This is a genomic window from Acinetobacter bouvetii (assembly GCF_902753875.1).
Taxonomy (GTDB): domain Bacteria; phylum Pseudomonadota; class Gammaproteobacteria; order Pseudomonadales; family Moraxellaceae; genus Acinetobacter; species Acinetobacter bouvetii_A.
In genome coordinates this window covers 1-115343 of record NZ_CADDTS010000022.1, presented here as the reverse complement: position 1 = coordinate 115343, position 115343 = coordinate 1, and the positions used below count along the sequence as shown (strand labels likewise).

At 41.8% G+C, this 115343-nt stretch carries 106 protein-coding genes, 1 tRNA gene and 1 other RNA gene (1 of these 108 running past the window's edge); 52 read left to right on the top strand and 56 right to left on the bottom strand.

Going from position 1 to position 115343, the window contains the following annotated elements:
* Positions 1-332, top strand: the 3' portion of a protein-coding gene (locus tag FB6_RS05635; protein ID WP_174559061.1) for a lecithin retinol acyltransferase family protein. It extends 205 nt beyond the left edge of the window; the window shows 332 of its 537 coding nt (coding positions 206-537); the start codon falls outside the window, past its left edge; its stop codon occupies positions 330-332.
* Between the two features lie 148 nt (positions 333-480).
* Here the strand turns inward: FB6_RS05635 and FB6_RS05630 are convergent, their stop codons facing one another.
* Positions 481-942: an SRPBCC domain-containing protein gene (locus FB6_RS05630; protein WP_174559060.1), complete on the bottom strand. Its 462-nt coding sequence runs from the start codon at positions 940-942 to the stop codon at positions 481-483.
* A 241-nt stretch (positions 943-1183) separates the two neighbouring features.
* Positions 1184-2908, bottom strand: coding sequence for a glutamine--tRNA ligase/YqeY domain fusion protein (locus FB6_RS05625; RefSeq protein ID WP_174559059.1), 1725 nt, complete (start codon positions 2906-2908; stop codon positions 1184-1186).
* 166 nt (positions 2909-3074) lie between these two features.
* Between FB6_RS05625 and FB6_RS05620 the strand changes: the two genes are divergently transcribed.
* Together FB6_RS05620 and FB6_RS05615 are read left to right on the top strand one after the other, a co-directional pair.
* Positions 3075-3584 (top strand): peptidylprolyl isomerase, encoded by a 510-nt coding sequence (locus FB6_RS05620; protein WP_174559058.1) that lies wholly within the window; start codon positions 3075-3077, stop codon positions 3582-3584.
* Positions 3585-3704: 120 nt separating this feature from the next.
* Positions 3705-4424: a UDP-2,3-diacylglucosamine diphosphatase gene (locus FB6_RS05615; protein WP_174559057.1), complete on the top strand. Its 720-nt coding sequence runs from the start codon at positions 3705-3707 to the stop codon at positions 4422-4424.
* An 85-nt stretch (positions 4425-4509) separates the two neighbouring features.
* Here the strand turns inward: FB6_RS05615 and hpaI are convergent, their stop codons facing one another.
* Entirely contained in the window at positions 4510-5307 is a 798-nt protein-coding gene (hpaI, locus tag FB6_RS05610; RefSeq protein ID WP_174559056.1) for a 4-hydroxy-2-oxoheptanedioate aldolase, read from the bottom strand.
* 319 nt (positions 5308-5626) lie between these two features.
* On the opposite strand from hpaI, the gene nfsB reads away from it, so the two are divergent.
* Both nfsB and FB6_RS05600 read left to right on the top strand, forming a co-directional pair.
* A complete protein-coding gene (gene nfsB / locus FB6_RS05605; protein ID WP_174559055.1) occupies positions 5627-6280 on the top strand; it encodes an oxygen-insensitive NAD(P)H nitroreductase in 654 nt (217 codons plus the stop codon).
* Positions 6281-6457: 177 nt separating this feature from the next.
* A complete protein-coding gene (locus FB6_RS05600) occupies positions 6458-6628 on the top strand; it encodes a hypothetical protein (protein WP_254592198.1) in 171 nt (56 codons plus the stop codon).
* Positions 6629-6979: 351 nt separating this feature from the next.
* Here the strand turns inward: FB6_RS05600 and FB6_RS05595 are convergent, their stop codons facing one another.
* The 4 genes from FB6_RS05595 to FB6_RS05580 form a co-directional block, all read right to left on the bottom strand.
* Positions 6980-7843 (bottom strand): DMT family transporter, encoded by an 864-nt coding sequence (locus FB6_RS05595; protein WP_174559054.1) that lies wholly within the window; start codon positions 7841-7843, stop codon positions 6980-6982.
* Between the two features lie 81 nt (positions 7844-7924).
* Entirely contained in the window at positions 7925-8962 is a 1038-nt protein-coding gene (fba, locus tag FB6_RS05590) for a class II fructose-bisphosphate aldolase (protein WP_174559053.1), read from the bottom strand.
* Positions 8963-9084: 122 nt separating this feature from the next.
* Complete coding sequence (locus tag FB6_RS05585) at positions 9085-9357, bottom strand: hypothetical protein (protein ID WP_174559052.1); 273 nt, start codon at positions 9355-9357, stop codon at positions 9085-9087.
* A 149-nt stretch (positions 9358-9506) separates the two neighbouring features.
* Positions 9507-10694 (bottom strand): phosphoglycerate kinase, encoded by a 1188-nt coding sequence (locus tag FB6_RS05580; protein ID WP_174559051.1) that lies wholly within the window; start codon positions 10692-10694, stop codon positions 9507-9509.
* A gap of 141 nt (positions 10695-10835) precedes the next feature.
* Here FB6_RS05580 and FB6_RS05575 point away from each other — a divergent pair, with 141 nt between their 5' ends.
* The 6 genes from FB6_RS05575 to FB6_RS05550 all read left to right on the top strand — a co-directional run bounded on the left by FB6_RS05575 (position 10836) and on the right by FB6_RS05550 (position 15403).
* On the top strand, positions 10836-11219 hold the full coding sequence (locus FB6_RS05575; RefSeq protein ID WP_174559050.1) for a DUF2237 family protein: 384 nt from the start codon (positions 10836-10838) through the stop codon (positions 11217-11219).
* Entirely contained in the window at positions 11219-11812 is a 594-nt protein-coding gene (locus FB6_RS05570) for a Maf family protein (protein WP_174559049.1), read from the top strand. Before FB6_RS05575 ends, FB6_RS05570 begins: the two co-directional genes overlap by 1 nt.
* Positions 11813-11895: 83 nt before the next feature.
* Positions 11896-12723, top strand: coding sequence for a PP2C family protein-serine/threonine phosphatase (locus tag FB6_RS05565; RefSeq protein WP_254592196.1), 828 nt, complete (start codon positions 11896-11898; stop codon positions 12721-12723).
* Entirely contained in the window at positions 12720-12923 is a 204-nt protein-coding gene (locus tag FB6_RS05560) for a DNA translocase FtsK (protein WP_174559048.1), read from the top strand. The genes FB6_RS05565 and FB6_RS05560 overlap by 4 nt, the downstream gene beginning before the upstream one ends.
* A complete protein-coding gene (locus FB6_RS05555) occupies positions 12920-14152 on the top strand; it encodes a PD-(D/E)XK nuclease family protein (RefSeq protein ID WP_174559047.1) in 1233 nt (410 codons plus the stop codon). Before FB6_RS05560 ends, FB6_RS05555 begins: the two co-directional genes overlap by 4 nt.
* Before the next feature lie 81 nt (positions 14153-14233).
* Positions 14234-15403, top strand: coding sequence for a ribosomal protein uL16 3-hydroxylase (locus FB6_RS05550; RefSeq protein WP_174559046.1), 1170 nt, complete (start codon positions 14234-14236; stop codon positions 15401-15403).
* A gap of 114 nt (positions 15404-15517) precedes the next feature.
* On the opposite strand, the gene FB6_RS05545 is transcribed toward FB6_RS05550, so the two are convergent.
* The 5 genes from FB6_RS05545 to FB6_RS05525 all read right to left on the bottom strand — a co-directional run bounded on the left by FB6_RS05545 (position 15518) and on the right by FB6_RS05525 (position 20212).
* Complete coding sequence (locus tag FB6_RS05545) at positions 15518-17398, bottom strand: sensor histidine kinase (RefSeq protein WP_174559045.1); 1881 nt, start codon at positions 17396-17398, stop codon at positions 15518-15520.
* Entirely contained in the window at positions 17395-18078 is a 684-nt protein-coding gene (locus FB6_RS05540) for a response regulator (protein ID WP_174559044.1), read from the bottom strand. The genes FB6_RS05545 and FB6_RS05540 overlap by 4 nt, the downstream gene beginning before the upstream one ends.
* Before the next feature lie 143 nt (positions 18079-18221).
* The gene (locus FB6_RS05535; protein WP_174559043.1) at positions 18222-18998 is read right to left on the bottom strand and encodes a glutathione S-transferase N-terminal domain-containing protein; all 777 of its coding nucleotides are present in this window, start codon (positions 18996-18998) and stop codon (positions 18222-18224) included.
* A gap of 23 nt (positions 18999-19021) precedes the next feature.
* A complete protein-coding gene (gene rraA / locus FB6_RS05530) occupies positions 19022-19534 on the bottom strand; it encodes a ribonuclease E activity regulator RraA (RefSeq protein WP_174559042.1) in 513 nt (170 codons plus the stop codon).
* Between the two features lie 12 nt (positions 19535-19546).
* Positions 19547-20212 carry an NAD(P)H-binding protein gene (locus FB6_RS05525; protein ID WP_174559041.1) on the bottom strand — a complete coding sequence of 222 codons (666 nt, stop codon included), beginning with the start codon at positions 20210-20212 and terminating at the stop codon, positions 19547-19549.
* Positions 20213-20427: 215 nt separating this feature from the next.
* Between FB6_RS05525 and rpsT the strand changes: the two genes are divergently transcribed.
* Positions 20428-20694, top strand: coding sequence for a 30S ribosomal protein S20 (rpsT, locus tag FB6_RS05520; protein WP_039622003.1), 267 nt, complete (start codon positions 20428-20430; stop codon positions 20692-20694).
* 93 nt (positions 20695-20787) lie between these two features.
* Here the strand turns inward: rpsT and FB6_RS05515 are convergent, their stop codons facing one another.
* Both FB6_RS05515 and FB6_RS05510 read right to left on the bottom strand, forming a co-directional pair.
* Entirely contained in the window at positions 20788-21525 is a 738-nt protein-coding gene (locus tag FB6_RS05515; RefSeq protein WP_174559040.1) for a histidine phosphatase family protein, read from the bottom strand.
* A gap of 57 nt (positions 21526-21582) precedes the next feature.
* Entirely contained in the window at positions 21583-22437 is an 855-nt protein-coding gene (locus FB6_RS05510) for a 3'(2'),5'-bisphosphate nucleotidase CysQ family protein (RefSeq protein WP_174559039.1), read from the bottom strand.
* Positions 22438-22450: 13 nt separating this feature from the next.
* On the opposite strand from FB6_RS05510, the gene FB6_RS05505 reads away from it, so the two are divergent.
* The 4 genes from FB6_RS05505 (at position 22451) to FB6_RS05490 (ending at position 25430) form a co-directional block, all read left to right on the top strand.
* Positions 22451-23137 (top strand): HAD hydrolase-like protein, encoded by a 687-nt coding sequence (locus FB6_RS05505; protein WP_174559038.1) that lies wholly within the window; start codon positions 22451-22453, stop codon positions 23135-23137.
* A complete protein-coding gene (locus tag FB6_RS05500) occupies positions 23130-23570 on the top strand; it encodes an RNA-binding S4 domain-containing protein (protein ID WP_174559037.1) in 441 nt (146 codons plus the stop codon). The genes FB6_RS05505 and FB6_RS05500 overlap by 8 nt, the downstream gene beginning before the upstream one ends.
* Before the next feature lie 144 nt (positions 23571-23714).
* Positions 23715-24758: a recombinase RecA gene (recA, locus tag FB6_RS05495; protein ID WP_174559036.1), complete on the top strand. Its 1044-nt coding sequence runs from the start codon at positions 23715-23717 to the stop codon at positions 24756-24758.
* A 72-nt stretch (positions 24759-24830) separates the two neighbouring features.
* Positions 24831-25430, top strand: a complete 600-nt coding sequence (locus tag FB6_RS05490; protein ID WP_174559035.1) for a regulatory protein RecX — start codon at positions 24831-24833, stop codon at positions 25428-25430.
* A 41-nt stretch (positions 25431-25471) separates the two neighbouring features.
* On the opposite strand, the gene ffs is transcribed toward FB6_RS05490, so the two are convergent.
* An RNA gene (gene ffs / locus FB6_RS05485) (signal recognition particle sRNA small type) lies at positions 25472-25568 on the bottom strand.
* 296 nt (positions 25569-25864) lie between these two features.
* On the opposite strand from ffs, the gene FB6_RS05480 reads away from it, so the two are divergent.
* Positions 25865-26785 (top strand): YbgF trimerization domain-containing protein, encoded by a 921-nt coding sequence (locus FB6_RS05480; protein ID WP_174559034.1) that lies wholly within the window; start codon positions 25865-25867, stop codon positions 26783-26785.
* A gap of 44 nt (positions 26786-26829) precedes the next feature.
* Here FB6_RS05480 and lpxA read toward each other — a convergent pair whose 3' ends face one another.
* The 12 genes from lpxA to rimO form a co-directional block, all read right to left on the bottom strand.
* Positions 26830-27618 (bottom strand): acyl-ACP--UDP-N-acetylglucosamine O-acyltransferase, encoded by a 789-nt coding sequence (gene lpxA / locus FB6_RS05475; RefSeq protein ID WP_174559033.1) that lies wholly within the window; start codon positions 27616-27618, stop codon positions 26830-26832.
* Positions 27615-28100, bottom strand: a complete 486-nt coding sequence (gene fabZ / locus FB6_RS05470) for a 3-hydroxyacyl-ACP dehydratase FabZ (protein WP_174559135.1) — start codon at positions 28098-28100, stop codon at positions 27615-27617. The genes lpxA and fabZ overlap by 4 nt, the downstream gene beginning before the upstream one ends.
* Positions 28101-28107: 7 nt before the next feature.
* Positions 28108-29175 (bottom strand): UDP-3-O-(3-hydroxymyristoyl)glucosamine N-acyltransferase, encoded by a 1068-nt coding sequence (lpxD, locus tag FB6_RS05465; RefSeq protein WP_174559032.1) that lies wholly within the window; start codon positions 29173-29175, stop codon positions 28108-28110.
* Positions 29176-29178: 3 nt separating this feature from the next.
* Positions 29179-29676, bottom strand: coding sequence for an OmpH family outer membrane protein (locus tag FB6_RS05460; protein WP_174559031.1), 498 nt, complete (start codon positions 29674-29676; stop codon positions 29179-29181).
* A 44-nt stretch (positions 29677-29720) separates the two neighbouring features.
* A complete protein-coding gene (gene bamA / locus FB6_RS05455; RefSeq protein WP_174559030.1) occupies positions 29721-32249 on the bottom strand; it encodes an outer membrane protein assembly factor BamA in 2529 nt (842 codons plus the stop codon).
* Positions 32250-32290: 41 nt separating this feature from the next.
* On the bottom strand, positions 32291-33646 hold the full coding sequence (gene rseP / locus FB6_RS05450; RefSeq protein ID WP_174559029.1) for an RIP metalloprotease RseP: 1356 nt from the start codon (positions 33644-33646) through the stop codon (positions 32291-32293).
* Positions 33647-33649: 3 nt separating this feature from the next.
* The gene (gene ispC, locus FB6_RS05445; protein WP_174559028.1) at positions 33650-34846 is read right to left on the bottom strand and encodes a 1-deoxy-D-xylulose-5-phosphate reductoisomerase; all 1197 of its coding nucleotides are present in this window, start codon (positions 34844-34846) and stop codon (positions 33650-33652) included.
* Positions 34847-35671, bottom strand: a complete 825-nt coding sequence (locus tag FB6_RS05440; protein WP_174559027.1) for a phosphatidate cytidylyltransferase — start codon at positions 35669-35671, stop codon at positions 34847-34849.
* A 3-nt stretch (positions 35672-35674) separates the two neighbouring features.
* Positions 35675-36427, bottom strand: a complete 753-nt coding sequence (gene uppS, locus FB6_RS05435; protein WP_174559026.1) for a polyprenyl diphosphate synthase — start codon at positions 36425-36427, stop codon at positions 35675-35677.
* Positions 36428-36433: 6 nt separating this feature from the next.
* Positions 36434-36988, bottom strand: a complete 555-nt coding sequence (frr, locus tag FB6_RS05430) for a ribosome recycling factor (protein WP_174559025.1) — start codon at positions 36986-36988, stop codon at positions 36434-36436.
* Positions 36989-37066: 78 nt separating this feature from the next.
* Positions 37067-37795, bottom strand: a complete 729-nt coding sequence (gene pyrH / locus FB6_RS05425) for a UMP kinase (RefSeq protein WP_174559024.1) — start codon at positions 37793-37795, stop codon at positions 37067-37069.
* A 59-nt stretch (positions 37796-37854) separates the two neighbouring features.
* Positions 37855-39198, bottom strand: coding sequence for a 30S ribosomal protein S12 methylthiotransferase RimO (rimO, locus tag FB6_RS05420; RefSeq protein WP_174559023.1), 1344 nt, complete (start codon positions 39196-39198; stop codon positions 37855-37857).
* A 361-nt stretch (positions 39199-39559) separates the two neighbouring features.
* On the opposite strand from rimO, the gene glnL reads away from it, so the two are divergent.
* Positions 39560-40669, top strand: a complete 1110-nt coding sequence (gene glnL / locus FB6_RS05415; RefSeq protein ID WP_174559022.1) for a nitrogen regulation protein NR(II) — start codon at positions 39560-39562, stop codon at positions 40667-40669.
* Positions 40656-42134, top strand: coding sequence for a nitrogen regulation protein NR(I) (gene glnG / locus FB6_RS05410; protein WP_174559021.1), 1479 nt, complete (start codon positions 40656-40658; stop codon positions 42132-42134). Before glnL ends, glnG begins: the two co-directional genes overlap by 14 nt.
* A gap of 72 nt (positions 42135-42206) precedes the next feature.
* Here glnG and FB6_RS05405 read toward each other — a convergent pair whose 3' ends face one another.
* From FB6_RS05405 to mnmG, 3 genes are all read right to left on the bottom strand, one after another.
* Positions 42207-42533, bottom strand: coding sequence for a hypothetical protein (locus tag FB6_RS05405; protein ID WP_174559020.1), 327 nt, complete (start codon positions 42531-42533; stop codon positions 42207-42209).
* Positions 42534-42682: 149 nt separating this feature from the next.
* On the bottom strand, positions 42683-43888 hold the full coding sequence (gene mhpT, locus FB6_RS05400) for a 3-(3-hydroxy-phenyl)propionate transporter MhpT (RefSeq protein ID WP_174559019.1): 1206 nt from the start codon (positions 43886-43888) through the stop codon (positions 42683-42685).
* A gap of 321 nt (positions 43889-44209) precedes the next feature.
* On the bottom strand, positions 44210-46090 hold the full coding sequence (gene mnmG, locus FB6_RS05395; RefSeq protein WP_174559134.1) for a tRNA uridine-5-carboxymethylaminomethyl(34) synthesis enzyme MnmG: 1881 nt from the start codon (positions 46088-46090) through the stop codon (positions 44210-44212).
* A gap of 256 nt (positions 46091-46346) precedes the next feature.
* On the opposite strand from mnmG, the gene FB6_RS05390 reads away from it, so the two are divergent.
* The 20 genes from FB6_RS05390 to FB6_RS05295 all read left to right on the top strand — a co-directional run bounded on the left by FB6_RS05390 (position 46347) and on the right by FB6_RS05295 (position 71989).
* Complete coding sequence (locus FB6_RS05390) at positions 46347-46739, top strand: hypothetical protein (protein ID WP_174559018.1); 393 nt, start codon at positions 46347-46349, stop codon at positions 46737-46739.
* A 146-nt stretch (positions 46740-46885) separates the two neighbouring features.
* Positions 46886-47776 (top strand): bile acid:sodium symporter family protein, encoded by an 891-nt coding sequence (locus FB6_RS05385; protein WP_174559017.1) that lies wholly within the window; start codon positions 46886-46888, stop codon positions 47774-47776.
* 257 nt (positions 47777-48033) lie between these two features.
* Complete coding sequence (gene prmA, locus FB6_RS05380) at positions 48034-48951, top strand: 50S ribosomal protein L11 methyltransferase (RefSeq protein ID WP_174559016.1); 918 nt, start codon at positions 48034-48036, stop codon at positions 48949-48951.
* A 3-nt stretch (positions 48952-48954) separates the two neighbouring features.
* On the top strand, positions 48955-49830 hold the full coding sequence (locus tag FB6_RS05375; protein ID WP_174559015.1) for a DUF3426 domain-containing protein: 876 nt from the start codon (positions 48955-48957) through the stop codon (positions 49828-49830).
* 391 nt (positions 49831-50221) lie between these two features.
* On the top strand, positions 50222-50491 hold the full coding sequence (gene fis / locus FB6_RS05370) for a DNA-binding transcriptional regulator Fis (RefSeq protein ID WP_001086304.1): 270 nt from the start codon (positions 50222-50224) through the stop codon (positions 50489-50491).
* Between the two features lie 94 nt (positions 50492-50585).
* Positions 50586-52160, top strand: coding sequence for a bifunctional phosphoribosylaminoimidazolecarboxamide formyltransferase/IMP cyclohydrolase (gene purH, locus FB6_RS05365; protein ID WP_174559014.1), 1575 nt, complete (start codon positions 50586-50588; stop codon positions 52158-52160).
* Positions 52161-52325: 165 nt separating this feature from the next.
* The gene (purD, locus tag FB6_RS05360) at positions 52326-53609 is read left to right on the top strand and encodes a phosphoribosylamine--glycine ligase (RefSeq protein WP_174559013.1); all 1284 of its coding nucleotides are present in this window, start codon (positions 52326-52328) and stop codon (positions 53607-53609) included.
* A 380-nt stretch (positions 53610-53989) separates the two neighbouring features.
* Positions 53990-54571 (top strand): transglutaminase-like domain-containing protein, encoded by a 582-nt coding sequence (locus FB6_RS05355; protein WP_174559012.1) that lies wholly within the window; start codon positions 53990-53992, stop codon positions 54569-54571.
* Between the two features lie 882 nt (positions 54572-55453).
* Positions 55454-56326, top strand: a complete 873-nt coding sequence (locus FB6_RS05350; protein WP_174559011.1) for a MetQ/NlpA family ABC transporter substrate-binding protein — start codon at positions 55454-55456, stop codon at positions 56324-56326.
* A gap of 73 nt (positions 56327-56399) precedes the next feature.
* Positions 56400-57425, top strand: a complete 1026-nt coding sequence (locus tag FB6_RS05345) for a methionine ABC transporter ATP-binding protein (protein WP_174559010.1) — start codon at positions 56400-56402, stop codon at positions 57423-57425.
* The gene (locus tag FB6_RS05340; RefSeq protein WP_174559009.1) at positions 57422-58117 is read left to right on the top strand and encodes a methionine ABC transporter permease; all 696 of its coding nucleotides are present in this window, start codon (positions 57422-57424) and stop codon (positions 58115-58117) included. The genes FB6_RS05345 and FB6_RS05340 overlap by 4 nt, the downstream gene beginning before the upstream one ends.
* Before the next feature lie 254 nt (positions 58118-58371).
* Positions 58372-61941 carry a DNA polymerase III subunit alpha gene (gene dnaE / locus FB6_RS05335; RefSeq protein ID WP_174559008.1) on the top strand — a complete coding sequence of 1190 codons (3570 nt, stop codon included), beginning with the start codon at positions 58372-58374 and terminating at the stop codon, positions 61939-61941.
* Positions 61942-61975: 34 nt separating this feature from the next.
* A complete protein-coding gene (locus tag FB6_RS05330) occupies positions 61976-62833 on the top strand; it encodes an RNA methyltransferase (RefSeq protein WP_174559007.1) in 858 nt (285 codons plus the stop codon).
* Positions 62826-63635 (top strand): serine O-acetyltransferase, encoded by an 810-nt coding sequence (gene cysE / locus FB6_RS05325; RefSeq protein WP_174559006.1) that lies wholly within the window; start codon positions 62826-62828, stop codon positions 63633-63635. The genes FB6_RS05330 and cysE overlap by 8 nt, the downstream gene beginning before the upstream one ends.
* 114 nt (positions 63636-63749) lie before the next feature.
* A complete protein-coding gene (locus tag FB6_RS05320; protein ID WP_174559005.1) occupies positions 63750-64664 on the top strand; it encodes an ABUW_2363 family tetratricopeptide repeat lipoprotein in 915 nt (304 codons plus the stop codon).
* Positions 64665-64792: 128 nt separating this feature from the next.
* Positions 64793-66802 (top strand): esterase/lipase family protein, encoded by a 2010-nt coding sequence (locus FB6_RS05315; RefSeq protein ID WP_174559004.1) that lies wholly within the window; start codon positions 64793-64795, stop codon positions 66800-66802.
* A 331-nt stretch (positions 66803-67133) separates the two neighbouring features.
* Entirely contained in the window at positions 67134-69785 is a 2652-nt protein-coding gene (gene mutS, locus FB6_RS05310) for a DNA mismatch repair protein MutS (RefSeq protein WP_174559003.1), read from the top strand.
* Between the two features lie 198 nt (positions 69786-69983).
* The gene (gene fdxA / locus FB6_RS05305) at positions 69984-70307 is read left to right on the top strand and encodes a ferredoxin FdxA (RefSeq protein ID WP_004651686.1); all 324 of its coding nucleotides are present in this window, start codon (positions 69984-69986) and stop codon (positions 70305-70307) included.
* Positions 70308-70450: 143 nt separating this feature from the next.
* On the top strand, positions 70451-71173 hold the full coding sequence (locus tag FB6_RS05300; protein WP_174559002.1) for a D-Ala-D-Ala carboxypeptidase family metallohydrolase: 723 nt from the start codon (positions 70451-70453) through the stop codon (positions 71171-71173).
* Between the two features lie 150 nt (positions 71174-71323).
* Positions 71324-71989 (top strand): O-methyltransferase, encoded by a 666-nt coding sequence (locus tag FB6_RS05295; protein ID WP_174559001.1) that lies wholly within the window; start codon positions 71324-71326, stop codon positions 71987-71989.
* Positions 71990-72143: 154 nt separating this feature from the next.
* On the opposite strand, the gene FB6_RS05290 is transcribed toward FB6_RS05295, so the two are convergent.
* The 11 genes from FB6_RS05290 to FB6_RS05240 all read right to left on the bottom strand — a co-directional run bounded on the left by FB6_RS05290 (position 72144) and on the right by FB6_RS05240 (position 82804).
* Positions 72144-72986 carry a universal stress protein gene (locus FB6_RS05290; RefSeq protein WP_174559000.1) on the bottom strand — a complete coding sequence of 281 codons (843 nt, stop codon included), beginning with the start codon at positions 72984-72986 and terminating at the stop codon, positions 72144-72146.
* A gap of 133 nt (positions 72987-73119) precedes the next feature.
* On the bottom strand, positions 73120-73737 hold the full coding sequence (locus FB6_RS05285) for an acyltransferase (RefSeq protein WP_174558999.1): 618 nt from the start codon (positions 73735-73737) through the stop codon (positions 73120-73122).
* Positions 73730-74329, bottom strand: coding sequence for an IMPACT family protein (locus FB6_RS05280; protein ID WP_174558998.1), 600 nt, complete (start codon positions 74327-74329; stop codon positions 73730-73732). Before FB6_RS05280 ends, FB6_RS05285 begins: the two co-directional genes overlap by 8 nt.
* 110 nt (positions 74330-74439) lie before the next feature.
* Positions 74440-75624, bottom strand: a complete 1185-nt coding sequence (locus FB6_RS05275) for an HlyD family type I secretion periplasmic adaptor subunit (protein WP_174558997.1) — start codon at positions 75622-75624, stop codon at positions 74440-74442.
* Positions 75621-77759 carry a type I secretion system permease/ATPase gene (locus FB6_RS05270; protein WP_174558996.1) on the bottom strand — a complete coding sequence of 713 codons (2139 nt, stop codon included), beginning with the start codon at positions 77757-77759 and terminating at the stop codon, positions 75621-75623. Before FB6_RS05270 ends, FB6_RS05275 begins: the two co-directional genes overlap by 4 nt.
* Positions 77756-79216, bottom strand: coding sequence for a TolC family outer membrane protein (locus FB6_RS05265; RefSeq protein WP_174558995.1), 1461 nt, complete (start codon positions 79214-79216; stop codon positions 77756-77758). Before FB6_RS05265 ends, FB6_RS05270 begins: the two co-directional genes overlap by 4 nt.
* A 181-nt stretch (positions 79217-79397) precedes the next feature.
* The gene (gene lptB / locus FB6_RS05260; RefSeq protein ID WP_174558994.1) at positions 79398-80144 is read right to left on the bottom strand and encodes an LPS export ABC transporter ATP-binding protein; all 747 of its coding nucleotides are present in this window, start codon (positions 80142-80144) and stop codon (positions 79398-79400) included.
* On the bottom strand, positions 80144-80710 hold the full coding sequence (gene lptA / locus FB6_RS05255) for a lipopolysaccharide transport periplasmic protein LptA (RefSeq protein WP_174558993.1): 567 nt from the start codon (positions 80708-80710) through the stop codon (positions 80144-80146). Before lptA ends, lptB begins: the two co-directional genes overlap by 1 nt.
* Positions 80694-81242: an LPS export ABC transporter periplasmic protein LptC gene (gene lptC, locus FB6_RS05250; RefSeq protein ID WP_174558992.1), complete on the bottom strand. Its 549-nt coding sequence runs from the start codon at positions 81240-81242 to the stop codon at positions 80694-80696. The genes lptA and lptC overlap by 17 nt, the downstream gene beginning before the upstream one ends.
* A 41-nt stretch (positions 81243-81283) precedes the next feature.
* Positions 81284-81823 carry a KdsC family phosphatase gene (locus FB6_RS05245; RefSeq protein WP_174558991.1) on the bottom strand — a complete coding sequence of 180 codons (540 nt, stop codon included), beginning with the start codon at positions 81821-81823 and terminating at the stop codon, positions 81284-81286.
* Between the two features lie 3 nt (positions 81824-81826).
* Positions 81827-82804, bottom strand: coding sequence for a KpsF/GutQ family sugar-phosphate isomerase (locus tag FB6_RS05240; RefSeq protein ID WP_174558990.1), 978 nt, complete (start codon positions 82802-82804; stop codon positions 81827-81829).
* 388 nt (positions 82805-83192) lie between these two features.
* On the opposite strand from FB6_RS05240, the gene cysS reads away from it, so the two are divergent.
* The 4 genes from cysS to FB6_RS05220 all read left to right on the top strand — a co-directional run bounded on the left by cysS (position 83193) and on the right by FB6_RS05220 (position 86044).
* On the top strand, positions 83193-84614 hold the full coding sequence (cysS, locus tag FB6_RS05235; RefSeq protein WP_174558989.1) for a cysteine--tRNA ligase: 1422 nt from the start codon (positions 83193-83195) through the stop codon (positions 84612-84614).
* Between the two features lie 63 nt (positions 84615-84677).
* Positions 84678-84753, top strand: a tRNA-Gly gene (locus FB6_RS05230).
* 272 nt (positions 84754-85025) lie between these two features.
* Positions 85026-85478: a universal stress protein gene (locus tag FB6_RS05225; protein ID WP_174558988.1), complete on the top strand. Its 453-nt coding sequence runs from the start codon at positions 85026-85028 to the stop codon at positions 85476-85478.
* Between the two features lie 179 nt (positions 85479-85657).
* On the top strand, positions 85658-86044 hold the full coding sequence (locus tag FB6_RS05220) for a carboxymuconolactone decarboxylase family protein (protein ID WP_174558987.1): 387 nt from the start codon (positions 85658-85660) through the stop codon (positions 86042-86044).
* A gap of 441 nt (positions 86045-86485) precedes the next feature.
* Here the strand turns inward: FB6_RS05220 and FB6_RS05215 are convergent, their stop codons facing one another.
* The 13 genes from FB6_RS05215 to FB6_RS05155 form a co-directional block, all read right to left on the bottom strand.
* Positions 86486-87127, bottom strand: coding sequence for an ATP-binding cassette domain-containing protein (locus FB6_RS05215; protein ID WP_174558986.1), 642 nt, complete (start codon positions 87125-87127; stop codon positions 86486-86488).
* A 1-nt stretch (position 87128) separates the two neighbouring features.
* On the bottom strand, positions 87129-87812 hold the full coding sequence (gene modB, locus FB6_RS05210) for a molybdate ABC transporter permease subunit (RefSeq protein WP_174558985.1): 684 nt from the start codon (positions 87810-87812) through the stop codon (positions 87129-87131).
* 14 nt (positions 87813-87826) lie between these two features.
* A complete protein-coding gene (gene modA / locus FB6_RS05205) occupies positions 87827-88591 on the bottom strand; it encodes a molybdate ABC transporter substrate-binding protein (protein WP_174558984.1) in 765 nt (254 codons plus the stop codon).
* Between the two features lie 14 nt (positions 88592-88605).
* On the bottom strand, positions 88606-89835 hold the full coding sequence (locus tag FB6_RS05200; RefSeq protein ID WP_438819957.1) for a molybdopterin molybdotransferase MoeA: 1230 nt from the start codon (positions 89833-89835) through the stop codon (positions 88606-88608).
* A gap of 8 nt (positions 89836-89843) precedes the next feature.
* Complete coding sequence (gene moaCB, locus FB6_RS05195) at positions 89844-90767, bottom strand: bifunctional molybdenum cofactor biosynthesis protein MoaC/MoaB (protein WP_174558982.1); 924 nt, start codon at positions 90765-90767, stop codon at positions 89844-89846.
* 40 nt (positions 90768-90807) lie between these two features.
* Positions 90808-91353 (bottom strand): molybdenum cofactor biosynthesis protein MoaE, encoded by a 546-nt coding sequence (locus FB6_RS05190; RefSeq protein ID WP_174558981.1) that lies wholly within the window; start codon positions 91351-91353, stop codon positions 90808-90810.
* A gap of 1 nt (position 91354) precedes the next feature.
* Positions 91355-91606: a MoaD/ThiS family protein gene (locus tag FB6_RS05185; protein ID WP_174558980.1), complete on the bottom strand. Its 252-nt coding sequence runs from the start codon at positions 91604-91606 to the stop codon at positions 91355-91357.
* A 1-nt stretch (position 91607) separates the two neighbouring features.
* Positions 91608-92648: a GTP 3',8-cyclase MoaA gene (gene moaA, locus FB6_RS05180; RefSeq protein WP_174558979.1), complete on the bottom strand. Its 1041-nt coding sequence runs from the start codon at positions 92646-92648 to the stop codon at positions 91608-91610.
* 134 nt (positions 92649-92782) lie between these two features.
* Entirely contained in the window at positions 92783-93409 is a 627-nt protein-coding gene (gene mobA, locus FB6_RS05175) for a molybdenum cofactor guanylyltransferase (protein WP_174558978.1), read from the bottom strand.
* Positions 93406-96186 carry a nitrate reductase gene (locus FB6_RS05170; RefSeq protein ID WP_174558977.1) on the bottom strand — a complete coding sequence of 927 codons (2781 nt, stop codon included), beginning with the start codon at positions 96184-96186 and terminating at the stop codon, positions 93406-93408. The genes mobA and FB6_RS05170 overlap by 4 nt, the downstream gene beginning before the upstream one ends.
* Before the next feature lie 206 nt (positions 96187-96392).
* Positions 96393-98003 (bottom strand): nitrite reductase small subunit NirD, encoded by a 1611-nt coding sequence (nirD, locus tag FB6_RS05165; RefSeq protein ID WP_174558976.1) that lies wholly within the window; start codon positions 98001-98003, stop codon positions 96393-96395.
* Positions 98004-98023: 20 nt separating this feature from the next.
* Positions 98024-100570, bottom strand: a complete 2547-nt coding sequence (gene nirB, locus FB6_RS05160; protein ID WP_217427325.1) for a nitrite reductase large subunit NirB — start codon at positions 100568-100570, stop codon at positions 98024-98026.
* 24 nt (positions 100571-100594) lie between these two features.
* Complete coding sequence (locus FB6_RS05155; RefSeq protein ID WP_174558975.1) at positions 100595-101941, bottom strand: MFS transporter; 1347 nt, start codon at positions 101939-101941, stop codon at positions 100595-100597.
* Positions 101942-102389: 448 nt separating this feature from the next.
* On the opposite strand from FB6_RS05155, the gene FB6_RS05150 reads away from it, so the two are divergent.
* The 3 genes from FB6_RS05150 to FB6_RS05140 all read left to right on the top strand — a co-directional run bounded on the left by FB6_RS05150 (position 102390) and on the right by FB6_RS05140 (position 106254).
* Positions 102390-102977, top strand: coding sequence for an ANTAR domain-containing response regulator (locus FB6_RS05150; RefSeq protein WP_174558974.1), 588 nt, complete (start codon positions 102390-102392; stop codon positions 102975-102977).
* 3 nt (positions 102978-102980) lie between these two features.
* The gene (locus tag FB6_RS05145; protein WP_174558973.1) at positions 102981-103970 is read left to right on the top strand and encodes an ABC transporter substrate-binding protein; all 990 of its coding nucleotides are present in this window, start codon (positions 102981-102983) and stop codon (positions 103968-103970) included.
* 217 nt (positions 103971-104187) lie between these two features.
* Positions 104188-106254, top strand: coding sequence for a TonB-dependent receptor plug domain-containing protein (locus FB6_RS05140; RefSeq protein WP_174558972.1), 2067 nt, complete (start codon positions 104188-104190; stop codon positions 106252-106254).
* 105 nt (positions 106255-106359) lie between these two features.
* Here FB6_RS05140 and FB6_RS05135 read toward each other — a convergent pair whose 3' ends face one another.
* Positions 106360-106641: a hypothetical protein gene (locus tag FB6_RS05135; RefSeq protein WP_174558971.1), complete on the bottom strand. Its 282-nt coding sequence runs from the start codon at positions 106639-106641 to the stop codon at positions 106360-106362.
* Positions 106642-107083: 442 nt separating this feature from the next.
* Between FB6_RS05135 and mdh the strand changes: the two genes are divergently transcribed.
* On the top strand, positions 107084-108295 hold the full coding sequence (gene mdh, locus FB6_RS05130; RefSeq protein WP_174558970.1) for an iron-dependent methanol dehydrogenase: 1212 nt from the start codon (positions 107084-107086) through the stop codon (positions 108293-108295).
* A gap of 238 nt (positions 108296-108533) precedes the next feature.
* The gene (locus FB6_RS05125) at positions 108534-109502 is read left to right on the top strand and encodes an alpha/beta hydrolase (protein WP_174558969.1); all 969 of its coding nucleotides are present in this window, start codon (positions 108534-108536) and stop codon (positions 109500-109502) included.
* A 28-nt stretch (positions 109503-109530) separates the two neighbouring features.
* Here FB6_RS05125 and FB6_RS05120 read toward each other — a convergent pair whose 3' ends face one another.
* Positions 109531-110712: a transcriptional regulator gene (locus FB6_RS05120; protein WP_174558968.1), complete on the bottom strand. Its 1182-nt coding sequence runs from the start codon at positions 110710-110712 to the stop codon at positions 109531-109533.
* A 204-nt stretch (positions 110713-110916) separates the two neighbouring features.
* Here FB6_RS05120 and exaC point away from each other — a divergent pair, with 204 nt between their 5' ends.
* From exaC to FB6_RS05100, 4 genes are all read left to right on the top strand, one after another.
* Positions 110917-112428: an acetaldehyde dehydrogenase ExaC gene (gene exaC, locus FB6_RS05115; RefSeq protein ID WP_174558967.1), complete on the top strand. Its 1512-nt coding sequence runs from the start codon at positions 110917-110919 to the stop codon at positions 112426-112428.
* A 158-nt stretch (positions 112429-112586) separates the two neighbouring features.
* The gene (locus FB6_RS05110) at positions 112587-113417 is read left to right on the top strand and encodes a DUF4198 domain-containing protein (protein WP_174558966.1); all 831 of its coding nucleotides are present in this window, start codon (positions 112587-112589) and stop codon (positions 113415-113417) included.
* 162 nt (positions 113418-113579) lie between these two features.
* Complete coding sequence (locus tag FB6_RS05105; protein WP_174558965.1) at positions 113580-114296, top strand: glutamine amidotransferase; 717 nt, start codon at positions 113580-113582, stop codon at positions 114294-114296.
* Positions 114297-114545: 249 nt separating this feature from the next.
* On the top strand, positions 114546-115175 hold the full coding sequence (locus FB6_RS05100; RefSeq protein ID WP_174558964.1) for a LysE family transporter: 630 nt from the start codon (positions 114546-114548) through the stop codon (positions 115173-115175).
* Positions 115176-115343 lie beyond the last annotated feature (168 nt).

Sequence of the window (115343 nt, the reverse complement as noted above, 5' to 3'; positions counted from 1 at the left end):
ATCCGAAGTTCACGGGTCGTAAAGTTGTACGACGTATGCGCTCGCGTATGCACGAAAACCAGTACCACCTGATTATCAACAACTGCGAACACTTATGTACATGGGCCATCACCGGGATTGAAAGTAGCCCTCAAGTCATTCGCATGATGAACCGTTTGACCACCATTGGTTATGTCAGCTCGATCATGAGCTTTATGAACAGTATGCTACTGACCCTCACCACTACCTGTTTTGCCCTGGTGCTGTACATTAAGAAAAAGTTACGGGATAAAGCCAAAAACAACCGTATCCCAAATTATTTAATGTTAAAAGAACAGGATCCCAAGCAGTGATTAAACTGGCTTATCTCGCCAGATCCAGCCATAAAATTTCAATTGTCTTTAACCTGAAGTAGCAATATTTGACCTAGCTACAGGATGACATCCTATCGATCTGAGGATTGAAGGCTTAAGCATTGATCAATAATTATTTATCTTTAGATTAAATAACACCCATTTCAACAAATGGCGGAAACTTGTCATTCACCAGGTTTAACTGCGCGCCATACTCCAAATAGGCTTTACAGCCATCGAGCACTGTGGTGAAGCCACCAGTCTGATCAATCACAAAAGCAATCAAGGCCGAGTCTTCTAAAGAAATATCATAGTTTCGAATTCTCAGATAAGTTTCCTGTTCTGTTAACTTCTCAAAAATAAAGTCTACCGTACTCTTGGGTTCTCCCCAGATAATCTGGATAAGTTCATTATTAAACAGCTTCTCCACATAAACACTGCTGGTCAATTCATATTTTTCCCAATACCAGTCTACAGTGGTGTTTTCAATCAAGTGTCCCGTAGATGAAGTAAACCAGAACTTGCTGGTAATTTCAGGATCGACAAAGGCATTAAAAACCTCTGCAACCGGTTTTCGAATTAACATCTGGGTTTCTATGACAACACTCATTTTTATGACCCTCAGCTTTTTCTTATAGTGATAGCACAATTACTTTCTGATTGAATATTATTTTTATGCTAATAAATCGCTCGGATGACTGAGCTCCCCCAAAGTATATAGACTTAGAATTGATGATGGCTACCAATAAAAAGCCCCATCCGGAGATGAGGCTTTGATCTTGCAGTAATGATTTAACCGAGTAAACGCAGACGCTTGTACTCAGTCAAAGCAGTGCATCGATTATTTTGAATTATTTACCAGGCTTAAAGCTGTCTTTTAAATCCAGAATACGGTTAAACACCGGCTTTTGCGCAGTATGATCATATTGATCTGCCACAAAGTAGCCTTCACGTTCAAACTGGAAGCGATCTTCAGGTTTCGCTTCAGCCAATGCAGGTTCAATTACCGCTTGAACCACTTTCAATGATTCAGGATTCAAGTTGGCAAGGAAGTCATCGCCCACTTCCGGATCAGATTCAGTGAATAAACGGTCGTAGATACGAACTTCAGCAGGAACGCCTTTTGTTGCAGATACCCAATGCACCACGCCTTTCACTTTACGCCCTTCAGGGTTTTTACCCAAAGTTTCCGGGTCAATTGAACATTTCAGTTCAACCACTTCACCATTAGCATCTTTAACCACTTCATCACATTTGATCATATAAGCATGACGTAAACGCACTTCACCTTCTGGAATTAAACGTTTAAAGCCTTTCGGTGGTACTTCTTCAAAGTCTTTACGGTCAATGTAAATTTCCGAAGTTAAAGGAATAATACGATCGCCCATGTCAACGTTTGGATGACGTGCATGCGTCAAGTCCATCGCTTCCGGCAAATTGGTTAAAGTCACTTTCAGTGGATTAAGCACTGCCATACCACGTGCAGCGGTATTTTCTAAAGACTGACGGATGCAGTATTCCAGCATGGCAACATCAACAATACTGCCATCAACTTTAGATACACCCACGCGCTTACAGAAATCGCGCAAACCTTCAGGGGTGAAACCACGACGGCGCATGCCGACAACGGTTGGCATACGTGGATCATCCCAACCATTGACATAACCGCCTTCAACCAATTTACGCAATTTACGTTTAGAGGTAATGGTGTAATCGACATTTAAACGGCTAGATTCGTACTGATGTGGAACCGCTGGAGATTTAACTTTCTCAACAACCCAATCATAGAATGGACGGTGATCCTGAAATTCCAAAGTACATAAAGAATGCGTTACGCCTTCAATAGCATCTGATAAAGGATGCGCATAGTCGTACATTGGGTACATTTTCCATGTGTCACCCGTTTGATGATGCTCAGAGTGCAATACACGGTACAAAATAGGGTCACGCATGTGAACATTAGGAGATGTCATGTCAATTTTTGCACGAAGTACAGCCTGACCTTCACCTAATTCACCATTACGCATTTGCTCAAAACGCGCCAGGTTTTCTTCAATAGAAGCATCTCGTTGTGGCGAGTTTTTACCTGGTTCTACGAAATTACCACGGTTTAAACGAATTTCTTCAGGGGTTTGCAAATCCACATAAGCATCACCTTGTTCAATCAATTGAACTGCCCAAGTGTAAAGCTGATCAAAATAGCTTGATGCATAACGTGGCTCGCCGTTCCAGTTAAAACCTAACCATTTCACATCATTGGCAATACCATCTACATATTCTTGTTCTTCAGCATCTGGGTTGGTATCGTCAAAACGCAGGTTGCATAGACCATCAAATTCTTTGGCAATGCCAAAATTCAAACAAATCGCTTTCACGTGACCAATATGTAAATATCCATTCGGCTCTGGAGGAAAACGAGTAATTACTTGTTGTGTACGGCCTGCAGCTAAATCATCAGTAATGACTTGGCGTACAAAATCTAAGCCCGGCTGTTGTTCTTGCTGCGCAGCATCGACAGGTTGAGTACTTGTTGTCGGGTTATTTGGCAGGGATGAAACAACATCATTCGGCTTCATAGTTGATAAATCACTTCTATAAGATAAAATAGGATAATTAAAACGCTTTTCAGAGTTTTTAACAAAGAAAATAACGTTTTTGCTTGCCTTGTAGTTTACAGTTTGCTTATGCTTCTCTCAACCAAAAACCCATGGCTTTTTTTGTCCATGATCAGGAGATTATAGAATGAGTTTTCCTCAAGTCGAATTAAACACCAATAAAGGACGTATTGTTCTTGAACTTAACTCAGAAAAAGCACCTAAAACTGTTGCTAACTTCTTGGAATATGTTCGTGATGGTTTTTATGATGGCGTAATTTTCCACCGTGTTATTGACGGTTTCATGATCCAGGGCGGTGGCATGGATGAAAACTTCAAAGAAAAAGCAACTCGTGATTCAATTGAAAACGAAGCAGATAACGGCCTAAGCAATGATGTAGGTACGATCGCAATGGCGCGTACTCAAGCACCTCACTCTGCTTCTGCTCAGTTCTTCATTAACGTGAAAAACAACTCTTTCCTTAACCACACGGGCAAAACTGCTCAAGGTTGGGGTTATGCAGTCTTTGGTAAAGTAACTGAAGGTTTAGACGTTGTTGACGCAATCAAAGGTGTTCGCACTGGCAACCGTGGTTACCACGCTGACGTTCCTTTAGAAAACGTTGTAATCGAATCTGCAAAAATCATTTCTGAGTAATTTTTAAATCCTCCCCGACCCTCCTTTAATAAAGGAGGGAGTTTCAATATGAAATTAATGTCGGTGCTCCTCCCTTTTCAAAGGGAGGTTGGGAGGGATTTTAAGACAAGGAAAAGATCCGTGACCTATCTGTTTATATCAGATTTACATTTGTCACCTGAACACCCTCGACTCGTTCGGGGGTTTTTGGATTTATTAGACAGTTATAAAGATAGAAATACCCAACTCTATATTTTGGGTGACTGGTTCAATGCCTGGATTGGTGATGACTTCACTGCCCCGTGGTTAGACGAAATCATTAATGCCTTGCAGGAGTTTAATCAAGCCGGAAATCAAATCTATTTCCAAGTCGGCAATCGAGATTTTGCCTTAGGTCAAAAGTTCCTAGATAAATTTAATGGTCATCTACTCCAAGATATTGATCACTTAACAATTGGGGCTTATCACATTCGTCTTGAACATGGCGATCTGCTTTGTACCGACGATGTCTCTTATCAAAAATTCCGTAAAATTATTCGTAATCCGCTGCTTTTAGGTTTTTTAAAAAACTTACCCTTAAGTTTCAGACAGAAAATTGCCAATGGCTTTCGTAAAAAAAGTGCTGAAACCAAGCAAGTCAAATCTTATGACATTATGGATGTCAATGCAGATGCCGTTGAGTTCGCATTAAAGGATGCGGATGTGTTGATTCATGGACATACTCATCGTCCTGAAATTCATCAATTACAAGATAAACAAAGAATCGTATTAGGTGATTGGCGCGAACATGAAGCCCAGATTTTAGAGATTGATCCTAAGCAAAAAAATGTAAAATTAGAATTAAAGACTTGGGCTTATTAACGACAATTTTTGATCACTGAGCTTCTACATACAGCTAAAGTCATTCAAACTCCATACTGCGTACTATAGAAGCTCATATTAGAGATTAATAACCACCCTCAGTTTTCATCACTTCCGCACCATCTTTATACTTGGCCAAAAGTTCACGCAGCGAATTCATGAGCACACTGGTATCCACACCTACAGCGACAAATTCAGTGCCTAAGTCTAAATACTTCTGCGTGGCTTCATGTTGTGTCGATAAAATTCCAGCTGCCTTACCGGCTGCACGAATACGCTGAATGGCATCAATCACCGCTTCCTGTACTGCAGGATGATTCGGGTTACCTTCATAGCCCATGGTCGCAGACAAATCGACCGCGCCAATAAACACGCCATCAATACCATCGACTTTAAGAATGTCATCCAGATTTTCCAGACCTGTGACCGACTCAATTTGAATGAGCAAACAAATGTTTTCATGCACCGTTGCATAATAGTCAGGAATGCTATTCCAGCGCGTAGCACGCGCAAGGGCCGCACCCACACCACGAATCCCTTGTGGCGGATATCGCACTGCTTTCACCATCAGCTCTGCTTGCTCAACCGTTTCCACCATTGGAATCAATAAAGTCTGTGCCCCAATATCCAAAAGTTGCTTGATCAGCTGCACACTACCAATCGGTGGACGCACCACAGCCTGTGATGGATATGCTGCAATACTTTGTAATTGTGAAAGTGTCGTTCTTAAATCACTGGGTGCATGCTCACCGTCAATGAGTAGCCAGTCATAGCCTGCATTGGCTGCAATTTCAGTACCATAAGCATCTGCCAGACCTACCCACAAGCCAATCTGCTGCTGGCTTTGTAATCGTCTTTTAAAATGGTTTGTATAATCTATCATGGGCCGACTCAAGCTAAAGGCGATGTGATTGTTTGATTAAACGCCATTTAGCACAAAGTACCAATATCGATTTCGTATTTAGTCATTGTATATAACTATGAATAACTCATTTTATTGAGGAAGTTAGGACTATTGATACGTCATCTATATTCGCGACGATGTGTATTTTTTAGAATATATTAGGCGTGGAATACAGGATTGCGTCATTCTAGGAATCATCTGATCATGCCAAAGTATAAAGATTGGAAGATTTGTTCTAAGATTTTCTGTTGAATAATCAGTTAAAATAAATCCATATTCAATCGTGGAGACCGCATTCATGGATTTGTTAAACGTTTCAAAATCACGCTACACCACCAAAGCCTATGATCCTAATCGAAAAATTCCCCAACAACAGTTTGAGCGTTTATTAGAAATCCTGCGTCTGACTCCATCCTCAATCAACATTCAACCCTGGCATTTTTTTATCGCAGATAACAATGCCGCAAAACAGCGCATTGCCAAAGCACTGGTCGGAAAATACGCCTACAATGCGCCTAAAGTTTTAGATTCTTCACATACCATCCTGTTCTGTACCAAAGCAGACATTTCAGAACAACACTTAGCGACCCTGCTCACTCAGGATGACCTGAGTGGCCGTTTTAAAGATGAAAAAGCCAAACAGGGACAAAAGGACAGCCGTAGCGGTTATGTGGATTATTATCGCAATGAAAAAGGCGACATTCAGCGCTGGGCGGAAAACCAGACCTTTATTGCACTGGGTCAGCTGTTGCTTGCTGCTGGTATTGAAGGTGTTGATGCTACGCCTATAGGTGGATTTGATGAGCAGATCATTAATCAGGAATTGGGATTAGATGAAAGAGGTTTAATTCCATCGGTGCTTATGACCCTCGGCTACCGCAGTGAAACTGACTTTAATGCTCAACTGCCAAAATCACGCCTAAACCGTGAAGAAATTTTCACTCAGCTCTAATTAACGATTAATTACAATAAAAGGGGTTAATCAGCCCCTTTTATGTCATTTCGGGTCTTATTTTTGCAACAAGATTCAGGTATATTTGCGCAAAAAATATACGGTAGTACCTATACTATGCTTGCTGCTCCTAAAATGCCGATAAAGTTTAAATGTTCATCATGCAAAACGGTTTATATGCACAAATACACGGCAGATGCTATTTTGGCGACATATCCCAAATGCCCTCATTGCCACCAACCGGGTCAGCTTCAGGGCACTATTGAAGTGCAGGATGTAATTAAACATCCTGTAGCTATGGCTAATTACTATTTGCAAGATACCTTACAACGCTTTCAACGTCCGTAATTAAATCAAAAGGCCTTATGTGATAAGGCCTTAAATCTATCTCAAATAACTCACCACACAATCTCTTGCAGACTTATTTATCATTTTCAAATTGTCTGTTTTTTGGTCTATTTCTTGCTTCATATCTAGATATCGCGATGTAAATCTTGAAGAGGTGAACCATGTCTTTGCTTATGTCTATGCCCATGAAGTTTGAGTGTCATCATTGCAAACAATACTATCTTCACCTCTATCAACCAGAAGATCACCACTATCCGAGCTGTCCTGACTGCCATCAAAATGGCATACTGCTGGGACTGGCAGAAAAGGAAGATTTTCTTCAGCATCCTTTGATTTTTTTATCCAGCTATCTTAAACAGTCATGGCATAAGCTAAGCAAATAACACTGGCTAATCCCAAAGCCAACCCCAAAGCCGTGGCTGGTTTTAATTTTTCTTTAAAAATGACTAAGCCGCTTAAAGCTCCCAGAATCACCACCAGAATGTTCATACCTGCAAACACGATTGCAGGTGTGTCTTTTAACAGCATGTGCGCTTTGACATACAAGGCAATATTGGCGAAATTTAAAATTCCCAGACCCAACCCAGCCAGAATATTCTTTGTACTACCCGCTGTTTTTGTTGTCACGGCAATATACGCCAAAGACAGGATAAAGGCACAGATAAACATTAAATTCAAGGCAACAGCAAACTGCACGCCCAGGCCTGTGGTGTATTTAAGCAAGACATCAATCAAGGCATATCCTGACCAGACCAAGGCTAAATAAAGCAGGCCCTGCTTTGAAAATGACTGCCCTTGTTCTGCTTTTTGATGTGAAAATAGAATACTCAATACTGCTGAAATACCGAGTCCAATCCCGATGATTTTCAGCGTAGTAAACTGTTCCTGAAAAATAAAAAATGCAGCCAATAACGATAAAACCACCGATAAACGCTGGGCGATTTCGGTTTTTATAATGCCGGCATATTGCAAGGATTTTGCTAGACACAAGAAAATACTGGGTAACAGAACACCTAAAGCCACAATGAGCCACCACGGCGTATCCATGACTGAAACATGCTGCAAATCTGGCTTAAACCATAAAAAGCATAGCAGCGCTGCAGAGGCATAATTCCAGACAATCATTTGTAATGAATCAAAACCTTTAGCTTTACACTGCTTTAAAAGAATTGAAATCACCACACTACAGCATGCTGCAGCCAATATAAGTTCCATCTTTTACCTTATTTTTAACAGGTTAGATACAGAAAAGCCCACAATCAATGTGGGCTTTAGATTATAGATAATCAGTCACGATTATTTATAACGATTCACCATTTTCTCTAAAGAAATTGGACGAATCTGATCAGCATGACCCGCTGTACCAAACGCTGTATAACGATCTACACAGATTTGTTTCATTGCATCTACAGTTGCAGCAAAGAATTTACGTGGGTCGAATTCGCTTGGTTTTTCAGCCATCATACGGCGCATTGCACCAGTTGAAGCCAAACGCAAGTCAGTGTCGATATTGATTTTACGCACACCATGTTTGATTGCTTCAACCAATTGTTCAACAGGCACACCATAAGTTTCTTTGATGTCGCCACCGAATTCATTGATTACAGCTAACCATTCTTGTGGCACTGAGCTTGAACCGTGCATCACAAGATGGGTATTTGGCAATGCCGAATGAATTTCTTTAATACGGTCAATCGCCAGGATATCACCTGTAGGTGGACGAGTGAATTTGTACGCACCGTGTGAGGTACCTACCGCAATCGCCAAGGCATCTACATTGGTATCAGCAACGAACGAACGTGCTTCTTCTACAGAAGTCAGCAGTTGAGAGTGGTCAAGAACGCCTTCAGCGCCTACGCCATCTTCTTCACCCGCCATACCGGTTTCAAGGCTACCCAAGCAACCAATTTCACCTTCAACTGAAACACCACAAGCGTGCGCCATTTGGACTGTACGACGAGTCACGTCTACGTTGTATTCGTAACTTGTAGGTGTTTTACCGTCTGCACCTAATGAACCATCCATCATTACAGATGAAAAGCCCAACTGGATAGAGCGTTGGCATACATCAGGGTCAGTACCATGATCTTGATGCATAACCACTGGAATATGTGGCCATTCTTCAATTGCAGCTAAAATAAGGTGACGTAAGAATGGAGCGCCTGCATATTTACGCGCACCTGCTGATGCTTGAACAATAACAGGTGAATTCGTTTCGTCTGCGGCTAACATAATTGCGCGCATTTGTTCTAAGTTGTTTACGTTAAACGCTGGTACGCCGTAGTTGTGTTCTGCAGCGTGATCCAAGAGCTGGCGCATTGAGATTAGAGCCATAATATCCTCCCAGGTAATGCGCCATATTCTACATGGACTCAGGTTGCAATTCAGCAACTAAACACACTATTTCAAAAAAAATCCCTGCTTATGCAGGGACTTTTAAATAAAAAACCACAAACTTATTGTGCAGTTGCTGTAGAAGCCACCTCATCTGTCGCTGCAGTTGCTTCATCTGCTGATGCATTCGCCACTTCAGCCGGAACATCCGTATTTTTTTCATCCAGAACTGGCTTATCCAGTGCATCAATCGCTTTTTGCTGTTCAGGTGTAGTTTGCTCATCTACTGCTGCAGAAGCGGCAGTTTCAGTTTTAGGTGCTTCTTCTTTCTTGGCACAAGCAGTCAAAGTCAAAGGTAAAATTACGAGAGCTGCAAGTGTTAATTTCAAGTTCATCACATATTCCTACGGTAGGAGATCTAATGAGCGAAATTTTATTTCAGTTATATTTCATTTTGATGACTAAAAAATGAATCGCTAAAATGAAATAGGCATGAAAAAAGGCTGACCGAAGTCAACCTTTTGATTGCAGCTAGACGGCTGAATTAAGCACGTTCTAAAAGCACAGCAACCGCTGGAAGTGTTTTGCCTTCCACAAATTCAAGGAATGCACCACCACCAGTCGAGATATACCCAATCTTGTCTGCAACTTCGTATTTATCAATTGCAGCCAAAGTATCACCACCACCCGCGATAGAGAAGCCAGCAGATTCAGCGATTGCCAAAGACAAGGCTTTAGTACCTTCACCAAATTGATCCACTTCAAATACGCCTACAGGACCATTCCAAAGAATCGTTTTTGACGTTTTCAAGATTTCAGCAAAAGCTTTAGCTGTTTCTGGACCAACATCCAAAATCATGTCGTTGTCTGCAACATCTTCTACTTTCTTCACAACTGCTTTTGCAGCAGCTAAAGAACCTAAGAAGTCAGCAAAATCAATTTCTGATGCATCAGCTACAACGACATCTGTAGGAAGTGGAACTGAAACTTTTGCAGCAATGGCTTTGGCTGTGTCGATCAAATCATTTTCACACAATGATTTACCAACATTGTAGCCAGCAGCAGCCAAGAAGGTATTAGCAATACCACCACCTACGATAATTTGATCGCAAATGTCTGAAAGTGAAGTTAATACGTCTAGTTTTGTTGAAACTTTAGAACCTGCAACAATGGCAACCATTGGCTTTTCAGGTGTTTTAAGTGCACGACCCAAAGCATCCAGCTCAGCTGCCAATAATGGACCAGCTGCTGCTACTTTCGCGAAACGCGCTACACCTTCAGTTGAAGCTTCTGCACGGTGTGCAGTACCGAACGCATCCATCACAAATACATCGCAAAGCGCTGCGTATTTTTGTGCAAGTTCAGGATTGTTTTTCTTTTCACCCACATTGAAACGGCAGTTTTCAAGAAGTACCACTTGACCTGCCGCAACTTCAACACCGTCTAAATAGTCAGTGAACAGTTTAACGTCTTGACCCAAAGCTTCAGTTAAATAGGCTGCAACTGGCGCTAAAGATTGCTCAGGTTTTGGCTCACCTTCAACTGGACGACCAAGGTGTGAGTAAACCATTACAGCAGCCCCTTTTTCCAGAGCAGCTTTAATTGTAGGTAATGCTGCGCGCAGGCGTGCATCACTGGTAATCACACCGTTTTTAACAGGAACGTTTAAATCTTCACGAATTAGTACACGCTTACCTGCCAAATCCAGGTCAGTCATACGCTGAAAGTTCATGTATAGCTCACTTTATAGATATAAAAAACGCACCGATTTTAAATGATTATGTAGAAAAAGGTTAGCATCTTTTGCATAAAAGCTGTCGAAAGGCAAAGTTTTGATTATCATAGTCAAAAGCCACATAATGATTTAGAGCTTATGTCTATACACCCAGATCCAAATATCAATCGCTTGAACGTTTTAGGCGAACCCTTGGCAAGCTGTTGCTACTCTCCTATTACAGGTTATTTTCGTAACGGCTTTTGTCATACTGCGACGACAGATCTAGGTCAGCACACCATGTGTGCACAAATGACCGCTGAGTTTCTGAATTTCTCTCAAAAAGTTGGTAATGACTTGATCACACCACTTCCAGAAGTTGATTTTCCGGGGTTAGAGCCGGGGGATTTCTGGTGTATTTGTGTGACCCGTTGGGTTGAAGCGTACCAAGCCGGTATGGCCCCTCCCATTAAAATTCAAGCTTGCCATCGAGCTGTGCTTTCTTATGTTCCGCTTGATGTGCTTATGGAATATGCAGTGTAATGAGTACTCCCCAAATAATTCTGGCTTCCAGCAGTCAAACCCGTAAAGATTTGATGGATCGTCTTCATATCGATTATCAAAGCATCGTTCCCAATATTGATGAATCGCCTCGCGGTGAAAATCATGCAGATCATTTAGCCAAACGACTGGCATTTGAAAAAGCTAAAGCGATTGCAGAACAACATCCAGAAGCGATCGTGATTGGCTCTGATCAAGTCGCTTGGCGTGAAGGCGCACCGGATATCTTTATTGGCAAACCGTTGACCGTAGAAAAAGCGGTCAAACAGTTGCAGGCCAACTCCGATAAAATCGTATATTTCAGTACCGCCTTAAGTGTGCAACAGCTTTCAACCGGTTTTGAACACACTCTGGTTGAACATTACAAGGTTAAATTCCGCAAACTCGGTTTGGCTGAAATTGAACGCTATATTGAAGTTGAACAGCCTTTAATGTGTGCTGGGAGTTTTAAATGTGAAAGTTTGGGGATCAGCCTGTTTGAGCAGATGATTGGCCAAGACCAGACTACCCTGATGGGCATGCCAATGATTCAGCTGTGTCACATCTTACGTCAATTGAATATTTTAGTTCCTTAATTTTATAATTATTTTCATAAATTGCGACGTAAAGCATAGTTTCAAAGCGTAAAAGCTTTGCAGACAACTTTATAGAGCAGTTTATGAAAAAAACTTTTTTTGAAATTCAAGGTTTTACATGGAAAGCTAGAGCACCTCATCAGCAGGATGCTATACTGATTGACAATAAAGTGATACAGCACAATGGACTCATCACCAAGCGCTGCGTTTATGATACAGAGCAAGAATGGTGCGCTGCAATTGCAGATGGAGTTAGTCAAAGCCCTAAAGCAGCTCAGGCTTCAAAAAAAATATTACAACTCACCTCTACTGCATTCAAAAATTCAATCCCCATCAACTTTGAATACATTCAGAATCAATTTAGCCTTGCATTTTCCTCTGATCATCAAAGCATGGGGGCAAGTACAACTCTAGCCTTGATCCATCATACACAAAGCAATTTTTTAAGTATTAAGCATTTGGGCAATAGCCGTGCCTATCTGTACTCTTTAGCACAAAAATTTCCAAGATGGTTTTGCTTGACTCGTGATCATACGCATTTAGAAGAATTACGAGAGAAAGGAGAACTTAAATCGGGGCAAAATTATGCAAGTATTTATAATATTTTGACAGAATTTTTCTGTGCAGACTCATCACACCTTGTAAACGATCAGAATTATTTAGAAGAGTACCTAACTGAAAATGAAGCGATTGTACTTTGTAGCGATGGTGTCCATGACATTTTGGAATGTCATGAATGGCCTTTATTAAATCCCACTATTTCTATTAAAGACTGGCTAAAGCAGATAAAAATAAAACTTGAACATTGCAAAGCTTATGACAACGTCAGCATTATCGTCATACGTTTGAAAAGCACTGGACAACAGAATCCTACCCTATCTAACAACGAATTAGGTAATTACTCGTCATGAACACAGAAAATATAAATAGGGCTAAAAAACTAAGTCTAATTTCTGGTTATGTCTCTATTTCCATCATACAAAGGCAATTATTGATTGGATATAATGAGGCGAAACAATTAGTTGAAATTTTATTACAACAAAATTTTTGCGAACAAAATTACACACGTGAACATGGCTATAAGGTAATAGCTCATAAGGACAACACATGAATCAAAACGTTGAGACATTACTAAAAAACGTCTCTCAGGAATTAAGAATTCTTGAAACTGCACGTAAACGCTATGCCAAACAGCTTGCAACAGATTTTTCTATCTTTAACTATATTTCGACAGATGAAATGATGTTAAGCCGAATAATAGCTGATCTCCTTAACCCTCAAGGTGATCATGCGCAAGGGACTAGCTTTCTCGAACTATTTTTAGCGCAATTATCTAATGCACCAACTTATAAACAATTAGATTTAACTCAAGCAGAGGTCAGTACAGAAGTTAAAACTTTTAGAAATAATACACAAAGACGTATGGATATTTATATCCAAATTCCTTTCGCTGATCACACTGATAAATTTGGGATTTGTATTGAAAATAAGCCTTATGCTGCTGACCAAAAAAATCAGTTAGCAGACTATGCAAAGGAAATATCTCAAAGGCACAAAAACAATAAATGGCATATTATCTATTTGACAGGAAATAATAATGATCCTAGCCCTATCAGCATTTCATTAAACCAATTCACTGAGTTGCAATCCCAAAATTTTTTTACTAAATTGTCTTATCTTCAATTAGTTGAATGGCTTAATCATTGCAAATCTAAATCTATTAATGAAAAGGTTAATTCATTTTTAACCGCCTTTATCATCTTTATTACAAAACAATTTTCAGGAATAGAAGATATGTCTGAACAACAAAGTTTACTTAATCTGATCTCAGCAAATGATGATTATATTAAAGCTACGTTTGAAATTATTGCAGCTAAAGATAAAATCCAAGATCAGTTAGTTAAGGAATTTGAAATTCAGTTAATCAATGCCTGCAAAAAGAAAAACTGGTATGTCAATGGAAGTTTTTCACGAGACAAAGCTACAGGTTTAAATATATGTTTTGAGCAACCACATCAGCACATCAATTATATTGTTCAATTTTATGCCAATAATTATGGCGATTTTTTTTGGGGTCTCTCAAGAAAAGAGGCGACTTTTAAGGCCCCAGAATTATGGATAGAAATTTTTCAAATCATGACTGAAACATTTAGCACAGATAAAGTTAAAAAAAGTGAATGGTGGCCATACTATATTGACCAAAAGTACCCTTTTAACTGGCAATCACATAGTGAAGTCTGGTCAATGATACGCCCAGGAACACTCTGTAGCACTGTAATGGATTATGCAGAAAAAACTTATCAAGCATTAAAAGAACATGGATTATTAGAACGCTTATAAGATAACAGGTGCAGGTTTTATAACTTGCACCATCCAACGTCTCAAGCGAAAATAACATAATTTTTATTTGCAGTAATCTTCATGTCCCAAACTTTAGACGTCTTAGGCGGAATTACCGCGGAGCAGTTCCTTGCCGAATATTGGCAAAAAAAACCGCTGCTTGTGCGTGGTGCAATGCCTGAAATTGCCCATCTTTTAGAACCGAATGATGTGATGGAACTGGCGCTGGACGAAAATGTCACAGCCCGCCTCATCAAGCAAAAAGATAAAGATCCCAACCAATGGTCAGTGAAATCTTCGCCTTTAATTAAAGCGGATTTCCAAAAAATGCCGAAACTCTGGACGCTTTTGGTTCAGGCGGTCGATCATTATTCTTTTGATTTGGCTGAACTATGGAAAAAATTTCCCTTTATTCCACAGTGGCGCCGTGATGACATTATGGTATCTTATGCCCCCAAAGGCGGTTCAGTCGGCAAACACTTCGATTTTTATGACGTGTTTCTGGTACAGGGTTATGGTCACCGTCGTTGGCAATTAGGACAAATGTGCGATGCTTCAACTGAATTTGTTGCAGGCCAGCCTTTAAAATTACTGCCAGACATGGACGTGAATTTTGATGAAGTACTCGCACCGGGCGATTTATTGTATGTACCGCCGGGCTTGTCTCATTACGGCGTCGCAGAAGACGACTGCCTGACCTTCTCCTTCGGTTTCCGTATGCCGAATGTAGCTGAAATGATGGATCGGGTCAGTGATAAATTTGCCGCTGATCAATTGCTTAAAAATCCGCTGAAAGACATCCTGCGTGACAAAGTCAGTTCAATTGGGCAGATTACACAGAACGAGCTTGAATATCTTAAAACCGAGCTTTTAGCTCAGTTGCAAAATCCGACTGTGCTTGAAGATGCACTGATGAGTCTGATGTCCGAATCCAAATATCCGGAAAATATTCCAGAAGCCGAAGCCGTTGGTACAGGTGACTTGGAAGAAGCTTTAGATCAAGGCTATTCACTCATGCTCGAGCCAGCATCACGCCTGCTTTATACCGAAGCTGAAGGCGAATTGCTGTTTTGGGCCAATGGTGAAGGTATTTGTATTTCAGAAGCCTTTGCTCCTGTTTTAAAACAGATGGCAGATGGCAATCCGGTACTACTGGATGAAAGCCTATATGATCCTGACATGCTAGAAGACATCGTAAATCTATTAAATGAATCCATTCTGATGCTGTTACCTGCTACAGATGAAGAATAAATAGATTTTAAATCGATACAAAAATAAGGGGAAATTTAGCTTTCCCCTTATTTTATTCAAAATCTCTTCATAAAAATGGTTTAAAACCAATACGTGCATCTAAGATTTAAACTGTTATTTTAACTGCACAATTGCCTGAATAAGTGTACAACCCGGCTTAGAAGACAATATAAAATCTGCACCAATACGTTCTAAACGTGTCTTCATACTACGCATCCCAATACTTAATCCCTGCTGAATTACACAATCGGAATCAAACCCGACTCCATTATCTTCAATGCTTAAAACAAACTGCTTTTCTGTTAAATATACCATCGAAATTTTTACTTTTGTTGCCTGACTATGTTTAAGCACATTGGTCAGGCTTTCTTCGAGTACACGGATCATGGTCAGACACTGTAAAGCGGTCGGAATTGCTTGCCATTCACGAGGCACACTCCATTTTGAATCAATATCCAGCTCATCCATCAGCTGACTAAAACGATGGCGAACCGGTGCCACCCATAATACCGGGCTGACAGGAATTTTATTATCAGCAGCAGCACCACTATCTATAATTTGCCTTAAATCATCTCTTAAGAGTTTCAGCATGGATAAAAACTGTTTATTTGAAATTGCATGCTTACTCTGATCTACCAAAATCATGGAACGAACCAAAGAAGCTCCTAAACCATCATGCAAATCATGAGATAAATGTATTCTTTCTTGTAATTTGACATTTTCAAGCTCTAGTTGGTGTTTTTCATTTAAACTGGAACTTAAATCTTCACTTACCTGTTGAATTTTTTCTTCAAGCTGAGCATTAAATGCTTCTACTTTTTTAATATTTCTAGCCAATCTTGTACCCAATATTACCACTACAAAAAAAGTAATAATCGGGGCTGTATAAGGAGATAATGGTCGAGCGCCCTTACCTATATAGGTTGATAATAAAAAAAGGTCAAATAGGGCAAAAAAAACAATACCAACCAGACAAATGGACAAAAATATATAATCTATTCTTCGCGAACAAATAGCTTGATAACAAATATATGCTGAGGTAAGTAAAAAAATGCCGATATAAGCCACAAATATCAGTGAAAAAACAAAATAAACATGTTCTACGGGCGTAATAAAAATCGCCAAGATTGCAAATGCAGTTACAACAAATACAAAAGACTCGATTTTGCCTAAATACTTTTGAATAAACCTTAATAAATAAATGCAAAAACTGATGATATACAATACAAAGAACATCAAATTAAATTGCGCTGCCATTAAGCCGGTTGGAAAAGGATATGTTTCAGTGGTCAAAACATTTGAAATAAACAATACCCACAATAATGAACTTAAGGCAAACCATCCAAATGCAGTTTCTTTTGGTCTTAATAACCAGATCACCAGACAGATCACACCAAATGTGATGGATAGAATAATATTAATTTGAAATAAGGTTCTACGTTCCCAAATTGTGCTCTGATGCATTTCATAAATTGTCTGTACATCATTAAAAGCTATACCTCCCAATCCAGGAGATTGAAAAGCATTACCTCGTACATAAATCAAAATTTCATTTTCTTCAGCATTTAAACCGGCACGTGGTAAAATCCAGTAGTTTGGTACATTCCAGTTTTTAGATAAAGGTTCTTTGAGATTCTGATTTTTCCAAATCAAATCACCATTTAAATAAACAGCACCAGCAGAATTAATATAATCAAGAAAAAAGGCGATAGGTTCTGCAAGTTTAGCGTTATTTTTACAAGACCAGTTCCACTCAATCTTATACCAGGCCCCACCATTATAATTATGCCAGCGCTTTTTCCATTGATCAGGTAAATTGACAGCTTCCCAACCCTGCTGAGGTAAAACAGTTTCAGAAGAAGTTTTTACCGTTGTTATTGAATCAATATACACAGAACACTGTGCATTAATTTTTTCAACAATTACCGCATAACTGATCTGACTGAATAAACAGAGTACGAAAATACCCAAATAGCGCAAAATGAACCGGCTCATAAAATACCTAAGGTTCGTGCTGCAATAACAGCTTTGGTTCTTTTGGTTACTGATAATTTTCGGTAAATATGTTTGATATGACTTTCAACCGTATATTTTGACACATTCAATTGTTCTGCAATTTCGCGATTACTCATCCCTTGGGCAACCAGATCCAGTATTTCGGTTTCACGACTGGTTAACAGATCTGCATCTTGATCCGTTGATTTTTCATCACTGGCTGTTGGGATGGCTTGAGCAGATATTTGCTTTAAAATTTCTTGGGCAATAAATGGGTCTATCGGCGCGCCTCCACGTAAAATACTGCGAATCGCCAATAAGACTTCAGCATCATCACGTTCTTTTAAAACATAGCCCGTCGCTCCGGCTTTAATCGCGGAAAATAAGCTCTCCTGAGTACTCCATGCAGAAATCACCAAGATCAGCACATTACTATCCAATGCGCGTAATTTTTCTATTAATTCTATGCCATTGCCATCAGGTAACCCAAGATCGACCAAAGCCAAAGATATAGGTTGCTGATCTATTTCCAAAAAGGCTTGCTGTAAATTTTTAGCAAAAATGAGCATCTCATCGTTATAGCCCAGTTCTGTCAAGATAAGCCTTAATCGTTCCTGTATCAGATCTTCATCCTCAACCACTAGAACCGGCACTGGTAAAATTGTTTCTAATTCTGACACTAACCATCCCCCTTTTCTTATGCTCAATATAGCGAAAAAGACAATGCAAAGGATATCCCTGAAAATAAGTAATTTAATGACTTTTAGACTAATATAGAAACAAAGAAACAGCCCTAGAGGCTGTTTCGGTTCCCATTCATCCATTAACCATAGTGTTGATTTAAGTATTTCACAATCTTTGAAGATTCAAACATTTTTACCCCGGTATTCGGATCAATCAGATACGGCACCTGAATATCACGCCCCATAATCGCCATCACTTTTTCACGCTTGCCACCTGCTAAAGGTTGATACTTTCCAGGTTTTAATCGTAACACTGCCGGTCCTTGATCCTGCCAACGCTCTTTAGGCACATTATGGAACAAATACGGGAGTTCCAGTTCGGTTAACACACCACGTACCACACGGGTAAAAGGACTTGCTTCAAAGCCCCACAACTCCAAAAGCTGGGCCGGTGCAGCACGATCTTGAATATTTTTATTGATCCAGACCCCACGAGCTCCATTGAGGATGGTGCCTGCAAATGCAGCCACAGGAATTTTTGGATATTTACTGAATTTTTTCGGTGTCGTTCCGCTTCGACCGTAATGCTTAAACAAATAATGGATAATGTCTTGCGACTCGTACATTTCAGTACCGGTATTTTCATCAACAAAAAAAGGAAATTGCCTCTTTCCACCTTTTTCTTTGACAATCTTTCGGTACTTCTGTCCACCTTTCGGGCAGGGATAGACTTCATAATCCAGATTTAATAAAGTCAGAACTTCACGTACACGGCGACAAAATGGTGAACCCTCAAACTCGTAAAGTTTGAGTGCCTTTTCCGGCTGTCTGGGAAAAGCAGTACCGCTTACACCCCGCCCTCCCTCAGTCAAGGCAGATGCCAAAGCCTGTACTATTTTAAGCTGATGATTCACCATATTTTGTCCTTATGTGCTTATCTTTATAAATCGACTAATTTTTCTTGTGAAATCACAATCCCGTTGTTATCTGCATAAATGTAATCACCAGAACTGATGCTTACTCCACCAAAATACAAAGTTAAATCTACTTCGCCTATGCCTTTACGATTGCTTTTTTGTGGAATTGAAGCCAATGCGTGTACACCCAAATCCAGTTCAGCAATAGCATCCACATCACGTACGCAGCCATAAATGACTACACCGTTCCAATGATTTTTCACTGCTGATTCTGCAATCATATCGCCCATCAACGCACAGCGCATAGAAGCTCCACCATCCACTACAAGTACTTTTCCTGTACCATCAGTTGCGAGCAGCTCTTTGACCCGTGAGTTATCTTCAAAGCACTTTACGGTTACCGCTTGACCACCAAATGTTTGACGTGCGCCATAGCTTTTAAAAAATTTCCCATCCATAGATGGTGTAACGACCTGAATATCTTTTTCTGGATGGTCATCAAGTAAATCACAGGTTACGAATGCTGGAGTGGACACTTTTTATTTCCCTCATTTGGAATTTTGTATGCGTAAATTATCATAAATTTCAAACTTTTCAGTTTGAGTTTGCGCTGCCTCGACCATAGTATGAGCCACTTGTGCTGCTGTCACTGGCTTATATTTAAATGTATCTGGTACTAAATGCGAAAATCTCCGATACAACTTTTGCGTCAGTTCTTCGAGTGTACGTTGCTCATGGCGAGCACCCAGCAATAAGGACGGTTGTAAAATGGATACACATTCCAGATTTAAACTCCGGATATGATTTTCCAGTTCTCCTTTGACTTTATTGTAAAAAATTTTTGATTGAGCATTGGCGCCTAATGCACTGACCAACACATAATGGGTTGCTGTTGATTCCAGCAAATCGGCAAAATGCGCATTAATTTCATAATCGATATTAAAAAAATTTTCTTTTGAACCAGCTTTTTTTAACGTACTCCCCAAACAACTAAAGGCATGGCTATAGCCATTTACGTCTTCATCATTCAGTAGTAGAAAATCATCAAGTATAAATTGTTGTACTTTTTTTAGACTCTTGAACTGCGGATCTTCATGTCGAACCACAGCCGTAATTTTTTCGCAGTCTGCCATTTGGTTCAGCCGCTGCAGTAATTCCCGCCCGACCAAACCTGTTGCTCCAATCACAATTGCACTTTTAATTGATTTAGTCATTTTTTAAGCAATCTCTATAGGTTATTACTAATGTAACGGTTTCTTTATACTTTTTATGCATCTAAAATGTTGTCAAATCAAGTCAAGACTTGACTTAACGCCATAGTTTAATCACAATATGGCACTTGTTTACGGGCTGGTGATAATTCTTCTGATGAAGGTTTTCAGATGCAATTTCAGCCCGCCCAGACCAATCTAATTCAAGGAGTGCACGAGTGGCAAACTCTGCTCAAGCAAAAAAACGTGCTCGTCAAAACGTTAAAGCACGTAAACACAACGCTAGCTTACGTTCAATGGTTCGTACATATCTTAAACGCACTGTTGCAGCTATCGCAGCTGGTGACTATGCAGCAGCTACTGAAGCTTACAAAACTGCAGTACCTGTAATTGACCGTATGGCTGATAAAGGCATCATCCATAAAAACAAAGCTGCTCGTCATAAGAGCCGTTTAAATGCACAAGTTAAAGCTTTAGCTAACTAAGTTGTTGCAATGAAAAAAGCCCGTTGAGGGCTTTTTTTGTATCTAAACATAACTATTCAATAAAAATATTTTAAGTAGAAGTACTAATTTTTTTTATTTTTCCAGTTTCTGAAAATCGCGAATCGACAATTCATTCATTTTACCCCGCCAAATCCATTTCAGTTTCGACTCCAAAAACTCATCCCCTTCAAACCAGACAAACAATCCTTCCATCATCTTTGGCCAGTCTTCCTGACTGATGGTGTGTCGTCCAGAAATTACGGCAATAATAGCTGCTAGAATGGTATCGTGGCTTACCGCCAGACTTAAACCGAAATGATCTTGGGGATGAGTGTTATAAATCAGCTCTAATACATCCACCACACCCGTAATAGGATGCTTCATTCCGGGCAAGGCATTATTCACAAAACTGTTAATAAAGCCCAAGGCCCCTTGCTTGCGAAAATAAGGACCCGCCTGCTTGATATCCAATACAAAACTACCAGGTTCGACCAACAAGCCTTGCTCGACAATTTCAATATGATGGGTATTTTGTACCAAAGTAGTGGCATCCGCACCTTGAATCATCAAAGCAGCCGTATCCACACAGCGTTGTATCGGACTTGAAATACAGTGCTGAATACTCCGGTCGGTATTATTAATTAAATAGCTACCCCATTCCTGTGCCAGATCACGTCCTTGTTCAGTGAGCTGCAAATCATAACCAGCCAGACCCTGACCTGCCACCACTTCACGAATAGAATGGCGGGTAAACAAAGTGACAGGTGTTTTTGCATCCGGCAATAAATCAATCGCCTTCAGCATACTTGCAGGGAGTAGTTCTAAAGCCACAGTCTAGCCAAAAATTTAAACAGGTTTTAACACACTATAGCATGTTCAGGCAGTAGCTCAATGTCTGTTCGCCATAAGTCCTAGAGCCTGAAATGCCAATTTTTTCATTTCCATATTCCGAAATGCAATAAAACCACCATTCAGCAAACTGTCACGCTGATTATATAAAAAAGCTTGTCCTTTAAAATCGACCAGCCCACCGCCAATGCGTTCAATTAGACATTGCCCTGCACTGGTGTCCCATTCACTGGTGGGATGAAAGCGTGGATAAATATCCACCTTACCTTCCAAAATCATGCAGAACTTGTAAGCACTGCCTGCCTTAAATTCTACAATGTCGACCTGTTGCTTTAAGATATTCAGGTATTCTGCATATTTGGGTTTATTCTGGCTGCTCTGGCTTAAACCAATCTGGATAATGTCAGACGATGGATCATCTGTATACTGCGACCACACACCGCTTTGAATCTCAAATTTTAATGGTAAGCCTTGCTTCGGACAGATATAAATCGTCTGTTCACCCGGAATCGCCAAGATTGCAAAAGTCGTATGCGAACCCTCAACCAAACTAAGATTGATGGTAAATTCTGGTCGTTTGTGCAGAAACTCTTTGGTACCATCCAAAGGATCGAGTAACCAAAAATTGTGCCATTGCTTGCGCTCTGTGTAGTCACCTTCTTCTGACAATAAAGGAATCAGCGGGAAAGTCTGCTTTAATGCGCGGGTGATAAATTCATTCACCCGATAATCAGCCTGAGTCACCGGTGAATTGTCACTTTTTTTCTCGACACCAAAAGTCTCACCTGCACAATAGGCCTGATATTCTGCTCGCAAAATTTCACATGCCTGTGTCACAATGGGAAGCAACTGTAAAATCAAAGCATCTTGCGGTGCTGTCGTAGCTTTAAACATAGATTACCTTCATATGTCGTATTATTCAGAAAAACCGACCATCATATTTGATATGGATGGTACGCTTCTTGATCTTGCTTATGATGATTTTATCTGGAATCATCAGCTTCCGATTCGTTATGCAGAAACACATGGCTGCACACTCGAACAGAGTACCGAAGCGCTCTTTCAGTTTTATCAGCAACATAATCATACCCTAAATTGGTATTCCACCCGCTTCTGGAGTGCCAAAGTCGGTGTAGATACGCTGGCATTACAGCAGGAATTTAAACATCAGGTGGCCTTGCGTCCAGGCTGTATCGAATTGCTTGAATATCTTAAATCCGAAGGCTATGCCTGCTGGATTGCCACCAATGCAGATTGTGAAGGTTTAAAATTCAAACTCGAACAAACCCAAATCGCGCATTATTTCGATGTCATTATCAGTAGCGAAAGCATCGGTTATGCCAAAGAATGCATCGAATTCTGGCAAAAACTGCATTTCCTGCACCCCTTCCAGATAGATCAGTCCTATTTTATTGATGACACCGAAAAAGTTCTGAAAGGTGCAGAAAAATTTGGTCTCTGCAATTTAATTACCATTGCCCAGCCCTCATCTCAAGGAAAGGTCAGAACGACAAGCCCTTATCCTATTCTACAAGATTTGACCGATTTAAGGACCATTCTGGAACAAGCTGAGGATCAGAAAAAATATGCCTAATCCCGCTCAACAGCAGCATGTTGAAAGTATGCGTATCGATAAATGGCTATGGGCAGCGCGTTTTTTTAAGACACGCTCCATCTCCAAGGCAGCGATTGAAGGCGGTAAAGTCCACCACAATGGTGAACGGGTGAAAGTCTCCAAAGAAGTTCGCGTGGGTATGGAACTCACCATCCAGCAAGGCCTGGATCGTAAAACGGTGCTTATCAAGGCCTTATCGGATATTCGTGGTGCAGCTCCCATTGCCCAGCAACTTTATGAAGAAACCGAAGTCAGTATTGCACGACGAGAGTTGCTTGCCACCCAAAGAAAGTTGCATAATCTAGCCCGACCTGAACATCGACCTAGTAAAAAAGATCGACGACAAATCAGTAAATTTAAACAAGATAATGATCAACAGTTTGACCAGCACTGGTCTTATCATGATGATTAACCAAAGCGTCATATTCTGTCGCATTCGACTGAATTGATATAGAACATAAGGAATGAATCTGTCACTATACTGGGGTGGAACACGTTTGAAAGCAACACATCCACTTAAGTTAATATTTTTGTGACATCGTTTTGAGGTTGTGAGATGGATGATAATAAAAGCAAGGCGCTAAACGCTGCCCTAAGCCAGATTGAAAAACAGTTTGGTAAAAATACAGTAATGCGTCTGGGTGATAACACCGTACAAGCCGTTGAAGCGGTTTCTACAGGGTCTTTAACACTGGATATCGCACTCGGTATTGGTGGTCTACCAAAAGGCCGTATTGTTGAAATCTACGGTCCTGAATCTTCAGGTAAAACCACCATGACATTACAGGCTATTGCCCAATGTCAAAAAGCCGGTGGTACGTGTGCTTTCATCGATGCAGAACACGCACTTGACCCACAATATGCGCGCAAATTAGGCGTAGATATCGACAATCTTTTGGTATCACAGCCTGACAATGGTGAACAGGCCCTTGAAATTGCCGATATGCTGGTTCGTTCTGGTGCGATTGACCTGATCGTTGTCGACTCCGTAGCGGCTTTAACCCCACGTGCTGAAATTGAAGGCGAAATGGGTGACTCGCACATGGGTCTGCAAGCGCGTTTAATGAGTCAGGCACTTCGTAAAATTACCGGTAATGCCAAACGTTCTAACTGTATGGTGATCTTCATTAACCAGATTCGTATGAAGATTGGTGTAATGTTTGGTAGCCCTGAAACCACAACGGGTGGTAACGCGCTGAAATTCTACGCTTCTGTACGTTTAGACATTCGCCGTATTGGTCAAGTCAAAGAAGGTGATGAAATCATCGGTTCTGAAACACGTGTGAAAGTCGTGAAGAACAAGATGGCACCTCCTTTTAAAGAAGCCGTCTTCCAGATTCTGTATGGTAAAGGTGTGAACCACTTAGGTGAATTGATCGACTTGGCGGTACAACAAGAGATCATTCAAAAAGCGGGTGCGTGGTATTCTTATCAGGGCGATAAAATTGGCCAAGGTAAAAACAACGTCATTCGTCATCTGGAAGAAAATCCGCAGATAGCCATTGAAGTTGAAAAACTGATTCGTGAACAGCTCCTCACTACAGGTACAGCACCAGTAGAAGATAAAGACGAAGCGGAACCAGACTTTTTAGATGCTTAATTTCAAGCATAATAAAAGTTAAACTGTAAAACGCCCTACGGGGCGTTTTATATTTGATGCGATAGAACCCTTATGAGCAATCCCAAATTTCCCAACATGCTTGATTATGAAACGCTCAAGCAACAATTTGATGAGTCATCTGACGAATCACCCTCTTGCTCCTCCCCACCCCAAGACTCAGATGCTTTGCATTTTGAAACTGATCCACAGCCCAAAGCCCAAGGCCTTACCGGTACGCGTTTACGCTCTTATGCTTTTGCTGTCCTGACCCGTAAAGAATATTCCAAGGCTGATCTGATTGAAAAACTGGCGCTGTATGCCATGGATCGTGATGAGGTGGTCAAACTGGTCGATGAACTAGCGAGAGAAAATTATCAGAGTGACCAGCGTGTAGCAGAAATGATGCTGGCCAGCCAAAAACGTAAAGGCAAAGGTCCTAACCGGATTAAACTGGCTTTAAAATCCAAAAAAATTGATAGCAGTCTGATTCAAGACGAATTAAAAGAAACCGACTGGAATGAACAAGCCTATCAACTAAAAGTCAAAAAATTTGGTTTAAAGGTAGAAAAAGAACCTAAACTCAAAGCCAAACAAATTCGCTTTTTGATGTATCGTGGTTTTGAAATGGATGCGATTATGAAGGCAATTAGCCGAAAAGAAGATGAAATATAAAGAAGGAAAGAGATAGATATTATTATAGAAACTGGTGGCAACCCTACCAGCAAGCCTTCGGCACATCATAGTTCCACTACCGTTGCTACCTTCCGGTCCTGGCGGGGTTCGTAGAGTACAATTGCGAAGTAACCGGCAGGGCTACCATTGCAAGAACAGAGTATAGAGATTTTTCTTTAACTTGCAAGCACTCAAACCCGTTTTCCAGCAACATTGTTTTTATTTGCTTATTAAAAAAACAATATTGAAGAAAATCAGCATATTTGCTTATTTTTTATCTGCGCAATCAATTACTTTAAAACTACGACAAGATTGTAAAAGCATATTGCATTTCACCGCATGGGCGTTTTTAATGTGCTCAGGTCTTTTAAATGATTACACTCTAAAATGACGTATTTAGAATGTATCTCAAAATACGAAATGGATGTTTTTTTATGATGCTCAAACAGCATGCTTTATGTGTACTTGCTCTGCTTAGTTCTGCTTCACTCTATGCAAATGTTCCGATTGAATCCCGTGGTTTAAGTCAAAATAATAGTATCGACTTAAGCAGCAATACAGCCACCAGCACAGCAATTAATTCAGGTGCAACGGTTGCCAATGTACCTACCAATCTAAATTGGCAAATCATGCAAAAAAACCAGCAACTGGAAAATGACCTCCGTACATTACGTGGAAAAATAGAAGAACAGGACAATGAAATTGAACAGCTGAAACATGAACTCAGCAATCGTTATACTGACTTAGACCAGCGACTTGAACTGTTACAGCAGAAAGTAGATCCAGAAAGCGCAGCATCAGAGGAGGATAACCAACAGGATACGTCTCCCAGCAGCTCCAACAGCACAGCCGCAATAGTTTCTACTCCTTCAGTAGCCTCCAATACTGCCAAAGTAGCGACAACACCTACACCAACTTCTACGGCCAAAGCAACGACATCTACAGCAACAAAACCTGCTAGTACAGTAAGTACGCAGCAGCCAGCAGCCGAACTAGATAAAGCTGCGTATACAGTTGCATTAGATGCCTATAAACAAGGTGGCGCAAAGAAAGCTATTGCACCTATGCAAAACTTTATTAAAAATAATCCGAATAGTGTTTACATCAGTAATGCCTATTTCTGGTTAGCAGAGTTTAATTTGGCGATTGAACCAACCAATTATGTGGAAGCCAAAAAAAATTACAATATTGTGGTGAATCAATATCCAAACTCAGCTAAAGCCTCGCGATCCCTTTACCAGCTTTATAATATTGCCAATGATGTCGATCACAACACCACCCTAGCGAATCAGCTTAAAACCAAACTACAAAAAAATTACCCAAAATCTGAAGAAGCCGGCTATTTCAAGAAATAAAAAAGACACCTATAAAGGTGTCTTTTTTTCAATAACGTATTTGATTAACGCACGATACCACGTTTTGACTGCTCTAAAGAATCAATCAATAATTGAGCTTCAGGTGCTTCAGGCAGAATTTCAGAGCGAATCTGCTGAATAGCCTGTTCAGTCGTTAAACCATCTTTATAAATCAATTTAAAGGCCTGACGTAATGCTTGGATCACATTTTTAGACCAGCCTTTACGACGCATACCTTCCACGTTCATTGCAAAAGCATGTGCTGGATTGCCAGAAACCATCACATAAGCAGGAACATCTTTCAAAATTAATGATGCTCCACCAATCATGCTGTAAGAATCAATCTTACAGAATTGATGAATACCTGAATTTCCACCCACAACAACATAATCGCCAATATGCACATGTCCTGCAACACCGACATTATTGGCAAAAATATTGTGATCACCCACAACACAATCATGTGCAATATGAGTATTCACCATCAATAAGTTATGACTACCCAACTTGGTAATACCCTGATCTTGTACCGTACCACGATGCAAGCTGCAATGCTCACGAATCGAGTTGTGATCACCAATTTCAAGCCATGTTTCTTCGCCAGCATATTTTAAATCCTGACAAACTTCACCCACGCTCGCAAACTGGAAGATTTCATTATTTTTTCCAATCCGAGTATAGCCACCAATAACCACATGTGAATGCAGCTTAGTGCCCTCACCAATGGTTACCTTGGGTCCAATGATACAATAAGGACCTATTTGTACATCCGATGCAATAACTGCAGATGAGTCAATAATGGCGGTTGGGTGAATTAAATCGTGATTACTCATGCCTGCTCTATTTTTTGATGCGAAACCATAATTTCCGCGGTTGTTGCTACAACGCCATCCACTGTGGCTATACAATTATATTTGTAAATACCACGTTTGTGCATAACCAATTCTGATTTTAACACCAGTTGGTCACCAGCAACGACTTGTTTTTTAAAACGAACCTTTTCAGCGCCCGCAAAAAGGAACAAAGAGCCTTCGCTCGGTTTCTCATTATTCATGATAAAACCAAGTATACCAGAGACTTGAGCCAAAGCTTCAACAATCAAAACACCTGGCATAATCGGATAGCCCGGGAAATGTCCCTGTAAAAACTCTTCGTTGATTGAAACATTCTTGTAACCCACGATGCCATTATCAGTCACATCAACAATACGATCGACCAATAAGAATGGATAGCGGTGAGGTAAATATTCACGAATTTGTTGAATATGCATTGGCAATTCAGGCTTCGTAAATGCAGGAGTATTAGACTCAGTCATCATATTTCTATTTACGCTTAAAAGTTGATTCAAGGGACTCGATTTGAGTCTGCATATGATCAAGCCGTTTCAGTAATTGGGTCAATGGCACATCTGCTAATTGTTTAAAGCGTACAGCTGCTCGTTTCCAGTGCAAACTTTCCAGCATTGGCGTACCTGAAGAATAGCTGCCTGGTTCAGAAATACTTTTTGTGACCATTGACATACCGGTAATTGTTACATTATCGGCAATATTAATATGCCCTACGACCCCGACTGCCCCTGCAAGCACACAATTTTTGCCAATCGTAGTACTTCCAGCAATACCACATTTAGCCGCTAATGCAGTATTTGCACCAAGCTTAACGTTATGCGCGATTTGCACAAGGTTATCAATAATGACACCATCTTCAAGAATTGTGTCGTCCAATGCACCGCGATCAATACTGCAATTTGAGCCAATTCGGACATCATTGCCAATTTTAACTGAACCCAATTGAGCAATCCGATGCCATTTCCCTTGGTAAGGTGCAAAGCCAAAACCTTCACCACCAATCACGGTATTCGCATGAATACGAACGCGATCACCAATCTTGGTTTCGCCAGTTATGGTCACGTGTGAATCGATAAAACATTGTTTACCAATTTCAACACCATCATCAATTTTCACTTGTGATTGAATGACAGTTTCATCACCCACAACACAGTTTTCACCAATCACAGCATAATGACCAATATAAGCAGTATCAGCAACAATGGCAGAGGGATGGATTTGTGCTGTACTTTCAATGCCCTGATGCGTATTTTTTTTCTCAAAAACATGCGTCAGAATAGCGAAAGCAAGGTAAGGATTCGCGACAACAATAAAGTTATTATGCGTGTCCAGCTGTGCTTTTAAAGCTGCTGTAACAATCAATGCACCTGCGTTTGATGCACGTGCCTGATCTAAATATTTATCAGCATTTACAAATGCGATATGCTTCGCTTGAGCAAGATCTAAACTTGCCAATCCTTCTAACTTTAGATCAGACTGACCAACATACTCGCCTTGCACAAGGCGAGCAAGATCTTCTAAGCGAAATTGTTTCGGATTCATTGATTACTTAATAAGATTAACCTTTTGAATCATTTTATCAGTTAAATCATACTTAGGGTCATAGGCAAGTGCTGAATTTTTATTCAAAACAACTTCCAAGCTATTTTCTTTACGCAATTGTTCAGCAACTTGTTTCACACGACCATCCATAGTTTTATTCATGACCTGAATTGAAGCTTGAACGGTGGCTTGTAGTGATTGCTGAATTGTATTCACTTCTTTCAGTTTAGCCTGATACTGAGTAGCCATCTGCTGTTTTTCAGCATCAGGAAGATTGGGATTTTGCTGTGCACGTTGTTGTAGCGCTTCCAACTCTTTCGCCAACTGTTCAAGCTTTGTGGTTTGTGGTTTTACTTTTTGCTGTATAGAAGCATTCTGCTGTTTTAAATAAGTGCTATTTTCTACCACTTTTTCCAGGTCAATTACCCCATAACCCGCAGCATGAACCACTGATGTACTTGCAAAACCAGCAAAAACCAGACTCATTAATATTTTATTCATTTAAATATCCAAATATCTTTAATTAAACTTGTATAAAGTCGTACTTAGAAAGTACGACCAATTTCAAACTGGATATTCTTAGTATCATCACCCGGTTTATCATTTAGTGGATATGCATAGCTAAGCGATAATGGCCCAATCATGGTAATCCAGGTAAAGCCAGCACCTACGCTATAACGCATGTTACCCGCATCAAAACCAAAGTTATCCTTACAATACTGTTTGGCATCAACTTGCGTGTTGCTTGAATTTAAGTATAAGTTTCCTTTCGGAATATCACACTGGGTATCAAAAACCTGTGCACCTTCTGCAAACAGCACTGGTCTAACTTGTCGTGTCCAATCCCCTTTAAATGGCAAAGGCAAGGCAAGTTCGGTACCAAATTGCACTAAAGCATTACCACCCACTTCTTCAGGATCGTAATCTCGGGTTTTTGATTCATTATAAGTTACGCCTGGATACTTAGGACCTAAAGTACTATTGTCATAGCCTCGTACCGAACCAAAACCACCAGCATAAAAGTTTTTATAGAATGGTAAATCATTACCATAACCCAACTTACCATAACCACGAAGGACAAAATCTTTACCTAAAGGCAAGAATGCTTGTGCATCATAGGTTACTTTTTGGTATTCCACATCACTACCTGGTAATGCAATTTCACCATTCACACGATGAGACATACCACTCGTTGGGAAAACTGGTCGGTTCAAGGTGTTGTATGACCAACCCAAATTCAGGTTGTAGGTTAAGAAGTCACCATTGAATTTATTATCAAAGTCAACTGTTTGCCCGCTACAAGTATAGCCTGTGACTGTAGTTGGATTAGCAGGATCATTATATTGAGCAACTTGCTCCCCAATACACACATCTGTAGCACGCCCAGTGGCCTTACCACCATTTGCCAACAAATAGTCTCGGACATATGTTGATACATAAGGCCCTGTAGTGACATCTGTCTGGTCAATGTTAAATCCGGCACTGATACTCTGATTTTCATCAATTGGATAACCAAAGTTAATACCACCACCAAAACTGTCCGTTACATAGTTGTTAACGTTATAGTCACTATCCAGCTTGGTTTTACGGTAGTACATGTTATAACCACGACGCACACCATCAATGGTGAAATACGGGTCTGTCACGCTTAAGTTATAATAGTCTTGTGTTTCTGAACGGGATAAGTCAATCGAAACACTATTACCTGTACCCAAGAAGTTGGTTTGGCTTAAACCGGCTTGGAATGTCACACCACCACTTTGCGAGAAACCCACTGCCAAAGTACTGGTACCTGAATGCTGTTCTTCAACATTGACATTCAAATCAACTTGGTCGGGCACATTGGGAATACGTGCCGGTTTAATATCAACTGTTTTAAAGAAACCTGTACGCTCTAAACGGACTTTAGACAAGTCAATTTTTTCATTGCTTGCCAAAGCACCTTCCATTTGACGCATTTCACGACGTAACACTTCATCTGCTGTCTTAGTATTACCGGTGAAATTGATACGACGTACGGTCACTTGCTGACCCGGGTTAATATAATAATTTAAATCAACCAGTTTAGTTTCTTTATTAATCTCAGGAACAATATTGACTTCAGCATAGTAATAACCAGCGTTACCATACTTGCGAAGTAAAAGCTGTTTGACCGCATTTACCTTCTCTTGAGAATAAGTCTCACCATCTTTATAAATTTGTAGTGCTTTTAATTCTTCTGGCTTATACAGCGCATCACCCAAGAACTTGCTTTCACCAAATTTAAACTGTTCACCTTCTTCCACAGCCACTTCAACAAAGATATTCTTTTTATCTTCGCTCAAGTTCAAACTTGAATTGGTGATATTGAAATTGATATAACCTTTGTTTAAATACAACGCACGTAAAGCTTCCAGACTGGCTGCCATTTTTTCACGTGCATAACGATCGTTACGGGTAACAATCGAGCTCCAACCACTTTCCTTCACCGCAAAAGCTTGCTTGATTTCACTTTCTTTAAAAACAGTATTACCAATAATATTAATATCAACAACTTTTGCCGCTTTACCTTCTGCAAAGTCGATAGTCAAGTCGACACGGTTATTTGGTCTTGCGGTAGTAATAACTTTTACATCAGCATCATAGCGACCTTGTTGCATATACTGCTGTTCAAGCTCAGTCTCAATGGTTTGCAGCGCAGATTTTTTTAGAACCTCGCCTTCTGCAATCCCCATTTTTTTCAGCCCGTCTTGAAGAGCCTCTTTAGGGATCAGTTTATTGCCTTTAAACTCGACTTTTGAAATCAGCGGGCGCTCAACCACTGTAAAAACAAGCGTATCCCCGTCTTGAGATGCTTTGATATCATCAAACAAGCCCGTGGCATACAAGGCACGTATCGCATTGGCAATTGTCGCATCATTGACACGATCGCCTGCATTAACAGGTAACATCCCATAGACATTGGTAGGCGTTAAACGAACAAGTCCGTCAATTTTGATATCGCGGACAATGAATTCATCTGCTGCATATACTTGTTGTACTGCTGCCATTGCACTAACGAGTGCCAAAGGCATAAATAAATGTGTGTGCTGCATGCCAGTCTTTTCCGATGTTAATTTATTTCATATCTACGTTGTTATAAACGCATGAAGTCATTGAATAATGCAAGGAGCATCATGCTACCGAGCAGTACCATACCAATTTTTAAACCAACCAATTGTATTTGTTCAGAAACAGGTTTACCACGAATTAGCTCAATAAAATAGTAAACCAAGTGTCCGCCATCAAGCATTGGAATAGGCAATAAATTTAAAATTCCTAAGCTCACGCTCATCAAAGCCATAAATGAGATAAAGGTTTGCCAGCCCATTTCCGCACTTTGGCCTGCCACTTTGGCAATCGTGATTGGACCGGATAAATTATCCAAGCCAATTAAACCACGAACCATTTTGACAATCGAGTTCAAAATCATACCTGAAATTTGACCCGTTTTATCTACCGCCATTACAAAAGCTTCTGTTGGACTGTACTGAATGGTTTGCTTATATTCCTCAGGAATGGCTATTTTTCCTGGAATATTTTGTACACCCAGCACCCCTGAAACATTGCCCATACTGTCGCGCTTCCCTTGCGGCATTACTTGCAAATGTACCAGTTGATTTTGACGTATTACATCTATTTTTAACAATTTTTCTGGCGAAGCCTGAATAATTTGAACCACATCGAACCAATCATTGGTTTTCACGCCATCAATCGCTACGATTTTATCACCTGCTTTCATGCCTTGACGAATAGCTGCACCATCTTCACTCAGTTTACTGACCACAGGCGCGAGGGGCGGACGATAAGGTAAAAAGCCCAGGCTGTCTAATGCCGACTGTTTCTGATCTTTAAGAAAATTGTGAATAGGTAATTGGAAAGTGTGTAGCTGACCATGACGATCTGCCTGAATTTCAATGCTTCCGGTCTCACCTACACGATCTACCAGTGCAAAATTTAATTTTTCCCAAGTATTGGTTTGCGTTCCATCAACTGTAGTAATTTTGTCACCAACCTGCATTTGCACACTTGCCGCAGGTGTATTCGGCAATACCTTACCTACACGGGTATTCAGTTGCTCCTCAGCTGGAATAAATAAAACCCAAAATAACAACACAGCAAAAACCAGATTGATTAAGGGTCCAGCAGCAACGATTGCAATTCGTTTCCATGGATGCTGACGATTGAACGCACGTGGCAAATCCTGCTCAGCGACACTGCCCTCACGTTCATCCAGCATTTTCACATAACCCCCTAAAGGTAATGCGGAAAGCTGGTATTGAATGCCTGACTTTTTCGAAGTCCACTTCAACAAGGTTGGACCAAAGCCAATCGAATAAACTAAAACTTTAACACCCAGTTTACGTGCAACAATATAATGTCCGAACTCATGAATCGCGATTAACGGCCCAAGGAGTAAAATTGCTGCCACAATCATAAACAAGGCACTCATGGTTTAGCTTCCTTTATGGGTGACAATTTGTTGTGCTACTGAACGTGCAGCTTGATCTGCCAGTAAAATACGTTCAATTGATTCTGCCGAACCACCTTCTACCTGATTTAGAGTCTGCTCAACCACCTGAGGAATTTCAGTAAAGCCAATATTGTTTCGCAGGAAAGCCGCCACAGCAATCTCATTTGCAGCATTTAAAATAGCCGGTGCCAAGCCACCATTTTGCATGGCTTGTCGTGCCAGCTTCAAGGCCGGGAAACGTGTTATATCAGGTTCCTGGAAATCCAGTTTTTGATTGATAAATAGATCAAGTGCAGGCACATGGGTTTGAATACGCTGTGGCCATGCAAGCGCATGCGCAATTGGGGTGCACATATCCGGATTGCCCATTTGCGCCAAAGTCGAACCATCCACATATTGAACCATAGAATGAATGATACTCTGTGGATGTACTACCACTGTTACAAACTGTTCTGAAATTGCAAAAAGATGACAGGCTTCAATCAATTCCAGCCCTTTATTCATTAAAGTGGCTGAATCCACGGAAATTTTCTGTCCCATTGACCAGTTTGGATGCTTGCAGGCCTGTGCCGGGGTAACGCTTTGCAATTGTTCCAGACTATGGTTAATGAATGGGCCTCCAGAGGCCGTCAGCAAAATACGCGATACACCCTGCTTCGGCTGTCCAGTACGTTCGGTCTGAAAATAACCTTCTGGCAAACATTGAAAAATGGCATTATGTTCAGAATCTACCGGTAACAATTCAGCATGATAATCGCGCGCAGCTTGCATCATGATGTCACCGGACATGACCAGCGCTTCTTTATTAGCCAGCAAGACACGCTTACCTGCCTTCACTGCTGCCAAAGTGGGTAGCAAACCGGCAGCACCTACAATGGCCGCCATGACCACACCCACATCCGGATGTTCAGCAACAGCAATCAGGCCAGCTTCATCGGACAGAATTTCAATATTGTTCAAATTGTGATTTTGAAAATGCTGTTTAAGTTCATCCACTTTACTGGATGGAACCACTGCGATTTTCGGTCGATACTGTTTGCAGATTTCGACAAGTTCCAATATGCGACTATGTGCCGTGACTGCAAAAACAGAATACTTTTCAGGATGCTGTTGCAGAATTTTTAAGGTACTTTGACCAATGGAACCCGTTACACCTAATATACAAACAGATTGTGACATCTATAAATCTACACCAATAAGTTTTAAAACATACATGCCTGCAGCAAAAATTGGAGCAGCAGCAAGCAATGAATCAATACGGTCCAACACTCCACCATGTCCTGGCAGAATACGACCTGAATCTTTAATTCCTGCACGACGTTTGATCATAGACTCAAACAAATCACCCAACACAGAACTAAATACCGTAATTACAGATAAAATTAAAAATAAAATATGTTGCGCGAAGCTTAAATCCAGATATAGCACTTCCACCACAACAACAATAATCATGGATGTAAAAATACCGCCATATAAACCCTCAACGGATTTATTCGGACTGACATCTGGAGCAAGTTTTTTCTTGCCTAATTTACGCCCAACAAAATAAGCCCCACTGTCTGCGCCCCAAACCAGTAAAAACAGATACATGAGCCACCATGGCGAGCTATGCCATACAGAGAAGATTGCAGTCACAGCAGCAGATATAAGAATAAACCCAATCACTTTAAGACTGGAGTTATACCATGCATCGTAATCTGGATAGGATTTAACCCAAAAAATACTGAGTATCCAGCAAACAATAGAGGCCGCCCAAAGCAATAGTGCGATATCGTTAAAATATAATGCCAAAGTTGCAAGCGCTGCAGTTGCAATACCGTAAACCCAGGCAACTGGCTTGACAAAATTTTTATTTTTTTGTGGCATGAGCTTAAACCACTCATACCCCGCAACCCCTGCTGCAACAATCATCAGCATAAACATTGGATAGTGAGACTGTGTAGCGAACATACAGCTGAGTACGACTGCTACCAATACCAATGCGGTTATAATCCGCTCTAACATTTATTAATTCTCAATTTTCTCTTGTTGGATTTGCTCTGAAGTTTTACCAAAACGACGTTCACGTCCAGCAAACACTGCGAATGCATCATCTAACTCTTCTACAGTAAATTCAGGCCACAAGGTTTGGGTAAAATACAGTTCAGCATAGGCGGCTTGCCAAAGTAAAAAATTAGACAACCGATAATCACCACCTGTACGGATTAATAAATCTACAGCAGGTAAATTTGCCATACTGACATGTTGCCCAAACAATTCAACATTAACATCTTCCACAGCAACTTTTTTGGCCAGCACATCTGCTGCAATCTGTTTAGCAGCCTGCGCCATATCCCACATACCACCATAACTAATGGCAATAGTTAAAGTCATGCTGTCGAACTTAGCAGTCCTTTGTTCAGCTTGCAACATTAACTCGCGCAAACGTTCAGACAATCGCGAACGATCGCCAATAAAACGCAAGGCAATATTAAATTTTTCCATTCGAGGAAGTTGCTCCTGGATTGTTTCTTCCAACAATGCCATGAGTAAATCAACTTCAAACTGAGGACGATTCCAGTTTTCACTGGAAAATGCAAAAACAGTTAACGCTTGTATATGATTTTTTTTGCAGTGCTCAACAATCGGATCCAGAATATTCTTTCCTTCACGATGTCCTGCACCTTTTTGCATTTGATTCTTTTTTGCAAAACGATTGTTGCCATCCATAATGATGGCAACATGTTTTGGAAGAAGTGTACTATCTTCTGATACGGTCATTAAATTTTAGACCTTCATCAATTCAGCTTCTTTAGCAGCCAGACGTTTTTCAACTTCAGCAACGAATTTATCGGTGATTTTTTGAATATCATCACCCGCACGACGTTCATCATCTTCAGAAATTTCTTTTTCTTTCAATAACGCCTTGATATCACCCAATACATCACGACGAATGTTACGGATTGCCACTTTGGCATTTTCCGCTTCGTTACGTGCAACTTTCTGCATGTCTTTACGTGTTTCTTCAGTAAGAGCAGCCATTGGTACGCGAATCGCATCAGCAGTGATCGGGTTCAGGCCCAAGTCAGATTCACGGATTGCTTTATCAATAGCAGACACCATTGAACGTTCAAAAGGCTGAACCAGCAAGGTACGTGAATCTTCAACACCCACGTTCGCAACCTGATTCAAAGGTACATCTGAGCCATAGTAAGGAACCATAACACCGTTCAGGATGGATGGATGCGCACGCCCTGTACGAACCTTGGCAAAACCATGTTCCAAAGACTCAAGCGTCTTGTTCATACGGTCTTCAGCGTCTTTCTTAAGATCGTTAATCATGTGATCTTCCTTACTTAATTCTAAGAGATGTAATAACTAAATAGCGTGTAGTATAAAGAGCTTTCAGGCTCACGTACATCAATTCGTAACGTGAGTACCCTCTTTTTCACCCATCACCACTGAAAGCAATGAGCCTGCCTTATTCATATCGAACACTTGAAGTGGCACGTTATGGTCACGACATAAGCAAATTGCAGTCAAGTCCATCACACCTAATTTTTCATCCAGCACTTGATCAAATGTCAGTGTTTCATACTTCACAGCATCATCATATTTGCTTGGATCTTTATTGTAGACACCGTCCACTTTGGTTGCTTTTAAGATCAGGTTGGCTTCAATTTCAATACCACGTAAGCAAGCTGCTGTATCTGTCGTAAAGAACGGGTTACCTGTACCAGCAACAAATACACATACCTCACCTTGAGTCAGGTGACGAATCGCATCACGGCTTGAATAAGACTCAACCACAGCGCCAATTGGCAAAGCTGACATTAAACGGGTTTTGATGTTACGACGCACCAAGGCATCGCGCAGTGCCAGACCATTCATCACAGTCGCCAACATACCCATCTGGTCACCAGTTACACGACCAACCAAACCATCCTTTTGCAATTGGCTACCGCGGTACAGGTTACCACCACCCACCACAATACCGACTTGCACACCCAAACCAACCAAGTGCGCAATGGCTAAAGACATTTGATCGAGCACGGTTGCATCAATACCCATGTCTTTATTTCCAGCCAATGCTTCACCAGAAAGCTTAAGTAAAATACGTTCGTAACGGGGCTTTTTTGAGTCCAACATTTAAGAAATCTCCGAATCTTTCAATATCTAAAATTTTATTCGTATGCGTTTATGACCAATCAGGCAGATTTAATCCGAATTAATTTTGCATATAAGTCGTATTCATCTGCATCGGTAATTTCGACTTCAAGCAAATCGCCGGCCTTGATTTGAGTTTTATCAATATCCTCAACAAAGACATTACCGTCAATTTCAGGTGCATCTGCATAAGAACGCGCCACGGCAACCGGGAATTCATCTTCCAGATCATCCACTAAAACAGTCATGGTCTGACCTACGCGTTTTTGCAGTTTGGCTGCTGAAATCTCTTGCTGAACCTGCATGAAACGCTCATAACGGTCTTGTTTAACGTCTTCAGGCACATGATCCGGCAGATCATTGGCAGTCGCACCTTCAACAGGTGAATAAGTGAAGCAACCTACTCGGTCTAACTGCGCTTCCTTCAACCATTCTAGTAAGATTTGGAAATCTTCTTCTGTTTCACCTGGAAAACCAACAACGAAAGTTGAACGAATCACCAATTCAGGACATTTTTCACGCCAAAGCTTCAGGCGTTCAAGAGTATTTTCACTATGGGCTGGTCGCTTCATCAATTTTAAGATGCGCGGACTGGCGTGTTGAAAAGGAATATCTAGATAAGGCAGGATTTTGCCTTGAGCCATTAAATCAATCACTGCATCGACATGCGGATATGGATAAACATAGTGCAAACGCACCCAGATGCCCAATTGACCCAATGCTTCACACATGTCAAAGAATTTGGTTTTGACTGGTTGACCGTTCCAGAAATCCAGCTTGTACTTGGTGTCTACACCATAAGCAGAAGTATCCTGAGAAATCACCAAGACTTCTTTTACACCGGCTTTTTTCAAAGCCTGTGCTTCATTCAACACCGAACCAACAGGACGTGAAACCAGATCACCACGCATGCTTGGGATGATACAGAAGGTACAACGGTGGTTACAGCCTTCCGATATTTTTAAATATGCATAATGCTTCGGCGTTAAACGAATACCCTGTTCAGGAACCAGGTCAATAAACGGGTTATGTTTAGGTGGTTCAGGCACATACTCGTGTACAGCCTCCATCACTTCTTGATATGCCGCAGCACCGGTCACTTTCAGGACATTCGGGTGCATTTGGCGAATTTTGTCTTCATCTTTACCCAAACAACCAGTCACAATCACGCGGCCGTTTGCGCTCATGGCTTCGCCAATCGCATCTAAAGATTCTTGTACTGCAGATTCAATAAAACCACAAGTATTAACAACAACCAAATCGGCACCGTCATAATCCGATGCCACATCATAACCTTCAGTCTTTAACTGAGTTAAAATTCGTTCAGAATCTACCAATGCCTTAGGACAACCTAAAGAAACAAAACCGACTTTGGGGGACTTCATGAATCTGCGCTCCACTGTAATGCGCGTATTGTATGTCTTTTCCGATCATAAAAATAGGTGGAAACCTCACTCTTTGCATTACGCACCAAAATACGGCTATATTTTTACCAAATATTTTATATGCACCATTTTGGTTCACTAATAATTTTATTTCCTTTACTATGATCTTAAAATTCCGTAATCACAGAACAAAAAAGCACACTTTTATTGCGGCTGAATTTTTATTTATACCAATGCTCAAAGTTGGCGTGCATTTTGCTTTATTTCGACAACGTTTAACTCGTTGAATGTCCCATAACAGGGAGAAATGACAAGAAGTGCAGATGCCATTGCGCTATTTTAACACAGGATACTTTCGCTAATGGATCAACCCGTTGCTATCGACTACCGCCTTTTAGTGGACAATTTAACCACTGCAATTTTATTGGTCGACAGTAATCTGAATATTTTTTATTTAAATTCTTCTTGTGAATCTCTGTTTGATATCAGTTTACTGCGTGCAGCCGGACAGCCTGTGCTGAATTTGTTGCATATGCCAAATGATGAATTTAATACTGAAGAAGCATTATTAAATACTTTTAAGACTGGACAACCTTATACCCGTCGAGAAGCAGCCCTCAGTGTCAGCTTTAAAGATATTCATGTGGACTATACCGTTTCACAGATCAATTCGGAAAAACCTTATCATCCGCTGCTACTGATTGAATTAAACCAGATTGACCGGATGCTGAAAATCTCCAAAGAAGAGAACCTGATTCAGCAGCATCAAGTGGCCCGACAACTGATTCGCGGTGTTGCGCATGAAATCAAAAATCCCCTTGGTGGAATTCGTGGTGCAACCCAGCTCTTGGCGCGCAGTCTGAATGACCCGCAATATGAAGAATTTACCGACATTATTATCAGTGAAGTCGACCGTTTACGTAATTTAGCCGACACCATGTTGGGTTCACGGCAGTTACCTAGTTATGAACTAGTGAATGTGCATGAGCCCTTAGAGCGTGTGCGTTCCCTCATTACCAATCAAACCAAAAAGAAAATTAAGATTACCCGTGACTACGATCTGTCCTTACCAGATGTCATGGCAGATCGTGACCAGTTAATTCAGGTCATGCTCAATATCAGTGTCAATGCAGTTCAAGCGATGATGGAAAACAAGGAATTCTTTGTGGATCATCAACCGGAACTGATTTTAAGAACCCGGATTCAACGCTTGGTCACTATCAACGGTGTATTAAAACGTTCCGCAGTACGTATTGATATTGAAGACAACGGTCCAGGTGTCCCTGAAGAAATCCTGGAATCGGTATTTTATCCATTAGTCACAGGACGTGCTAAAGGCACCGGGCTCGGTTTGAGCATTGCACAAAATATCATGCACCAACATAGCGGAATGATTGAATGCCAATCTGTTCCGGGAAAAACAGTATTTAGCTTATATTTACCTTGGGAGTCTAACCATGTCGCGAAATAAAATATGGGTCATTGATGATGATCGTGCCATGCGCTGGGTTTTGGAAAAAACATTCAAAGAAGAAGGTTTTGATGTCACCAGTTTTGAAGAGGCACAGTCTGCACTGGACCAACTCAGCATAGATGCTCCCGATGTGATTTTAACGGACATTCGTATGCCAGGTATTGATGGCCTGACCTTTCTGGGCAAAGTCAAAGGCAGTCATCCCGATTTGCCGGTGATTATCATGACTGCACATTCCGATCTGGAATCTGCCGTATCCAGCTATCAAACCGGTGCTTTTGAATATCTGCCAAAACCGTTTGATATTGATGAAGCATTGGCTCTGGTCAACCGTGCCATCCTGCATATTGCCAAATTGCAACAGCAGGAATCTGCCAAATCAGCCCCACCGATTCATTCTACTGAAATTATTGGTGAATCGCCGGCCATGCAGGAAGTGTTCCGCGCCATTGGCCGTTTGTCCCAGTCACACATTACCGTATTGATTAATGGTGAATCTGGAACCGGTAAAGAGCTGGTTGCCCATGCCCTGCATCGCCACTCACCCCGCAGCAGCAAGCCGTTTATTGCCCTGAATATGGCCGCAATTCCTAAAGACCTGATTGAAACAGAACTTTTTGGTCATGAAAAAGGTGCCTTTACCGGTGCAAATACGCAACGTCAAGGCCGCTTTGAACAGGCCAATGGTGGCACGCTGTTTTTAGATGAAATCGGTGATATGCCATTTGAAACACAAACACGCTTACTCCGTGTTTTGGCCGATGGCGAGTTTTACCGTGTCGGCGGTCATATCCCGGTCAAAGTGGACGTGCGTATTGTAGCAGCCACTCACCAGGATCTGGAAAAGCTGGTACATGAAGGCCGCTTCCGTGAAGACTTGTATCACCGCCTGAATGTGATCCGTATTCACATTCCTAAACTGGCTCATCGTAGTGAAGACATCCCTATGCTGGCGCAGCACTTCCTGGCACGCGCAGGTAAGGAATTAGGCGTCAATCCTAAAATCTTGCGTCCTGAAACTCAGGAATATATGCAACAATTGCCGTGGCAAGGTAACGTGCGTCAGCTGGAAAATACCTGCCGCTGGTTAACTGTAATGATTACCGGACGTGAGGTTTATCCTGAAGATTTACCATCTGAATTGAAACAGATTCCAATTCAACGCGCTACGGATGATGCTCAGCCACACAATACTTTTGACCGTATTTCACTGCATCACTGGGATGAATTATTGGGTCAATGGGCAATTCAGAAACTGAAAAATGGTGAGATGAAAATTCTCGACATTGCCACTCCAATGTTTGAACGCACCTTAATTACTGCAGCTTTACAGCAAACCCGTGGTCGTAAACGCCATGCCGCTGAATTGCTGGGCTGGGGACGCAATACCTTGACTCGAAAACTTAAAGAGTTAGGTATGGATACCTCAGATGACGATGTAGAAGAAGAGATCGAAAGTTAAATGCACTTCATATAAATAAAGCGCCTGAGGGCGCTTTTTTATTGCTGCATTTTTAATTTAATTACTGAATACTTATGCGGTAAAACCAATATAACGAGAATAACCTTCCACCCCTAAATCCGACTGTAAAATCAGATAGTCAGGATAAGTAGACTGAGTAATTTCAGCAAACATATTCACCTGATCATCATTGGCATGCAGATCATCCACCGAACGCGGCATGCTTTGCTCAAATTCATCAGTCATATATTCAAAGCCAATATCCATGGCAATAAACAGCGTATGTTCACAAGGCTGCACATATTGCTCTTCAGCCCAGTCAATCACATTGTGCTGGCAATGCGGACAGGCAATATTGTCTGTTGCCTGAATGGACAAGGGAACGAGTTGATAAGTCATATAAAAGGTTAATCTGTTTTAGGCTCAATCCATTTTAACAAACTATATAATAAGATCTCTTTATTTTTTCTAAGCAGATTTGCCATAAAAAAAGGGAATCTTCTTGATTCCCTTTTTTTCATACAATTGTACTTTTAATGATGTAGTGCTTATTTATGTGCAGACTTATAACGCGATAGTGCAGTTACAGCTACAGCAGAGATGACCACAGCAGGTAAACTTGCCATTAAAATTCCTGATGCACCCAAGCCCAAAGCCAAGATTTTTCCGCTCAGCAGTGGTCCAGTCATGGCACCCAAACGGCCCAGTGAAATTGCACTACCTACACCTGTAACTTTACCCGTGCCCGAATAGAAGATAGGTGAAATACCATACAGAATCGATTGACCACCTGTAGAGAACATGCCGCCCATCACCCCAGCCAGAATGAGTACTGGAATAGACGTCGTGGTAAACAACAATACCAGCGCAACAAACAAACCACTATAAATAATCACCGCCATTTGCCAAAGTTTTAAACGGTCCAGCAAGTAACCCAAGGCCAAGGTTCCAATCACTGCACCCACCTGGAATACCAGCATCACCATAAAAGCTTGTGGTTTTTCCAGACCCTGTTCCATCAACAGGTTAGGCAACCAGCTAATCAAAATATAATTGATCATCAAGGTAAAGAAGAAACCCACCCAAAGTGGCAGGGTATTTTTATATTGCTGCTCTTTAAATAGTACTTCAACCATACCCGGAACAGCTTCGGCAGCAGCTTGTTCAACGACCACTTGCTTAGGCTTATCTTTAAGAATCATTGCCATGAATGGGAGCAGCACCAATGGCGCCAAACCTCCAATCAGGAAAAGCGTATGCCAGGAAATATCTTTAAACAAGATAGCCAGTCCCGCAACAAAAATAGCACCTACTGGTAAGCCACAATACATCAGGCTGTTTAACTTGCCACGGTTTGCCTCAGTTGCTTCATCACCGACCACAGAAATCATGGTTGGCATTGCAGCACCTAAACCCAACCCGGTAAAGAAACGTGCTGCATATAAAATTTCAACGCTTGGCGCAATTGCCGTAAGCGACATGAAAACACCAAAAATCGCGATCGATAACATCAGGACTTTTTTCTGCCCCAAATAGTCAGCTATACGACCACCAAAGAATGCCCCAAACAACATTCCGAATACACCTAAACTAAATACATAGCCCATTTGCACTTGATCAAGGGCAAATGTTCCAGCAATTCCTTTTGCCGCAATACCGGGAGCCTGAAGATCAAAACCTTCAAAAAAAGCGACCCAAAAACACAAAAAAATGATTAAGATTTTTTGCATTTTACCTGTTTGTATTTGTGCCATGATTGAACTCCGTCCATAGTAAGCAAATTGCCGTGCAGCAAATTGCCACTCTATTTTCAGATCAATCTTTTTAAATAAATACCACTACAATGGTCGGATTAAATCCACCAAAATGTGAACAATCCAGTATAAATAAGACTTAAATACAATTATATTAATCACAATAAGCTATAATAAATTATTTAAATTATTAAATTTCAATTACTTATATTTTCAGTAGTTATTTATGATGAAACCATAGTCAAAAGCAATGGATTTAAAATAAAAGATAAAAAAGCCCGCTGACGCGGGCTTTTTAATTTCTTGAATTAGTCTTCAGGCTTATGCAGATTTTTTCGCTTGGTTATTTTTACGAATCGTAATCATCACCAGTTGAACTGCAGCCGGTGTCACACCCGGAATACGGCTGGCCTGAGCCAATGTTTCAGGGCGCACATCTTTCAGTTTAAGCGTAATTTCACGAGAAAGACCTGAAACCACATCATAGTCAAAATCGGCAGGAATACGGGTTTCTTCCAGACGTTTCATCTGAGCCACATCTTCTTGCTGACGGTTGATATAACCTTCGTATTTCACCGCAATTTCAATTTGCTCACCCACAAAAGCAGAGACTTGTGAATCGGTTAATTCAGCAATTTGCGCAAAGTTGATGTTTGGACGTTTCAACAAATCAATTGCAGAACATTCTTTAGACAAATCTGCACCGGTCATTTCAACGAATTTTTTACCCATTGGATTGTTTGGTGCAGCCCAAAGATGTTGCAAACGACCTTTTTCTGTTTCTACCGCTTCCATTTTTTCGCAGTAAGCGGTCCAGCGTTCATCATCCACCAGACCCATTTCACGACCAATCGCAGTTAAACGTTGATCTGCATTGTCTTCGCGAAGCATCAAGCGGTATTCGGCACGTGAAGTGAACATACGGTACGGTTCTTTGGTACCCAATGTGATTAAATCATCAACCAACACACCCATATACGCTTCGTCACGTTTCGGTGTCCATTGTTCCTGATCCCAGGCACGGCGTGCTGCATTTAGACCGGCAAGCAGACCTTGAGCACCCGCTTCTTCATAACCGGTAGTTCCGTTAATTTGACCGGCAAAGTACAGGTTATTGATCGACTTGGTTTCTAATGAGAACTTCAAGGATTGTGGATTGAAGTAATCATATTCAATCGCATAACCTGGACGCAAAATATGCGCATTTTCCATACCACGGATTGAGCGAACCAGTTCAAACTGCACATCGAAAGGCAAAGAAGTCGAAATACCGTTTGGATAAAGCTCATGTGTATCCAGACCTTCAGGCTCAAGGAACACTTGGTGTGAATCTTTATCAGCAAATTTATGAATTTTATCTTCAATTGATGGGCAGTAACGAGGACCTACACCTTCGATCACACCGGTATACATTGGTGAACGATCTAAACCACCACGAATAATGTCGTGCGTGCGTTCATTGGTATGGGTAATGTAACAGTTAATTTGCTCAGGATGCATCGATGCATCACCCATGAATGACATGGTTGGAGACGGGAAATCACCCGGTTGCGGTGTCATGACAGAGAAATCAACCGAACGTGCATCAATACGCGGTGGCGTACCTGTTTTTAAACGCCCTACTGGCAAGTTTAATTCACGTAAACGATGCGCCAATGATATTGAAGGAGGATCACCCGCACGGCCACCAGAGGCATTGTTCAGACCAATGTGAATCACACCGCCCAAGAATGTACCAGTGGTTAAGACCACTGTTTTGGCATCAAAACGGATGCCCATTTGAGTGACTACACCTTTAACGGTATCGCCTTCAACGATCAGATCATCTGCTGCTTGCTGGAAAATATCCAGATTGGCCTGATTTTCCAATGTGTCACGAATCGCAGCTTTATAGCGAATACGGTCAGCTTGCGCACGTGTTGCACGTACAGCAGCCCCTTTACGTGAATTCAAAATACGGAACTGAATACCACCTTTATCGGCAGCCAATGCCATTGCACCGCCCAGGGCATCAATTTCGCGTACTAAATGCGATTTACCAATACCACCGATGGCCGGGTTACAGCTCATCTGCCCTAAAGTCTCAATGTTATGAGTTAAGAGCAGAGTCTGTCGACCCATACGCGCTGCAGCAAGGGCTGCTTCGGTACCAGCGTGACCGCCACCGATAACAATGACATCGTAAACTTTAGGATAATGCATAATGGTTTGAGAGATAAAAAAAGGATGACGGAACATTATATCAAAACTTAACGAGATAAGTTGACAAAATGAGTCGAATTTATCCATCAAGACTGGATTATTTAGCCAATGCTTTAATGTTGCAATGTAATTCTGCTTTTCAGACTTACCATAGAAATGAAACATTTAATGAGCAAAGTTTACTTGATTAACATTGTTTTATTTTGATTATTTTTTAAGCTAAAGGTTGGGTACATTACGAACAAAGGTATATAAGATGAATAAGAAAATTTTCCTCTCATCCATTCTATGTGGTCTATGTTTTGCCTCTTTTGCAGCCTCTGCAAATGACAAAGTCGAAAAAGTATATGATGCTCAAAGGTATCAAAAGGTATGTAAAGGCAAAAGCCAAGGTGCGCAAGTCAGTTTTGCGTATCGCGGTATTATCTGGAATGGTACATGCGAGCCTCAATTCTTTCCTTCTGCAAAGAACTCTTCAATTACAGGAGATGAACCTGAGTTAACCAATGCTTGTAATGGCAATACAGGTGCAACAACAGCAACCATTAATGGCAGTGAAGTTAAGGGTAAATGTGCACTAGGGTTTGTCCCTCCTCGACCTCAAATGCAACAAACTCAACCTCAAATGCAAACCGCACCTGCGCAATAGTCTGCACAAATAAATACAAGCTTGATTTAATTCAAATTATAAACGGGTAAAGTGACTAAAATTTACCCGTTTTTATATGTTGCTAATTTAAAAAACTCGTTTAAACTCAAAGAATATTAAGGATATAAAAATAAAAAGGATATTCCATGGATTCGGGACTATTTACCTTTTTTTTACCGGTTGCATTAGCCATTATGATGACTGGACTAGGGCTGGAATTAACACCAAAAGACTTTATGCGTGTAGGACGCTACCCCAAAGTCATTTTTCTAGCGTTATTTGCTCAACAGATTATTCTAGTATCTGTCGCTTTTTTAATATGTGTGGTACTAAAACTCACACCGCTTTTGGCTGTAGGCTTAATGCTATTAGCTGCATCACCCGGTGGTCCGACAGCAAATTTATTCAGTTATATATATAAAGGAGATGTTGCGTTAAATATCACACTAACTGCAATCAACTCCATGATCTGTACTTTTACCCTCCCTTTTCTGGTGAATTTATCAATTCTGTATTTTCTTGGAGACCACCAAAAAATTGGAATACCTACCACCAAAATCACTTTGGTTTTTTTGGTTATTTTTATTCCTGTCTGTCTAGGTATGTTCATCCGTTCAGTAGCACCACATATTGCCTTAAAATTAAACAAGCCTATGCGTTTTCTTTCCGTCGCTTTTTTATGCTTCTTGTTCAGCCTAGCTATATATAAAGAACAATCCAACCTGATTGAATATTTTGCCGAGATTGGTATTGCAACCGCGCTGTTTTGTTTTATTAGCCTATTTGTCGGCTATTTATTACCCTTACTGGCAGGAATACCAGATAGACAAGCACGCGCGTGCACCTTTGAAGTCGGTATTCACAACACCGCCATTGCTCTAACCATTGCACTTTCAGTACTCTCTAATACAACCATCGCTCTGCCTGCCGGCATCTACTCTATTTTGATGTATATTTTTGCCGTGCTGTTTGGCTATATTTTAACAAGACGCCCTGTCAACCTGAATGAATCAAATTCAAAGATATTGAAGGAATGAAACAACATATCTGATCTTTAGGCACATCAAGCTTTCTATTAAACAGGCATATCAAACAGATCAGATTGAGAAACAAATTTCATCACGATCAATGATCAAACACATCTCGTCAAACCCAACTTATATCATTAATCATTAGAAGCGGACGTCCAGATACGTCCTTTTATTTTTCTGCATAGTTTTTATCAATATATAGTCGTTTAAGCCTGAGTTCCGCTACAATACTATTTTTAAAAACACAAATTTAGGTTATCTCCGTGAAGTGGTTACAAATTCATATTACTGTCGAGCAAGCTCAAGTCGATTTCACTGAAACACTTTTAAGTTCACTAGGTGCAGTGAGCGTAACTTTGGATGACGCCGAAAATCAGGATTTGCTTGAACCACTTCCAGGTGAAACTCCACTTTGGAATAAAGTCATTGTCACCGGCATTTACGCTCAGGAAGATGATGAAGAAATTGATGTTGCAGCTTTAGAAACCTTTATTAAAGCACAAATGCCTGAAGCACCTATGCGCAGCGAATTCATTGAAGATCAAGAATGGGAACGCACCTGGATGGATGCCTATGAACCTATTCAGATTGCAGAGAAATACTGGATTGTGCCTGAATGGATGGAAGCCCCTGAGGCTGATGCAGTTAACATCAAGCTTGATCCAGGTCTTGCTTTTGGTACAGGTAACCATGCCAGTACTTTCCTTTGCTTACAATGGTTAGGCAAAACCGATGTCAAAGATAAAATTGTGATCGACTATGGATGTGGTTCAGGTATTTTAGGTGTTGCTGCCCTATTACTGGGTGCGAAAAAAGTCTATGCCACAGATATTGATCCTCAAGCTGTTTTAGCAACACAGCAAAATGCCGAACTCAATGGTGTTTTGGAGAATCTTTATGTTGGTTTACCAGATGAATTCAATGCAGAATTGAAAAATCAGCAAGCGGACGTATTCGTTGCAAATATTCTTGCTGGCCCTTTAATGGCACTTGCGCCAGAATTCGCAACTTTAGTGAAATCTGAGGGAGAGTTCGCACTTGCTGGTATTTTAGAAGAGCAAGTTGCTGATGTTTCTAGTGTTTATTCTGAATTTTTTGATATACTAGCAATTGAAAAACGTGAACAACATTGGTGTCGAATTTCAGGTAAACGCCAAAACACCCATTCAAATCTTGAATAGACTATGAGCGAAAAACAAACCTATTGCCCTAACTGTTTAACAAAGTACAAAGTCTCTGTGGCTCAACTGACAGTTGCTCGGGGCATGGTTTGTTGCGCGAAATGTTCCACTAATTTTAATGCGCTCACCCATCTTGTAGCAGAGAAAGAACGAACCACCTCTACTACTCAATCTACTTCAACCCTAAATCCATCCAATGCCATTGCTACATCCAGTCAATTTCATACTGAAGCATTAATTGCAGGACATCAACAAGAACAACACTTATTAAATATTTTTGATCGCAAGGTTGAAAACTCGAATATCGATCTAAAAACCTATTTAAACAACCTCAATTATTTCAGCACAGATCCGATTGGAAATTACCCCGCACTCAATTGGTCTGAAAAATCCGAACAAGAAAAAAAGTATAGTGCTTGGCACTATGTAACATGGGGGGCGATTAATGTATGCCTGATCAGCTTACTGATTTTTCAAATTTTCTGGTTTAATCCAAAAATCTTGAATAATAGCCCTTTGATTAGCGCGTTATTTAATAATGTTTGCCAGACTTTTAAATGCTCCATTATGGAAGAAAATTATCGCCTGATCTCGACCAATAAGGTCAAGGTAAAACAAATTTCCAAAAAAGAAACCCAGTTTACAGGTGAGCTCATCAACTACCATTCCAAAAGCTTGGCCTTGCCCAATATTAGAGTAGATTTGAAATCTAATGGGGAAATCATTTCTACTTATTCGTTTGCTCCATCTGATTATTTGGTTGCCAGTCTGAATGGCATACAAAGAATTCCACAAAACAGCCCTTTTAAATTTAAGTTTAGCCTTCCTGTAGAACGTAAAAGCTTTGATACCTATAGTTTGGAAATAATTCGTCCGTAATATTGAAAAAAACTATAAAAAAACACAAAAAAATGTAAAAAAAATGCAGTTTTCTTGCTCACTTTTTCTTAGACAATGCTATCATACGCGCCACGAAAGCTTTGTGCTGCAAACTCCTCGAAAATTTTCACAACAAAATCGTCTAGCCAAAATGCGCTTTATTCAATATTGCGTATCGAGCAGATTTTTTTGTTTTGATTTTGGTTGGTAACAAATATTAAACTATTGTTACGCTTATTTTTCGATCAATAACGTCGAGTTGTGGCAAGCTAAATGATCAAGTTTTAGAACTCCAGTTTTAGGATCTAAAACGGAGTTCATTGAATTTTTTATATACCACTTTTATATATCTCTTTACCCAAGTGATATTTGATTTTTCGGATTAATTCGCATGAATAGCAAGTCTCCTATTTTTACTGCACAATCTGATGTCGCTCTTCGTATTCACGTAGATCGCGCAGTTCGCCATTACTTTGCACAATTGCAAGGCGAGCAACCTTCACAGGTATATGACATGGTGCTGGCAGAAATGGAGAAGCCTCTTTTATCTGTAGTTCTTGAATATACGCGTGGAAATCAGACCCGTGCTGCCGAGATCCTTGGACTCAACCGTGGTACTTTACGTAAAAAGTTAAAAGCTCACGGTTTAATGAGTGAATAAATGATAAAATGCTCACGGTTGCCGTGGGCATTTTTTTTATCTTAAGTTTTGCCTACCGTTTTAATCTAGACCTTTAATATTGTTGACGAAAATCATGACTATTAAACGCGCTTTAATCTCTGTATCTGATAAATCAGGGATCGTTGAATTTGCTAAAAACCTCGTGGCTCTTGGGGTAGAAATTTTATCTACTGGCGGTACATATAAGTTGCTTAAAGACAACAATATCGCTGTAGTCGAAGTTTCAGAGCACACAGGTTTCCCAGAGATGATGGACGGTCGTGTTAAAACACTACATCCAAAAATCCACGGTGGTATCTTAGCTCGTCGCGGTCTAGATGAAGCTGTAATGGCTGAACACAACATCGATGCGATCGACCTGGTTGTGGTAAACCTTTATCCATTCGCTGCAACTGTGGCTAAACCAAACTGTTCACTTGCTGATGCAATCGAAAACATCGACATCGGCGGTCCTACTATGGTTCGTGCTGCTGCGAAAAACCATGCATCTGTAGGTATCGTAGTAAATGCATCTGATTATGCGACAGTAGTTGCTGAACTTAAAGCAAATGGCGCTTTATCTTACGAAACTCGTTTTGACTTGGCAGTGAAAGCATTTGAACACACTGCACAATACGACGGCATGATTGCTTCTTACTTAGGCGCTCGCGTAGGTAAAGAAGAAGGTCAGGCAGATAAGTTTGCGCGTACTTTCAATACTCAATTAAATAAAGTTCAAGACTTACGTTACGGCGAAAACCCACATCAGTCTGCTGCATTCTATGTAGAAAACACTGCAACTGAAGCATCTGTTTCAACTGCGAAACAGCTTCAAGGTAAAGAACTTTCTTATAACAACATCGCAGATACTGATGCCGCACTTGAATGTGTTAAATCATTTGCTAAGCCTGCATGTGTAATTGTGAAACATGCAAACCCATGTGGTGTTGCTGTTTCTCTAGACGGTATCAAAGCGGCTTACGATCTTGCTTATGCAACAGATCCTGAATCTGCATTCGGTGGCATCATTGCATTCAACCGTGAATTAGACGTTGCTACTGCACAAGCGATTGTTGACCGTCAGTTCGTAGAAGTGATTATTGCGCCAAGTGTTGCTGAAGGCGTACTTGAAGTAACTGGCGCGAAGAAAAACGTACGTGTACTTGTATGTGGCGAACTTCCTGCAATCACTGAACGTAAAGCGCAACTTGACTACAAACGCGTAAACGGCGGTCTTTTAGTTCAAGATCAAGACTTAGGCATGATCACTAAAGATGACCTTAAAGTTGTGACTAAACGTGCACCAACTGAAGCAGAAATTGATGACTTAATCTTTGCTTGGAAAGTTGCGAAATACGTTAAATCGAACGCAATCGTTTATGCAAAAGGCCGTCAAACCATTGGTGTAGGCGCTGGTCAAATGAGCCGTGTAAACTCTGCTCGTATTGCTGCGATCAAAGCTGAACATGCTGGTTTAGTTGTTGAAGGTGCTGTAATGGCATCTGATGCATTCTTCCCATTCCGTGATGGTATTGATAACGCTGCTAAAGCGGGTATCAAATGCATTATCCAACCGGGTGGTTCTATGCGTGATGAAGAAACAATTGCTGCTGCTGATGAAGCTGGCATTGCAATGGTCTTCACTGGTATGCGTCATTTCCGTCACTAATTAATTAGAAGTCGTATTTATTAATCCCCCTAAATCCCCCTTTGTAAAAAAGGGGGACTTTTCACAAATAAAGGGACATTTTTATTCGTGAAACCCCTCTTTTTTTTACAGGGTGAGAAGCATGGCTTCGCAAGGTGGGATTCTATTCTTTTGAGGGATTTTTAGATGAATATTTTAGTTTTAGGTAATGGCGGTCGTGAACATGCTTTGGCATGGAAAATCGCACAAGATGACAAAGTCGCAAAAGTATTTGTAGCACCAGGTAATGCGGGTTCTGCAACTGAAAATAAATGCGAAAATGTTGCCTTAAATATTTTAGACAATGCTGCGATTATCGACTTTGCTAAAAACAATGCAGTTGATTTAATCGTGGTTGGCCCTGAAGCTCCGCTTGTTAATGGTGTGGTTGATGCCTGCCGCGAAGCTGGTGTGAAAATCTGGGGTCCAACTCAATTTGCTGCACAGCTTGAAGGCTCTAAAGCATTTGCCAAGCACTTCTTAAAACGCCACAACATCCCTACTGCATTCTATGATGTGTTTACTGAAGTAGATGCAGCAAAAGCATTTGTTGAAAAAAATGGCGCGCCTATCGTGATTAAGGCAGATGGTCTTGCTGCGGGTAAAGGCGTGATCGTTGCCATGACCAATCAAGAAGCATTTGATGCGATTGATGACATGCTTGCTGGCAACAAATTTGGTGATGCAGGTTCACGTGTAGTCATCGAAGAATTCCTTGCAGGTGAAGAAGCATCTTTCATTTGTATGATTGATGGCGACCACATTTTGCCGATGGCGACTTCTCAAGATCACAAACGTATCTTTGAAGGCGACCAAGGTCCAAACACAGGCGGTATGGGTGCTTACTCTCCTGCGCCAGTTGTGACTGCAGACGTATTTGAAAAAACCATGAATGAAGTGATGCGTCCTACCGTTGAAGGTATGAAAAAAGACGGTCATGTTTATACTGGTTTCTTATACGCAGGCTTAATGATTGATGAACAAGGTCAGCCTAAAGTAATCGAGTTTAACTGTCGTTTTGGCGACCCTGAAACTCAACCGATCATGATGCGTTTAAAATCATCTTTAGTTGATTTGGTTGAAGCTGGCATTGCAGGGAATTTACCTGCGGAAGCTGAATGGGATGAGCGTAAAACTGTCGGTATCGTACTTGCGTCTAAAGGTTACCCTGAAACTTCGAGCAGCAATGATGTGATTTCAGGTTTAGACACTGAAATGACGGATGCCAAAGTTTTCCATGCAGGCACTAAAGTCAATGAAAATGGCGAAATCGTTACTGCAGGTGGTCGTGTGCTTTGCGTAACTGCACTTGGTAACACCATTGGTGAAGCGCAAGCTAAAGCATTAGAGCTTTGTGAAAAAGTGACATTCGACGGCGTGCAATATCGTAAAGATATTGGTTACCGTGCGATTGCTCGCGAAAATGCTTAGCTCTTTCTAGTTAAGAGATTAAGTAAAAAACCCCGCATGTCGCGGGTTTTTTAATTTATAACAATAGACTTTTAAGCTCTAAATTTTATTCAGACAATGTAATATTTCACACTAAAAAATCCAATTCATTTCTACCTTAACATTAAGTACATGTTTTTAAATAACTAAAAATTTATTTCGTATAACGTGTAGTATGTTAATTTTAGGTATATTTAATAATTAAGATTTATAGATCTCAATTATATATCTTTATCCTAAGATCAAATTGGCCTATAAGCTTATTGAAGAAAGTCCGTTAACTTAACCAGATTTTCATGAAGTAAAGCTTGTTTTATATACTACAAAAAGGTTCTAGACCTAATCTAATTTAGACTAAAAAAATGAAACAATACCTTGCCCCTAGCAAATATATTAACTTTGAAGATCCCTCTATTCTTTCTCTAGCAAAGAGCCTAGCTGAAAACTGCTCTAGTGAAAATGATATAGTTCAAAAATGCTTTGAGTATGTCAGAGATGAAATTAAGCACAGCTCTGATTTCAAATTGAATCCTATAACCTGTAAAGCATCAGATGTCTTATTACATAAAACAGGATATTGCTATGCTAAAAGTCATCTACTAGCAGCGTTATTGAGAGCGAATAGTATTCCTGCTGGATTGTGCTATCAACGGCTATCTATCGGTGATAGTGGGCAAGCACCATACTGTCTTCATGGTCTTAATGCTGTTTATTTACAGGGGCATGGCTGGTATCGAGTTGATGCTAGAGGCAATAAAGATGGAGTTAACGCTCAGTTTTCACCTCCACAGGAATATCTAGCTTTTCCTATTCAATCTAAAAATGAACGAGACTTACCTGAAATATGGTCAAAACCGTTAGATATAATTATTAAAGTGTTGGAGAATTATGAAACTTATGATCAAGTGCTAAATAATTTACCTGACGTTGACTTGATTGATTGAAAGGCATCTTTAGCAAAGTCGATCCATAAGCTATATCATGTAATAAGACTTAAATCTCCCAAATTTAACATAAGGGCCACTATACGAAATTAATTCATATATTTATTTTAATATCAATTACTTATAATTTTAAATTCAATATAAGAAGCGCACAAAAGCCGACTTTGAAACAAGTCGGTTTCTTTTTAACCAAAACTGGAATCTTTTGCCAATAATTTTGTTAAAAAAGCAGTCAATTTTACTATTTTTCTGATTTCTTAAGGCTTCATTTTCTGAATAATTGCCCCATTCTTAAAAGCAATCTTTCCTATAAGAACCTACACCTCCCTCGTCTCTCATACCTCTATATTTTTGTCATTAATTTACTCTCCATGTTCTTTTTATCCCAAACTCAACCAACAAGACTTTATAAACCTGGATTAACAATGTTAAGAACATGGCATTACTACTTATCCATTTTTCAGCTTTATATTTTCAAAAAACTTATATAGAAACAAAATACGCTTAAATATCAGTTTTATTAATTTCAATAAACTTAATCTATTGTTTTATGAGTTATTTTATCAAAACAGCTCTGTTTGTTATGCAAAATCAAGCTAAGTATTAGATTTATAATCACTATTATGGATAAAATAAAATTGCTATGATTACGGCAATTTAAAGATAGCCTGAATGCTCAACGCTGCTTAGAATACAGCGACTTGCTGTACACTGTTTTGTATTTATCAGCTTATGCGACTGATCTCTAATTGCATTGAATTTCAGGTCAATTTAAAGTCGTATGCATTAATCAGTATTTACTGATTCAAGCTTGATTTTAATCTCTCTATACCACAGATTCGTAGATTTAAAGCCAAAATTAAATTTACTTAGGATGATCACATGAAAAAGCTCCTTGGTCTTGTACTAGGCTTATCCGTTGGCTTAGCTGGCTGCGGCAAACAAGAAGCACCTGCATCTGATGCAGCTCAAAATAAAGATTCTGCTGAAGTACAAACTGTCACTATGGCATCTACTGGTTCAGATGCTGACGTTTGGCGTTATATCGCCACCCTGCCAGAAACTAAAGCTGCTGGCATTAAACTTGAAGTGAAAAACTTCACTGACTATGTGTCTATGAACACTGCCGTTGCAAACAAAGAAATTGATGTGAATGCATTCCAGTCTTATGCTTACATGGTTGCTTTCAACGAATCAAATAAAGACAAAATTGCTCCACTATCTACAACTTACTTGGAACCAATGGGTATTTACTCAAGCAAAGTTAAGAAACTGGATGAATTCAAAACGGGTGCAACCATTGCCATTCCTAACGATGGTGCCAATGAATCACGTGCATTGTTATTACTTCAATCTGCCGGTTTAGTTAAATTAAAACCTACTTTTGACAATGTAAAAGGCACACCTGCTGATGTCATTGAAAACAAAAAGCAAATTGTGATCAAACCTATTCAAATGGCGACTGCTGTACGTGTGAAAGACGAAGTCGATGCGATTGTGCTAGGTAATACCCTTGCAATGGAAGGCGGTTTGAATGTGTTGAAAGATTCAATTTACTACGAACCAATCGACCAAAGCACCAAAATGAATGTCAACGTGCTTGCTGTTGCTGCTGACCGTCAAAATGACCCAGTACTGAAAAAAGTGGGTGACTTGTACCACTCTGAAGCTGTGAAAAAATTTGTTCAAGAAAAATTCGGTGGCACTAAAGTTGACGTAAATAAACCGATTAGCTATCTCACTGAAGCAAAATAGTAATATAATTGGTTCATCTAAACAGGCAAAGTAATTTTGCCTGTTTTTCTTTTTATGTATAGTTTTTGACAATATGATTGAATTTAAAAACATTTCAAAACACTATCAGCTGAAAGGTCAAACCATTCGCGCCCTGGATCAAATCAATTTACAGATTCCAGCTGGCAGTATTTTTGGCATTATTGGCTATAGTGGTGCGGGTAAAAGTACCTTAATCCGCTTGATTAATTTGCTCGAACGACCAAATGAAGGTCAGGTCATTATTAATCAAAAAGACTTTACCGCATTAGATGCTCGTTCATTACGTCAAGAACGTGCAAACATTGGCATGATTTTCCAGCATTTTAATTTGCTGCAGACCAAAACGGTTGCAGCAAATATAGAAATGCCGATGAAATTGCTCGGCTGGGGTAAAGCAGAACGTGAAAAGCGTTTAAATGAATTACTTGAGTTTATTGATTTAAAACACAAAAAAGATGCCTTTCCAGATGAATTGTCCGGTGGACAGAAACAGCGTGTCGGTATTGCCCGTGCCCTGGCCAACCATCCTAAAATTCTACTCTGCGATGAAGCCACTTCGGCGCTTGACCCACAAACCACCAAATCTGTTTTGGCTTTGCTAAAAAAAATTAACCAAGAGCAAGGCATTACCATTGTCATGGTGACCCATGAAATGGATGTGATTGAATCTGTGTGTGATTATGTCGCGGTGATGGAACAGGGCAAAGTCATTGAAACCGGCTCAACCATTGATCTGTTCAGCCAGCCTGTACACTCAACCACCAAGAATTTCATTCAAACCGTGTTGCAACAGCAGTTGCCAGTCAACATTTTGCAAAATCTTGAAAATCAAAACCATAACAGTATTTATAGCCTACAGTTCCTTGGCACTTCGGCTCAGGAAACTGTGGTTCAGGCAGCGATTAAACAGTTTGATATCAGCTTGAATATCCTGTTTGCCAATATGACTGAAATTAACGGCACCGTGATTGGACAAATGTTTATTCAACTTCTGGGTGATCCTGCTCTTGTTCAGCAAACGATTCAGTTTTTTGAACAGCATGGGGTCAAAGTTGAACAGTCTGGAGTGAGCGCATGAGAGATTTAATTGTTCAATGGCTCACTGAAGTCACTGCGCCGTATTGGAAAAGCTCCCTTTCGATTGATCAATTTGTGACAGCGCTGCAGGAAACCTTTCACATGGTGTTTTTTGCCATGCTGTTCGGCTGCATCTGGGGCTTTATTCAGGCGATTATTTTATTCGTCAGCCGTCCTGCCGGTATTTTGCCCAACCGTGTGATTTATCACGGCTTGAACCCGATTGTGAATGCGCTACGTTCCCTGCCCTTTATCATTCTGTTGATTGCGGTCATTCCCTTAACAAAAATGCTTGTAGGCACTTCGATTGGTACATGGGCTGCCATTGTTCCTCTTACCATTTATGTAGGCCCATACATTGGCCGCTTGGTTGAAACTTCTTTGCTTGAAGTGAATGAAGGGATTATTGAATCTGCACAAGCGATGGGTGCCTCACCTTGGCAAATAATTTTCAAATTTGTGCTGCCGGAATCCCGCGGTTCCTTGATTTTAAACTTGACCACAGCCACCATCAGCCTGATTGGCGCAACGGCTATGGCCGGTGCAGTCGGTGCGGGCGGTATTGGTGATCTAGCAATTTCTTACGGCTATCAGCGTTTTGACACCAGCGTGGTGATCTTAACCGTGATTGTGCTGCTGATTTTAGTACAGCTGGTACAAAGCTTGGGTGACTGGCTGTCTAAACTGCGTTAATTTTTTAGATTCAAATACCTCCATGATAAAACCCTCTCCAGGAGGGTTTTTTAGTATCCAGAATTAAGTATGAAGCAATGGTTCATTTCCAATCCATATTCAATAATTTAAAATCTCCCAAGCCGCTGCTATAACGCTAATCGCAAAATGCATCCAATAAAAACTGCGTTTTGAACTTGAATTAGTTAAATATTAATCCATGACTTTTCCTAGAGCATGCTAAACTATCCAGTGGTTTTTGCAGGGACTCATTTATGCACTTTGTACATCTTGGTATTTTTACAGAATTTTCGGTCACAGAATCTATTGTACGCATACCGGATCTTGTAAAAGCTGCAGCTGCAGATAAAATGCCTGCTTTGGCCATTACCGACCTGTCCAACCTGCATGCTGCAGTAAAATTCTATAAAAAAACCTTGGACAAAGGTATCAAACCGATCTTTGGCTCGACCTTACGCTTAAATGATGCCGAGCATAAAGTCACCTTGCTGGCCATGACCAAAAAAGGCTGGCGCAGCCTGACCGAGCTGGTGTCTGAAGGCTATATCAGCGGCCAGCAGCTGGACATTCCCTGTGTCAATAAAGAATGGATTTTAAATCAGCATGAAGATTTAATCGTTTTGCTGGGACAGCACAGTGATGTCGGGAAAATGCTGCTGACCTCTAACCCGCAAAAAGCTGAGCCGCTGTTGCAGGAATGGGTCGAAAAATTCGGCAACCGGGTCTATTTTGCACTGACACGTACCAATCGTCCCGGTGAAGAAGACTTCATTCAAGAAGCCGTTAAACTGGCAAAAAAATACAATATTGGTGTGGTAGCACATAATGATGTGCATTTCGTCAAACAGGATGATTTTGAAGCTCATGAAGCGCGGGTTTGTATTGCCGATGGCTATGTCTTAGGAGACAATCGACGTCCTAAAAACTACAGTCCGGAACAATACTTTAAAACTGCTGCAGAAATGACGGAGCTGTTCTCCGACATTCCAAGTGCTATTGAAAACACTTATTACATCGCACAGCGCTGCAACGTTTCATTTCGTCTGGGCTTCCATGACTTGCCGGATTATCCGATTCCGGAAGGCCATACCATTGATACCTATTTTGCTCATCTGTGTGAGGAAGGTCTGGAAGAGCGCTTAGACTTCCTCTACCCGCCTGCAAAGCGCGGTGAGGACTGGCCTGAAATCCGCAAGCCTTATGATGAACGTCTGAAATTTGAGATTAATATTATTCTCACCATGCAGTTCCCGGGCTACTTCCTGATCGTAATGGACTTCATTCAATGGTCCAAAGGCAATGGCGTGCCAGTTGGTCCGGGCCGTGGTTCAGGTGCCGGATCGCTGGTCGCCTACAGCTTAAAAATTACCGATCTAGATCCGCTGCGCTACGACCTGCTATTCGAACGTTTCTTGAACCCGGAACGTGTCTCCATGCCCGACTTTGACGTCGATTTCTGTATTGCCGGCCGTGACCGCGTCATTGACTATGTGGCGCGTACCTATGGACGTGATGCGGTTTCACAGATTGCGACCTTTGGTACCATGGCAGCCAAAGGGGCTATTCGTGACGTGGCACGTGTTTTAGGTAAATCCTATGGTTTGGCTGACCGTATTTCAAAAATGATTCCAACTAAACCCTTAGGTTTGAGTCTGGAAGAATCGATTGAAGCCGAACCGCAGCTTAAAGATATCGTCACCAATCCGTCTAACCCAGACTATGACGATGCTTCTGAAATCTGGGAAATGGCACTGAAACTTGAAGGCATTACCCGAAACACCGGTAAACACGCCGGCGGTGTAGTGATTGCGCCAACCAAGCTGACTGACTATTCCGCTGTCATGTGTGAAGCTGACGGCACCAGCCGTGTTGCACAATTCGATAAAGACGATGTTGAATCTGCAGGTTTGGTGAAATTCGACTTCTTGGGCCTGCGTAACTTAACTGTTATTGAAGATGCGATTAAGCATATTAACGCGCGCCCAGATATCACCGAACCTGTCGACATTTCCTATATTCCGCTGGATGATCCGGACGCCTACGCCATCTTTGCCACTGCAAATACCACTGCGGTATTCCAGTTTGAATCCGTCGGCATGAAAAAAATGCTCAAGGATGCGCGTCCAAGCAAATTTGAAGAAATTATTGCCTTCGTATCCTTGTACCGTCCGGGTCCAATGGATCTGATTCCTGACTTCATTTTCCGTATGCACGGCGGTGAATTTGAATACCTGCATCCATTGCTGGAAAAAGTACTGGAACCGACTTACGGCATTATGGTGTATCAGGAACAGGTGATGCAGGCCGCGCAGTTCTGTGCTGGATATACCTTGGGCGGCGCGGATTTACTGCGTCGTGCCATGGGTAAAAAGAAAGTTGAAGAAATGGTGAAACACCGCCAGATCTTCATTGAAGGTGCTGCAAAAAAAGACATTGATACCGATACCGCCAACCATATCTTCGACTATATGGAAAAATTTGCGGGCTACGGTTTCAACAAATCACACGCGGCTGCCTATGCCCTGGTTGCCTATCAAACGGCTTGGCTGAAAGCCCATTATCCTGCCGAGTTCATGTCTGCCGTCATGACTTCGGAAATGCAGAACACCGACAACGTGGTTTTCATCATTGATGACTGCCGCAGCAACGGTCTGGAAGTTCTGCCACCGTCTGTGAATATGTCGCTGTACAACTTCCACGCCAGCGATCCGAAAACCATTGTCTATGGCTTAGGCGCAATTAAAGGCGTTGGTGAAGCGGCAATGCAGTCAGTGATTGACTCCCGTATTCAGGAAGGTCCTTACCGCGATTTATTCGATTTCTGCCACCGCGTGGACTTGAAAAAAATCAACAAACGTACCCTTGAAGCCTTGATTCGTGCAGGTGCTCTGGATTGTTTGGGCATTGAACGCTCCAGCCTGATGGCACAGCTTCCGGAAGCCGTTCAGGCAGCGGAACAGGCACGGCACAACCGTGAAACAGGGATTATGGACTTGTTCGGCGAAGTCGAAGAAGTGCAGCGTAAACCGGCTAAACCGGTTAAGCCATGGTCCGATGAAGTCCGTTTAAAAGGTGAAAAAGATACCCTCGGCCTGTACCTTACCGGTCACCCGATTGATGTTTATCGCCCAGAGCTGAAAGCATTTATTTCACAGCGTATTAATGAATTAACACCAACACGCCGCGGTGTAACCACCGTCTTTGCCGGTCTGGTGGTAGATGTGGCCAACTTCCCGAACCGCATGATGGTGACACTGGATGACGGTACTGCACGGATTGAAGTTTCCGCTAATCATGAACGTTTCCAGCGCTTCAAAGACATCATCCAGAATGAAAAAGTGGTGGTGATTGAAGGTGAAATTTATGAACGTGAAGGTTTTGACCGTCCGATGGGACGCCTGACCAAAGCTTTCAACCTGAATGAAATCCGTCAAAAGCGTGCCAATAGTATTCAGATTAGCCTGAAGGCTGAACATCTCCATTCCGCACTGAGTCAGGATTTACGCAAAATTCTTACCCCGTTCTGTAACGTTGATATGTGCAATCATATCCCGATGCAATTACATATTGATTATCCTTATGCTTCTGCAGATATCAATCTGGGTCTGAACTGGAATGTCGCCCCACTGGATGAACTGCTGTCCAAATTACGTGACTATTTTGGTAAAGATGTGATTCACATTGAATATCATGTCAAGTCCAAAGCCGCCAAGGCCGTCAGTTATGAACAGGCCAAACCGGCAAATATTCCTCCTCCGCCTGACAATGTCAGCATGGATGAGGCGATGGATCTGTATCAGGCTGAAGCCAATCAATATTCTTAATTTTTTAAATAGCTAAATTCGAATCGGACACATTATGAGTCAAGTTGACAATGCTGTGGTTTCAGCACATCTCTCCCATGTGCGTATTGTCATGGTCAATACCACCTTACCGGCCAATATCGGCAGTGCCTTGCGTGCCATGAAAACCATGGGCTTATCCAAACTGGTTCTGGTTGCGCCTAAAACTTATCCGCATCCGGATATTGATGCTCTCGCTGCCGGTGCTGTAGATTTAATTGAACAGATTGAAATTGTACCTACTTTGGAAGAAGCGATTAAAGACTGCCATCTGGTGTTTGGTACCAGTGCCCGTAGTCGTACTATTCCCTGGCCGCTACTGGATGCCCGTCCTGCAGCTGAAAAATCGCTTCAGGCTGTGGTGAATGACCAGCAGGAAATTGCCGTGATTTTTGGTCGTGAAGACCGTGGCCTGACCAATGAAGAACTGGCGATGGCCAATTACCATGTCACCATTCCGGTCAATAGTGATTATGGCGTACTCAATGTCGCGCAAGCCATTCAAGTGATTTGCTATGAAATGCGTATGGCTGCCATGGCATTGACTGAACAAAAGAAAGATCCCGAAGCAACGATGCATGTAACCGATGAAATTGACATGCAATGGGATGAACCATTGGTGACCCATGAACAAATGGAACAGTTCTACCCGCATATTGAAAAAATGCTGGCTGACATTGAATTTATGGATCCGAAAAACCCACGATTATTACCTTTACGCTTGCGTCGTTTATTTGGACGTATACAATTAGACCGTATGGAATATCATTTACTTCGTGGCATCTTTAGCCGTGTACAGGCATTAAATAACGGTACATGGAAAAAATCTACAGACAAAACAACCGATTCATCAGAGGATCAACCTCATGCTTAAACAGCTCAAAGAAGACATACAAGCTGTATTCGCGCGCGATCCTGCGGCACGAAACACCTTAGAGGTTCTCACCACTTATCCAGGCATACATGCACTGATTATGCACCGTCTTGCCCATGAACTTTGGCAAAAAGAGTGTAAAGGCTCTGCCCGCCTGCTGTCTTCTTTTAGCCGTTTTGCGACCGGTATTGAAATTCATCCAGGTGCAAAGATTGGTCGCCGTTTCTTTATCGATCATGGTATGGGTGTGGTGATTGGTGAAACCGCTGAAATTGGTGATGATGTTACGCTGTATCACGGCGTGACTTTAGGCGGTACCACCTGGAATAAAGGTAAACGCCACCCAACGCTTGAAGATGGTGTGGTCGTGGGTGCTGGAGCCAAAATTTTGGGCCCTTTTACCGTGGGTAAAAATGCCAAAGTGGGTTCCAATGCCGTGGTAACCAAAGAAGTGCCACCAAATACCACCGCGGTCGGTAATCCTGCGCGCTTTATTACCAAAGACCAACCGAAAGATGCCGAAGAAGCACGTCGCCGTGATTATGCCGAAAGCATTGGTTTCCAGCCTTATGCTGCAACGCAAGATCAATCTGACCCTATTTTAGAAGGTATGCGAGTGTTGCTGGATCGAATTCAGCATAATGAAAAACGTATGAATACCTTATGTCAGCGTTTATCTTTGCTCGATCCGACGTTTAAAAAACAGCAGGATGATGAACAGCCTTTTAGTGTTGAAGAGCTAAAAATCATTGAAGATGTGCGCCGCGAATGTGAAGCACAGAGCAATCAATCGAAAGCCTGAGAGCTTGTCTAAAACTTAACACACCCTTACTTGCATGTTCATCTAAGTTTTCTTAGACTGGATGAATATGCATATTTTTTTTCAATTTTAAAATTAAATGAATGGATGATCCATATGACTCTTAAGCCTTTGGCATGTACCTTAATTGCGGTTTCTTTATTATCAGCATGTAGCATGTCACCCACTCAAGATAAAAAAAACAATAGTCCGATTATCTTTACCGAACCTGATTTAACACCGCCGTTTTATGCACTGAATCCTTTTAACTATGATGCTCCACCTCCATTTGAAATTGCCTTAAAACAAGCTGCAGCACAGCCTGTGACTAAAATGCAAACAACACTGCCAGGTGATCCATCCCAAAAAGTCACTTTAGATGTCAATAAACTGATCATTCCAACCGTGAACAGCAACCAGCGTAATTTAAAATTTGCTGTAGCTGCCGGTGAAAATGAAATTGATGTCACTGAAATTGATGACTTCCTGCAACTGGTTGAAGGTAAGGCACGTCACTATCCGCCTCGTTTTACTGAGCGTCAGGAACGTAAAGGGTTTGAGGCCAAGTTAAAAGAATTGACTCAACAGCTGGATACTCTTGCCTCTAAAGACAATGCATCATTTGATATTCTAGTGCGTGCATTTAAAGCCAGCGTGATGGCACGTAATCTGGACTTGGGTTCAGTCTACACCACTAAATCTTTGACTTATGCACAGCGCATCTTAAAAATTAACAAAGAAGACGCTGAAGCCAACTTCTGGTTTGGTTTTGGTTTATCTGAAGGTGGTGGTCAACGTGAAGCCATTCCTTATTTAGATAAAGCCATGAAAGCCGGTGTACAAGAGGCTTATCTCTCTGCGGCAAATAACTACATTGCCATGGAACAAAAGAAAAATGCGATTCAGACTTTGAAAAATTACAAAGTCAAATATCCGCAAGAAGCTGAAGTCGCTGACCGTTTAATTGCTGAAATTGAGAAGCAAGGTCGCTGGAATGTATGGCAAGTGCTGAATCCACCTAAAGCGCCTTAAACCTTCTTTTTTTGTCATACTCAAAATAGGCCGTCCAGTACGGTCTATTTTTTATTTGGGTGAATTGAAAATTGGATGAATTATCGTATGATGAAGAAAAATTCAAACAAAATATATTGCAGATGATTATGCCAAAACATATCTATAAAGTTTTATTTGTTACGCTATTGAGTAGTTATCTGCTGACAGGATGTCAAATTGTCAGTGTCAAAAATCAGGCGATTAATGTCACGATTGCCAATGAACGTGAAAGCATCCTCACCCGCAGTAAATTAAGTGAAGCCAGCTTAAATGTGCTGTCCATGACCGGGCGTGAAGCTAAAATCTGCTCGGATCAGCCAGATCAATGTATTCAGGAACTGCAACAAATTCCCCAGATTCAGGATGAACAACTGCTATCGACGGCAAGTGAAATCTATTTATCCAAGGCACTGGAATTTGAAAAATCATCTGATTGCAAAGTTGGCATTTTGACCAGCACCAAATCTGAAGAAAAGCAGAAATTACAACAAGCAACTTATGAAAAATGTCTGGATCAGCAACTGCATATGCTGGATAAAAGCATTCGCTATAGCTATGCCTATATGTTTAAAACCAAGCGTGGTCCGCAAGACCGCATTTTTGACAACAGACAGGTTCAAATCCGTGACTTCTATAATTTGTCCTTAGCCAAACTGGTTTCCGCTTATGCTTTGCGTTACAAGCCCACTGCAGTAGAACCGCAGATTAAAGTGGGTAAAAGTATTTATAGCATCAACTTTGATGATTATCCTCAACTCAAACAACAAAAAATTGAGCAACTGCTCTCCAGTTATAATCTAAACTTCTCCGGTTTACGTTCGATTAACCGTCGTGATGGTTTTGGTTCAGAATTTGTCTTGGTGTTGCCACAAGTGAAGGATGATATCGGTGAAGGTCAACATAAATACATTATTGACCCGATGAATTTCAGCTACAAAAACGGCATCAATCCGAATATTCACCAAGCGCGCTATTTAGCGGCCACCCTGACGGCGCAGCCTAAATCGGCCAGTAATATCAGCGACATTTTAAATAATTCCGAATTTGAAATTAAAGCCTTCGATCCTTATAAATACGAACAGGTCAGTTTGGCCGGTAAAACCTACCCGCTGGCTGCAAACTTTTCTACACCCTATGGTTTATGGCTGGCACAAAACAATCTGGGTAAGGCGGCTTACTTGACCCTGATTGATCGTGATGATCATCTGACCATGCCGCATTTATATATGCTCGAGCCCTACAACCCGAATAAAAAAATCATTGTCCTGGTACATGGTCTTGCCAGTAGCCCGGAAGCCTGGATCCGGCTGACCAATGACATTATGGGAGATCCGGTACTACGCGAACACTATCAGGTCTGGCAAGTATTTTATTCAACCAACATGCCGATTATTGAAAGTCGCTTCCAGATTTATGCCCTGCTCACTCAGGCATTTGCCCAAGTCGATGCCAAAGCACCGGCCAAAAAGGATGCAGTTCTGGTTGGACATAGCATGGGGGGCATTATTGCCCGGTTACTGGTCAGTGATGCAGATGTGACTAAAAAAGCTTTGGCCATGATGAATAATCGCCAGCTCAATAAATATCAAAAAATACCCATCATTTCACAGCGCTTAGTAATGAAAGATATTCCAAATTTTAGTCGCGCCATTTTTCTGGCAGCTCCGCATAAAGGCACAGATTATGCAGATCGCTGGTTTACTAAGGCCGCACGTAAAATCATTCGTATTCCCGGAGCCTTTCTCTCTGCGATTGGCGATACACTACAAAGTCAGGATCTCGATTTTAAAGACTTACTGCAGCAAGTTGACAACGGCTTGATTCAAAATGGACCGAGCGATTTAAGTCACAAATCGAAATTTATTGAATTGACCAAAGATATCAATCCACGCAAGGGCCTACAATTCCATTCGATTATGGGCAATGTGACGAAAAGTGATGATTTGAATGTGATTACCGATGATGTCGTACCTTATCGCAGTGCCCATCTGAATGGCGCTGTTTCAGAGAAGATCATCAAAGGTGGACATTCCATTCAAGAAACACCGGAAGCTGTTTTAGAACTACGACGAATTCTAAGACTGCATTTGATGCAATTAGGTTTATATCGCCCCTAATTCAATGCTCTATTCAAGCTGTGTCCATCGACAATCTCATTTAGTGTTCAGATTGTCGATGCATCCCAGCTCGGATAAAAAACTAAGCATCTGTTCCTAATTTTTCTGCATTTCTTGCAAAGCATTTTTCTCTACTCATGCAAATTTGCTAAGATAACTCATTCGAATGAAATTGAGTTTTTGCATCGACCTTGCGGCTTTAAAATCAGAACAACAGCAAAGCCAAAGCCTGAAATGACATAAACTCCATTCATTCACAGATTTGAAATTGGTGAAGCAGCCAAATTTTTTAAAACCTAGACGTATTCAGATATTTAAGGATTTTACCTCGATGAGTTACCCGGAAATCATGGCTGATTTTTCCACTTTAACGCCAATGATGCAGCAATATTTAACCGTCAAAATGCAACATCCCCATTCGCTGATGTTTTATCGTATGGGTGACTTTTACGAACTGTTTTTTGATGATGCACATAAAGCGGCAAAATTGCTGGGTATTACCTTAACCCATCGCGGTAAGGCCAATGGTGAACCGATTCCAATGGCTGGCGTTCCCTATCATGCTGCTGAAGGTTATCTGGCCCGTCTGGTTAAAAAGGGCGAAACCGTGGTCATCTGCGAACAGCTGGGTGAGGGCGAGAGCGCAGGCACTCGCGGTAAGGCACCTATGGAGCGTGGTGTAGTGCGCATCATCACTCCGGGCACCCTGACTGATGATGCACTGCTCACCAGCCATCAGTCTTCCAATCTGGTTGCACTTTGCCTACAGCAAGGGCAGATTGGTATAGCGCTGCTGGATTTGAGTGCTGGTATTTTCAAGGTACAGCAACAGGAGTTCCAACAAGAGCAACTGGCAATTGAGCTTTCACGTTTAATGCCAAGTGAAATTGTGGTAGATGAAAATATTGTCGATCCGAATATTATCGAGCAAATTAAAAAACAACTCGACTGCCCTGTCACCCGCCGCCCGAATGTCGATTTCAACCTAAATAATGCGCAAAAAACCTTATGTGACCAGTTTGCAGTCTCAACATTATCCGGTTTTGGCATTGATCACCTGCCACTTGCTAAAGCATCAGCCGCAGCACTGATTCATTACGCCAAAGAAACCCAGAAGACTGCTTTACCGCATATCCGCTCGATTCAACTGGAACAAAGCAGCGACTTTATTGCTCTTGATCCGGTTACGCGTCGCAATCTGGAACTGGTTGAACCACTGTTTGAACATGGTACATCCCTGTTCCAGCTGATCAATGACTGTCAAACAGCTATGGGTGGGCGCTTGCTCAGTCGCACCCTGATGCAACCCTTACGTGATACCAAAATACTGGATGCCCGTCTGGATGCCATTGCCGCCATGATTAATGGCTATCATGAGTCTCCTATCCGTTTGGTGCTTAAAGAGATCAGTGATATTGAACGTGTGCTGAGCCGCGTAGCACTCGGCAGTGCACGCCCTCGTGACTTAGTACAACTGCGTCAGGCCTGTGCCCAACTGCCCTTATTACGTCATGCAATTCAGCCGATTACTCAAGCCAAACAATCGGTACTTGTTCAACAATTGAATGATGAATTGGGCGACTTTAATGGACTGCATCAACGTCTGATGTCAGCCATAGTCGAAAATCCACCTGTCTTACTGCGTGATGGCAATGTCATTGCAGAAGGTTTTGACAGCGAACTTGATGAGCTGCGCAAGATTCGTGATCATGCCGGTCAGTTCCTGATTGATCTTGAAATCCAGGAACGCGAAAACACTGGTATTTCCACCCTGAAAATCGGTTATAACCGTGTCAGTGGCTACTATATTGAACTGACCCGTGCTCAGGCTGAGCAGGCACCGGATCATTATATCCGTCGTCAGACCTTAAAAAATGCCGAACGTTATATCACGCCAGAACTCAAATCTTTTGAAGATAAGGTGTTATCGAGCGAATCCCGTGCCCTGGCACGTGAAAAAATGCTGTTTGAAATGCTGCTAGACGAATTACGTCAAGACATTGGCAATTTGCAGATGATGAGCAGCGCGATTGCACAAATAGACATGGTGGCCAATTTTGCCCATCAGGCACGCTTACGCAACTGGTCACGTCCTGAATTCAGCCCTGAAATTGGGGTGAAAATTGTTGCGGGCCGTCATCCTGTGGTCGAAGCCTTAAGTAAAACCGCTTTTACCCCCAATGACACCACTTTAGATTTTAACCACCGTATGGCCATTGTGACCGGGCCGAATATGGGCGGTAAATCGACCTTTATGCGCCAGACTGCACTGATCAGTTTATTGGCCTATTGCGGTTCTTATGTTCCTGCCAAATCTGCAACCTTAGGCCCTATCGACCGCGTATTTACCCGTATCGGATCAGCAGATGATTTATCGACTGGTAAATCGACCTTCATGGTGGAAATGACAGAAACTTCACAAATCTTGCATCATGCCACCAATCAGTCACTGGTGTTGATGGATGAAGTTGGACGTGGCACCAGTACCTATGATGGTTTATCCCTAGCTTGGGCTTGTGTAATTGACCTGAGCAAACGGATTAAATGTCTATGCCTGTTTGCTACCCACTACTTTGAACTCACTGAACTGGGCAAAGAATCCGGGATTGATAATTATCATGTCACTGCCAAAGAGTTGAATGGCAACCTGATTCTTTTGCACAAAGTTCAACATGGCCCTGCCAGTCAAAGTCATGGCTTGCAGGTGGCTAAACTGGCCGGTATTCCTGCCAGCGTGATCAAAGAAGCCCAGAACCGTTTAAAAATTCTGGAAAAACAGCAGCATCAGCAACTCAATAAAGCGGTACAAAATGATCTGTTTAGTGTGGTTGATGAACCTGCGATTGAAATCATTGAACGTGTTGTTGAAATCGAACGCAATGTTCCAGCGCTAAATCTATTAAGATCACTGGATGTAGACAGTCTGTCACCACGTGAAGCCTTACAGCAGATCTATGCTTTAAAAGATGCATTGGAAAGCTGATTGAAGCACCTCAGAAAAAGACTTCTAAATAGAAGTCTTTTTCATTTATTACATATTTTTAAGGATATGTTCAGTTTTTAGCAAAATTAACAGCCTTATATATAATAAATATCAATAAAAGCAATTGTTAGTTACCTACTTTTTTGCCTAAAATACAGCAAGAGTAATTAGAACCATATTTTTTAGGTAGCTGTCGCCATGACCTTTGTTGTCACTGAAAACTGTATTAAATGTAAATACCAAGACTGCGTAGAAGTTTGTCCGGTAGATTGTTTCTACGAAGGTCCAAATTTCCTCGTGATTAATCCTGATGAATGTATTGACTGTGCATTGTGTGAACCTGAATGCCCGGCAAATGCTATTTTCTCGGAAGACGAGTTACCTGAAGGTCAAGAAGTCTTTATTGAACTGAATACTGAACTTTCACAAAAATGGCCGAACATTACCCAGATTGGCGATCAGCCTGCCGATCGTGAAGAATGGAATGGTAAAGCGGACAAGTTACAGTATTTGGAAAAATAATACTGTTCTTAGACTTAAAAAGAGATCAGCATGTGCTGATCTTTTTTTATACTTAAAAAAACATTTGATTGCAATATTTTCAAATTTTATCCTTCAAATTATATTAAAATAATACACGTATTTATAAATATTTGATTTCTATAATGAAGCATTTTCTCAAGGGATTAATTGGGTTCAGTTTAATCCCTCTTGTCATGATTGGATGTACAACATCCCCTCAGAAGCAAGGAAGTATTAGCACAACTCCCGACGGAAAACGGATCTTCATTCCTCAAGAACGCATTATTTTTGATCGTCCTATTCCTCCTAAAACAGTGCCCTATGCTTATAACTCTTGGGTTGCTGTAGGAAATAATCTCAGACAAGTCCGAGAATATGAAACATTTTTGGAACGTAATGGTGTCGGCAACATTATTCCAAGTTTTGAGCTCATGCGTACCGCACGTGACTGGCAAAAGTGTGGCCGTTCAGAATACATGATTCCAAACCGTGAATTGTGGGCCAACCAGATTCCAACTTTACGCGTTTTTAAATATTTGATTGCAGCCAAAGTACTGACTGAATTTGAAGTCACTTCAGTTTATCGTGATTTACCACTGAACCAATGTGCAGGTGGAGCCAATTCTTCACGCCACTTATTTAACTCTGCTATCGATTTTCGTATTGGGCCAGCCTATCCTCATCCTGAAGATTATGCCTTCATCGAAAATACCAAATTTAAGTTATGCCAGTTCTGGTCACAAAATGGTCAAAGCCTGAATATGGGACTTGGACTATATGCTTCAGGACAAATTCATATTGATACGCAAGGCTATCGTACCTGGGGGCCGGATTTATCCCGTCATTCTTCAATGTGTAACTACTAAGATGGCTAATAACTAAATCTTGCAAGCTATTCAAAAAGAGATCTGCGTGATCTCTTTTTTATTGCCCTATTTTCAATAAACCCAAACGATAAATTGCACTCTGAATGGAAAGGTTTAAAATGCATGCATCGCAACAAAGGTGACATAACTATGCAACAAATGTGGACAGAGATTGATGCTTACATCGATTCACATTTAATTCCAGAAGACCCGATTCTTTTACAGACATTAAAAAATACTGAAGATAAAGGTTTTCCAGATCACCTTGCCGTAGCACCGAACCAAGGTATGCTGCTGCAAATGCTGATTCAAATGAACAAGTGTAAGCGTGTGCTTGAACTGGGTACTTTTGCCGCTTACAGCACCATGTGGCTGGCCCGTGCGCTTCCTGAAGATGGATATATCCTGACGATTGAAGGTCGCGACACTCATGCCGCATTGGGTCAGGAAAATATTGATAAAGCCCAACTGCCACAAACGATTGAGCTTAAGGTGGGTCGTGCGGCAGATATATTAAAAGCCTTGCCTGAAGATTTTGAACCGTTTGACTTTATCTTTATTGATGCCGACAAACAAAGTTATCCTGAATATTTGGAATTGAGTCTAAATCTGTCCCATTCAGGTAGCATTATTGTTTTGGATAATGTGATTCGTGCCGGTGACATCATCAATCCTGAAAATCACAAACCAAGTATTGAAGGAATCCGCGACATGTTTGTCGCTTTACAGGACAATCCACGGATTCTGTCTTGCACAGCCCTACAAACCGTGGGAAGCAAAGGACACGATGGTTTTGCCCTCGCCATTGTAAAATAATTACACAAAGATTAAAAAACAAACTTTTTGTTTTTTTAATTATTTATTAGTTATTTACAAATACTATCCATATAGTTATCCACAACTTATGCGGATAACTATGATGAATTATTAATCACATTATTCCAGTAAAACAGGACTTTTCAGAACTCCATTATTTGACGACCAATAAGGGAACAGAGGAGTTGCGAAAGATACTGGTAGCTACACTACCCAAAAAGAACTGCCGAATTTTACTGTGGCTAAACGCACCCAATACAATCAGTTGTATCCCATGTTCAGCCTGGTATTCAAGAATATTTTCCGAAACATCCCCATAACGATATTCTGTGACTACATCAAGTCCTGCATCCCTTAAATACTCGGAAGGTTCATTGAGTATTTCCGGATGATCACCCACATACAATAAATGACATTGTAATAACTTTAATAAATCACTCTGTGCCACACGTTTCATTAAACTGACACAGGTTGGTGAATATTCATAGGCAAAAATGAAACGTGTTGGTGCTTTGAATGATTCACCCACGGTCATTACGGTACATTTTGCCCCACGAATAAAGTTTTCGACATTACTTCCAATTGGCTTATTGCGCTCCGCAGAGCGCTCTCCCACTCGACCGATAATGGCTATGTCATCATCTTTGAGCACTTGAAAGCTCTGTTCTAAAAAATCACCTTTTTCTTGAACATGCGAAGCGGTAATCTGATACTTTTGCTGAATCATTTCGGTAATATGTTTCAACAGATTATTACTGTAGTCTAGCGCCAGTTCACTTTGTTTTTGTTCAAGTTCTGCCAGCTCTTTCAGTAACATTGCATTACTTTCAAAACCGATGACACCACTAATTTCCCCCAAATGATAACTTGCAGGGTAATAATCTAAAACCTGTAATAACACCAATTCACGCTGGGTCTGCTTTGCAACCCATGCTGCAGCTTCGGCCACTGCATTCACGCATGGAGATGAATCAATACAAGCGATTACACGTTTCATTTTCGCCTCGCTTTTCGCCTCTACAGGCTTTAAGTCTAATTGTTATTTTTAACTTAGCATATCTGTTACATAGTTTGCATGCTTTTATGTAATTAAACTTAGTGCTTCATTCATCTTCATTTTATTGAATTTTTTAATCCCGATAACGGATAAATGTCGCAGGATTTCCCGCAACAATGGCTGCCTTTTCCACATTTTTAGTGACCATGCTATTCATGCCTATAATGGCATGAGCACCAATCTGCACACCATCCTTGATCCCGACATGCGCACCCAACCACACGTCCTGTCCAATCTCGATCCCCTGAGAACGAACTGGCTGCTGGTAAATCGGCTGTTGCAGTTCCATACCATGATCAAAGGCATATAGGTGCGCATAGGCAGCGATGCGTACCTGATCATGCAGCTTAATACCGGCTCGACCACCATCTAGAATACAGTGATGGTTAATGGCAACTTCATTGCCGATCTCTAAAGGACCATGCAGGGTACAATCGGCTGCAATAAAGCTATTGTCTCCGATGCTAATTTTCCGTCCCGGCTCGGCAAAAATATGGGCAAGTGGTGAAATAAAACAGTTTTCACCAATCTCAATGGTTTCCATGTCCATCAAATAGGCCTGATACTCTTGCTGCCAGGCTTCAGCCCAGCCACGGTTTTTCGCTTTTAATGACCAATATAGCCACGGCATATAATTCAAACGGTGCTTATGCTGTTCACGATATTTTAACAGTGGATCTTGCTCAGTCATGTTCTTCTTCTTCTACGATATGCAGCTGTTCACGGCCACGGGTTACATCCTGGATTTTCAATGACAGGGGTTGAATCTGATGGATTCGAAGTAAGGCTTCGACCTCTACGCCTGTCGCAGTATAGTCTTCTTTAAATTCAACTTGCTGTTGATTCAGTTCATATTGAAAGATGGCCCATTCATTAAACTGACAGGCAAAATGCACTTTTTTCTTTTCAATCAGTTCAATTTTTTCAGCTAGTAATAGGCATTGTCCGGCACAGCCCCCATAAGCCCGCACCAATCCGCCTGTACCCAGTTTAATTCCGCCATACCAGCGATTGACCAGAACTAAAATATTGGTTAATTCATTACCCTCAATACTGCCCAATATAGGTCTACCCGCAGTACCGGATGGTTCACCATCATCGTTAAAGCGAACCTGATGGCCAATTTTCCAAGCCCAACACTGATGCGTCGTGGTCAGATCCTTATTCATTTCCAGAAAGTCTTTGACCGCCTGTTCGTTTTCAACAGGGACAGCAATCGCCTGAAAGCGACTTTTCTTAATTTCTTCTTCAAAACTCACTGCTGCGGCAAGGGTAAATGGCATAAATCTTCGGTATATAACAACATTGTTGCAGTATAGCCTGTTTAAATGGCATGCGGATAAAAAAGCCTCCCTTAAAAGGAGGCTTTTCTTGGCTATTGCCCTATCACGAATTAACGCTCTCGTAGTGCTTCCTGTGCTTTATTAAAAGGTTTAATCAGGTAATCCAGTACCGATTTTTGTCCCGTTTTAATATCTACTGTTGCTACCATACCCGGACTAATACTGAATTGCCTTCCAGCTTTGTTAATGAGCTTATCACTATTGGTACGAATATAAACGCGATAATAAAACTGGTCCTGCTTCACTTCATCACGCAAGGTATCTGGTGAAATCATGGTGACCTGACCTTTTAAGCCTCCATAAATGGAATAATCATATGCTGTGATTTTCACCATTGCCTCTTGCCCAGGATGTATAAAAGCAATATCACGTGGAGATATTCGTGCCTCAATCAATAACTGTTCATCTAAAGGGACTATGGTCATAAGCTTGCCATTTTGCGGAATAACGCCACCAATGGTCATGATATTAATTTCTTTGACTACACCATAGACAGGTGCTTTAAAAACCGTCCGGCTTAAAGTATCTGATCTGCCTTTAACCACCTGTTGCTGAGTTTCTACATCAGTATTCGCTCTAGTAAGCTCTTCACGCGCCTTCACATAGTATTGATTGCGAATGTCATTCATCTGATTACGAAGATTATTCGCTTCACGCTTCAAACGTAAAACTTCGACTTCACTTGCAGCCCCTTTAGCTACCAAAGGTTCTGTCATATTCAGTTCCTGTTCAATCAGGTTTAACGCCTGAGACAGCCCTGATAAGGATTGCTCCAGATTGGCACGACGTGAATGATAGAGTGCTGTTTGCTCTCGGACCAATTGACTATCCTTGCGTACATCAGCCGGAAAAGATAGCACTGTTCCATTAACTTCAGCACTTAATCGTGCAGCCGTAGCTCGTGAAGATAAAAGTAATGATGCGGATTCACCCACGGTAGATTCAAGCCGCGTAGGATCAAGCTGGGCCAGTATCTGACCTTGCTTCACTATTTCACCTTCATGCACATTCAGTTTGGTTAGAATTCCACCTTCCAGTGATTGAATAATTTGCTCTTTGGAGGAAGGTACAACTTTACCTGTTCCAACAGAAACTTCTTCTAGTTTAAAAAACCATGCCCATAGTAATAAGATCAACAATCCCAGACAGATCATCCAGATAAATAAACTAACTTTGGGTAATGGTGGCTCTAATTCAGTCACTTTGATCGGATGTCCGAATTGTGATGCACTCATGTATTCGCTCCTGCAACCTGACGTTGTTGTGACTGATTTTGATTAAGAATCTGGTCGCGAGGTCCGTCCATCACAATCCGGCCTTCATTCACTACAATAATTCTGTCCACCAGTTCCAGCACTGCACGGCGATGAGTCGCAACAACCAGAGTACGTTGCCCCAGCCACAATTTTAGATGATCGATCAGCTGCTTTTCTGATACATCATCAAACGGTGCAGTAGGTTCATCCAGCAATAAGATATGGGGTTGGCGTACCAGTAGCCGTGTCAATAAAAGTGCTTGTTTTTGCCCACCAGAAAAACCGAAACCACCTTCAAGTATCATGTGATCCAAACCTTCTTTCTTTTCTTGGACGAAGTGAATTGCCCCAGTAATTTTCAGCGCTTTTAATATTTCTTCATCACTGGCTAAGGGAGCACCTAACTTCAGGTTTTCACGAACAGTACCAAAGAATAGATGTGCATGCTGATTCAATAAAGCCATATCACGACGTACATCTGAAGGATCGATTAAACCTAATTCCACACCATCCAGTTTAATTTTGCCTTGCACTGGCGTTTGCATGCCTGACATTAATTGCAGCAAGGTTGATTTCCCGGCACCATTACGGCCAAGAATTGCAATCTTTTCACCCGGTTTTATATCTAAATTCGGAATCACCAGACTGGGTCTTGGATCATCCTCACCATATTTAAAAGTCACACCTGTGAATTCATAATGACCATTCAGCGCCGGACGATGAATTAAATGTGCATGATCCGGCTGATCTACCGGTTTTTTCATTAATTCATCCAGTCCATTCTTGGCCACTTTGGCTTGTTGCCAGCGCCCCAACACACCTGTAATCTGAACAATAGGGCCCAACATACGTGAAGATAGCATTGAACAGGCAACCAGAGCACCGGTAGTCATCTCCCCTTGCATGACAGCAAAACAGCCTACAAGTACAACTATAGCAAAAGTTAAACCCTGAATTTTCTGCGTCCATGCATTCATAACACCCACAATTTTTCGTTGCCGCATGGATATATCTGCTGAGGATTCATTCAAATGATTCCACTGATTCTGAAATCTTGCTTCAGCACGCAATAATTTAATGTCTTCAATTCCCTGTACGGCTTCCACCAGCATGGCATTACGTATGGCACTTTCACGCATGCCTTCATTTGCCAGTTTTGCCAAAGACTTTTGTGCAAGTATTCCAGGCAAAATCATTAAAGGGATAACCAAAACCATCACCCAAAACAGATTGCCACCAATCATCCAGAAAATCGCTAGAAACAGCAGAAAAAAAGGTAGATCTGCAATTGCCGAAATGGTGGTTGAGGTGACTAGTTCACGAACTCCCTCAAGTTCACGAATCTGTGAAATAAATGTTCCTGTAGATCTGGACCGTTCACTGTTTTTTATTCTGAGTGCATGACCAAAAACCCGGTCTGAAATTTTCAGGTCAGCACGTTTACCAATAATATCTGATAGATAAATACGTGCGACTCTTAAGCTGAATTCAAAAATTGCGGCTATCAATACGCCACCGGCAAGTACCCACAAGGTTGAAACAGATTGTGCCGGAATTACACGATCGTAGACATTCATGGAAAAAACAACAGTTGCCAGTGCCAGTATATTGGCTATCAAGGATGCAAACATGACATCGATATATCGCTTCCAGTCACGCAGAACAATAGACCAGAACCAGCTACTTTCATAAGGTTTGATATATTCATCCACCCGTGCATCAGGTACAGATTTTTCAGGGCGAATAATATAAACATGACGAATATGTGCCTGTAACAATTCCAGTGTGAAAGTCTGTGAAAGCCCCTGATCACCACTGAGCTGTATATTGGCATTGCCCTCAGCATCAACCTTTTCTAATACTCCAACCTGCCCGTCATGAAATTCCACAATGACCGGTAATCGCCATGGATTGATCACATCCATACTGAATTCTGATTTGCGTAGACTCATCCCGACCTGACGTGTCATCAATAGCAATATATCATCCACACTTTGATTAGGATGCCACTCCAGCTGTAAACGAATACGTTCTTCGGAAGGTTCTATACGATAATGTCTGGCTATAGCCAGTACCGCCTGAAGCCAGGGTTGATTTTTGTTTTTATTATTCATGGCTGAATCTCAAATCCTTGAATTGAAATATGGTTTAGATCATAAAGATCACGCGAACGTCCTGTGACCGCGATATATCGCACCAATGCTGCATAAATGTCGTAACGGGTATTTTCAATATCTTCAGATGCACTATGAATAGTCTGTTCAGCATTGAGTAAATCAACAGCTGTACGTGTACCCAGTTTGTATTGTTCCTGATACAGCTCTCGGGTACGAATGGTGGTTTGCTTACGGGCAACCAGGATATTTAACTGTTTTTGCTTATAATCCACTTCTTCACGTAATGACCTAACTTCATCTAATACATCCAGATAGACTGAATTCACCTTGGACTTTGCTGCTTCTTCGGCATAACTCGCTGCACGTGTCTGGGAGGCCTGCGCACCACCTTGATATAAATTGCTGCTCACTTCAATCATTACAGAATTATAATAACCATCATCTTCATTATTATTTGGGTTACGTCCGTTAAGGGCCTGACTGAGTGAACCTTTTAACTTAATGCTTGGATACTGACTTAATTTGGATTGCTGCTTTTGAAATTTAGCAAGCTCTACTTCTGCCTGAGCAGACATCATGTTAGGTACTTTGTTAAATTCGGGATCACTATATAAATTGGAATTTCTAATTATAGTTTCCGGCAACGACCAACTCAGATTTGTGACATCCATCCCCAGTAATGTTCTTAATTTTTGTTGAAATTTTTTTAGCTGTGTTTGCTGAACGATTAAGTGTGCTTGTGCTGCTTCTAAATTTGATCTTGCCTGCACAGGGTCTGCCTGTGTACTGATGCCCGCCTTGGCCCTTAAATCGGTAATTTCGGCAATTTTCGTAATACCAGCAATCTGTTGCTGCGCAATTCGCGTAATTTCCTCATAACGCTTGACATTGACTATAGCATTCGCTGTTTCATAGGCCACTTGATCAATACTCGCCAAAACTCCTGCCTGTTCAGCCATAAGCGTTGCCTGCTGTATATCTACGCCACTTTTAACCTTGCCAAAATCATAGAGCAACTGGCTTGCATTTAAACTGATCAATTGACGTCCACGTTCACCAGAAGTCAAGTCGCCGGTAGATAGCCCTCCAGAAATCTGCGGGTAATACTCAGCTTTGGCAACATCAATATAAGCATCCTGTTGAGTAAGCGCAGAAATACCTTGGGAAATATCCGGACTATGCTGTAATGCCTGGAGAATAGCGGCATTAAAACTTAATGGAGTGGCTGGTCGTTCACTGATTTTAGATGTGTCCAGTCGAAAATTGCTTAGTGCATGAATTTGCACTTTATTGGGGTCATCATCAGGCTTAGCCATAAAGAATTGACTTATCCCAGTACTGAACGACTGCTTATATATATTAGGACTGTTTTCTTGGGCATAACTCATGTGCAAAGGTATGATGCAGATCAGGCACGGTATGCTTCTCAGCAATAACTTTTGACACAACCCCATCTTGCCATTTTTATTCTTGAGCATCATTGGTGTGTTAATTTTTTATTTTATGAATACTTCGTGTATTTCGTAAAAAATACAGCTTTTTTTGTAAAGTAATTGTTATTTTTAATACATATTACATACGCAGATGATCTTGTCATTTATTGAAGACAAAATCATCTGTTTTTTTGATTATTTTTTAAACGGTAAAATCATCACCCAAATAAACCTTGCGCACTGTTTCATTTTCCAGTACTTCTTGCGGTGTTCCCTCGGCAATGACCGCCCCTTCACTGACAATGTAAGCATGCTCACAAATTGCCAAAGTTTCTCGAACATTATGGTCTGTAATCAGCACCCCAATGCCACGGTCTTTAAGATTACGAATAATATCCTTAATATCACCAACAGAGATTGGATCGACCCCGGCAAAAGGTTCATCCAGCAGCATAAATTTCGGATCGGCAGCTAATGCACGGGCAATTTCAGCACGTCGGCGTTCACCACCAGACACACTCATCCCCAAGGAATCTTTGATATGCGTGATTTTAAAATCGGCCAGTAATTCATTCAGACGCTGTTGGCGTTGCTGCTTGTTGAGATCCTTACGTGTTTCAAGAATCGCCATGATATTTTCAGAAATGGTCAATTTTCTAAAAATAGAAGCCTCTTGAGGTAAATAACCAATCCCTTTACGGGCGCGCTCATGCATCGCCAAATCGGACAAATCGAGATTATCTAAATGAATCTCGCCTTTATCCATTCGAACCAAACCCACCACCATATAGAAACTCGTGGTTTTACCCGCACCATTCGGACCAAGCAATCCCACAATCTGTCCACTTTGCATCTGAAAAGAGACATCTTTAACCACCCATCTTTTACTGTAGTTTTTGGCCAGATGTTTGATACACAGGGTCTGGGGTTGATTTAGCGATTGATCCATTAATCACGTGCTCCTGGGAATGATTTTGAGCTAGATGGTGGAATAACGATTTGTACACGACCTGAAGATGAACCCGTATTATTTGGAGTACCCGTCGCTTCGACATCACCTTTATTCATACTATATTTCAAAGTATTACCACGAATACTTGCGCCATCCTGTTGCAGCAATGCGCCACCAGACAAGGTGATAATCCCGGTTTGGGCATTATAAAGAATCTTTTGTGCCTGTCCTTTGGCCAAGCCTTTATTGACATCTACTTTTTGTTGAAAACGTGCAGGTCCACCAGTCGCAGTAATGGTACTGATTTCTTTTTGACTGTTCAGATTGGCCACAATTGAATTGGCTTGCAATCTCATGGTGCCCTGTTCGATGATGACATTACCGGTATAGGTCGTCACCCCGGTTTTTTCATTATAGGTTGCACGGTCAGCCACCAGTGAAATCGGCTGATTTCGATCTGATGGAATGGCAAATGCCGGTGCCGATGAGAATACAACCAAACCGACCAAAGCTGCTTGCTTAAGCAAGGTTTTAGACAATGTAAGCTTAAGATTTTGGTTCATATTTTCCTCGAATATTAAAAAATTCGTATTGACCGTCATTTAAATTGGCTTTCAGACCTTGGCTTACAAATTCAGCTTGGGGAGATTGCACAATGACTTGCTTATTGGTTTCAAGTTCGCGAGTTTTCGGGTATCCGGTTAATTCTTGCGTCTGAAACTGCATTTTGCCCTGCTGCATTAACTTAGTCGCCACGACGTTTCCGGACAAAACCACACGCTGGTTATCTTCATAACTGTTTGCAACTTTGGCATAAAACGTGGCATCAACCGCCCCATTTTTATACATAGAAGCATTTAAGTTTTGAAGTTTTGCCGTTTCTTTTTGCAGATCTTGCTCAAGCCGATCTACCGTAGCACGGACGTACAAATTCCCATGCTCATCGGTCTGAGTGAGATTAATTTTTTCAGCGGAGTAGGTCATGCTTCGGGCTGAATCAACCTCAAGCTTCTTACCTTTACCGCTGTAATAGTAGTAACCACCACTTATAGCTGCAATTGCTATAGCAGTTACGTATAAAGCTTTTGTATCCATAAGTGTGGTACTTAACTCAAATTCAATGAATTATTTAACTATTAATGTGGGATAGCCGTATACTTTTCAAGCAGCTGCTCATAAGCTCCTTTGGCCATCAAAATCATATCGCAGATTTCACGGACCGCACCACGACCACCCATCGCCTGAGTCACCAAATCAGCACGACGGCGAACTTCAACATGACCATTCGGCACAGTGACTTTCATGCCGGCAATCGCAAATGCCGAAAGATCAGGCCAGTCATCACCCATATATAAACAGTCCTCTGGTACAACATTCAATTGGGCACAGGCTTCGCGTAATGCCATACCTTTATCTTCACGGCCCTGAAAAACCAGATCTACACCTAAGTCCGACATGCGCTTTTCTACAATATGACTTTTACGTCCAGTAATAATAATGACTTTCACACCCGCTTTCTGTACGAGTTTCATACCCAAGCCATCACGAATATCAAAGGACTTGATTTCGTCACCGGTATTGGTCAAGGTCACAAAACCGTCACTTAAAATGCCATCGACATCAAGAACCAAGGCTTCAACATGACGCGCCTGTTCCAGTAAAATATAAGATGCCATTGATTAATTTACCCCAGCTTGAATCAGGTCATGCATGCTAATCACACCTATAACCTTGTTTACATCATCTACAACAACAAATTGATTGATTTTCTTTTCGTTCATGCGCTCTAAGGCTTCAACAGCACGCGCTTCTTGCGAAATGGTCAACGGATTTTTGATCATCACTTCTGAAACAGGCAAGTTCACATCAAAACCTTGCTGCTTATCAATTAAACGACGTAAATCACCGTCGGTAAAAATACCAAGCAATACATCATTTTGATCCACAATTGTGGTTAAACCTAGACGCTTGTTTGAGATTTCGTATAAAACTTGATTCATTGGTGTATCCGGAGAGACTTTTGGCAACTCCGAAGCGATATGCATCAAATGTTTAACATGAAGTAATAGACGTTTACCTAAAGCACCAGCTGGATGTGACATGGCAAAATCATCAGCGGTAAAGCCACGAGCATCGAGTAAAGCCACAGCCAGTGCATCGCCTAAAGCCAACGTTGCAGTGGTACTTGAAGTGGGTGCCAGCCCCAATGGACAGGCTTCCTGAATATTACCCAAGGTTAAAGCCACATCGGCATTTTTCGGCATCGGGCCTTTATCATCACCACTAATGGTAATTAACGGAATTTCCAGACGCTTGATCAAAGGCATGAGCATCATAATTTCATCGCTCTTGCCCGAGTTTGAAATGGCAATCAGCACATCACCATGAACCAGCATCCCCAGATCACCATGCCCGGCCTCACCCGGATGCATAAAGAACGAAGGAGTCCCCGTAGATGCAAAGGTAGCTGCCATTTTACGACCAATATGCCCCGACTTACCCATACCTGTAATGACTAGACGCCCTCGACACTGCAAGATAATTTCACAGGCACGGCTAAAACGATCATCAATTTGCGTCGCCAATATTTCCAGCGCTTGTTCTTCTATACGCAAAGTTTCTAATGCAACTTTTTGAAAGTCTATTTGATTTGGCATATTTGGTGGGTTCAAAATAGGTTTACCTTTACTCTATACAGAGTTGATTCAATCAAGCAAAAAATAATTTTCGCAATTTTATCATATCTATGCAAATGTCACGTTTCTAAATGTACAAGATTTCACGAATTGTGTAGAAATGATGGTGAGCCGCGATGGCTTTTGTCCATTTCAAAAATACACTTTTGATGGCTCAATTGTTATTTCCCCATGTATCGCTGATTATTTTTATTTGCAATGTACCATCTTAGATCATCAACCATGACCTTGAACATTCGCATAAAGGTATATTCCCTAAAAAATTCCTGCATTTTTTCGTTTTAACTTTATGAAAAAAAATGCTTAGGTTAAGATTGAACACCATTTTCAATAAGCTTCTAGAAAACCTATGCAACCATTTGTTCTATACAACTCAGAGCAACGTAAAAAAGTTGAATTTGTTCCACGTAAAGAAGGACATATCGACATGTATGTGTGCGGTATGACGGTATATGATTACTGTCATATTGGACATGCTCGGGTCATGGTTGCATTTGACTACATTATCCGTTTCCTGCGTAGCCAAGGTTGGAACGTTAAATATGTGCGTAATATCACCGACATTGATGACAAAATTATCAAACGTGCCAATGAAAATGGTGAAAGCATTACTGCATTGACCGATCGTTTTATCCAGGCGATGAATGAAGATGCTGAAAACTTGGGCTGCTTACATCCGGATGAAGCGCCTCGTGCTACAGATTATATTGATCAGATGCAAAACATGATTGGCAATCTGGTTAATAAAGGCACGGCTTACCCCTCTGCAAATGGCGATGTGTATTTTCAAGTAGAAAAATTTGCCAAATATGGTCGTCTTTCCGGTCGTAAACTGGAAGATATGCAAGCCGGGGCCTCTGAACGTGTCGATGTTGAAGTTGAAAAGAAACATCCCTTTGACTTTGTGCTTTGGAAACATGCCAAAGAAAATGAACCGTCATGGGCTTCACCTTGGGGCAATGGTCGTCCGGGTTGGCATATTGAATGTTCGGCAATGTCAACCTGCTGCCTAGGCAATCACTTTGACATTCACGGTGGTGGTTCAGATTTGATGTTCCCGCACCATGAAAATGAAATTGCACAGTCAGAAGCGTCAACTGACGAACAGTATGTCAATTACTGGATGCATGTCGGCTTTATCAATGTTGATGGTGAAAAAATGTCTAAGTCTTTAGGCAATTTCTTTACCATTCGTGATGTGATGGATAAATTCCACCCTGAAGTAATCCGTTACTTTATTGTGTCTTCACATTATCGTAGCCCGGTGAATTTCTCTGACGTGGCACTCAAAGAAGCAAAAACAGCACTTTCACGTTTCTATCATTCATTCAAAGCCTATCAACAAGCCTATGGTGAAAAAACTGTAGCTACTTTAGATGAAGCACTGGTGGAACGCTTTAATGCTGCCATGCGTGATGACTTTAATACCGCTGAAGCGATTGCCGTATTGTTTGAAATCAACAAAGAGCTGAACCGCGCTGTCAAAGATGAAAATGCCGAACAGGCTGCGGTGTATTATTCAACCTTGCGTCACTTGACTGATATTTTAGGCTTAGTACAGCACAATGTAGATGACTTCTTAAAATCTGATATCGGTCAGGAGGCACTAGGTCTGTCTGAAGAGCAAATTGAAGATCTAATTCAGCAACGTAAAGATGCGAAAAAGGCCAAGGAATTTTCCAAAGCCGATGAAATTCGTCAATCTTTGCTTGATCAAGGCGTGGTTCTGGAAGATACCCGTCAAGGTACCATCTGGCGTCGTGCTGATTAATTCAACATTTCGAAGCATAAAGAGTTGACAGTTTTATTAAACTCTCTATAATTCACAACCATTGCGGGAATAGCTCAGTTGGTAGAGCATAACCTTGCCAAGGTTGGGGTCGGGAGTTCGAGTCTCCTTTCCCGCTCCAGAATACGAAAAACCCTCATCGAAAGATGAGGGTTTTTTATTGGATATACTCCAGAGACATAACAGAATGACTCTAAAATCTTCCCCAAAATAGCAGCTGATTATCACGGACCGAATCAACCTTTTCAAATCACCTTAACTATCACCATTAATTTATTTAACTATCTGATAAAAAATCATAAAAAGTTATATTTATCTTGTATTCATATCACTCAACCCTAGCTATGCTAATCTTAGAACAGATAACGAATCTTGCAACAAGAGGACAGTATCATGGACTATTACCAACACATTTTAGTTTCAGTCGATGATTCGCCGATTGCCGTAGCAGCAGCCGATCAGGCCATGGTCTTGGCCAAAGCCTTTGGCAGTAAAGTGACCATAGTCAGTGTGGTCATTATCGACCCTTTAACCAGTGTCAGTTTTTATAAAAATGTCCCCGGTGTGACTGATTATTTTATGGAAGCCAAAGCACATGCCAAAAACATTCTGGCTGAACTTGGACTCAAATTCACCAATGCAGGTATTGAAAACACAACGAAACTTCTGGCCAAGCAATCGCCCAGTGATGCCATTGCTGAGCTTGCCGATGAATTAAAAGCAGATTTAATTGTAGTCGGTTCACATGGTCGGACCGGTTTGAAAAAAACCTTTATTGGCAGTATTGCCCAAGATATTCTGACCGCTAGCCATGTTCCTGTGCTGGTCGTTAAACATACACAATAACCCATTTCACCTACTCTTTTGTACATACCATTAACCCAATCCAAAGGGTTAATGGTTTTTACTTGTCACAAATTAAATCTATAAACAAGATCCTACTACGACCATAAACCAATACGCATAACCTTCATTCAGGCATACACTTTTCATATTTTCTTTAATCACGATTGAAAGAGCAAAACATGTCACAACAAGATTTTGAAAATGGTTTAAAAGTTCGTACCGAAGTCATGGGCGAGACTTTTGTAAAACGTGCGCAAGACAATACTGTGCCCTTTACCCAGCCTTTACAAGACTGGATTAATGAGCATGCTTGGGGCTCAACCTGGCAACGTGAAGGCGTACTGCCTCGTAAATATCGTTCACTAATCACCATTGCTTTTTTAACTGCACAAAAAAGCCCAACCGAACTGAAAGGCCATGTGCGTGGTGCACTTAATAATGGGGCGACGGTAGAAGAAATTCAGGAAGTGTTATTACACAGTTTGCCATACTGTGGTGCTCCTGCCACTCAGGAAGCTTTCCGTGCTGCGCTTGAAGTCATCAATGAATATCAAAAGTCTGAATAGTCACGTTTGATTTTTATCGTAGATCGCTTAAGCAGTTGAGGATTTAAACTGCTTAGGCTATTTCTTAATTCTAATTAAATCACCTCAGTTTAATGGGTCTCATTCATAAATCAAAAAATGCTCCCTATAAGATCTTTTTAAAATTAGCACAGCCTCATTTTATTGTTTAAATTTTTATGTTTTCGCGTATGCAATATCTCAACTTTTGAAAGGGCAAAATGAGGATTTTAAAATATATTTTAAGTCTGCAAGAAAAACCTTTTGTTTCCCATACACGACTTCCTGAGCCAGTTTTAAGCACTGCTTTAAAATGCAGCGCAAGGGATGGGAAACGTGTGGCATCCATGCCACACTCGTGAATCCAATAGCTGCTAATATCTATTTTATATTTTAGCTTTATAAATTACGTATAGTCATTGAAAAATGATTTATAAAAGAAGTCTAAAAAGGCTGTAATGTGCCTTGATGTAATTGCAAAGTCTCTGCTTCCAAGTATTCCAGCTCTTCAGGATGATGCGTAACATAAATCATCGGTACATTCAGCTCATCTTTCATCCGTTTAAAAAACGGTAAAATTTGCTGTTTTAAACTCCTGTCCAGACCGGTTAATGGCTCGTCCAGTAGCAGTAAATTGGGTGAAGATAGCAAGGCACGGCCGATGGAAACTCGCTGTGCTTCCCCGCCGGAAAGTTGATGCGCCTTACGCTGAATCAAGGCTTTCAGATCCAGCAACTCGACAATTTCATCAAACTGAAATTTTTGTTCCGTTTGATCCAACAATTTCTCTGCATACAGCAGATTTTGTTTGACATTCATGTGCGGAAATAACAAGGCATTTTGAAAAATCAGCGCGATTTTACGTTGATACATCGGCACATCAATGTTCTGCTGCGTATCAATAAATACCTGCCCATTCAACTGGATACAACCCTGCTGTGGCTTTAATAAACCCACAATATTTTTTAATAAAGTGCTTTTACCACTGCCTGATGGCCCGACTATACCTAACAGCTGCTGCTGCATTTCCAGTTCCACATTCAACTGAAAGTCAGCATGCCGATATTGAAAATCACATTTCAACATTTCAAGCTCCCAATTTGCGTTGATATTTTTGCAGAATAAAATAATTCGCAATCAGGGCTGAAAATGCCAGACACAAAGACAAAACTACCAGCCGCATGGCAAATTCTTCGCCATCAGGCTGCTGTAAGAAGGAATAAATCGCAATCGGAATGGTGCGAGTTTCGTCTGGAATATTACCGACAAAAGTAATGGTGGCGCCAAACTCACCCAGACTCCGACTGAAACAAAGGATACTTCCAATCAGCATTCCCGGTAGAGCCAAAGGCAGGCTGATACTGCAAAATACCCTGAATGGACTTGCCCCTAACGAACCGGCCACCTGTTCCAATTGCTGATTAATCAATTGAAAAGACAGACGAATCGGCTGCACCATTAAGGGAAAAGCCACAATGATCGACGCCAGTACCGCGCCTTTCCAGTTAAAGGCCAGTTCAATGCCGAGTGTATTTAAATATTGTCCAATCCAGCCTTTATTACCAAACAGCAGCAACAGTAAATAGCCCAACACCACAGGCGGCAGTACCATTGGCAACTGTAAAAAGGCTTCGACCAAAAATTTCAGCCTGAATTCATGGCGTGCCAACGTCCAGGCCAGTGCCACGGCAAAAGGTAAACAAATCAGCGTTGCCCATAAGGCGACTTTTGCCGAAAGATATAAGGCACTCAGTTCTTCGGGACTGAACATCAATTCACGACACCCTATGATTGGCTCATGCGAAATCCATATTTTTTAAAGATATTTTTCGCCTGAGGACTGGTTTTTACAAATTTTTCAAATTGAATGGCATCCGGATTTTTTTCTCCCTGTTTGGTCAGCGCCAGCGGATAAATAATCGGATGATGTGAATCTGCCGGGAAGGTACCAATAATCTTCACCTTTTGACTAATTAAAGCATCGGTTTTGTAAACAATGCCCACATCACATTCGCCACGTTCAACAAAAGCCAAGGCTGAACGAACATCATCAGTGCCCACAATCCGCCCCTTTAACTGATCTAGCCAGTTCAGCTTAATCAAACTCTGTTTGGCATATTTGCCTGCAGGAACCGACTCCATCTGTCCAGTACACAATCGTCCTTGAAAGGCTTTGGCAAAATTAAAACTGGATTGGGCTTTAAAAGGAATATTCAAATTTTTCGGGCTAATCACCACCAGCTGATTAAACAATAATGGCTTGGCTTTATTGGCCTGAATGATTTGCTTTTTGACCAGATAATTCATCCAGTCCAGATCTGCAGAGAAAAACAGGTCACTGCTGGCCCCTGCTTCGACCTGTTTCGCCAAGGCTGATGAAGCACCAAATACCGCTACAACATCTGTTTTAGGATGTTGCTTTTCATAAATTTTTTCAATATCGCTGATGGCATTGGTCAGACTGGCTGCGGCATAAATTTTGACAGTATCTGCATGTGCAGCTGAAAATATAGAGGCTAGGCAGACCGAGAAAAACAGGGATTTTTTCATGATTATTCTGTTCCTTAATGAATAAATAAACCGTGCACAATCTGTCCTTCAGATAAAACTGCTCCCGCAGGAATGCGGACCAGACAATTGGCCTGCATGAGATTGCTCAGCATATGCGATTGCTGTTTAGACAAACTTTGCACTTTTAGCATCGATTGATCAAAACGGGCCGACATTCTTAAAAAACGTTCCCGGGCATCGGCTTTAATAGAATGAGTCAATGTGGCACTAAACCATTGTGGATGCCGCTTTTGCCCTTGCAATACATTCAGTAGAGTTGAAGTATAAATTTGCATGCCAACATAGACAGCCGCAGGATTACCCGGTAACCCCAGCAAATAGCAATGTGAGTGGTCATGCCGTTGCAAGTCTGCAAAGAACATCGGCTTACCCGGCTTCTGCTTAACTTTCCAGAAAATCTGTTCAAAACCTAAGGCAAGAGCAACCGGACGGATGAAGTCATAATCCCCCACTGATACCCCACCTGTGGTTAAAATCAGATCGTAGCTGCTTGATAATTCCTGAATCAAAGCTTTTACTGCATCCTCAGTATCCGCAACGTGGAAAATTTCAACCTGCTGCCCCAGCGTCTGAAACCAGGCCTGAATCATCGGGGCATTGGCATCGAAAATTTTACCAGCTGCAAAATCCTCAACCGATTTCGCCACTTCATCACCTGTGACAATCACTGCCACTTTGGGATATTGATAAACTTTTACCGTTTGAATACCGGCCATACTTAAAGAAGCAATTGCCCCCACAGAGAGAAATTGCCCTGAGCTGGCCAGCAATTGACCCACAGAGACTTCTTCACCGGCATCCCGAATATCGGCATGGGTATTTAAATGTTCAGTGATTTCAATCTGGCTGGTATCAAGAACTTGGACAATTTCCTGACGTGCCACTGTGGTGGTGCCAAACGGAATTTTAGCCCCGGTAAAGATCCGAACCGCCTGCCCGGCTTGAAGTTCTAATTCAGCCTGCTGCCCCGCCCGAATTTCTCCAATCAAGTCAAAGCGGCTAGTAGCTTCAACGGGAGATTGCGAGCAAATGGCATAACCATCCACAGCACTTTGTGAAAATAAGGGCAAATTGATACTGGAATAAACATCTTCAGCCAAATAACGATTTAAAGCCTGATTTAATTCAAGTTGTTCAATCACTAAGGCTTGAGTACGTTCCAGAATTAAATCCAGTGCCTGATCTACACTTATCAGACCAGATTCAGCACCACATCCCGACATTGTGCTGCTCATTGATAGCCACCTGAATGGGGAATATTTTTTTGCACATCAAATAAATGCACCAATGCCGGCAGCACCGCAATCAAAGATTCTTTCGCGCCCTGACGACTGCCCGGCAAAGTCATCACCAGACTGTTATCAATATAACCTGCCACGCCACGACTTAAAGCGGCATATGGCGTGCGCTTCTGTCCAAAACTACGCGAAGCTTCCATTAAGCCGGGAATTTCCCGTTTTAACAAAGGCTGAAGGGTTTCGACCGTTAAATCTTTCGGCCCCAATCCTGTACCACCGACAGTTAATATCAATGGATAGTCATTTTTTTGCTGTTCAATCAAGGCCAGCAGTTGTTCCGGACTGTCCGGAATGACGTGATAAGCAATCTCGCTAAAATTGGCTTCCTGTAAAATTTCCAGCACATTCTGTCCGGCTGTATCCGGTTTTTTACCAGCAGCCACGGTATCCGACAACACAATGATTGAAGCTGGCATGGTTTCTTTTAGGGCACGAGTAAAATGTGACTTGCCGCCTTTTTTCTTTTGTAATTTAACCTGATCCAGACATAGATCTTCCGGTTCACAATGCGGTTTCAGCATGTCATAGAGCGTTAAGCCGGCCAGACTGACTGCTGTCAGGGCTTCCATTTCCACCCCGGTTGGGCCAATGGTTTCGACCGTTGCAATAATCTCAACATGGGCATCAAACAGCTCATATTCCACATCGGCACGGTAAATCGGCAGCGGATGACACAGTGGAATGAGCTCATCAGTACGCTTGGCTGCCAGAATGCCGGCTATCCGCGCGGTCTTTAACGCATCACCCTTTTCGGTATTGCCATTTCGTAACAGCTCAATGCAATGCGGTGGTGCGTGCAGAATCCCTGTAGCGACTGCTGTCCGATAACTTTCTGCCTTCATCCCGACATTTTTCATTACATATTCCTATAATTTCTTCTTCACAATATTTGTTCAATTAAAGCGGCCATTGATAAATCGGTGCAACATTCTCTTTGGCGTTGCCCTTGTGATGATCACAATGCTGATGCTCATGATGATGTGTATGCGCTGCATCCGCTTCATCTTTACGGATGCAACAGCCTTCTACATATTGACTGCTGCCATCCAGATAAAATTCTTCTTTCCACACCGGAACTTCATGCTTAACCCGTTCAACCGCTTCTTCACAGGCAGCGAAGGCTTCACGGCGATGTGCCGCATAGGCAATGGCGATAATGGCTTTTTCACCAATATCCAAAGCGCCAATCCGGTGAATTACCCGCACATAAGACACGCCATATTTGTACTGAATGTCCTGTTCAATCTGGCGAACCATTTTTTCTGCCACGGGTGCATAAGCGGTATATTTCAATGCCTTGACCGCCTTGCCTTCATGATGATTGCGCACGGTGCCAATGAATACACCGATACCGCCACATTCAGGAAAATGCTCAATCTGATCGAAACTGTCTAAAGTTAAAGCCGTATCCTGAATTCTGGAAAATGCTTTCAGTGACTCCATTTCAACCTCCTGCTACAGGTGACAGCAGCACCAGCGTCGTGTCTGTATGCAATTGGGTTTGACGTGAAATAATGTCCTCACCGATGGCACATGCACAGCGTTCAATCATGTTTAAAGCTGCAGGATAATCCTGTCCAACTTGATCTAAAACTTGCTCAACCGTACTGTTTGGACTGCAGATCATTTCTAGGTTTTCAGGCAACTGTCTTTCTACTGCACCGAAGGCTTCAATTTTAATTGTGATCTGTGGCATTTTAACCTCCAATCATATGCATGCTGATTTTGCGCGATGGCTGATTTTTTAAACGTTGTTGTATGGCGTGAAAACCTGATTCTTTGTTCCAGATATATTGAGATAAAGCAGCATCCAAGCTCAGTTCACTTAAAGGTTCATAAGAATTCAGGGCTTTAATTTCAGTTTTCAGATTCAAGCCTTGAGGCGCAAACAGGCAGTTATAGAATTCACCTTGTGCGGTTAAACGCACCCGATCACAGGTGCCACAAAATGAGTTGGTGATGGTCGAAATGATTCCAATCGGATGACCATCAATAAAATACTGTCGTGCTGGCTCTGAAGTAGATTGAGCAGCGTCACTTCGCTGTTGAGTTACGACAAATTTAGTACTTAAGCGGTCTAGAATCTGTTGTTCACTGACCACATGTTCGCTCGACCATTTACGGTCACCATCCAGTGGCATAAATTCGATAAAACGCAGCATAATCTTTTGCTGAACCGACCAGTATGCCAAAGGTAGAATTTGATCGTCATTGATGCCATTCATCAATACACAATTGATCTTGATCGGCAAATTCACCGCTTGCGCAGCACGAATGCCTTCCAGTACCGGGGCCAAATCTTTTTGGGTCAGTTGTTTAAATTGATGGGCATCCAGACTGTCCAGGCTGATATTCAGATCATCCAGTCCTGCCTGTTTCAAAGCAAATGCATATTTTTTTAAATAGTGGGCATTGCTGGTCATGGAAATGCGTTTCAGCCCAAGCTTTTTTAACTGCTGAAGCTGCGCGACAAAATGCACCACACCTTGGCGCATTAGAGGTTCACCACCAGTAATGCGAATATACTCGATGCCACGACGCACCATAAAATCACAAAACTGATAGAGTTCTTCAAAACTGAGCAGATCCTGTTTTTTCATCCACTCGGGATGTTCCGGCATGCAATAGACACACTTAAAATTACAGCGATCGGTCACTGAAATTCGCAATTTGCGTTTGCTGCGACCAAATTGATCGACCAATTGCGCATCGGTTTTAAGCTCTGTCATCATATTCATGTTGAACATCCATCTTCAGGCAACCCCTTGCTACCGCACATCTATTGTGCGCAAGATTCAGAGCGCCCAATCTTGTTATCATTGGATTTGCAATAAGTGTTCCAACTTTGTGCCAAAAGGCGAATTCTTCAGGTTTAGTGCAGAAATTTGAGTTGTTGATATTGTTGTAACTCATCTAGTGAGTTAATACTGTGAAAAAACAGGGCATGATTTTTAAAACGTGCCACTTGAGCGTGCAAATCTGCGAAACAGTGCTTTAAACTGCGCTGTTTTTGTTCAAGATGAGCAATCAATGTCGTCAAACTGCTTCGTTTAACCAGACAAAATGGATACAGCGCGATCCCGTTTATCTCCACATAGGCTACTTCTGCCATGCTATTTTTGGCTAGCGCCTGATGTAACTTAAAAAGAACTCGCGAAGGAATATAGGTCACATCACAAGGGACAAACAGCACATAGTCTGCCTGTACATGCGACCATGCACTTTTCATCCCCATCAATGGACCTAAAAAGCCGCTTTCATCATCCTGATAACAATGAATGCTGGGAATAATTTTCTGATAAATCGAATAATCCCGATGACTATTGATCCAAACTTGTGCAACATGTGATTTCAATTGTTGATGAATCTTGATCAGCTGAATCTGATCATCAAATTGCTGCAACAGTTTATTGATGCCATTCATGCGCCGCGCCTGACCACCCGCTAATATGACTAGGTCTGTATCTGGATAAACTGATTTGGTCTTTACTTGCTTCATTCAACCGCCTCCATTTGACAGGATTTAATCAAGCCTCGAATTTCAGGCAAACATGAACCGCAATTTCCACCTGCTTTTAAGCATGCAGTGACCTGTTTTTCATCAGTAATATTTTTTTCTTTAATGGTTTCAATGATGCGATTTTTACCGACTTTAAAGCAGCTACACACCAGTGGCCCTTCATTATTTGCCATCGACATCGGCTGTCCGGCCAGCAGTGCCTTGCGGTGCATGGCACTTAGACGTTCACGCTTAAACAAACTGGCGACCCAGTCGCGATCTGGCAGTAAAGCTTTAGGTGCGATGTACAAACTAGCAATCAGATGACCATCTTTCAGTACCACACTGTGACTGATATGTGCAGTGAGATCTTCAATATTCAACCATTCAAAACTTTCATCCTGAAACGGTAACAGCTCTTTTAAATGTTCAGTGGTGGTGGTGAATTTTTTACGGTCTGCCAGTTCATAGCGCACCGCTTTAGCCGTGGTAATTTTCGTCCACCACACCGTATTTTCAATGGAGGACTGCACCATTCTTTCAAAGCCCTGACGCACATAAAACACGCCCTGCCACTGACTATAAAATGGATGGATTATTACCGGAGTATGTTTAAACTCAGGTTCACCGGAAATCGGATCGACCACCGGATTGACCACTTTGCCAATCCGGGCATCGGATGCGACCTGATCATTCCAGTGAATTGGTGCAAAGACCTGTCCACGACGAATATCATCACTGACTGTCGCCCGTAAAACACAGTTACCCCATTTCGATTTCACTTCCACCAATTCACCATCTTTGACCCCGTATTTCAGGGCATCATGCGGATGGATTTCACAATAAGGCTCTGCGCGATGGGTACTTAAATTGGCCGATAAACCGGTACGGCTCATGGTATGCCATTGATCACGAATCCGACCAGTATTCAGCACTAAAGGGTACTCACTACAGACCGAATTGACCGGATTGACTGCAGTAATGGCAATAAATTTGGCTTTGCCATCTGCATGGCTAAATTGCCCTTGGGCATAGACTTGTGCCACTGCACCATCGGCTTGCTGCTTCGACCAAAGCGGCCACTGCACCGGTTCCAGTTCATCATATTCAGTTTTATTTAAATCACTTAAGGCCTTTAAATTGAAATAGCGGAAGTTTGGCGTTTCGCCGCGATGATTCAGGTCTGAATTTTGTTCGGCTGAGAGTCGTGCATGCTCCAGGAAAATGTCATGGCTATTGTTAAAATCAAAACCACTAAAGCCTAATTTTTTTGCCACCTGACTGATTGCCCACCAGTCTGCTTTGGCCTGCTCGGGTTCATCTAAAAAGGCACGCTGTCTGGAAATGCGGCGCTCAGAATTGGTCACGGTGCCATCTTTTTCACCCCAAGCCAGTGCAGGCAATAGCACATCTGCATATTGTGTGGTATCGGTATCTTGGCAAATATCGGACACTACCACAAACTCACATTTCTCTAAGGCACGCTTGACCTGATCGGCATCCGGTAAACTCACTACAGGATTGGTGGCCATAATCCAGATGGCTTTGATTTTTCCGCTTTCGACCGCCTGAAACAGGTCAACTGCTTTCAAACCCGCCTGTTTGGCAATATACGGACTTTGCCAAAAGTTTTGCACCAATTGTTGATGGCTGGCATTATCCAGATCCAGATGCGCCGCCAGCATATTGGCCAGTCCACCGACTTCACGTCCACCCATAGCATTCGGTTGCCCGGTCATTGAAAATGGTGCGGCCCCCAGTTTGCCAATTTTTCCCGTAAATAAATGACAGTTGGTAATGCTATTGGCTTTATTCACCCCTTGTGAAGACTGGTTCACCCCCATGGAAAACAGGGTCATCACTTTTTCAGTTTGGGCAAATTTCTCATAAAAAACTTGCAGTTTTTCCAGTGAAATCCCTGTACGCACTGCGACATCTTCAATAGCGGCTTCAGTTTGGCTGTGCACCAAAGCCTGTTCTAAACCCACTGTATATTGCGCAATAAAGTCATGGTCTGCATGACCCTGCTGAGCCAGATACTGCAATAAACCATTGAATAAAGTGACATCCTGACCCGGTAAAATTGGCAAATGCAAGTCGGCTGCTTCACAGGTACTGGTAAAGCGCGGGTCAATCACCACCACAAACAGATCCCGCTGTTCCTTGGCTTTCATGATGCGTTGATACAAAACCGGATGACACCATGCGGTATTTGAACCGACCAGCACCACCATGTCGGTATGTTCAAAATCTTCATAGCTGGCCGGTACGATATCTTCACCAAAAGCCCGTTTGTGAGCGGCAACCGCAGATGACATACAAAGCCGTGAATTGGTATCAATATTGGCAGTGCCCAAATAACCCTTCACGAACTTGTTCACCACATAATAGTCTTCTGTCAGCAATTGTCCGGATACATAAAAGGCAATGCTGTCACGTCCGTATTGATCGATACATTGCTGAAATTTGTTGGCAATTAAATCCGTTGCAGTATTCCAGTCAGTTTTTTCACGCTGGTTCTTACGACCCAGCATGGGATGAAGAACGCGTGTTTCCAGACCAATGGTATCGGCCAGATTGCTGCCTTTAATGCACAGTTTCCCGTAATTGGATGGATGATTCACATCCCCTGCAACCGAAACTTTTTGACCTAACGCGGTGTCCTGTACAGTTGCAGTTACGCCACAACCCACCCCGCAATATGGACAGGTGGTATTGGTGATTTTCGTATTTGTTTCTGTGGAGCTATGCAGTTCCATAACGGGAATACTATTCATGATCGCTCCTTAGCTCCTTACCTAAGCATCTTTAATCCTCCCCAACCCTCCTTTAAAAAAGGAGGGAGCTTTTCTTGATTTGATCAGCTTTTTATTCAGGCCATTCCCCTCTTTTTCAAAGAGGGGTTAGGGGAGATTTCTACCTATTCATACGCTTTATTTGCCACTGTAATACATCTTAAATAAAGCTGGTTCTACTAAATGAACTAACCTGCTTTCTTTAATGCAAAATCTTTACCAAAGAGCAATTTATTACGAATATTACTGATTGGCGTTTGGTCAGAAATCAGTTCTGCATACCAGGCGCCATCTTCAGTATCACCAAACAACACTGCACCAATGACTTTATCTTTTTGAATAATAATACGTTTATAGATCTGACGTTTTTCATCATTCAAGATAATGTCTTCATAATCATCCTGTGGTTCAAAATTACCCGCTGAAAATACGTCACAGCCACTCACCTTTAATTGTGTTGGAACCGTCGGTGCTTTAAAAACCAGACTACCATGCTCCGCCAAATGCGATGCACAAATAAAGGCTTGTCCCCAAAGTGGCTCAACCAGACCAAAGGTTTGGCTGCGGTGCTCAATACATTCCCCCACCGCATAAATACTTGGGTCAAAGGTTTGCATGGTGTCATTAACTAACACCCCGCGGTTACAGCGTAAGCCTGCACTTTGCGCCAAGGCCATATTCGGACGGATGCCCACTGCAAAAACCACTAGATCGGCATCTAACACCGCGCCATCTTTCAGCTTGATTTGGGTGACATGACCCTCTTCGCCAATCAGTTGTTCAGTATTGGCTTGAGTAATGATGTTAATGCCCTTCGCTTCAATACTTTGTTTTAACAGGCTGCTTGCACGACTATCCAATTGACGTTCCATAATCCGGTCCATCAAATGCAAAACCGTCACATTCATGCCGCGTTGTTTTAGGCCATAAGCCGCTTCTAGCCCCAACAGACCACCACCAATCACCACTGCATTCTTTTTAGATTTGCAGTACTCCAGCATAGTATTGACATCATAGATATCACGGAAACTGATCACACCTTTTAAGTCCGAACCTGGAATTGGTGGGACAAAAGGTTTGGAACCTGTCGCCAGAATCAAACGGTCATAGTCCACCACTAGACCTTTTTCGGTATAGACCTGCTTGCGTGGACGGTCGATTTTCACCGCAGCATCACCGGCAATAAAACGGATGTTTTTGTCGCTATACCAGGCATGTGGATGCAGCATGATATCGTCAATGGTTTTATCGCCCGACAACACTGGTGACAGCATGATGCGGTTATAGTTGCCCCATGGCTCTTCACCAATCACTGTGACTTCATAGCGATCTGGCGCCATATCCAGTAAGTCTTCCAGACAGCGCATACCCGCCAGACCATTACCCACCAAGACCAGCTTCATCTTTTCCTGAGAAGTGCCATTGTTAGTGATATAAGTTTTTTGCGGTGTAGGACTGACCCAGACTTTGCCATTTTCAATCTTGCTTGGGAAAACCAGTAACTTTTGATCTTTATCTTCCAGACAGCGTCCGGTGGCCAGACTGAAATGCTGCTTGTAGATCGGAGATGCCACGACACGCTCGCCCTGCAAATCACCAATGATGCCGCGTGACATCACAAAAGCCTGACTGAACGGATCTTGATTGCTCAAGGCATAGATGCGTTTTTCATTGCCGACACGGAAAATGGCAATTTGCTGATTTTCAATTAAAGCCCCCACACCGGTATTGGGTGTGATGTCATCGAGGCTGCAAATTTCAATCCAATCTAAATCATTCATTTCTTTTAAAATTGTCATATTCTTTCTCCTTTATTCTTTCAAGCCTCAACAACAGGGATACGTGTCACATCACGTTCAGCCTCGGTTTTGGGACGGATTTGACCGCGAACCTCGGCGAATTGAATGTGTGGATCATTTTGTTGTTCAACTTTGGCATTGATAAAGGTTACGAAGCGTTTACGTACTTCCGGATCTTCCACCGCAGTACGCCATTCATCTTGATAGGTGCCGACCACATGGTTCATACGGCGTTCCAGTTCTGTAGCCAGACCCAGTGAGTCATTTACTACCACATCTTTTAAATAATCCAGACCGCCTTCCAGGTTGTCACGCCATACCGAAGTACGTTGTAAACGATCTGCCGTTTGAATATAGAACATGAAGAAACGGTCGATATATTTGATTAAAGTTTGGGTATCCAAGTCAGATGCCAGCAATTCCGCATGGCGTGGTTTCATGCCGCCATTTCCGCACACATACAGGTTCCAGCCTTTTTCAGTGGCAATTACCCCAACATCTTTACTTTGCGCTTCAGCACATTCACGGGTACAACCGGAAACCGCCATTTTCAGTTTATGCGGTGAACGCAGGCCTTTGTAACGATTTTCCAGGAAGATGGCCAAACCGACTGAATCATCCACCCCATAACGGCACCAGGTACTGCCCACACAAGATTTCACAGTACGTAAAGATTTACCGTAAGCATGACCGGACTCAAAACCAGCATTGATGAGTTTTTCCCAGATTTCAGGCAGTTGATGCACTTGTGCACCAAACATATCCACACGTTGACCACCGGTGAGTTTGGTATATAAGCCGTAATCTTTGGCAATTTGACCAATCGCAATCAAGCCATCTGGCGTCACTTCACCCCCTGCCATACGCGGTACAACTGAATAGGAACCATCTTTTTGGATGTTACCCAGATAATAGTCATTACTGTCTTGCAAACCGGCATGGCTTGGTTTCAGTACAAAGTCATTCCAGCATGAAGCCAAGATATTCGCAGCGGTTGGCTTACAGATATCACAACCTAAACCATGACCATGTTGGGTAATCAGATCATCAAAGGTTTTGATTTCATTGACACGTACTAGGTGATACAGCTCTTGGCGTGAGTAGGCAAAGTGTTCGCAAAGGTGGTTGTTAACCGTCACACCTTGACGTTGCAATTCAGATTTCAATACTTGAGTGACTAAAGGTGCACATCCGCCACAAGCCGTTGCCGCTTTGGTACATTTTTTTAATGCACCCAGTGAGGTTGAACCATCAGCGATGGCACTACAAATATCTGCTTTGGAAACGTTATTACATGAACAGATCGTTGCACTGTCTGGCAGCAAATCCACACCACTTCCACCCGCTTTGGCAGAAGACTGTGTATAACCCGGCATGATCAGGCTTTCCGGATTTTCCGGTACAGCCAAGCCATTCAGCATCATTTGCAACAGGTCATTGTATTCTTTGGCACAGCCCACCAGAACCGCACCCAGCAGTTTAGTTTTCTCTGCATTCACCACAATCTTTTTATAGATCATGGCATCTTCATCGGTATAAAAATAGCTGAGTGCATTTGGCATCATGGCATGCGCATCACCCACCGATGCTACATCCACACCCATTAGTTTCAGTTTGGTGCTCATATCCGCGCCGGCAAAGGTGTTGCAGTTTTGCGCCATCACATGCTTGGCTGCAATACGCGCCATGTCATAGCCTGGAGCCACCAGACCGTAGATTTTATTTTGCCACAGTGCACATTCACCAATCGCATAAATGTCTGCATCTGAGGTTTGGCAATAATCGTTAATCACGATACCGCCACGCTCACCAATGGCTAGGCCACTTTGACGCGCCAATTCATCACGTGGGCGAATCCCCGCAGAGAATAAAACGATATCGGTTTCAAGTTCAGAACCATCGCCAAACTTCATCACATGCGTGGTATTTTCACCTGCTTCAATGCATTGCGTGGCTTTTTGGGTGTGAACTTTTACCCCTAAGTTTTCAATTTTTGCACGTAAAACCTTACCGCCCAGGTCATCAATCTGAACCGCCATCAAGCGTGGAGCAAATTCCACCACATGGGTTTCAAGGTCTAGATCACGAAGTGCCTTAGCTGCTTCCAGACCCAGTAAGCCCCCACCAATCACCACACCAGATTTGGCATTCAGGCTGGCAGCACGGATGGCATCCAGATCCTCAATGGTCCGGTAAACAAAACAGTTTTCACGGTCATTGCCTGGAATTGGCGGTACGAAAGCATATGAGCCTGTCGCCAATACCAGTTTGTCATACGCAATGACTTCGCCATGATTAGTCGTAACGGTTTTGTTCAATGTGTCTATTTCAGCCGCTTTGGTGCTGAGGCGTAAATCTATACCATACGCATCGGCAAAATCTGCACGACATAAAGTTAAGTCTTTGGCTGACTTGCCTGTGAAATATTCTGTTAAATGAACGCGGTCATAAGCTAAACGAGGTTCTTCTGCCAGAATGGTAATTTCAACTTCGTCACCTGCAAGTTCAAGAACCGATTCAATGAACTTGTGCCCTACCATCCCGTGACCAATCATGACTAATTTCATATCAATTCTCCTTAATCCCTTTACTTAGCCTTGCGCCATGTTGTTACGTTCAAGTACTGCCTGTTCAAACAGTTTTTGCTCTTTTTCTTTATGCTCTACAGAGAAGCGAATCATGAGTACACAGCTCGCTGCGATCACCACCAATCCACCTAAAACCATTAATGTGGTTTGAATATCCAGCATGCCTTTCAGCAAGAAACCTGCTGCTACAGCACCCACGTTACCACCTGCACCAATGATTCCAGCTACACCACCTAAAGCATCGCGGTCAATAAAAGGAACCAGTGCATACGTTGCACCACATGCCATGTGAGTAAACAAAGCGAAGATAGTCATGGTTAGGATCGCGAGAATTGCGGTATTCATTTGCGAGAACACGATCAGGAACAAACCTTCCATCACAATCATGGTAAACAGCACTTTGGTACGGCCATCCAGCCCTTTCACCGTTGCCACTTTGTCCGAGATAATGCCGCCTAGCGCACGGGCAAACAGTGCCAACAAACCGAAAATCCCTGCTGCCATGCCAGCTTCTTTTAGTCCGAAGCTGAAATGATCGACGTAGTACATAGCCACAATATTGTGAATAAAGATTTCGATACCAAAGCAAGCTGCATAAGCACCAAACAGAATCCATACGCGGTAGTTTTTCGCAGCATGCATCAGAATCGCCATGCCACCTTTTTTCTCACTACCGACTTGAATACCCGCTGCGCGAAGTTCTTTGAAGTTGCCTTGTGGACAGTCTTGGGTAAATTTCCAGTACAGCGCACCGACTATGAGCATCATCACACCTGGGACAATCAGTGCAATTCTCCAGCCCATTGCCTGTTCAACACCAAACATCACCAAGGCAGAAAGCATTAACGGCATCAGGGCTTGAGTTGCACCGCCACCCGCATTCCCCCATCCTGCTGATGCAGCATTGGCAGTACCCACCACATTCGGTGCAAACATAATGCTGGTGTGATATTGCGTGATCACGAAGCTGGCACCAATGGCACCAATCAACAAGCGGAAAAACAGGAACGATTCATAGCTGTTGGCAGAAGCCACACCAAAAACTGGAATACTGCCGATAATCAGTAAAGCGGTATAGGTTTTGCGTGGGCCATATTTGTCACATAAAGGACCGACAATTAGGCGAACCAAAATGGTGATGGCAACGGCAGCAATATTAATATTGGCAATTTGATCTTTAGTTAAGTGAAATTCACCTGCAATTACAGGCATGAGTGGTGCACAGGCAAACCATGCGAAGAAGCAGACAAAAAAGGCGAGCCAACTCATGTGAAAGGCTCTCATCGCCGCGCTATTAAAACTAAAAAGACTTATTTTTGTAGCTTTCTTTTCATATAAATTTGAAGACATAACCTTCTCCTTCCTGAACTGAACGTATTGGGTTATCTGCTATGCGGATTGCTGCATACCAGATTCGATCAGAACGGACATCGTTGGCCGTCTTACAAATTTCTTAGAGTCGTCTTTGACTCAAAATAAGTTATGCAATGACTATGCCAATATTTAAATAATATCTTTAAATATCTATTTTTAATTAATTTTTGTTTATTCACTTTCTCTGCTTACTGCAAAACTTGAATCTAGTCCTGCTACTTCTTCCCTTCTTGACCGTTTGGATGCAATTCAGATGTGCATCCTTGTAGCGCATTTTTGCATTAAGACAGTGCACAACTATGGCCGATTCAACTTTTATATTGGATTTTAATTAAACTGCACAATTTCTTGTTAACTTTGGCATTCAAATTGCTTAATATCTAGGTGCAACTTTTCAGCCTTTGCCTGATGATATTTAGCTAATATGCCAAACCTCAAAATTGCACTGATTGATGACGATCAAGAACGTGCTAACTATATAAAAGCGTCCCTGATTGAACATCAATTCGATGTGGTCGCCTGTCTTACTATTGATCATTTAAGTATGTTCCGTCTGGAACAGTTACATGCCGATGTCATCTTGTTGGATATGGATCACCCCCACCGCGACATTATTGAAAGCTGTGTCAGCCAGTTTGATTTACCCACCGTGCTGTTCACGAAAAACAGTCATAAAGACACCATTAAAAGTGCCATTGATGCAGGGGTCACGGCATATATTGTCGACGGTATTGATCCGGCCAAACTGCAAAGCATTTTAGAAATTTCGATTGCGCAGTTTAATAAACATAAAAAACTACTGGATGATCTGGAAGATACCAAAAATAAACTGGCCGACCGTAAAATCGTAGAGAAAGCCAAAGTACTGATGATGCAATTACATTCCCTGACTGAAGAACAGGCCTTTCAATTGCTCAGAAAAAATGCCATGAGCCACCGTATGACCATTGGAGAAATGGCACGGCGTTTATTGGATGCCCAACAACTGTTACAAAACCAATTCAAGGATTAGGCCATGACAGCATTAGAAAAAACCAAAATCCAGATTGGCTACATTCCTTTGCTTGATTGTGTGGCCATCCTTTGGGCCAAACAGCGTGGCTTCTTTGATGAACTGGGCCTGGATATCACCTTAGTCAAGGAAGCCTCATGGGCCAGTCTAAGAGACCGGCTGGCCTTTGGCTTTTTAGATGCAGCACATTGCCTGTCTGCCATGCTTCCTGCCGCAGCGCTGGGTGAAGACCAGCTGGGTATTCCCTTCCAGACTGCACTGGTGCTCAGTCATAACCGTGCCTTCATCAGTCTAAGTCAGAAATTATGTTTTGAGCTGCAAATTTCAGCGCAAGATAATGCCCAGCAATCGGCAGAGAAAGTGGTCTCTGCCATACAAACACAACAATCAATTCATCTGGCGCATGTATTTAAACAGTCGATCCATCATTATTGTTTAAGAGAATGGTTGGCCCTCGCCAATGTTGAGGTCGCGCAAACAACCAAACTCACCATTCTTCCGCCCCCTTATATGGTCGAAGCTTTGGGCAATCATGTGATTGATGGTTTTTGTGTCGGCGAACCCTGGAACACCCAAGCTGAACTGTTGGGCATCAGCCAGATTGTAGCCAGCAGTCAGGATATTATTCCCAAGGTTGCAGATAAGGTACTGGCCGTAACGTCTGACTGGGCAGCTCAACATCCCAATACACACCTTGCCCTCATTCAGGCGATTCAAAAAGCACAGCGCGAATTGCAGATGCTGGAGGACTATACGGAAGTCTGGAAGATGCTGGTTGACTTCAATATTGTTCAATTTCAATGCTCCGACAGCATTCATGTGCAAAAGTTCCATTCAATTCAAAATATAATCCGTCACTTTGCCGATGATTCATCGCAACCTCAAATTGAAGATTTTCGGTGGCTGATTCAGCAAATGCAGAAATGGGATCAGATCGAAATCGATGCTGATCAGATCGACAGCATCAGCCAAAACTGTATTCTGTCGTTGTGATCATTTGCGAAGAATGATGTGTATCAAATCCTTTAAATCGTAGCATTGCTCCAGTACTTCCAATCAGTTCAGGAATCTGGAGCTAAATCATTCTTTTTGAGTATATTTATTACTTCAATCCAATTTTTATCTTTTATTTTCAGTTACCCTATTTTCCACAAAATTTCTCCACATTTTTACGCTATCTTACGCAAAATTACATTTGGAACATCCAATAATGAAGCGCATCGCACCGCGTTGGCAACTGAGCACATTAAGTTGTGCCTTGCTCACTTTTATGTCCTCCACTTGGGCTGCCGATACAACTACAACAAACGGCACTACAGAGCAGGCTGCTCCGGTGCAGACACTCGCCACTTTAAAACTCGAAGCAACACCAGCGACGGCAAAAGATCCGGACATCAGTGCCGTGGCCAAAACCATTGTCACCCGTGAAGAAATGCTGCAATTTGGCGATCAGTCGGTCAATGATGCTTTACGTCGTGCCGCCGGTTTTCAGATGCCGACTCCGGGACAGGGTCCACGCGGTGGCGGTGGTGCTTCTGGTATGCGCTTCCGTGGCGGCGGCGCACCGGTCTTCTTGATCAATGGCGAAGCGGTGCAAGGAGGTCCACGTGGCGGCATGTCTATTGTCGACAGCCTGACACCAGACATGATTGAACGCATCGAAATTACCAAACAGCCGAGTGTGGCCCAAGCCTCAGTTGCTTCTTCAGCAGTGATCAATATTATTTTAAAACAGCCGCTGGATAATGCCCGTATCAGCGGCAATGTCCGTTTGGGCTATGGTCTGGCTAAATCTGACCAGCAGGAAGAACAACGTAAAAATATTAGCCTACAAGCCGATGGACGCGATAATGCCTGGTTATATAGCCTGTCGGCCAACCAGATGTGGAATGACACCACCTCAATTACCCAGACGCAAAGCAATGGCCAGTCCCGTGAACAAAAACGCGTGACTGATCGCAAGTCACAAATGCTGGCACCGCGGGTGGAATATGAGTTAGATGATCAGCAAAAACTGGTTGCAGAATTGTTCTATCGCAATAATGAAAGCGAAGGCTCACGTGACGATCAGCTGCAAAATGATAAAAATGACAGTATCCGTTTAAATACCCGTTATGAACGTAAAGACAAAGGTAATTCGGACAAGATTCGTCTCTCTGTTGAACAGCAGAATGAAACTGAATCAACCCGTTCTACCCTGCTGAATAGCTATACGGATGAAACAGTCAATGAATATGGCATTGCATACGATGGTGTACGCAAACTGGATGAAAATAAACAAATCAAGTTCGGTACAGATATCCATAGCAACGAACTGGAAAGCAATGTCAGCCAGACTTTGGATGAGCAGCAATATGCCTTGTATGCTGAAGGCAGCTGGAAATTTACTGACCGTCAAACCATCACCTTAGGTGCACGTCAGGAATGGATTAACCGCTCTGGTCTGGTGGAATATAGCGACCATCATTTAAGCCCGGTCTTAGCACACCGTTTTGACTTTGATGATCACTGGTCTTTACAAACCAATATCAGCCAGGCTTTCAAAAGTCCAAAGGCAGACCGTTTATTACCGACGGTTTCCATTTCTACAGATAGTGATGCCGGCAGCCTGAACAACCCGGATCGTGCAGGTAATCCGGATTTACGTCCTGAAAAAATTACGGCATATGAGTCCACCTTGGGTTATAACACCCCATCAGGCGGGATCAATATTACGGCGTTCCAGCGTGAAATTGACGACTACATTGAAAAAGTCATCCGTCAGGAAGGCACGCGATTTGTAGAACGACCTGTCAACCAGGACAATGCCAGCACTTATGGGGTTGAAATTGCAGGACGCTATGCCCTCAAACAAACGGAAAATGGTCATTCATTTATGTTGAATGGACAACTGTCTACCGTGCGCGCCAAAGTTGAAGATATCAATCATCAAGAACGTTTAGTTAGCGATGTCGCACCTTATACAGCCAGTGCCGGTTTGTCTTATAATTATCAGCCGTGGCGTATTGCAACCAGTGTCAATCTGAACTATGTACCAGAATTTACACGTGCTTTGGATAACCAGCCTTATAACCGCACCAGTAACGAACGCGTGAATATGGATATCAGTGTAACCAAACGCTTTAATGATGGCTGGGCTGCCAGTCTAAATGCGCGTAACATTTTCAGTACTGACTACAAAGAGCGCTTAAACAATCAATCGGATGGCAGTCTGTACGAAGCACGGGTGAATCAGGCGATTCCAAGTGTGTTAATCAGCGTTGAGAAAAAATTCTAAAGTAAAAAAACCGGTGCATAAGCACCGGTTTTTTGTCGTATTGGTCTGATTTAAAATGCTTCAGATATCCATGGATAAAATGGATTTGTGAAACTCATTACCAGATTAATTCTGATTTTGCAGTTCTTTAAGCATGCTGGCAATCCTTGAGGTATGTTGCCGATTTCCCTTTTGTTCCATAACTTTATTTTCTATACGCCAAAGGTATTCAAAGATTTCTGACTCGCTCGAATGACTACAAATCATGCTAAAAATTTTAGGTAAATATTCTTCGTATTCATCAGCCATGGATGGGTTATAACGAATACCTAAGGGGTCCCATTCTTTCAGTAATATTTTATAGATCGCATGCAACAAGTTTGCATCTTTATTATGATCGACTTTCATTAAACCACCCCATCCTTAGGAATTTAATATAAAAATCAGCTATATGGCAATATAATTTACTTTATTGAATATGATCAAGTCCTTTTTTAGAACTTGCATTAAATAATTTTAAGATCAAATCTATAAAACTTTATCAATAGTAAAATGGTAATTTTTTTAATCTATCTTCGGCTTATAATAAACTTTATAAAAACCTATTCCAACTAAAATTAAATACTCAATCCGGTTTTTTATAATAAATATGCTCGAGCACATGTCTAATGTACTTTATAAATGTGTAAACAGGACATAATTTATTATTCAAAAACACACAAAATAAAAATAAATTCAATCACTTAAAATGGTAGGTATTTGGTAGGTAGGATTTTTCTATTGTTCATTTGATACTCAACTTACGGTGAGGGTCACCGATAATATAATCAATGGTAGAAGGAATCGCACCATGGCTTTTAAAAATATTGCAGATCAAACGAACGGTTTTTATATTCCTTGTGTTTCACTTTTCGGACCAGGCTGTGCCAAAGAAATTGGTGCCAAAGCCCACAATTTAGGTGCGAAAAAGGCTTTGATTGTGACGGATGCAGGTCTGTTCAAATTTGGCGTTGCAGATACCATTGCAGCGTACCTGACCGAAGCAGGTGTAGACAGCCATATTTTCCCGGGCGCAGAACCTAACCCGACTGATATTAACGTCCATAATGGCGTACAAGCCTATAATGATCATGGCTGTGACTTCATTGTCTCTTTGGGTGGCGGTTCATCACATGACTGTGCCAAAGGTATTGGTCTGGTGACGGCTGGTGGCGGTCATATTCGCGATTATGAAGGGATTGATAAAAGTACTGTCCCTATGACGCCGCTGATTGCCATCAATACCACCGCAGGTACAGCCTCTGAAATGACTCGTTTCTGTATTATCACCAATACCGAAACCCATGTAAAAATGGCGATTGTTGACTGGCGTTGCACACCGCTGATTGCCATTGACGATCCCAAACTGATGCTCGCCAAACCAGCCAGCCTGACTGCTGCTACGGGTATGGATGCGCTGACGCATGCGGTTGAAGCCTATGTCTCAACTGCTGCCAATCCAATTACTGATGCCTGTGCAGAAAAAGCCATCAGCATGATTAGCGAATGGCTCAGTCCAGCCGTAGCCAATGGTGAAAACCTAGAAGCCCGTGATGCGATGAGTTATGCACAATATCTTGCAGGTATGGCTTTTAACAATGCTTCATTAGGTTATGTCCATGCGATGGCACATCAACTGGGTGGTTTTTATAACCTGCCGCACGGCGTATGTAATGCTGTCTTGTTACCGCATGTCTGTGAATTTAACCTGATTGCCTGCCCTGACCGCTATGCCAAAATTGCCCAGCTGATGGGAGTCAATACAGAAGGCCTCACGGTCACTGAAGCTGCATTTGAAGCCATCAATGCCATTCGTCAACTGTCTGCTTCTATTGGTATTCCTTCCGGCTTGGCTGAGTTGGGGGTTAAAGAAGCTGATCTTGGCATCATGTCAGAAAATGCGCAAAAAGATGCCTGCATGCTGACCAATCCACGTAAAGCGACGCATACTCAAGTGGTCAATATCTTTAAGGCAGCTTTGAAACCGAATGCATCGGTTGTCGATTTTAAAGCTGCAGTGTAATAACTCTGTGTAAGTCTTCTCTCCTATCTGGTGACTTACATTTTTGGCAACCGATGTTCCCGCTCTATTCTAGTGCGGTTGAGGAAATAGTCTTGAACCGGTTATTTCCTCAGCTGATCCCTGAACCCTGTATAACACCGGATCAGGAATATGGTTGCTTCTTTTTTACAATTCAATTTGACAAATCTTTAAGCATCATGAAGGATAAAAGAAAATAATTCCTGCTTAGAGTATAAAAATGACAAATAGCACCACCGAACCGGTTTATCAACTCGATGTATTGGGTTCAGGCTATGAACAGGCCACTTTAAATTTCCCAGATGATTATGAAGGCGAAGTCACGGCCACCCTGATTAGAAAAAAAGCCGCCCAGCCGACGTCCAAAGCGGTTCTGTATATACATGGTTTTATCGATTATTTTTTTCAAACTGAAATGGCAGAACAGTTTAATCAACATGGTTTTGACTTTTACGCCCTGGACTTGCGTAAATATGGACGCTCTTATTTGCCGCACCAAAAATATTATAACGTACGTGAAATTGCAGAATACGATGCAGAAATTGACCAGGCCCTGGCAATTATTGGTGCAGAAGGTCATGATGCGGTCTTGCTAAGCGGACATTCGACTGGTGGTCTCACCACAACCTTATATACTGCACATCATCCTGATCATCCCTTGATTAAAGCACTCTGGGTCAATAGCCCTTTTTACGACTTCAACATGAATCCAATCAAGAAAAAACTGGGCATTCCCAATTTAAGTCGTGTCGGTAAAATCTGCCCGGATTTAAAATTTCCAAGTGAACTGAATAAATGGTATGTCCCTAGTTTGCATAAAACCATGCATGGCGAATGGGACTTTAATCTGGAATGGAAACAGCCAACCTACCCTTTGGTCCGTTTGAGTTTTGTGCGGGCCATTTATGAAGCTCAGAAAGAAATTCATCAAGGCGTGAGCTTAAATGTTCCGGCCTTGGTCATGCATTCAGACCAGACCAAGAATCCGAAAAAATGGCATAGGTATGCACAAACCACGGATGTGATTTTAGATGTTAAGCATATTGATAAATATGCCAGAAAAATGAAGGGTGATATCACCATCAGTAAAATCAAAAATGGCTTGCATGATTTGGTATTATCAGAACAACCTGTACGCGAAAACGTGTATCAACAACTGTTTGATTGGTTAGCATTAAAAGGTTTATAAAAAAACACTTAAAAGCCATTTTTATACCTTAACTATCTTTATATTTTAATAAGGTTTGATGCACAGGATGCGTCTTGGGCATCAATTCAATTAAACGCTCCACTGCATCAATCGCTTCCGGGAATCTCGCCACGTGTTTTAGCAGTACATCGGTTTCATTGGCTTTAAAAATGGCATCACTTAAGCGGGACTCCAGACAATCACGCCATGCACATAAAAATGGACTTTCTGTTTTGGCCAGAAAAACACCTGTACACAATTTTAAGGCAGAATCGATATAGCCAGCATCTAGAGACTGCTCTGTCAGTAAGAAATCTGCTTCTACATGCGCCAATAACCGATAAGGTCTGGAACCGAGCATACCGCCCAGGACATCGCGTAATTGTGACATTTCCGCTTTCAATGTGCCCATACTGACTTTACGTTCACCATACAGTGCCTGATGCAGGCTATCCAGGCTTAAGCCCTGCGGACACAGTGCCAAGATGGTCAAGATTTCAATTTGGCGTGGGGTCAGCACCAAAACCTTTCCATTAAACATGACCTGCGGCACAGAAAAAGCCCGTATAAACAATTGCTGCTTCTGGTGTTCCAGCAAAGCCGACTGGATAATTGAGGCACAGCGCTCTGCCGCCAGTAAGCCCAGACTGTTGTGCTTCTGCCAGGTGGTCGACAGGTCAATCACTCCCAGCACCTGCTTGGAATAAGGATCAATAATCGGCGCGGCATAACACACCCAGTCATGAATAGAGGACATATAATGTTCATTGGAAAACACACAGCTGGATTGCTGGGTTTTTAAAGACAGTGCCAAGGCATTGGTGCCCACCAATTCTTCACGCCATTGCCCACCTTCAATAAAATGGACACTTTCTGCTGCACTTTGCATTTGCGGACTGGAGGCGGTCCAAATGATGGTACTGCCGATATCACCTACGGCCAGCACCATGGAAGATTGTTCTGCAATATGTTTTAAATCCTGCGCGCAATGTTGCAAGGCATGCGCTAAGGCAGAAGGATAAGTTTCTTTTTGTAAATGAACCAGCGGTGCTGCCACCCGATCTTTGGGAATTTCCGCAGATGTTGAACGCTGCCAGGAACTTGCAATGCTTTGTCCCAACTGTTCAGCATGCGATGCAGACAGACTGCTGCTATGCCTAAACTGTTCAATTTTCTGTCTTTTTTTCATTAAATCCTGTTTCGTCATCATTCCTTATTCTCACAACAATTCATGACTTACATCCACTGTAATCCCTATTCTTTTAAGACAGTGAAAAAAGATTGTAAACCTTCTTGTATCCAACCTTTCTCCAACCTTGTTCAGGTTATGCTACTTAAATAATGTACAAAAGTACCTTATACCAAAGCTGTAGATGCAGTTTGATCACACTAGAATAAGCAAAGGAACATACATATGCGTTACGTCGATCCTAATCAACCCGGTTCAAAAGTTCAGTTCAAAGCCCAGTATGAAAATTTCATTGGTGGACAATGGGTTCCACCTACCAAAGGCGAATACTTTGACAATATTTCTCCGGTAGACGGCAAAGCCTTTACCAAAGTTCCACGTTCTAGCGTGGAAGATATTGAACTTGCTCTCGATGCTGCACATAAAGCCAAAGCACAATGGAACGCTTCATCACCAACAACGCGTTCCAATTTGCTGTTAAAAATTGCAGACCGCTTAGAGGCCAATCTGGAACTTTTGGCTGTCGCTGAAACCTGGGATAACGGTAAACCGGTTCGTGAGACTCTTGCTGCAGATATTCCTTTGGCCATTGACCATTTCCGTTATTTTGCAGGCTGTATCCGCGCCCAGGAAGGCGGCATTTCAGAAATTGATGAAGATACCATCGCCTACCATTTCCATGAACCTTTAGGTGTGGTCGGGCAAATTATTCCCTGGAACTTCCCGATTTTAATGGCGACATGGAAACTGGCGCCAGCTTTGGCTGCGGGTAACTGTATTGTGCTCAAACCGGCTGAACAAACCCCGGTCAGCATTTTGGTACTGGTTGAACTGATTCAGGATCTGCTGCCTGAAGGTGTTTTAAACGTGGTCAATGGTTATGGTGTCGAAGTGGGTCGTCCACTGGCGACCAATCCACGGATTGCCAAAATTGCCTTTACCGGTTCGACTTCGGTTGGTCAGCAGATCATGCAATATGCCACTGAAAATATTATCCCGGTCACGTTAGAACTGGGCGGTAAATCACCGAACATTTTCTTTGAAGATGTCATGGCTCAAGACGATGACTATCTGGATAAAGCACTGGAAGGTTTTGTGATGTTTGCCTTGAACCAGGGTGAAATCTGTACCTGTCCTTCTCGTGCCTTAATTCAGGAAAGCATTGCCGACAAGTTTTTAGAGAAAGCCATTGAGCGGGTTAAACGCATTAAAACCGGTCACCCGCTAGACACAGACACCATGATTGGTGCTCAAGCATCGCAAGAACAGCAAGATAAAATCTTGGGCTGTATTGCTACAGGTCGTGCCGAAGGTGCTGAAATCTTGACGGGTGGCGGAGAACGCTGTGAAGTGGGTCAAGGCTTCTATATTGAACCGACCATTTTCAAAGGTACCAATGACATGAAAATTTTCCAGGAGGAAATTTTCGGGCCGGTACTTTCAGTCACCACATTTAAAGATTTTGACGACGCTATTAAAATTGCCAACGACACCATTTATGGTCTAGGTGCAGGTGTCTGGTCTCGTTCGGCGCATACCTCTTACCGTGCCGGTCGTGCCATTCAGGCTGGTCGTGTATGGACCAATTGCTACCACATCTACCCTGCACATGCGGCATTTGGCGGTTATAAGAAATCAGGGATCGGGCGTGAAAACCACAAGATGATGCTGGATCATTATCAGCAAACCAAAAACCTGCTGGTGAGCTATTCAACCAAACCGGCTGGCTTCTTCTAATCTGTAATCCATGGAATAAAAAATGCGAACTTCGGTTCGCTTTTTTATTTATGATTCATAGTTAGCTATAAACAAATGATAATGATTTTTATTTACAATAATACTTTAACCCTTTTAGAATAAGCCCCGATATATTCGCTTATGGTTTAAATCACTTCATGTCATTCAAAAAATCTGCATTATTCATTTGTGCTTCAATTCTATGTATTCATTCTACTCATGCTCATTATCCTTTTGTCGCCCCGTTAAATTATCAAAATTTCAATAATCAAAGTGCCATTATTGCGGGCTTTTATGACAATCCTTTTGCCTCTGAAGTTCAAATCAAAAACTTTCAGTTTCATATCATCTCTCCCAATGGAACAAAAACAGAAATTCAAGAAAAAGACTGGATTCATGCGGGAAGCTTAAGTAACTACAATTTGAACCATCGAGAAGATGGCAGTTACCGCATTCAGGGAACACGCCATGCTCAAAGTTCGCAGTTTGCAAATGTGAACGGCCAATGGAAAACCCTTCTACCCAATCAACCCAATAAAACGAAACCAACACCTGAGCATGTCATATTTAAACATCAGCTCAAGCCGAATGCTGTGGTGAAAACAGTACAGACTCAGGAGGTCATTGAAACTGTCATTTCACGTCGAGCCATTACCAATCGTGCTTTAGCAATCACAGGCAAAGGATTTGAAATCGAGTTTATCAGTCATCCCAATGCCATCAAAATCAATCAACCGGTGCAATTGCGTTTGCTCAACAATGGCAAGCCGATTGCTGATACAGAAGTCAAATTATTTGCACAAACCCATGATTTTTCCCGTAATGCAACACAAGCCAGCTACCGTACAAATGCCAACGGGGAATTCAACTTTATACTGACGCAGAAAGATCAATACTTGCTTAAAGTCGATTATCAGGAACCCTTCAATACCCCTGAGCAAGAGCTGAATCGTTATAAATATACATTAAGCTTTAATGCGATTCAGTAACCCCTCATGCCTAAACAGCGCTTAGACAGCAAGAATCTGTCTAAGCTTTTAGCTTGTGGTTTAAATGTTTGAATAATTTTACAAATAGCCTATCAAGTTTCTTCTTATCTATGCGTCATTCAGCATAAAATGGATTTAAAAGCTTTTTAGATCAAACAGAATATGCAACTTGACAATAATTTCCCCGACACCATTTATGCCATTCAACATCTTGCCTTTGAAGACCTGGGCGCATTGGAAGATGTGTTCTATCAACTTGGTTTTCGGGTGCGTTATTTTGAAGCGGGTGTGGATGATTTAACTAAAGCATTTCAGCATAAAGGCCTCACTATTATTTTAGGTGGCCCGATTGGAGTCTATGAATCGGAAGATTATCCATTCTTACAACAAGAAATAGACTTACTTAAAGTGCGTTTAGAAGAAAATTTACCTACTTTGGGTATTTGTCTTGGTGCTCAACTGATTGCTCATGCCTTGGGTGCTAAAGTCTATGCAGGCCACCAAAAAGAAATCGGTTGGAGCAAACTCAGTCTTTCCAGTACCGAAAATAATCCGCTTGCCTCTTTAGCTGATACTGCGGTATTACACTGGCATGGCGATACTTTTGATTTACCTGAACAAGCAGAGTTGTTGGCCAGTTCAGCAATATATCCCCATCAGGCTTTTTCAATCGGAAAGAATATTCTGGCTTTACAATTCCACATTGAAGTTGCCGCAGACAGTTTAGAAAAATGGTTGATTGGACATACCTGCGAATTACGTAAAGCCAATATCAACATCCCGGCTTTACGCGCCGACAATGAAAGCTATGCATCTACTTTAGAAGAAAAAGCTGCACAAATTTTTAGCCAATGGATGCGAAATTTGATCAACAACTAAGGATAACAAGCCATTCAGGGTAAGTTCACCTTCACCGCTTATAAACGGCTAACACGACGACCCTGAAATTTACTTACAAGCATTCTGATTTACTCAGCAGCTTTCTACACAAATCGCCAATTTTCAGTCGTATTTCGGATCTGTCTATATCCATAGGCAGATTTTATAGACTTGACTGACTGCTGTTTGCTTTCTTTTTCACTCAAAAATCCGTATAACCACTGTAGTTTATTGCCGAAGTTAAACCGCATGACCCCATTTCTCAGTATAGCCCTCATTCATTTCTTTGCGCTGATCAGTCCCGGCCCTGATTTTTTCTTCGTCACGCAAAGCGCAATCCGCCAATCACGCACACATGCATTATGCGCTGCACTAGGGGTCTCGTTGAGTATTTTGGTCTGGTCGATTTGTGCCATCAGCGGACTGCATTTTTTATTTCAGAAAATAGCCTGGCTGCAGCAGGTGCTGATGATTTTAGGTGGTCTCTACCTACTTTATTTAGGCATACAATTACTGAAATCCGCTTTCAATAAAAATCCGACACCTAGCGCAAAAAACCAGGATGAAACTCTGCCGCAAAAATCCCACAGCATGCTATTAGTTCAAGGTTTTCTGACCAATATGGCAAATCCCAAAGCACTGGTCTATTTCAGCAGTGTCTTTTCCATCGCCATTAGTACAGAAGTCAGCATTTTCGAGCAAAGCTCATTGCTGGCACTGGTTTTTATTGAAAGTCTGATGTGGTTTTCTGCTGTTGCTCTGGTGTTTTCTGCACCGAAAATTAATCATTATTATCAGAAATTCAGCAAGAAAATTGACGGCATTACCGGCGGGATTTTTATCAGTTTTGGCTGCCTGCTGATTTTAAACCGTGATTAACACATCTAAAATCATTTAAACAAAAAAAGCACCATCAATGGCACTGCTGTCCCATAGTTTGCTTTAAATAAAAAACCTGAGTCTAAAGTAGTTAAAATATAAGTGCGACCAAACACTTTAACTATAAGGACTCAGGTTTTGTCACATCAGAATACCGTATTTCATCAA

What these genes read in the sequence shown, in the direction of transcription:
- mhpT (WP_174559019.1), bottom strand. Translation starts at nt 43,888, where the DNA reads ATGGCACAAATACAAACAGGTAAAATGCAAAAAATCTTAATCATTTTT.
- FB6_RS05500 (WP_174559037.1), top strand. Translation starts at nt 23,130, where the DNA reads ATGCCTAATCCCGCTCAACAGCAGCATGTTGAAAGTATGCGTATCGAT.
- FB6_RS05135 (WP_174558971.1), bottom strand. Translation starts at nt 106,641, where the DNA reads ATGAAAGTCGATCATAATAAAGATGCAAACTTGTTGCATGCGATCTAT.
- mdh (WP_174558970.1), top strand. Translation starts at nt 107,084, where the DNA reads ATGGCTTTTAAAAATATTGCAGATCAAACGAACGGTTTTTATATTCCT.
- FB6_RS05385 (WP_174559017.1), top strand. Translation starts at nt 46,886, where the DNA reads ATGGATTCGGGACTATTTACCTTTTTTTTACCGGTTGCATTAGCCATT.
- nfsB (WP_174559055.1), top strand. Translation starts at nt 5,627, where the DNA reads ATGGATTTGTTAAACGTTTCAAAATCACGCTACACCACCAAAGCCTAT.
- FB6_RS05565 (WP_254592196.1), top strand. Translation starts at nt 11,896, where the DNA reads ATGAAAAAAACTTTTTTTGAAATTCAAGGTTTTACATGGAAAGCTAGA.
- rimO (WP_174559023.1), bottom strand. Translation starts at nt 39,198, where the DNA reads ATGAAGTCCCCCAAAGTCGGTTTTGTTTCTTTAGGTTGTCCTAAGGCA.
- uppS (WP_174559026.1), bottom strand. Translation starts at nt 36,427, where the DNA reads ATGACCGTATCAGAAGATAGTACACTTCTTCCAAAACATGTTGCCATC.
- fba (WP_174559053.1), bottom strand. Translation starts at nt 8,962, where the DNA reads ATGGCTCTAATCTCAATGCGCCAGCTCTTGGATCACGCTGCAGAACAC.
- FB6_RS05555 (WP_174559047.1), top strand. Translation starts at nt 12,920, where the DNA reads ATGAATCAAAACGTTGAGACATTACTAAAAAACGTCTCTCAGGAATTA.
- purH (WP_174559014.1), top strand. Translation starts at nt 50,586, where the DNA reads ATGACTATTAAACGCGCTTTAATCTCTGTATCTGATAAATCAGGGATC.
- lptC (WP_174558992.1), bottom strand. Translation starts at nt 81,242, where the DNA reads ATGGATACAAAAGCTTTATACGTAACTGCTATAGCAATTGCAGCTATA.
- FB6_RS05120 (WP_174558968.1), bottom strand. Translation starts at nt 110,712, where the DNA reads ATGATGACGAAACAGGATTTAATGAAAAAAAGACAGAAAATTGAACAG.
- FB6_RS05405 (WP_174559020.1), bottom strand. Translation starts at nt 42,533, where the DNA reads ATGACTTATCAACTCGTTCCCTTGTCCATTCAGGCAACAGACAATATT.
- recA (WP_174559036.1), top strand. Translation starts at nt 23,715, where the DNA reads ATGGATGATAATAAAAGCAAGGCGCTAAACGCTGCCCTAAGCCAGATT.
- FB6_RS05245 (WP_174558991.1), bottom strand. Translation starts at nt 81,823, where the DNA reads ATGGCATCTTATATTTTACTGGAACAGGCGCGTCATGTTGAAGCCTTG.
- FB6_RS05105 (WP_174558965.1), top strand. Translation starts at nt 113,580, where the DNA reads ATGCAACTTGACAATAATTTCCCCGACACCATTTATGCCATTCAACAT.
- FB6_RS05330 (WP_174559007.1), top strand. Translation starts at nt 61,976, where the DNA reads ATGAGTCAAGTTGACAATGCTGTGGTTTCAGCACATCTCTCCCATGTG.
- FB6_RS05480 (WP_174559034.1), top strand. Translation starts at nt 25,865, where the DNA reads ATGATGCTCAAACAGCATGCTTTATGTGTACTTGCTCTGCTTAGTTCT.
- FB6_RS05580 (WP_174559051.1), bottom strand. Translation starts at nt 10,694, where the DNA reads ATGAACTTTCAGCGTATGACTGACCTGGATTTGGCAGGTAAGCGTGTA.
- FB6_RS05185 (WP_174558980.1), bottom strand. Translation starts at nt 91,606, where the DNA reads ATGCCACAGATCACAATTAAAATTGAAGCCTTCGGTGCAGTAGAAAGA.
- FB6_RS05150 (WP_174558974.1), top strand. Translation starts at nt 102,390, where the DNA reads ATGCCAAACCTCAAAATTGCACTGATTGATGACGATCAAGAACGTGCT.
- FB6_RS05225 (WP_174558988.1), top strand. Translation starts at nt 85,026, where the DNA reads ATGGACTATTACCAACACATTTTAGTTTCAGTCGATGATTCGCCGATT.
- FB6_RS05505 (WP_174559038.1), top strand. Translation starts at nt 22,451, where the DNA reads ATGTCGTATTATTCAGAAAAACCGACCATCATATTTGATATGGATGGT.
- FB6_RS05300 (WP_174559002.1), top strand. Translation starts at nt 70,451, where the DNA reads ATGAAGCATTTTCTCAAGGGATTAATTGGGTTCAGTTTAATCCCTCTT.
- FB6_RS05460 (WP_174559031.1), bottom strand. Translation starts at nt 29,676, where the DNA reads ATGAATAAAATATTAATGAGTCTGGTTTTTGCTGGTTTTGCAAGTACA.
- FB6_RS05100 (WP_174558964.1), top strand. Translation starts at nt 114,546, where the DNA reads ATGACCCCATTTCTCAGTATAGCCCTCATTCATTTCTTTGCGCTGATC.
- FB6_RS05190 (WP_174558981.1), bottom strand. Translation starts at nt 91,353, where the DNA reads ATGGAGTCACTGAAAGCATTTTCCAGAATTCAGGATACGGCTTTAACT.
- FB6_RS05220 (WP_174558987.1), top strand. Translation starts at nt 85,658, where the DNA reads ATGTCACAACAAGATTTTGAAAATGGTTTAAAAGTTCGTACCGAAGTC.
- FB6_RS05585 (WP_174559052.1), bottom strand. Translation starts at nt 9,357, where the DNA reads ATGAACTTGAAATTAACACTTGCAGCTCTCGTAATTTTACCTTTGACT.
- FB6_RS05275 (WP_174558997.1), bottom strand. Translation starts at nt 75,624, where the DNA reads ATGAGTGCATCACAATTCGGACATCCGATCAAAGTGACTGAATTAGAG.
- lptB (WP_174558994.1), bottom strand. Translation starts at nt 80,144, where the DNA reads ATGGATCAATCGCTAAATCAACCCCAGACCCTGTGTATCAAACATCTG.
- hpaI (WP_174559056.1), bottom strand. Translation starts at nt 5,307, where the DNA reads ATGATAGATTATACAAACCATTTTAAAAGACGATTACAAAGCCAGCAG.
- FB6_RS05315 (WP_174559004.1), top strand. Translation starts at nt 64,793, where the DNA reads ATGCCAAAACATATCTATAAAGTTTTATTTGTTACGCTATTGAGTAGT.
- FB6_RS05350 (WP_174559011.1), top strand. Translation starts at nt 55,454, where the DNA reads ATGAAAAAGCTCCTTGGTCTTGTACTAGGCTTATCCGTTGGCTTAGCT.
- mnmG (WP_174559134.1), bottom strand. Translation starts at nt 46,090, where the DNA reads ATGCATTATCCTAAAGTTTACGATGTCATTGTTATCGGTGGCGGTCAC.
- FB6_RS05575 (WP_174559050.1), top strand. Translation starts at nt 10,836, where the DNA reads ATGTCTATACACCCAGATCCAAATATCAATCGCTTGAACGTTTTAGGC.
- ispC (WP_174559028.1), bottom strand. Translation starts at nt 34,846, where the DNA reads ATGTCACAATCTGTTTGTATATTAGGTGTAACGGGTTCCATTGGTCAA.
- FB6_RS05215 (WP_174558986.1), bottom strand. Translation starts at nt 87,127, where the DNA reads ATGTTGAAATGTGATTTTCAATATCGGCATGCTGACTTTCAGTTGAAT.
- FB6_RS05570 (WP_174559049.1), top strand. Translation starts at nt 11,219, where the DNA reads ATGAGTACTCCCCAAATAATTCTGGCTTCCAGCAGTCAAACCCGTAAA.
- FB6_RS05620 (WP_174559058.1), top strand. Translation starts at nt 3,075, where the DNA reads ATGAGTTTTCCTCAAGTCGAATTAAACACCAATAAAGGACGTATTGTT.
- FB6_RS05110 (WP_174558966.1), top strand. Translation starts at nt 112,587, where the DNA reads ATGTCATTCAAAAAATCTGCATTATTCATTTGTGCTTCAATTCTATGT.
- bamA (WP_174559030.1), bottom strand. Translation starts at nt 32,249, where the DNA reads ATGCAGCACACACATTTATTTATGCCTTTGGCACTCGTTAGTGCAATG.
- purD (WP_174559013.1), top strand. Translation starts at nt 52,326, where the DNA reads ATGAATATTTTAGTTTTAGGTAATGGCGGTCGTGAACATGCTTTGGCA.
- dnaE (WP_174559008.1), top strand. Translation starts at nt 58,372, where the DNA reads ATGCACTTTGTACATCTTGGTATTTTTACAGAATTTTCGGTCACAGAA.
- lpxA (WP_174559033.1), bottom strand. Translation starts at nt 27,618, where the DNA reads ATGAGTAATCACGATTTAATTCACCCAACCGCCATTATTGACTCATCT.
- FB6_RS05265 (WP_174558995.1), bottom strand. Translation starts at nt 79,216, where the DNA reads ATGGGGTTGTGTCAAAAGTTATTGCTGAGAAGCATACCGTGCCTGATC.
- FB6_RS05290 (WP_174559000.1), bottom strand. Translation starts at nt 72,986, where the DNA reads ATGAAACGTGTAATCGCTTGTATTGATTCATCTCCATGCGTGAATGCA.
- cysS (WP_174558989.1), top strand. Translation starts at nt 83,193, where the DNA reads ATGCAACCATTTGTTCTATACAACTCAGAGCAACGTAAAAAAGTTGAA.
- lptA (WP_174558993.1), bottom strand. Translation starts at nt 80,710, where the DNA reads ATGAACCAAAATCTTAAGCTTACATTGTCTAAAACCTTGCTTAAGCAA.
- FB6_RS05280 (WP_174558998.1), bottom strand. Translation starts at nt 74,329, where the DNA reads ATGCCATTTACCCTTGCCGCAGCAGTGAGTTTTGAAGAAGAAATTAAG.
- FB6_RS05200 (WP_438819957.1), bottom strand. Translation starts at nt 89,835, where the DNA reads ATGTCGGGATGTGGTGCTGAATCTGGTCTGATAAGTGTAGATCAGGCA.
- FB6_RS05545 (WP_174559045.1), bottom strand. Translation starts at nt 17,398, where the DNA reads ATGAGCCGGTTCATTTTGCGCTATTTGGGTATTTTCGTACTCTGTTTA.
- FB6_RS05170 (WP_174558977.1), bottom strand. Translation starts at nt 96,186, where the DNA reads ATGAATAGTATTCCCGTTATGGAACTGCATAGCTCCACAGAAACAAAT.
- fdxA (WP_004651686.1), top strand. Translation starts at nt 69,984, where the DNA reads ATGACCTTTGTTGTCACTGAAAACTGTATTAAATGTAAATACCAAGAC.
- FB6_RS05285 (WP_174558999.1), bottom strand. Translation starts at nt 73,737, where the DNA reads ATGACTGAGCAAGATCCACTGTTAAAATATCGTGAACAGCATAAGCAC.
- exaC (WP_174558967.1), top strand. Translation starts at nt 110,917, where the DNA reads ATGCGTTACGTCGATCCTAATCAACCCGGTTCAAAAGTTCAGTTCAAA.
- nirB (WP_217427325.1), bottom strand. Translation starts at nt 100,570, where the DNA reads ATGAAATTAGTCATGATTGGTCACGGGATGGTAGGGCACAAGTTCATT.
- FB6_RS05490 (WP_174559035.1), top strand. Translation starts at nt 24,831, where the DNA reads ATGAGCAATCCCAAATTTCCCAACATGCTTGATTATGAAACGCTCAAG.
- FB6_RS05295 (WP_174559001.1), top strand. Translation starts at nt 71,324, where the DNA reads ATGCAACAAATGTGGACAGAGATTGATGCTTACATCGATTCACATTTA.
- moaA (WP_174558979.1), bottom strand. Translation starts at nt 92,648, where the DNA reads ATGAATATGATGACAGAGCTTAAAACCGATGCGCAATTGGTCGATCAA.
- moaCB (WP_174558982.1), bottom strand. Translation starts at nt 90,767, where the DNA reads ATGAAAAATGTCGGGATGAAGGCAGAAAGTTATCGGACAGCAGTCGCT.
- nirD (WP_174558976.1), bottom strand. Translation starts at nt 98,003, where the DNA reads ATGACAATTTTAAAAGAAATGAATGATTTAGATTGGATTGAAATTTGC.
- FB6_RS05240 (WP_174558990.1), bottom strand. Translation starts at nt 82,804, where the DNA reads ATGCCAAATCAAATAGACTTTCAAAAAGTTGCATTAGAAACTTTGCGT.
- fis (WP_001086304.1), top strand. Translation starts at nt 50,222, where the DNA reads ATGAATAGCAAGTCTCCTATTTTTACTGCACAATCTGATGTCGCTCTT.
- FB6_RS05525 (WP_174559041.1), bottom strand. Translation starts at nt 20,212, where the DNA reads ATGACTAAATCAATTAAAAGTGCAATTGTGATTGGAGCAACAGGTTTG.
- FB6_RS05510 (WP_174559039.1), bottom strand. Translation starts at nt 22,437, where the DNA reads ATGTTTAAAGCTACGACAGCACCGCAAGATGCTTTGATTTTACAGTTG.
- FB6_RS05535 (WP_174559043.1), bottom strand. Translation starts at nt 18,998, where the DNA reads ATGGTGAATCATCAGCTTAAAATAGTACAGGCTTTGGCATCTGCCTTG.
- mobA (WP_174558978.1), bottom strand. Translation starts at nt 93,409, where the DNA reads ATGAAGCAAGTAAAGACCAAATCAGTTTATCCAGATACAGACCTAGTC.
- FB6_RS05375 (WP_174559015.1), top strand. Translation starts at nt 48,955, where the DNA reads ATGAGCGAAAAACAAACCTATTGCCCTAACTGTTTAACAAAGTACAAA.
- glnG (WP_174559021.1), top strand. Translation starts at nt 40,656, where the DNA reads ATGTCGCGAAATAAAATATGGGTCATTGATGATGATCGTGCCATGCGC.
- FB6_RS05125 (WP_174558969.1), top strand. Translation starts at nt 108,534, where the DNA reads ATGACAAATAGCACCACCGAACCGGTTTATCAACTCGATGTATTGGGT.
- lpxD (WP_174559032.1), bottom strand. Translation starts at nt 29,175, where the DNA reads ATGAATCCGAAACAATTTCGCTTAGAAGATCTTGCTCGCCTTGTGCAA.
- pyrH (WP_174559024.1), bottom strand. Translation starts at nt 37,795, where the DNA reads ATGTTGGACTCAAAAAAGCCCCGTTACGAACGTATTTTACTTAAGCTT.
- frr (WP_174559025.1), bottom strand. Translation starts at nt 36,988, where the DNA reads ATGATTAACGATCTTAAGAAAGACGCTGAAGACCGTATGAACAAGACG.
- modB (WP_174558985.1), bottom strand. Translation starts at nt 87,812, where the DNA reads ATGTTCAGTCCCGAAGAACTGAGTGCCTTATATCTTTCGGCAAAAGTC.
- FB6_RS05145 (WP_174558973.1), top strand. Translation starts at nt 102,981, where the DNA reads ATGACAGCATTAGAAAAAACCAAAATCCAGATTGGCTACATTCCTTTG.
- FB6_RS05440 (WP_174559027.1), bottom strand. Translation starts at nt 35,671, where the DNA reads ATGTTAGAGCGGATTATAACCGCATTGGTATTGGTAGCAGTCGTACTC.
- FB6_RS05560 (WP_174559048.1), top strand. Translation starts at nt 12,720, where the DNA reads ATGAACACAGAAAATATAAATAGGGCTAAAAAACTAAGTCTAATTTCT.
- modA (WP_174558984.1), bottom strand. Translation starts at nt 88,591, where the DNA reads ATGAAAAAATCCCTGTTTTTCTCGGTCTGCCTAGCCTCTATATTTTCA.
- FB6_RS05155 (WP_174558975.1), bottom strand. Translation starts at nt 101,941, where the DNA reads ATGTCTTCAAATTTATATGAAAAGAAAGCTACAAAAATAAGTCTTTTT.
- FB6_RS05355 (WP_174559012.1), top strand. Translation starts at nt 53,990, where the DNA reads ATGAAACAATACCTTGCCCCTAGCAAATATATTAACTTTGAAGATCCC.
- rseP (WP_174559029.1), bottom strand. Translation starts at nt 33,646, where the DNA reads ATGAGTGCCTTGTTTATGATTGTGGCAGCAATTTTACTCCTTGGGCCG.
- FB6_RS05345 (WP_174559010.1), top strand. Translation starts at nt 56,400, where the DNA reads ATGATTGAATTTAAAAACATTTCAAAACACTATCAGCTGAAAGGTCAA.
- FB6_RS05390 (WP_174559018.1), top strand. Translation starts at nt 46,347, where the DNA reads ATGAATAAGAAAATTTTCCTCTCATCCATTCTATGTGGTCTATGTTTT.
- FB6_RS05625 (WP_174559059.1), bottom strand. Translation starts at nt 2,908, where the DNA reads ATGAAGCCGAATGATGTTGTTTCATCCCTGCCAAATAACCCGACAACA.
- FB6_RS05140 (WP_174558972.1), top strand. Translation starts at nt 104,188, where the DNA reads ATGAAGCGCATCGCACCGCGTTGGCAACTGAGCACATTAAGTTGTGCC.
- FB6_RS05630 (WP_174559060.1), bottom strand. Translation starts at nt 942, where the DNA reads ATGAGTGTTGTCATAGAAACCCAGATGTTAATTCGAAAACCGGTTGCA.
- FB6_RS05600 (WP_254592198.1), top strand. Translation starts at nt 6,458, where the DNA reads ATGCACAAATACACGGCAGATGCTATTTTGGCGACATATCCCAAATGC.
- cysE (WP_174559006.1), top strand. Translation starts at nt 62,826, where the DNA reads ATGCTTAAACAGCTCAAAGAAGACATACAAGCTGTATTCGCGCGCGAT.
- FB6_RS05595 (WP_174559054.1), bottom strand. Translation starts at nt 7,843, where the DNA reads ATGGAACTTATATTGGCTGCAGCATGCTGTAGTGTGGTGATTTCAATT.
- FB6_RS05320 (WP_174559005.1), top strand. Translation starts at nt 63,750, where the DNA reads ATGACTCTTAAGCCTTTGGCATGTACCTTAATTGCGGTTTCTTTATTA.
- FB6_RS05270 (WP_174558996.1), bottom strand. Translation starts at nt 77,759, where the DNA reads ATGAATAATAAAAACAAAAATCAACCCTGGCTTCAGGCGGTACTGGCT.
- mutS (WP_174559003.1), top strand. Translation starts at nt 67,134, where the DNA reads ATGAGTTACCCGGAAATCATGGCTGATTTTTCCACTTTAACGCCAATG.
- FB6_RS05340 (WP_174559009.1), top strand. Translation starts at nt 57,422, where the DNA reads ATGAGAGATTTAATTGTTCAATGGCTCACTGAAGTCACTGCGCCGTAT.
- fabZ (WP_174559135.1), bottom strand. Translation starts at nt 28,100, where the DNA reads ATGACTGAGTCTAATACTCCTGCATTTACGAAGCCTGAATTGCCAATG.
- FB6_RS05550 (WP_174559046.1), top strand. Translation starts at nt 14,234, where the DNA reads ATGTCCCAAACTTTAGACGTCTTAGGCGGAATTACCGCGGAGCAGTTC.
- glnL (WP_174559022.1), top strand. Translation starts at nt 39,560, where the DNA reads ATGGATCAACCCGTTGCTATCGACTACCGCCTTTTAGTGGACAATTTA.